Origin of the sequence: Chryseobacterium sp. 2VB (assembly GCF_005503635.1) — a bacterium.
Taxonomy (GTDB): domain Bacteria; phylum Bacteroidota; class Bacteroidia; order Flavobacteriales; family Weeksellaceae; genus Chryseobacterium; species Chryseobacterium cupriresistens.
The window spans coordinates 346029-456063 of record NZ_SCNC01000002.1 but is presented as its reverse complement, the minus strand read 5'-3'; the positions used below and the strand labels follow the sequence as shown (position 1 = coordinate 456063).

Annotated in this window: 85 protein-coding genes, 1 tRNA gene, 1 pseudogene and 1 riboswitch (1 of these 88 running past the window's edge); of the genes and pseudogenes, 24 read left to right on the top strand and 63 right to left on the bottom strand. The window is 39.8% G+C overall.

Annotated elements, in window-relative coordinates; all coding sequences use genetic code 11:
* From FFS26_RS04095 to metE, 3 genes and pseudogenes are all read right to left on the bottom strand, one after another.
* A pseudogene (locus tag FFS26_RS04095) lies at positions 1-152 on the bottom strand (IS3 family transposase); the annotation flags it as partial.
* Positions 153-180: 28 nt separating this feature from the next.
* A complete protein-coding gene (locus FFS26_RS04090) occupies positions 181-726 on the bottom strand; it encodes a hypothetical protein (RefSeq protein ID WP_137904364.1) in 546 nt (181 codons plus the stop codon).
* Positions 727-936: 210 nt separating this feature from the next.
* Complete coding sequence (metE, locus tag FFS26_RS04085) at positions 937-3240, bottom strand: 5-methyltetrahydropteroyltriglutamate--homocysteine S-methyltransferase (RefSeq protein WP_137904363.1); 2304 nt, start codon at positions 3238-3240, stop codon at positions 937-939.
* A 171-nt stretch (positions 3241-3411) separates the two neighbouring features.
* Positions 3412-3599: riboswitch (cobalamin riboswitch) on the bottom strand.
* 195 nt (positions 3600-3794) lie between these two features.
* Here metE and FFS26_RS04080 point away from each other — a divergent pair.
* A complete protein-coding gene (locus FFS26_RS04080; protein WP_047422640.1) occupies positions 3795-4256 on the top strand; it encodes an Lrp/AsnC family transcriptional regulator in 462 nt (153 codons plus the stop codon).
* A gap of 83 nt (positions 4257-4339) precedes the next feature.
* On the opposite strand, the gene FFS26_RS04075 is transcribed toward FFS26_RS04080, so the two are convergent.
* The 3 genes from FFS26_RS04075 to FFS26_RS04065 all read right to left on the bottom strand — a co-directional run bounded on the left by FFS26_RS04075 (position 4340) and on the right by FFS26_RS04065 (position 6264).
* The gene (locus FFS26_RS04075; RefSeq protein WP_137904362.1) at positions 4340-4882 is read right to left on the bottom strand and encodes a hypothetical protein; all 543 of its coding nucleotides are present in this window, start codon (positions 4880-4882) and stop codon (positions 4340-4342) included.
* A 100-nt stretch (positions 4883-4982) separates the two neighbouring features.
* Positions 4983-5351 carry a VOC family protein gene (locus FFS26_RS04070; protein WP_137904361.1) on the bottom strand — a complete coding sequence of 123 codons (369 nt, stop codon included), beginning with the start codon at positions 5349-5351 and terminating at the stop codon, positions 4983-4985.
* Positions 5352-5403: 52 nt separating this feature from the next.
* On the bottom strand, positions 5404-6264 hold the full coding sequence (locus FFS26_RS04065; RefSeq protein ID WP_137904360.1) for an alpha/beta fold hydrolase: 861 nt from the start codon (positions 6262-6264) through the stop codon (positions 5404-5406).
* A gap of 271 nt (positions 6265-6535) precedes the next feature.
* On the opposite strand from FFS26_RS04065, the gene FFS26_RS22410 reads away from it, so the two are divergent.
* The 19 genes from FFS26_RS22410 to FFS26_RS03980 all read left to right on the top strand — a co-directional run bounded on the left by FFS26_RS22410 (position 6536) and on the right by FFS26_RS03980 (position 24269).
* Positions 6536-6679 (top strand): bacteriocin-like protein, encoded by a 144-nt coding sequence (locus FFS26_RS22410; RefSeq protein ID WP_171006235.1) that lies wholly within the window; start codon positions 6536-6538, stop codon positions 6677-6679.
* Positions 6680-6705: 26 nt separating this feature from the next.
* Positions 6706-6852 carry a bacteriocin-like protein gene (locus tag FFS26_RS22405; protein ID WP_171006234.1) on the top strand — a complete coding sequence of 49 codons (147 nt, stop codon included), beginning with the start codon at positions 6706-6708 and terminating at the stop codon, positions 6850-6852.
* A gap of 367 nt (positions 6853-7219) precedes the next feature.
* Positions 7220-8227 (top strand): LacI family DNA-binding transcriptional regulator, encoded by a 1008-nt coding sequence (locus FFS26_RS04060; RefSeq protein WP_137904359.1) that lies wholly within the window; start codon positions 7220-7222, stop codon positions 8225-8227.
* A gap of 54 nt (positions 8228-8281) precedes the next feature.
* Positions 8282-9196, top strand: coding sequence for a carbohydrate kinase family protein (locus FFS26_RS04055; RefSeq protein ID WP_137904358.1), 915 nt, complete (start codon positions 8282-8284; stop codon positions 9194-9196).
* Positions 9147-10451: a sugar MFS transporter gene (locus tag FFS26_RS04050; protein WP_228449386.1), complete on the top strand. Its 1305-nt coding sequence runs from the start codon at positions 9147-9149 to the stop codon at positions 10449-10451. The genes FFS26_RS04055 and FFS26_RS04050 overlap by 50 nt, the downstream gene beginning before the upstream one ends.
* Positions 10452-10456: 5 nt before the next feature.
* A complete protein-coding gene (locus tag FFS26_RS04045; protein WP_137904356.1) occupies positions 10457-11866 on the top strand; it encodes a carbohydrate porin in 1410 nt (469 codons plus the stop codon).
* 15 nt (positions 11867-11881) lie between these two features.
* Positions 11882-12727 (top strand): sugar phosphate isomerase/epimerase family protein, encoded by an 846-nt coding sequence (locus tag FFS26_RS04040; protein WP_228449385.1) that lies wholly within the window; start codon positions 11882-11884, stop codon positions 12725-12727.
* A gap of 164 nt (positions 12728-12891) precedes the next feature.
* Positions 12892-13365 (top strand): Dps family protein, encoded by a 474-nt coding sequence (locus FFS26_RS04035; protein WP_137904355.1) that lies wholly within the window; start codon positions 12892-12894, stop codon positions 13363-13365.
* A 54-nt stretch (positions 13366-13419) separates the two neighbouring features.
* Positions 13420-14115, top strand: a complete 696-nt coding sequence (locus FFS26_RS04030) for a LytR/AlgR family response regulator transcription factor (RefSeq protein ID WP_002978774.1) — start codon at positions 13420-13422, stop codon at positions 14113-14115.
* A 110-nt stretch (positions 14116-14225) separates the two neighbouring features.
* Positions 14226-16433, top strand: coding sequence for a hybrid sensor histidine kinase/response regulator (locus FFS26_RS04025; protein ID WP_137904354.1), 2208 nt, complete (start codon positions 14226-14228; stop codon positions 16431-16433).
* 12 nt (positions 16434-16445) lie between these two features.
* Entirely contained in the window at positions 16446-17504 is a 1059-nt protein-coding gene (locus FFS26_RS04020; protein WP_110011609.1) for an NADH:flavin oxidoreductase/NADH oxidase, read from the top strand.
* Between the two features lie 22 nt (positions 17505-17526).
* Positions 17527-18078: an antibiotic biosynthesis monooxygenase gene (locus FFS26_RS04015; RefSeq protein ID WP_228406588.1), complete on the top strand. Its 552-nt coding sequence runs from the start codon at positions 17527-17529 to the stop codon at positions 18076-18078.
* A gap of 201 nt (positions 18079-18279) precedes the next feature.
* Complete coding sequence (locus FFS26_RS04010) at positions 18280-18837, top strand: hypothetical protein (RefSeq protein WP_137904353.1); 558 nt, start codon at positions 18280-18282, stop codon at positions 18835-18837.
* Positions 18838-18970: 133 nt separating this feature from the next.
* On the top strand, positions 18971-20017 hold the full coding sequence (locus tag FFS26_RS04005) for a cupin domain-containing protein (protein ID WP_137904352.1): 1047 nt from the start codon (positions 18971-18973) through the stop codon (positions 20015-20017).
* 5 nt (positions 20018-20022) lie between these two features.
* Entirely contained in the window at positions 20023-20715 is a 693-nt protein-coding gene (locus FFS26_RS04000; protein ID WP_171006233.1) for a YoaK family protein, read from the top strand.
* Positions 20716-20719: 4 nt separating this feature from the next.
* Positions 20720-21181, top strand: a complete 462-nt coding sequence (locus FFS26_RS03995; protein WP_110011604.1) for a redoxin domain-containing protein — start codon at positions 20720-20722, stop codon at positions 21179-21181.
* Positions 21182-21183: 2 nt separating this feature from the next.
* A complete protein-coding gene (locus FFS26_RS03990) occupies positions 21184-21702 on the top strand; it encodes a DsbA family protein (RefSeq protein ID WP_110011603.1) in 519 nt (172 codons plus the stop codon).
* A gap of 51 nt (positions 21703-21753) precedes the next feature.
* The gene (locus FFS26_RS03985) at positions 21754-22575 is read left to right on the top strand and encodes an alpha/beta fold hydrolase (RefSeq protein ID WP_137904350.1); all 822 of its coding nucleotides are present in this window, start codon (positions 21754-21756) and stop codon (positions 22573-22575) included.
* 134 nt (positions 22576-22709) lie between these two features.
* Positions 22710-24269 (top strand): sigma-54 interaction domain-containing protein, encoded by a 1560-nt coding sequence (locus FFS26_RS03980; RefSeq protein ID WP_110011821.1) that lies wholly within the window; start codon positions 22710-22712, stop codon positions 24267-24269.
* Here FFS26_RS03980 and FFS26_RS03975 read toward each other — a convergent pair.
* From FFS26_RS03975 to FFS26_RS03890, 18 genes are all read right to left on the bottom strand, one after another.
* A complete protein-coding gene (locus FFS26_RS03975; protein ID WP_110011822.1) occupies positions 24248-24889 on the bottom strand; it encodes a TMEM175 family protein in 642 nt (213 codons plus the stop codon). The two genes, FFS26_RS03980 and FFS26_RS03975, sit on opposite strands and share 22 nt — an antisense overlap.
* A 116-nt stretch (positions 24890-25005) precedes the next feature.
* Entirely contained in the window at positions 25006-26358 is a 1353-nt protein-coding gene (locus FFS26_RS03970; protein ID WP_110011823.1) for a sigma-54-dependent transcriptional regulator, read from the bottom strand.
* A 12-nt stretch (positions 26359-26370) separates the two neighbouring features.
* On the bottom strand, positions 26371-28638 hold the full coding sequence (locus tag FFS26_RS03965; protein ID WP_110011824.1) for a histidine kinase dimerization/phosphoacceptor domain -containing protein: 2268 nt from the start codon (positions 28636-28638) through the stop codon (positions 26371-26373).
* Between the two features lie 45 nt (positions 28639-28683).
* Positions 28684-29349 carry a YoaK family protein gene (locus FFS26_RS03960; RefSeq protein WP_137904349.1) on the bottom strand — a complete coding sequence of 222 codons (666 nt, stop codon included), beginning with the start codon at positions 29347-29349 and terminating at the stop codon, positions 28684-28686.
* Between the two features lie 4 nt (positions 29350-29353).
* Complete coding sequence (locus tag FFS26_RS03955) at positions 29354-29827, bottom strand: Dps family protein (protein ID WP_137904348.1); 474 nt, start codon at positions 29825-29827, stop codon at positions 29354-29356.
* Between the two features lies 1 nt (position 29828).
* Positions 29829-30254, bottom strand: a complete 426-nt coding sequence (locus FFS26_RS03950; RefSeq protein ID WP_137904347.1) for a DoxX family protein — start codon at positions 30252-30254, stop codon at positions 29829-29831.
* A gap of 12 nt (positions 30255-30266) precedes the next feature.
* Positions 30267-32156 (bottom strand): amidohydrolase, encoded by a 1890-nt coding sequence (locus FFS26_RS03945; RefSeq protein ID WP_137904346.1) that lies wholly within the window; start codon positions 32154-32156, stop codon positions 30267-30269.
* A 6-nt stretch (positions 32157-32162) separates the two neighbouring features.
* Complete coding sequence (locus FFS26_RS03940) at positions 32163-32906, bottom strand: M17 family peptidase N-terminal domain-containing protein (protein ID WP_110011829.1); 744 nt, start codon at positions 32904-32906, stop codon at positions 32163-32165.
* Between the two features lie 20 nt (positions 32907-32926).
* Positions 32927-34315 carry an alginate export family protein gene (locus tag FFS26_RS03935; RefSeq protein WP_110011830.1) on the bottom strand — a complete coding sequence of 463 codons (1389 nt, stop codon included), beginning with the start codon at positions 34313-34315 and terminating at the stop codon, positions 32927-32929.
* Positions 34316-34334: 19 nt separating this feature from the next.
* Positions 34335-34967, bottom strand: coding sequence for a hydrolase (locus FFS26_RS03930; RefSeq protein ID WP_110011831.1), 633 nt, complete (start codon positions 34965-34967; stop codon positions 34335-34337).
* A 32-nt stretch (positions 34968-34999) separates the two neighbouring features.
* Positions 35000-35911, bottom strand: a complete 912-nt coding sequence (locus tag FFS26_RS03925) for an alpha/beta fold hydrolase (RefSeq protein ID WP_110011832.1) — start codon at positions 35909-35911, stop codon at positions 35000-35002.
* A 126-nt stretch (positions 35912-36037) separates the two neighbouring features.
* A complete protein-coding gene (locus tag FFS26_RS03920) occupies positions 36038-36526 on the bottom strand; it encodes a MaoC family dehydratase (protein ID WP_137904345.1) in 489 nt (162 codons plus the stop codon).
* Between the two features lie 27 nt (positions 36527-36553).
* A complete protein-coding gene (locus tag FFS26_RS03915) occupies positions 36554-37375 on the bottom strand; it encodes an alpha/beta fold hydrolase (protein WP_137904344.1) in 822 nt (273 codons plus the stop codon).
* A gap of 309 nt (positions 37376-37684) precedes the next feature.
* Entirely contained in the window at positions 37685-37891 is a 207-nt protein-coding gene (locus FFS26_RS03910; protein ID WP_110009802.1) for an ArsR family transcriptional regulator, read from the bottom strand.
* Between the two features lie 32 nt (positions 37892-37923).
* Positions 37924-38724 (bottom strand): Cof-type HAD-IIB family hydrolase, encoded by an 801-nt coding sequence (locus tag FFS26_RS03905; protein ID WP_137904343.1) that lies wholly within the window; start codon positions 38722-38724, stop codon positions 37924-37926.
* A gap of 78 nt (positions 38725-38802) precedes the next feature.
* A complete protein-coding gene (locus FFS26_RS03900) occupies positions 38803-39852 on the bottom strand; it encodes a UDP-glucose--hexose-1-phosphate uridylyltransferase (RefSeq protein ID WP_137904342.1) in 1050 nt (349 codons plus the stop codon).
* Positions 39836-41020: a galactokinase gene (gene galK / locus FFS26_RS03895; RefSeq protein ID WP_137904341.1), complete on the bottom strand. Its 1185-nt coding sequence runs from the start codon at positions 41018-41020 to the stop codon at positions 39836-39838. The genes FFS26_RS03900 and galK overlap by 17 nt, the downstream gene beginning before the upstream one ends.
* Positions 41021-41184: 164 nt before the next feature.
* Positions 41185-42057 carry an AraC family transcriptional regulator gene (locus tag FFS26_RS03890; protein ID WP_137904340.1) on the bottom strand — a complete coding sequence of 291 codons (873 nt, stop codon included), beginning with the start codon at positions 42055-42057 and terminating at the stop codon, positions 41185-41187.
* Between the two features lie 156 nt (positions 42058-42213).
* Between FFS26_RS03890 and FFS26_RS03885 the strand changes: the two genes are divergently transcribed.
* Entirely contained in the window at positions 42214-42810 is a 597-nt protein-coding gene (locus tag FFS26_RS03885; protein ID WP_137904339.1) for a hypothetical protein, read from the top strand.
* A 124-nt stretch (positions 42811-42934) separates the two neighbouring features.
* Here the strand turns inward: FFS26_RS03885 and FFS26_RS03880 are convergent, their stop codons facing one another.
* The 6 genes from FFS26_RS03880 to FFS26_RS03855 are packed head-to-tail and all read right to left on the bottom strand — an operon-like array spanning position 42935 to position 52898.
* Positions 42935-44968 carry an alpha-glucuronidase gene (locus FFS26_RS03880; RefSeq protein ID WP_137904338.1) on the bottom strand — a complete coding sequence of 678 codons (2034 nt, stop codon included), beginning with the start codon at positions 44966-44968 and terminating at the stop codon, positions 42935-42937.
* A gap of 27 nt (positions 44969-44995) precedes the next feature.
* Complete coding sequence (locus FFS26_RS03875; RefSeq protein ID WP_137904337.1) at positions 44996-45970, bottom strand: glycoside hydrolase family 43 protein; 975 nt, start codon at positions 45968-45970, stop codon at positions 44996-44998.
* A gap of 21 nt (positions 45971-45991) precedes the next feature.
* On the bottom strand, positions 45992-47101 hold the full coding sequence (locus tag FFS26_RS03870; RefSeq protein WP_137904336.1) for an endo-1,4-beta-xylanase: 1110 nt from the start codon (positions 47099-47101) through the stop codon (positions 45992-45994).
* A 10-nt stretch (positions 47102-47111) separates the two neighbouring features.
* Entirely contained in the window at positions 47112-48557 is a 1446-nt protein-coding gene (locus FFS26_RS03865; RefSeq protein WP_137904335.1) for an MFS transporter, read from the bottom strand.
* Between the two features lie 28 nt (positions 48558-48585).
* Positions 48586-50490 (bottom strand): sialate O-acetylesterase, encoded by a 1905-nt coding sequence (locus FFS26_RS03860; protein WP_137904334.1) that lies wholly within the window; start codon positions 50488-50490, stop codon positions 48586-48588.
* Between the two features lie 32 nt (positions 50491-50522).
* Positions 50523-52898: a glycoside hydrolase family 127 protein gene (locus tag FFS26_RS03855; protein ID WP_137904333.1), complete on the bottom strand. Its 2376-nt coding sequence runs from the start codon at positions 52896-52898 to the stop codon at positions 50523-50525.
* A gap of 514 nt (positions 52899-53412) precedes the next feature.
* On the opposite strand from FFS26_RS03855, the gene FFS26_RS03850 reads away from it, so the two are divergent.
* On the top strand, positions 53413-54099 hold the full coding sequence (locus FFS26_RS03850) for an NUDIX hydrolase (protein ID WP_137904332.1): 687 nt from the start codon (positions 53413-53415) through the stop codon (positions 54097-54099).
* A gap of 649 nt (positions 54100-54748) precedes the next feature.
* Positions 54749-56470 carry an RICIN domain-containing protein gene (locus FFS26_RS03845; protein ID WP_137904331.1) on the top strand — a complete coding sequence of 574 codons (1722 nt, stop codon included), beginning with the start codon at positions 54749-54751 and terminating at the stop codon, positions 56468-56470.
* Positions 56471-56768: 298 nt separating this feature from the next.
* Here the strand turns inward: FFS26_RS03845 and FFS26_RS03840 are convergent, their stop codons facing one another.
* The 26 genes from FFS26_RS03840 to FFS26_RS03715 all read right to left on the bottom strand — a co-directional run bounded on the left by FFS26_RS03840 (position 56769) and on the right by FFS26_RS03715 (position 99049).
* Positions 56769-58496: a sodium:solute symporter family transporter gene (locus FFS26_RS03840; protein WP_110009790.1), complete on the bottom strand. Its 1728-nt coding sequence runs from the start codon at positions 58494-58496 to the stop codon at positions 56769-56771.
* Positions 58497-58499: 3 nt separating this feature from the next.
* A complete protein-coding gene (locus FFS26_RS03835; protein WP_137904330.1) occupies positions 58500-59657 on the bottom strand; it encodes an aldose epimerase family protein in 1158 nt (385 codons plus the stop codon).
* Positions 59658-59684: 27 nt separating this feature from the next.
* Entirely contained in the window at positions 59685-61181 is a 1497-nt protein-coding gene (gene araA / locus FFS26_RS03830) for an L-arabinose isomerase (protein ID WP_137904329.1), read from the bottom strand.
* A gap of 39 nt (positions 61182-61220) precedes the next feature.
* On the bottom strand, positions 61221-61931 hold the full coding sequence (locus tag FFS26_RS03825; protein ID WP_062669853.1) for an L-ribulose-5-phosphate 4-epimerase: 711 nt from the start codon (positions 61929-61931) through the stop codon (positions 61221-61223).
* A 33-nt stretch (positions 61932-61964) separates the two neighbouring features.
* Entirely contained in the window at positions 61965-63665 is a 1701-nt protein-coding gene (locus FFS26_RS03820; RefSeq protein WP_137904328.1) for a ribulokinase, read from the bottom strand.
* A gap of 128 nt (positions 63666-63793) precedes the next feature.
* Positions 63794-65782, bottom strand: a complete 1989-nt coding sequence (locus FFS26_RS03815; protein ID WP_137904327.1) for an alpha-L-arabinofuranosidase C-terminal domain-containing protein — start codon at positions 65780-65782, stop codon at positions 63794-63796.
* A gap of 54 nt (positions 65783-65836) precedes the next feature.
* Positions 65837-68470, bottom strand: a complete 2634-nt coding sequence (locus tag FFS26_RS03810) for a beta-glucosidase (protein WP_137904326.1) — start codon at positions 68468-68470, stop codon at positions 65837-65839.
* A 400-nt stretch (positions 68471-68870) separates the two neighbouring features.
* Positions 68871-71609: a T9SS type A sorting domain-containing protein gene (locus tag FFS26_RS03805; RefSeq protein WP_137904325.1), complete on the bottom strand. Its 2739-nt coding sequence runs from the start codon at positions 71607-71609 to the stop codon at positions 68871-68873.
* Positions 71610-71878: 269 nt separating this feature from the next.
* Positions 71879-74401, bottom strand: coding sequence for a glycosyl hydrolase 115 family protein (locus FFS26_RS03800; RefSeq protein ID WP_137904324.1), 2523 nt, complete (start codon positions 74399-74401; stop codon positions 71879-71881).
* 17 nt (positions 74402-74418) lie between these two features.
* Entirely contained in the window at positions 74419-75639 is a 1221-nt protein-coding gene (locus FFS26_RS03795; protein WP_137904323.1) for an SGNH/GDSL hydrolase family protein, read from the bottom strand.
* A gap of 25 nt (positions 75640-75664) precedes the next feature.
* On the bottom strand, positions 75665-77602 hold the full coding sequence (locus FFS26_RS03790) for a glycoside hydrolase family 97 protein (protein ID WP_137904322.1): 1938 nt from the start codon (positions 77600-77602) through the stop codon (positions 75665-75667).
* Between the two features lie 3 nt (positions 77603-77605).
* On the bottom strand, positions 77606-78982 hold the full coding sequence (locus FFS26_RS03785; RefSeq protein WP_171006232.1) for a glycoside hydrolase family 43 protein: 1377 nt from the start codon (positions 78980-78982) through the stop codon (positions 77606-77608).
* A 32-nt stretch (positions 78983-79014) separates the two neighbouring features.
* The gene (locus FFS26_RS03780) at positions 79015-79887 is read right to left on the bottom strand and encodes an alpha/beta hydrolase (protein ID WP_137904321.1); all 873 of its coding nucleotides are present in this window, start codon (positions 79885-79887) and stop codon (positions 79015-79017) included.
* Positions 79888-80253: 366 nt separating this feature from the next.
* A complete protein-coding gene (locus tag FFS26_RS03775; protein WP_171006231.1) occupies positions 80254-81861 on the bottom strand; it encodes a glycoside hydrolase 43 family protein in 1608 nt (535 codons plus the stop codon).
* An 86-nt stretch (positions 81862-81947) separates the two neighbouring features.
* A complete protein-coding gene (locus tag FFS26_RS03770) occupies positions 81948-83666 on the bottom strand; it encodes a glycoside hydrolase family 43 protein (protein WP_137904320.1) in 1719 nt (572 codons plus the stop codon).
* A gap of 178 nt (positions 83667-83844) precedes the next feature.
* Complete coding sequence (locus FFS26_RS03765) at positions 83845-85119, bottom strand: MFS transporter (protein ID WP_110009778.1); 1275 nt, start codon at positions 85117-85119, stop codon at positions 83845-83847.
* A 4-nt stretch (positions 85120-85123) separates the two neighbouring features.
* Positions 85124-85756: a bifunctional 4-hydroxy-2-oxoglutarate aldolase/2-dehydro-3-deoxy-phosphogluconate aldolase gene (locus FFS26_RS03760; protein ID WP_137904319.1), complete on the bottom strand. Its 633-nt coding sequence runs from the start codon at positions 85754-85756 to the stop codon at positions 85124-85126.
* On the bottom strand, positions 85753-86751 hold the full coding sequence (locus FFS26_RS03755; protein ID WP_137904318.1) for a sugar kinase: 999 nt from the start codon (positions 86749-86751) through the stop codon (positions 85753-85755). Before FFS26_RS03755 ends, FFS26_RS03760 begins: the two co-directional genes overlap by 4 nt.
* Positions 86752-86755: 4 nt before the next feature.
* Positions 86756-88174: a glucuronate isomerase gene (uxaC, locus tag FFS26_RS03750; protein WP_137904317.1), complete on the bottom strand. Its 1419-nt coding sequence runs from the start codon at positions 88172-88174 to the stop codon at positions 86756-86758.
* A 151-nt stretch (positions 88175-88325) separates the two neighbouring features.
* Positions 88326-89141, bottom strand: coding sequence for an SDR family oxidoreductase (locus tag FFS26_RS03745; RefSeq protein ID WP_137904316.1), 816 nt, complete (start codon positions 89139-89141; stop codon positions 88326-88328).
* 31 nt (positions 89142-89172) lie between these two features.
* Positions 89173-90348, bottom strand: coding sequence for a mannonate dehydratase (uxuA, locus tag FFS26_RS03740; RefSeq protein WP_110009773.1), 1176 nt, complete (start codon positions 90346-90348; stop codon positions 89173-89175).
* A gap of 79 nt (positions 90349-90427) precedes the next feature.
* A complete protein-coding gene (locus FFS26_RS03735; RefSeq protein WP_137904315.1) occupies positions 90428-92386 on the bottom strand; it encodes a RagB/SusD family nutrient uptake outer membrane protein in 1959 nt (652 codons plus the stop codon).
* A 12-nt stretch (positions 92387-92398) separates the two neighbouring features.
* Positions 92399-95293 (bottom strand): SusC/RagA family TonB-linked outer membrane protein, encoded by a 2895-nt coding sequence (locus FFS26_RS03730; protein WP_110009771.1) that lies wholly within the window; start codon positions 95291-95293, stop codon positions 92399-92401.
* Positions 95294-95386: 93 nt separating this feature from the next.
* Entirely contained in the window at positions 95387-96715 is a 1329-nt protein-coding gene (gene xylA, locus FFS26_RS03725) for a xylose isomerase (RefSeq protein WP_137904314.1), read from the bottom strand.
* Between the two features lie 107 nt (positions 96716-96822).
* A complete protein-coding gene (locus FFS26_RS03720; RefSeq protein ID WP_137904313.1) occupies positions 96823-98307 on the bottom strand; it encodes a xylulokinase in 1485 nt (494 codons plus the stop codon).
* A 16-nt stretch (positions 98308-98323) separates the two neighbouring features.
* The gene (locus tag FFS26_RS03715) at positions 98324-99049 is read right to left on the bottom strand and encodes an NUDIX hydrolase (RefSeq protein WP_110009768.1); all 726 of its coding nucleotides are present in this window, start codon (positions 99047-99049) and stop codon (positions 98324-98326) included.
* A 643-nt stretch (positions 99050-99692) separates the two neighbouring features.
* Between FFS26_RS03715 and FFS26_RS03710 the strand changes: the two genes are divergently transcribed.
* A complete protein-coding gene (locus FFS26_RS03710; RefSeq protein WP_228406496.1) occupies positions 99693-99836 on the top strand; it encodes a helix-turn-helix domain-containing protein in 144 nt (47 codons plus the stop codon).
* 92 nt (positions 99837-99928) lie between these two features.
* Here FFS26_RS03710 and FFS26_RS03705 read toward each other — a convergent pair.
* From FFS26_RS03705 to FFS26_RS03675, 7 genes are all read right to left on the bottom strand, one after another.
* Positions 99929-100013 (bottom strand) — tRNA-Ser (locus FFS26_RS03705).
* 197 nt (positions 100014-100210) lie between these two features.
* Positions 100211-100705 carry a hypothetical protein gene (locus FFS26_RS03700; protein ID WP_110009767.1) on the bottom strand — a complete coding sequence of 165 codons (495 nt, stop codon included), beginning with the start codon at positions 100703-100705 and terminating at the stop codon, positions 100211-100213.
* A 73-nt stretch (positions 100706-100778) separates the two neighbouring features.
* Positions 100779-101156, bottom strand: coding sequence for a hypothetical protein (locus FFS26_RS03695; RefSeq protein ID WP_137904312.1), 378 nt, complete (start codon positions 101154-101156; stop codon positions 100779-100781).
* 322 nt (positions 101157-101478) lie between these two features.
* Positions 101479-102069, bottom strand: a complete 591-nt coding sequence (locus tag FFS26_RS03690; protein ID WP_137904311.1) for a hypothetical protein — start codon at positions 102067-102069, stop codon at positions 101479-101481.
* A 6-nt stretch (positions 102070-102075) separates the two neighbouring features.
* Positions 102076-106881: an RHS repeat-associated core domain-containing protein gene (locus tag FFS26_RS03685; RefSeq protein ID WP_137904310.1), complete on the bottom strand. Its 4806-nt coding sequence runs from the start codon at positions 106879-106881 to the stop codon at positions 102076-102078.
* Between the two features lie 18 nt (positions 106882-106899).
* Positions 106900-108159, bottom strand: coding sequence for a tetratricopeptide repeat protein (locus tag FFS26_RS03680; RefSeq protein ID WP_137904309.1), 1260 nt, complete (start codon positions 108157-108159; stop codon positions 106900-106902).
* On the bottom strand, positions 108159-110035 hold the 3' portion of the coding sequence (locus FFS26_RS03675) for a type VI secretion system Vgr family protein (RefSeq protein WP_110009763.1). It continues 286 nt past the right edge of the window; only the last 1877 of its 2163 coding nucleotides appear in the window; its start codon lies off the right edge, out of view; its stop codon occupies positions 108159-108161. Before FFS26_RS03675 ends, FFS26_RS03680 begins: the two co-directional genes overlap by 1 nt.

Genomic DNA, 110035 nt, shown 5'->3' with positions numbered 1-110035 from the left:
AACCAACTAGAAATGCATGAATTACCCCGAATATTGTATCGAGTTTGCAATTGGGATTTTGTATATAATCCCCGTTCATATTCAGAGACAACTTGTCGTTTGAATGCCTCACTGTATTCTTGGACAGGGGACGATGTTTTTTTTAGATTCATAAGGATGACTAATTTTATGGTTTTTTAGTCAACCTTTTTCAGGACGAGACACTTTCAGAAAATGCCCGATAAGATCATATCGGTTTTTAAGTGGAATCACATCCAGATTGACCAGCTTCTTTTGAGGATTTCTGTTTTGATCTTTTTCATGAACATACAGATTCTTTCTGAAATCGCTGTACTTTCCAGAAGCTCGGGATTCTGAAAATATATCTTTTGTATAAGGATTATCACTCTTTACCAAATCATAGTATTTGATTGCTGACAGTACTTCATCATTCCTGTTGAGAAACAGAATTCCCTGATGATTGATGAGCAGACCACTGATTTTTTCATCCTGATTCCTCATCATTTCATACACCAGCCAACCCGCCAGTGAACCTGCGATAAGAAACAGTAATAAAAAGACCATATCAGAAGCGGTGTCTGTAGAAGGATCGGATAAAGCATCAATAAAAAACCTCAGTAAAACAACAGCAATAGCAGCAAAAAGAATGACAATACTCCATCTCACTCCGGCAATATATTGAGGATTATAGGTTTTCGATCTCATTTCAGGAAATGCTTCTTTCATGGTTTTAATGTATAGTATATTAGTTTGCTCAGCTTTTAACATCTATCTAAAATGATCGAATGTCAAAATTTGCCGAGCTGCAAAAATAGAATATAAAAATGAATAGAATATTATAGGATATCCATTATTTTAACCTTTAAAAATAACAGATCGTGCCATGAAAATCATAACACGATCTGAATTATTAAATCTAATTATTGTAAAAATTTTCTAAAGTGCATATTCTACTGAAGCTTCTTTGGCAGCAGCCACCATTGCGATTAAAGCTTTTTCGGTTTCTTCCCAGTGTCTTGTCTTCAGTCCGCAATCCGGATTTACCCAGAGCTGATTGGCAGGAATTACATTCTGAGCCTTTATCAGCAGCTCAGTCATTTCTTCTTTCGATGGTACTCTTGGTGAGTGAATATCATATACTCCGGGACCAATTTCATTCGGATATTTGAAATCGGCGAAAGCATTCAGCAGCTCCATCTGAGACCGTGAGCATTCTATGGTAATGACGTCTGCATCCATATCGGCAATGTTTTCAATAATATCATTGAACTCAGAATAACACATGTGAGTGTGAATTTGGGTAGCATCTTCCACTCCGCTTGCTGAAATTCTGAAAGCTTCCACAGCCCATTTCAGATAATTCTGCCAGTCTGTTTTTCTTAATGGTAGTCCTTCTCTGATCGCAGGTTCATCAATCTGAATAATTCTGATTCCTGCTTTTTCCAGATCCACCACTTCATCACGAATTGCCAAGGCAATCTGCTTACAAGTTTCTGAACGAGACTGATCATCACGTACAAAAGACCACTGTAAAATGGTAACCGGACCTGTCAACATTCCTTTTACCCATTTTTTAGTCTGAGATTGGGCATATTGAGACCAGTACACCGTCATCGGAGTTGGGCGGGAAACATCACCGAAGATGACAGGAGGTTTCACACAACGGCTTCCGTAGCTTTGTACCCAACCGTTTTTAGTGAATACAAATCCTTCCAACTGTTCCCCGAAATATTCCACCATGTCGTTTCGCTCAAATTCTCCATGAACCAATACATCAATTCCGATGTCTTCCTGCCAGCGGATTGTTCTCTGCGTTTCCTGTTTCAATAAAGTATCATATTGTTCTGCAGTAAGCTCTCCTTTTTTAAATTTTGCTCTCCAGCTTCTTACTTCTGTGGTTTGCGGGAATGATCCGATTGTAGTGGTTGGAAATAAAGGTAGCTGCAATACTTCCTGCTGTTCTTCTTTACGGATTTTGAAAGTATTTATTCTCTGAGCATCTTTTTCAGTAACTGAATTTACTCTCTGTTTTACCTGATCATTATGGATAAGAGAAGAAGTTCTTCTGCTTTCAATTGCTTTTTTATTTTCTTCAAATGCTTCAAGAACCTGTTCATTTTCCGTTCCGGATGCCAGTTGTTTAAGCGTTACGACTTCCTTTACTTTTTGTTTTGCAAAAGCCAGCCATTTTTTAATTTCAGGATTAAGACTGGTTTCAAAATCAAGGTCACAAGGTGAATGAAGCAATGAGCATGATGGTGCAATGAAAATCCTTTCAGATCCTAATTTTTCAACCGCTTTTCTGATGAAAGACAAGGATTTTTCATAATCATTTTTCCAGATATTTCTACCGTCAACCAATCCTAATGAAAGGTTTAAACTGTCCGGAATAACATTCAGAATATCATCCAGCTGCTCAGGATTTCTAACCAGATCAACATGCAATGTATTGACAGGAAGTGAAACGGCAAGTGAAGTATTGTCTTTTAATCCGTCAAAATAGGAAGCCACAATAAATTTCAGTTTCGGGAAACGTTTTCTGATTTCGGCATACACATAACGATAAGTTTCTTTGGCTTTCTCTGTTAAATCCAATGCCATAAAAGGTTCATCAAACTGAATCCATTCCGCACCCTGATCCTGAAGTTTGGTTAAAATCTCGGTATAGACTGGAAGAAGATTTACTGCCAAATCCAGCTTATCAAATCCCTCTTCTTTTTCTTTTCCTAATAACAGATAAGAAACCAGTCCGATAATCACCGGTTTTGCATTGATTCCCGCTTGTTTTGCTCCTGCAAATTCATTGAAAATTTTGTCTGAGCTCAGCTTAAACTGTTGATTTTTATAAAATTCCGGAACGATGTAGTGATAGTTGGTATCGAACCACTTGGTCATTTCCATGGCAGTGATATCCAATCCGTCTTTCTGATATCCTCTTGCCATAGCAAAGTAAAGATCCAGCTCAGTATTGTTTTTTTTAAGCACCACTTCATGGTACCTTGTTGGAATGGCACCTACGACAAGACTCATATCCAATACCTGATCATAATATGAAAAATCATTACATGGGATAAGATCTATTCCTGCTTCTTTCTGGATATTCCAGTTTTGACTGCAGAGAGTTCTTCCGGTGTTCAGAAGTTCTTCCAAAAGGATTTTACCTGACCAGTACTGCTCGCAGGCTTTTTTGAGTTCTCTTTTGCTACCAATACGCGGATAGCCAAGAATGTGAGTTTGCATTTTTTTAAACTTTTTAATTAAACTTATTGGGAAGTCCTTTACAATGCTTCGTTATGTTTTGCGGAAAAAGTTTCAGGAAATAGTGACATAGCAGACAATGTATTTCCCTTCAGAAGAAAATACAAAATCTGATACACCATCTGTATGACCCAAAGCTTCAGCCCGCGAAAGCATTGTCAATTCAGTAAAGGCAGGTCTCCTGACTTGTAACAGTTTCCGTCATCCTTCCCGCTTTTGGCAGTGGATCTGCAAGGACAGAAACTTTTGGTGTGTTTACTTACAGTTGCGCGACAGCTCGTGATTTTCACACGATTCCCTATTAATCTACCTTAAGTAAAACCTTTCCTGTTTGATGAAGTATCTGTAAAGAACTGTATTTTTACCTTTAACAAAGGTTATCAGTAAAAGTTTTTAATTTTGTGTAAAATTATTAATACAGAATAAAACCACAACTAGAAACAAATAATTAAGCAAATTAAACTTCAGGAATTAAAAATAAAAGCATATAATTCTTTATATTTGACTGTTTTAATCATTTAAAAGAATAATATTCTGTGGAACAACTCGATGATAAGGATGTACAGCTGCTCAGGCTCCTCCAGAAAAACGCCAAACTCACCGTTAAAGAGCTCGCTAAAGAAGTGAACCTTTCTACTTCACCGGTTTTTGAAAGGGTAAAAAGGCTTGAGCAGGAAGGTTTTGTTAAAAGATATGCAGCAGTTCTTGATGCTGAAAAACTGAACCGCGGATTTACGGTTTTCTGCCAGATCAAACTTAAAATTCACGACCGGTCTGTGGGGTATGATTTTGTAAAAGAAATTTTAGAAATTGAAGAAGTTGCGGAATGTTACAATATTTCCGGAGATTTTGATTTCCTTCTGAAAGTCCAGGTGCGGGATATGAAGCATTATCAGGATTTTGTATTTAACAAGCTGGGATCCGTAGATTCTATCGGCAGCACACACAGTACTTTTGTGATGGCTGAGGTAAAAAACAACCATGGACTGACGATATAGATTTCTTTTAAAGTTAACGCCGTCTGAGGATAAAAAAATCCGTCAATAATGACGGATACTATTATTATTTTGTTTTTTAGTACTTAATTGGCAGCCGGATCCCTAAGTTCTGTTGTTAAACCTATTGATTTTAACAGGTTCTTACTGTCGAAAAGCAATGTTGTATAATGTTTCCCTTTTTTAAAAACCAGTTTTGACCCTCCAGGAAATTCACTGTCTGCTCCTGATTTTTGTATTTTGGCATTGTACTTACCGAACTTCGTTTTACTGTCCTGTAATGTACTTTTATTCAGAACAAGACCAAAAGGAAGTCCTTCCACAATGACAGGTTTATTGTCTGAAGTCACAAAAAACATCTCATTGATACTATTGTCTTTTCCCAGGCTGCAATAAAGCTCCAGTCCTGTTTTCATAGGCCATTTTGCATATTTTTCTTCGTTGGCATCTTCATAAAAAACAGTTTTTACGTTCAACGCTTTTGAAATTTTATCCGGAGTCTGTGGGAATATGAATTCTAAGTTTTTGTTCAGTAAAGAGCCCAATGCGGCTGTTTTCTGTGAAAATGCAGTTGCACTTAATACCAGAAAAAAGATGGTGACAATGAAATGGAATGGTCTCGTCTGCATAAAAATATTTTAAATTGTAATGATTTGATGGCTAAAGATATTAAAATTTTGGGCAAAGCCCTATTTTAAACAATTTTTTACATCGTATTTCTGTTTTTGGCTATTTTCTTTCCTGTAAATTGAACACGGTACCGGCAGGATCGGTAATCCAGTGCATATTTTCAGGAAGCTCTTCTATTTCGTCACAGGTTTCCACACCGTTTGACAGCAGATATTGTGTAGCAGCTTCTACATCGGGAACGGTAAGCTGCAGCCATGTTTCAGAATGGGTATAGTTATCAACACAATCCAGCCATATGATATTATTCCCGAATTTCACCTCGTGGGTTCTGGAAACAGTGGGATTTTTTATCGGCTTTTCCTCAACCTTCAATTTTAAAATATCCCTGTAAAAAGCAACCGTTTTTTCGTATGTATTTTTGGGAATTTTGATAGCGATATTAATTCCTGCCTCAAATTTTGTATTCATAGTATAGATTTTGAACTTTATAAACAGATTTCAATTCTTTGATGGCATTCCATTATTTCAAAAAGCCATTCAGATAATTCAGTATCATTGCCCTCTGCGTCATCAGGCTTACATGGGTTTGTCCTGGAGCGATAGCCAGCTGGGATTTTGGCAATTCGCCCATATCTGCAAAAACATCACCTCCCAATAATTTATAGGTTTTTGAAAGTTCTGTTTTATCCAATCCGTCATTATCACCAGCTATGATTAAGACAGGCACCGGAATTTTAGAGATATTATCATCACCCAGGTCAAAAGGCTGCCCGGCAGATGCCATCATCTGCTCCAGAAATGGTTTCCATTTTGTTTTATCAGGTGCTACAGCATTATAGGCAGTATGCATAGGGCTGTTTGTAAAGAGTTCAGGTTTCATTCCTTCAAGAGCTTTATTTACTTCGGGCAGCCACCCGTTAGTTTTATAGGTTGATGAAATGATAACCAGTTTGTTCAGTCTTTCCGGACTTTGAATTGCCAGCATATAGGCCACTTCACCTCCAAAGCTGTACCCTGCCACATCTGCTTTATCAATTTTCAGATAGTCCATTACCTTTGTAACATCACTGGCTAAAGTAGCATGCGATAATTTCCTTTCTGAAAAAGGAGTGTGACCATGTCCCTGTAATTCAAGAGCTATTACTTTTCTGTTTTTGGACAGTTCCGGGATCAATTCACCCCAGTTCAAATCAATCGTCATGAAGGCGCCATGTAACAATACAAGAGGCTTTCCTTTGCCATAGACTTCGTAGTAAACTTTGATGCCATTAACAGGTGCATAACCACTTTCAGAAGGTTTTATTTTTTGTCCATATACCGGAGAGGAGGCAAGGATAATAATAAAGAACAATACTGCAGAGAATTTGAATAGACTTTTCATAATATTATCAGATTTGGTGGATTAATTTTAAGTCAAAGGTACCAACCCGATCGGAAAACGGACTTGTCACAGGGCAAGATTTTAAAGAAATGAGAGGAATAGTTTAAGGATTGGTTTAAACTTATTCCAAAAAAAACATTTTACTTCATTACATAAAATAAACTTTAATCATTCAACAATTAAGCAACTAAAAAATAAAAATTTTACAATAATTCTATCATGGTTGATAAAATTTTATTAATTTCGAATTGAACTAAACGTACAATTTATTATGAAAAATTTAAAGAAAATCGAAAGAAAAGAATTGAAAACAATTAAGGGAGGAATTGACTGCAGAGGTGGTCAACTTTGTTTAATCGGTGGTAAGTGGCAATGTATGCCTTACGACGGATGCGGTGGCGGAAACCAGCCTTAATTTCAGTGTAATTCAATTACTTGACTATGAAAAATGTAAAAAAAATTTCAAGAGACCAGTTGAGGAATATTAATGGCGGAGCGACAAGCTGCTCTGAAGCCTGCTGCCCACCTCCGGGAATCAAAAGATGTCCATGGGTGATCTGTGTAGCGCCATGTGATATTTTAAGTTAAAAGACTGTATTCTCAAAATAAGCCCTGCAATTCATATGAGTTGCAGGGTTTTTACTTATGGTATAAAGTAAAAACTCCGATTATTATGTTTCTTTATTATTAGATAGAAAACTTAGTTTCCAGCTATTTTAAATCTAAAAAATAAATTTATTGGATAAACGTTTAACCCAAATTTAATCTCTACATTCAATAAGTTAACAATTTATTCATATTAAAAAAGACAATAATAACCTAAAGCACTGATAATGAAAACGTTGATTATTTTTTAAAAAATTGCGAAATTACATATTTTTCGGAAACCACCAAAAAAAACAGCTATTGTTTTTTTACTATTTTCTGAAATATTTTTGTGAATTAAAAAAATAAAATGAAAAGGTCTTCCATAAAAGATATTGCTAAACTGGCAGGAGTTTCCGTAGCCACCGTATCTTATGTTCTTAACAGAAAGGAAGGACAGCGTATCAGTGAGGAGACCCGGAAAAAAATTTTTGAAATTGCTGAAACGATTAACTATACTCCCAATAAGATTGCAAAAAGTTTGAAAACCAATAAAACAAAGCTTCTTGGATTAATCGTGGCGGATATCTCCAATGACTTCTATTCCCATATGGCAAGAAATCTTGAAGATAAAGCTTTAAAGCTGGGTTATACCCTGATCATCGGCAGTTCTGATGAAAATGCAGAAAAGTTTAAAAAACTTACCGAACTCTTTTCACAGCAGCAGGTTGACGGAATGATCGTTGCTCCCGTAGCAGGATCAGAAAAGACACTAGAAAACCTTATTCATATTAAATATCCTGTTGTAACGATTGACAGATATCTTAAAGGGGTTTCTGTTCCCGGAATTACCATTGATAACCAGGAGATTGCAGAAAGTACAGCCAGCCTGCTTCTTAATAAGAACTTTGACAAAATGATCTACGTTGGCTATGAAACTGATCTTCCACACCTTCTGGACCGCCAGCATGGCTTTGAAAAAGCGGCAAGCTATTCCAGCAAAACAGTTGAAATTCAATATCTTATGGTAGGATTGGAAAATATAGTGCAGGAGGTACATTCTAAGCTTGAAAGTACGTTGGGGAAAACTCCAGAAAATACTGCGTTATATTTTTCCAGTAATAAACTTGCGGTAGCAGGGCTTTCCTATCTCGTTAAAAACAATATAAAAGTTCCGGAACAGGTCTCAGTATTGGCATTTGATGAAACGGATGCCTATGACCTCTTCCCTACGGAGATTACTTACATCCAGCAGCCGATTGAAGAAATGGCTGAAGAGGCTATCAAGCTTCTGGACGGGCAAATCACTGATTATACAGCAACCGGAAAAAGAATAACATTATCCGCCAAACTGATTGCCAAAGCATCTTTAAAATAATCAAATCTATATCAATCATTTTTTTTAAATAACAACTTAAACGTTTAAGCAATTATGATAAAAAATAAATTAAATCACGTGGTATGTTTCGGAGAAGTTCTGTGGGACATCTTCCCTTCCGGATCCAGAGCTGGCGGTGCGCCATTTAATGTTGCCTACAACCTTTTTAAAATGGGAATTGACACCAAAATGCTAAGCCGTATAGGAAATGATGAATTAGGGCACCGTCTTCTAAACCAAATTCAGGATTGGGGAATAACAACAGATTTCATCCAGGTAGACCAGGAAAAGGCTACAGGAACTGTAATTGCTGATTTTGATGAGCATGGAGAAGCTGTATATGACATTGTAAAGGAGGTTGCCTGGGACTATATCCAACCTCTGCCGGAACATAAAGAACTGATTCAAAATTCGGAAGCATTTGTTTTTGGAAGTCTGATCACAAGAAGTGAAGCTTCCCAAAATACACTATTGCAACTTTTGGAATATTCAAAGTTCAGGGTTTTTGATGTTAATTTCCGCCCTCCTTTCATCGATTTTGAATTCATTAAAAAATTATTGTACAAATCTGACCTTGTTAAAATGAATAAGGCAGAGCTCAGAACAATTCTTGAATATCTCGGTGAAGGCTATATTGATGAAGATACCAGTATTAAACATCTTCAGGCTTATTTCAAACTGAATGAAATTGTCCTTACCAAAGGAAGTAAAGGCGCCAGATATTTTGTGGGGGATACTGCCTATAATTTTCCGGCAGTTCATATTGAAATTGCAGATACTGTGGGCAGTGGGGATTCTTTTCTGGCCGGGTTTCTGTCTAAAAGAATTCAGGGAAAATCGCCGGAAGAGATCATGAAACAGGCAACTTCACTGGGAGCCTTTATCACTTCGAAATCAGGAGCATGTCCGGATTATACCTATGAAGAATTCAAGGCATTCAGAGAAAAAAACAGCTGTAAAACCTCTTAAAAACAACGATATGAATACTCCAAAATTTACAGATAAGAAATACTATATCATCCTGTCCTTTGTTACCTCTTTATTCTTTTTCTGGGCTATTGCCCTTACCATGGGTGATGTTCTGAATAAGCATTTCCAGAACGTTCTTCACATTTCGAAGTCCAAATCAGGGCTGGTACAGCTTTCCATTTTTGGGGCATATGCATTGATGGGCATTCCGGCAGGTCTGTTTATGAAAAGATTTGGTTATAAATTAGGAGTCATCCTGGGTCTTTCATTGTTTGCACTGGGAGCCTTTCTGTTTATTCCGGCCGCCGACACTTCCTCATTTAACTTTTTCAGACTAGCTCTTTTTGTTCTTGCGATGGGAATGGCAACCCTTGAAACGGTAGCCCATCCTTTTGTAGCCGCTTTGGGGGATGAAAGGACGAGTGATCAGAGGGTTAATTTTGCCCAGTCTTTTAATGGATTGGGAGCTATTATCGGCCCTCTTTTAGGCGGATATTTTATTTTCGGAACTCCTGATTCCGGATCTGGATCACTGGATTCAGTAAAAAATCTTTATACCTGGATTGGGATTGTCATTCTTGCGATTACTATTATTTTCAGCTTTATCAGAGTTCCTGATCTGAAAGACCCTCATGCGGAAGACATCATCATTTCAGACAATGAAAAAGGAGAAGACCAGTCTGTATCAGATCCTCATGCACCGCTCTACAAGCAGAGACATTTTATATTTGCAGTTATTGCCCAGTTTTTTAATATTGCCGCACAGGGCGGAACCTGGGCTTATTTTATCAATTACGGGGTAGAAAAAATGCACCTTCCGGAAATACAGGCTTCCTATTACTTTTCTTTAAGTATGGCCATGATGATGATCGGAAGATTTATCGGAACTTTCCTGATGAGATTCATTGCTCCCAACAAACTGCTGGCTATTTTTACCACATGTAATATCGTTCTGTGCCTGATTATTTCCCAAAGTTTCGGATGGGTATCATTTGTCAGCCTTATTTTGCTCAATCTGTTCCTGAGTGTGATGTATCCTACCATATTCAGTCTTGGGCTTAAAAGATTAGGATCTAAAGTTCAGCAGGCTTCCTCATTCCTGGTTATGGCCATGTTTGGAGGAGCTGTTTTTCCACCGATCATGGGAAGAATTGCTGAAAAAGATATTGCACATGCTTATCTGCTTCCTATTCTATGCTATGTTGTTATTTTATTATTTGCATTAAAGTACTACAAGCCTAAAACACTTAAATAATCCCTATGAAAACAAAGCTTTTATTAGTCTGGTGCATTTTATTTGTATGCGCCGGCAGGGGAATCAATGCCCAGATCACAATAGCCAATAAAAAATTTTCCTTCGGAACAACGGGAAGAATCGGAGCCGGTTATTCTCCGAATGCCGATGGAAAAACAGGAAGGCAGCTGAATCTGAACAATCAGGGATCTTTAGGTGGCAGAATGGATCAGGGAGATTACGTAGATTTCTTACCAGCCTTCCATTTTAGCCCGGTGATAAACGGTGACAGTACAAAAAGTACAAAGATCGATATGCAGGCCAGACTGAGCTTTTATTCAGGAGGGACTTTTCTGGGAAATGTAGACTCAAAATCTAATCAGGGGATGATTGTTGCCTTACCAGAAGCATTTGTAGAAGCAAGAAATATTATGGGAAGTGACTGGGATGTCTGGGCGGGATCAAGATGGCTGAGATATGATGACATTCACATTGCAGATTATTTTTATTTTGATGACCATTCGGCTACCGGCTGGGGTCTGAGACATAAAAACACCAGGTTTTCAATGTTTTTCCCGGCAGCTATTGATACTGCAGCCAGCAACTCCACTCCATATTCTTACACCAATGTGATCAGCGGATCAAAAAACCTGATCTACAGGCAGAGAGAAGTTTTTGTCCTGGAGCAGACCCTTCCATTTAAAAATACAAAGCAAAAGCTGAAATTACTGGCAGAATTTCATCATGTAGAAAAATCAGGGGAAAATTCTGTAGAGCAATATCCATCGGATCAGGGCTGGGTTTTTGGAGCTAAATTAAATACAGATATTCCAACAACAATTCGGGGTTCATTCAATCAGCTTTCTGTAAGATACGGGACAGGAATTGCCAATGGAGGAGATAATGGTAATACACAGACCTGGCGAACCTACGGAGCTCCTGATGAAGTCACAAAAACGTATAAAGGAGCTTACTCTTTTACGGTTGTTGAACATTTCCTGTGGAATATATCAAACCGGTGGTCGCTTAATCCCTATGCCGTTTTCACCAAAAGTAAGGGAGGATCAACCAGTACTGATAAAGCGATGGACTATTATAACCGTGAAATTTTCAACAAAAAAACAGAATTTAATACGGGAATCAGAGCCACTTATTATTACAACAACTGGTTTCATATTCTCTCTGAATTTCACTATGCAACACGAAAAAACGGAATCCAGGATGCAGCATCAATGATGAAGCTGGTTTTGGCTCCTACCATCGTACCTACCGCTGAAAGAAGCGTCTGGGCAAGACCCCACATCCGTTTTATTGCAGAAGTATCAAGGTATAATGATGAGGCTATGAACAGTCTTTACTCACCGTTTTTACAGCAGTCAGGAGCCAAAAGATACGGGACTTATTTCGGAATACGAACAGAATGGTGGATTTTTTAAATTAAATAAAAAAATATGATGAATATAAAGTTAGGGGCTTCCCTACTCTCCTGGATCACACCGCTATGGAATGCGGAATCTGGAAAATATGCGATAGAAAAAACGGCTCAGGCTGGCTTTGATCTGATCGAAATTCTGCTGCCCGGATCAATGGATTTTGATGCCAAAACCGTAAAAAAGCAGCTGAAAGACAACCATCTGGAAGCAGTATGCTCACTGAACCTTCCCAAAGATGCTCACATTGCGTTTTATCCCCAAGCAGCGGAAAAGCTTATCAAAAAAGCCATCGATAAAGTATATGAACTGGAAACCCATCTTCTGGCTGGTGTCCTGCATGGCGGAATCGGTGTTTTTACAGGAAAGCCACTTACAGAAAACGAAAAAGAAATCATTGCTGATGTGTGGTGCCATGTGGCGGATTACGCCCAAACCAAAAGTATCGATATTGCCATAGAGCCTATTAACCGCTATGAATCCTATGTTTGCAATACGGCAGAAAATGTCCTGGAACTTATAAAGAAAACAGGCAAAAATAATCTTTTCCTTCACCTTGATACCTTTCATATGAATATTGAGGAAAATAATTTCTATGATCCGATTATCAATTCCGGAAAAATGCTGAAGCATATTCATGTTACAGAATCCCACCGGGGTATGCTGGGAGAAGGAACTGTCAACTGGGAAGAGTTTTTCTCAGCATTGAAAAATATCAATTTTGAAGGGAATCTGGTTCTTGAAAATTTCAGTTCCTCAATTCCCGGAATGCAGGAACAGGTTTCTTTGTGGCAGAAATCACCTCATGATGCCCAGGAGCTGGCTGAAGGCAGTCTTGATTTTTTAAGAAAGCATCTCTGCAGTTGATAAAATTATGTGCTATATTATTTTGAAACTTATGGAAAGTGGAAATTGTCCGCTTTTCACCGATTGATTCTGCCCGTTCATCGAAATTCCAAGCCGTTTTGTTGCGTTATTGCAGACCTTTACATCAGAAAAAAGCAATAATGCTCAACTAAAATCTTATTATTATGAAAACAAAAATCGGAATTACAGAAAAAAACACAGAAGCTGTTGCAGAACAATTAGCAAAACTATTAGCAGATGAAACACTGCTTTACATCAAAACAAGAAATGCCCACTGGAACGTAACCGGAGATAACTTTCACGCCAATCATATTTTCTTTGAAGAACAGTACAAACAACTGGATGAACTGATGGACAGCGTTGCAGAAAGAATGCGTAAAATCGGACATTATGCACCGGCGACTATGAAAATCTATCTGGAACTGACTCATTTAACGGAATACAGTGAAAGAACAAACGATGGCCTCGGATACATGAAAGATTTATTAAGTGACCATGAAAGCATCATTGAATTTCTCCGTGGAAACATCACTCCATTTGCAGAAAAGTACAAAGATTATGGTACCAGTGATTTCATTACAGGTCTGATGGAAGCTCATGAAGAAATGGCCTGGATGATCCGCTCCTATTTCAGATAACATAAAATAAAAAAGTTATAATTATCTTTGTGTGAATCATAAACAACTATACCTATGAAAGCCTTAATCGTGGATGATAATGATATTGCAAGAACAACATTAGCCCATCTCGCCAAACAGGTTCCGGATCTTTCCATTGTCAGCGAGTTTTCCAATGCCATAGAAGCTTATCATTATCTTCAGTCCAATTCAGTAGATCTGATATTTCTTGATATAGAAATGCCGGAAATGACAGGAATTGAACTCACGAAAACCCTTTCCGGTAAAGAGACCATCATCATTTTCACGACCTCAAAGAAGGAATATGCACTGGAAGCCTTTGAGCTTAATATTGCAGATTACCTTCTGAAGCCCATTATGCCGGTAAGATTTCTGCAGGCTGTAAGCAAGGCACAGACGATTCTTGAAAGCAGAAAAGAAAATGTGGAAATCACAAGGGATGAGTTTCTTTTTGTAAGGGATTCCAATATTACAAGGCGCTTAAAACTGGATGATATTTTCTACGCAGAAGCCATGGGTGATTATGTAAAGTTTTACACCAAAGAAAAGATGTTTGCCATTCACGGTAAAATGAAAACTGCCGAAGAACGTCTTCCCAAGGATCATTTTATAAGAGTTCACCGTTCCTATATTGTTTCTGTAGGCAAAATTGACACCCTTCAGGACGGCGGTATTATGATCAACGGCAAATTCATTCCCGTAGCGGATGCGTACCGTAAGGCACTCAATACCAGAATGAATGTCTTTTAGCATGACAGATATATGGCATGTTTGTCCATCTTTTGATCTCTATTTTTGAATGGGCCCGGAGTAATCCCGGCTCTTCACCGGAATTTTTATCTTAAATCAGACCGTTATTTATGAAAAATATATCTTCAGTAATGGATAACAAACGATTCAGCTATTTTATTATCCTGACATTTATTGCAGGCTCACTCCTATTGATAGCTGTTCAGCTCAATTCTGCAGGGAATACCAAGGCGCTGATTCAGAATAACAATACCTTGCTGAGCGAATTGCGTTCAAGCAATCATTTACGGGAGATTGACCGTGATATTCTGGGAGTGGAAAGCAGAATCAGGGCGTCTATTGCAACGAATGATACCACCCATCTTGAAGGCATCGACCAAAAAATCAGTCAGATTGAAAATTTCCTGGATTCTCTTTCCAAAGACAATGTAAATGCTGAGGAAGAAAAGCTGATTCACAGATTAAGCGTTCTTGCCATGGAAAAGAAAACAACCAAAGATAAACTCCTGCACCGTTATCTTTCTGTTGGAAACATGGACGATAATACCTCGATTGCCAATCCGCGTGCACGAAAAATTTCTAATGAAATCACCAGCATCACGGCTAAAATATATGAAAGCAGAAAGCTGAATATGGTTGAACTCAGCCAGAAAAGTGAGGAAATGGGGCAGAAAGCAAGATTTTATGACATTTCAATATTGGTCTTACTGATTTTGGGAGGTTCTGTCGTTGGATATCACATTCTTCGTCAGTTCAAACGCCAGAGGTTACTTATAAACGAACTTGATATTGCCGAGAAAAAAGCGTTGGTAGCAGCACAGACCAAAGAAAATTTCCTTGCCAATATGAGCCACGAAATCAGAACTCCTTTAAGCGGAATTCTCGGTTTCACCAATTTGCTGCAAAAACGCCCACTGGATGAAACTTCAGCAGAATTTGTTTCTTCAATACAACGTTCCGGGGAAAACCTGATGGCGATCATTAATGACATTCTGGATTTATCCAAAATAGAAGCCGGGATGATGCGCATTACCCCTGGAATTTTCAGCATCAACGGACTGGTTAATTCCGTAGAAACTTTTTTTACAGAACGGGCGAGAGAAAAAGGACTTACCATATCCAGTACGATTGATCCTTCCATTCCTGACACATTGGTGGGAGATGCCACAAGACTGACCCAGATTTTAGTGAACCTCATCGGAAATGCCATAAAATTTACCCATCAGGGAAATATTGCTGTTGAAATCTACAGTAAACAGCAAACAGAGAAGGAAGCTGTTCTGGGATTTAAAATTTCAGATACGGGAATTGGAATTGACAAAGAAAAGCTCACTGAAATCTTCGAAAGATTCAACCAGGGAGAAGATTCAACGACAAGAAATTACGGTGGAACAGGATTAGGTTTATCCATAGTGAAAAGCCTGATTGTACTGCAAAACGGAAACATCGAAGTAAGCAGTGAACAGGGCAAAGGAACTACATTTCATTTCTATATTCCTTACGGAATTGCTGAGGAACAGCTTACAGTCATTCCAGCTGTTGATCCCCACTATTTTAAAGATAAATCCAATACGCCCCTGAAAGTACTGGTGGTTGATGATAATGTGATCAATCAAAGCCTGATGAAACATTTGCTCTCCCAGTGGAATATTGATTTTCATATTGCATCGAATGGTCTTGAAGGAGTAAGTTATCTCAAAAGCAATGCATGCGACCTGGTTTTAATGGATATACAGATGCCGCAGATGGATGGATATGCTGCCACCCAAAAAATACGGGAAGAACTCAGACTGGATATTCCGATCATCGCAATGACCGCCCATGCGCTGGCAGGGGAAAGAGAAAGATGCCTGAGCCGTGGGATGAACGAATATATTCCTAAGCCTGTCAATGAAGAAGAGCTGTTTATGCTGATTTCTAAACTCGGTTTTAAAGAAAATAATAAAAACGAAAAGAAAACCGAAAATCCGTCATCTGACTATCAGTATATTGATCTCTCCTATATGCAGGCGGTAAGCGGTGGCGACAAAAGCTTCGAACAAATGGTCACTCAACAGTTTATTGAGAATATTCCCAATCATCTACAGAAACTGACAACGGCTTACGAAAACAAAGATTTTCAGGAGGTGAAACTGTGGGCTCATGATCTGAAATCCAGCATTGCCATCATGGGATTACATCCTCTGTTAAAGGAAAAACTTGATATTCTTGAAACAGCATCAGCAGAAAGCTCTGATCTGCAAAAAATACTAACAGAAGTACAGAAAGTTCTGACAGAAGCAGTTTCCGAAGCTGAAGCATTTTCAAAAACAATTTAAAAATAAGAAAAAATGAATTTATTTTCACCCATACACATTGGCAGTCTTACCTTAAAGAACAGGATTGTACTATCTCCTATGCAGCAATACAGCGCTAAAAACGGAGTTCCCGGCAACTGGCATCTCGTTCACCTTGGAAGCAGGGCTGTTGGCGGTGCAGGATTGATTCTTACCGAATGTACAGCTGTTTCAGAAGAAGGTCTGGCTACATTATCCGATGTAGGGATCTGGAACGATGAACAGAAAAATGCCTGGAAAAACATCGTAAATTTTGTGCATGAACAGGACTCCAAAATAGGGGTTCAACTCTGGCATGCAGGAGGAAAAGGAAGCCTGAAACATCCCAATGAAAGAATGAAACCCCTCACTCCGGAAGAAGGAGGCTGGACCGTAAAATCCTCCTCAGCTCATGAGTTCAACGGAGTTTTTGCAGAAGAACTCACCATTGATGAGATCCAGGAACTGAAGACTAAATTCGTTAAAGCAGCCCTTCGTGCCCTTGAAGCAGGCTTTGATACCATTGAACTGCATGCAGGCCATGGTTATTTATTCCATCAGTTTTATTCCGCAGTGATCAACAAAAGACAGGATGAATATGGCGGAAGTTTTGAGAACAGAATCCGTTTTCTTGTAGAAACCGTTCAGGAAATCAGGAAAGTTATTCCTGCTGAAATGCCTCTGTTCGTAAGAATTTCTGCAGTTGATTATATAGAATCGGATGAAGCCTGGACTCTGGAAGACAGTATCAGACTTTCGGAAATCCTAAAAGAAAACGGTGTAGATTTCATTACGGCATCCGGCGGCGGATTTACCAATGTAAGCAAGGATAAGGTATTTCCGGGATATCAGGTTCCTTTTGCAAAAGCGATTAAAGAACAGACCGGGATTCTGACAGGAGCTGTCGGAATGATTACAGAAGCGGAACAGGCCAATGATATCATTGCCAATGGAGATGCAGATCTGGTGATTATCGCCCGGGAACATCTTAGAGATCCTTATTTTGCCATGCATTCAGCCAGAGCATTAGGTGTTGAAACAGAAATTCCGTGGCAGTATAAAAGAGCGTATTAAATTAACCCATAAAAAATCAGTTATGGAAAATCAGGGTGCCTCCGTAGTGATTACCCATCATATTCTGGATGGAAAACAATCACAGTATGAAAAATGGCTGGACGAAATTGTGCCTGTCACCAAACATTCTGAAGGCTTTATTGATCTGCAGATTATTCGTCCTATTCCCGATCTGACTTTTGTATACACTGTCATTATCCGTTTTGATACGATTAATCATCTTAAAAGCTGGATGGAGTCGGATAACCGGAAAAAGCTTATTGAGAAAGCGAATCCACTGTTCAGGAAAAACGACCATTACCAGATCAGATCCGGGCTTGATTTTCTTTTTACTACAGAAAATGAAGGGAATAAAGTTCCGGTACGCTGGAAACAGTTTCTGGCAACCTGGTCTGCCATTTATCCGCTGTCTGTTCTTATTCCTGCTTTGATCATTCCTTTTTTACGGTTTTTACATATTCCGCCCAATCATTATTCTGATGGATTCATCAATTCCGGAATCATCGTTTTTCTGATGGTGTTTGCCGTGATGCCCAATTATACCAGGCTGATCAAAAAATGGCTGTATCAATAACCCTATTTAAAAATTATCATTTATCAATCACTGTAACACACAGTGATTTTTTTGTTTTCATAGTGTTCACCCTGTTACCATTTGAACACCACCAGCTTATTCAACGACAGTTTTCGCCTATTGACCGAACAGCATTAAAAATGAGAACGGCCGATTTGTAGCTTTACATCATCAATAACATAACAATCAAAATCAACAACTATGGAAATCTTACAAACTCCCGAAAACGCACTATCTCATTCAAGCGTAAGTGCCATCATCCATGCACCCATTAAAAAAGTGAATATCGCAGACTGGCTGCTTAATCTGCCGGACGCCGAATACCAACGCTGCTCTACCCAGCATATCGGAGCTGCTATTTCAGTTACTTTTGATGGCCAACCAGTGTCTTTAAATGTAGAAACGATTGGAGATGTACTGATGGTACAGCATTATGTTGCAGATATTCACCGTCCTGATTACTGCCGCATGCTTTCCATCTCGGATTCAATTACCCAAAACGGGCGCACAAAAGTTCAGGTCTTATGGGAACTGAAAGTGACAAAGATTGATGAAAACACCTGTCTTTATACCAATGAAATTCATGCGACAGCCACCCCCGAAATGTTTGAATATATGAAAGAACACGGGATCAACCTTGCAGATGCTGCTGCATCAAGACAGGCCGCTTCTGATGCCCACAATCATGAGGAAACACCAAACTTTGCAAAAAGCATTGAAAATAAAGCACTGACAGGGCAATACAACCAGCCTTTTTAAGAAAGTAGCAAGCCCTTCATATTCTCAACGACTCATTTTGCCTTTTCACCGAATGACATCAAGAAAAAGTAAAATTCAGAAGTAGCTTTACAATAGCAAAAACAAAGAGCATTAATCACAAAAAAATAATACCATGAATCCATCATCGTTAAGTTTCAGATACGAATTAGAAAAAAAAGAACCGCGTACCAATGACGGCGGTACAACAAGAGGTGCTTCCGTAAAAGAATTCCCTGCTTCTGTAGGTATTGCCGGAGTTTCTATGAGATTACAGCCCGGAAGCATGAGAGAACTTCACTGGCATGCCAATGCCGCAGAATGGGCGTATGTAATTTCAGGAACGGTACGTACAACGATTATCCATCCGGACGGACAGAGTTATACCGATAATTTTGAACCCGGTGACGTATGGTATTTCCCGAAAGGCTACGGACATTCCATCCAGGCTACCGGAACAGAGGAATGTCATTTCATTCTGATTTTTGACAACGGTAATTTTTCGGAAGACCATACCTTCAGCATTACAGATTTTGTGTCAAGTATGCCCCCTGAAATCGTTGCACAGAATTTAGGACTAAGCCTTGAAGAAGTAGCAGAACTTCCACAGAAAGAGGTTTACTTCGCAGCAGGAGTTGTTCCGGATGAACTGTCCATTAATGCCACAGCCCGTCCCGAGGAATCAGACATTGAACTGACAAGCCTTCACCGATATCCTCTGCATTCCCAACAGCCTAGAATCATTCCTGGCGGAGGGCTGCAGAGACTGGTTACCCGTAAAGAATTTCCAATCAGCACCACAATGGCCGGTTCTGTACTGGAGCTGCAGCCCGGAGCTTTAAGAGAAATGCACTGGCATCCTAATGCCGATGAGTGGCAGTATTTTATATCCGGACAGGCAGAAATGTCGGTATTCCTGGCGGAAGGAGTATCTGTCACAGAACAGTTCAATGCCGGTGATGTAGGCTATGTACCTATGGGAGCCGGGCATTATATCAAAAATACCGGAGATACCGTCTGTAAAGTATTGATCGGATTTAATAGCGGCACCTATGAATCCATTGATATCAGCGAATGGCTGGCAGGAAACCCGAAAGATGTGGTCATCACCAATTTCGGACTGAAGGAAGGAGAAATAGAAAAATTCCCGGAAAAGAAAGTATTCATCAAACCTAGAAAATAGCGCCTGTGCTTCCGGAAACAAAAATCCTGCTTCCTGACAAGGCCGTCAGAACACAGGAGAAACTGGCAGTATTCCTTGCTTTTATCGCAGGATATACAGATGCTACAGGACTGATACGGTGGAAAACCTACGTTTCTTTTATGAGCGGCAATACGACCCAGTTAGGTGCAGCAGTTTTCAGTGAAAAATATGGTGTTATCATCAGTTCTGTCATTGTAATCATCTTTTTTCTGGCGGGGATTTATACAGGAACGTGTCTATCATTATCAAAGAAGTTCAGAAGCACAAAGATGATCTTCTACACTGTCTCCGGCATCATGATCCTTTACAGTATGACTGATTATTATGAGCATATTGCTAATGAAATGTCTATAGCTGTTATCGGTTTCTCAATGGGTCTGATGAACACCATTGTCACTTCGGTGGGTAACCAAAAGATCAATACTGATTTTGTGACAGGAACTTTAAACAGCCTGGCAAGAACAGCAGCTCTGTTTGTCATGAGTAATCAGGCAGACGAGCGGAAGGAATACAAAGTGAATATTTTTCATTTGTTATTCTTATGGATGGGTTTTCTCTCGGGTGCTTCAGCAGCTCCTTTCCTGCTCTCTTATTCAGGAAACTGGACGTTGATGTTTCCGGCAGCCTTACTGCTCATCTGTGCATTTACAATACCAATTCCAACATTTAAAAATTAATCCTATGCTAGAAAAAAATACGGTTGCCCCTGATTTTACATTATTTGCAACCCCGGATCAGAAGATTACCTTATCCGAATTCAGAGGACGAAATGTCATTCTTGCATTTTACCCGGCAGACTGGAGCCCGGTGTGCAGTGACCAGATGGCATTATACAACGAAATGCTGAAGTATTTCAAAAAATATGATGCGGAGATTTTCGGAATTTCCGTAGACAGCAAATGGTGCCACCTGGCATTTTCACAATCCAGAAACCTGCACTTTCCACTGCTTGCAGACTTTGAAGCCAAAGGAGAAACAGCCAGGAAATATGGTGTTTACAATGACGAAGAAGGAGAATGCAACAGAGCCCTTTTTGTCATCAATAAAGACGGCCTCATCGAATGGAGCTATCTCTCTCCCACCGCAATCAATCCTGGTGCAGACGGAATTTTAGAAGCATTAGAAAACCTTAACACGAAATAATTATGTCACTTAAACCATCAGTCAGCAATGCTGACCACACTCAGGGCAGCTCAGATGCCAGCTTAGTCATTGTAGAATACGGGGATTATCAATGTCCTTACTGCGGAGCAGCCTATCCGGTTCTTAAAGAGTTAATGAAAGAATTCGGAGATCAGATCAGATTTGTATTCAGAAATTTTCCTCTGTCAGAAATGCATCAGTATGCAAGAACGGCAGCACTGGCGGCAGAAGCGGCAGCTTTGCAGGGAAAATTCTGGGAAATGCATGATGCCATTTATGAAAACCAGGAATATCTGAATGCTGATCTTCCGTTAAAGCTTGCAGAAAAACTGGGATTAAATATCCCTCAGTTCAAAGTTGATATTCATAAGAAGGAATTGGCAGAAAAGGTAGACTCGGACTTTGAAAGCGGCATCATCAGCGGAGTCAACGGAACGCCTTCATTTTTCATTAATGGAAATAAATTCAATGGCGGTGCAGAAGACCTTTTCCAGTTGGTACGTGAAAATACTGCCTATTAATCAGAAAAATATTTAAACAAAATCAATTTATAACATTAAAAATAAACAACAATGAGCACATTAACATTAAAAGACGGAACAGAAATTTTTTACAAAGATCAGGGGCAAGGCCCGGTATTAATGTTTCACCACGGATGGCCTTTATCATCAGACGATTGGGATGCACAGGTGATTTTCTTTTTACAGAAAGGCTACAGAGTGGTTACCCACGACAGAAGAGGCCACGGGCGTTCCAGCCAGAATATTTATAATCATACTATTGAACAATACGCTTCTGATGCCGCTGAGCTGGTTGAATTTTTAGACCTGAAAGATGTTGTACACATCGGACATTCAACAGGTGGTGGTGAAGTGATCCGTTATGTTAACAAATATTCAAACGGGAGAGCTAAGAAAGCGGTTTTAATCAGTGCCATTCCACCGGTAATGGTGAAAAGTGAGAATAATCCTGACGGCGTTCCTATGGAAGTTTTCGACAATATCAGAGAACAGACGATGAACAACAGAAACCAGTTTTATTATGATCTGACTTTCCCTTTCTACGGCTACAACAGAGAAGGTGCAAACGTAAAGGACGGAGTACAGAGAAACTGGTGGAGACAGGGACTGATGGGTGGAATTGTTGCTCATTATGACGGGATCAAAGCTTTTTCAGAAACCGATTTAACCGAAGACTTAAAAGCAGTTGACATTCCTGTTCTGGTGATGCATGGCGAAGATGACCAGATCGTTCCTATTGCCAATGCGGCATTAAAATCAATTAAATTATTAAAGAATGGAAAACTGATCACGTATCCGGGATTCCCTCACGGTATGCCGACTACAGAGCATCCAACCATCAACAAAGACCTTCTTGAATTTATCAGATCTTAAAAAACAATCTCTTTTTCAATATATTGAAGATGAACTTTACTAGTTCATCTTTTTTTATTTCAGGTATTGTAACCACTCACATGCAGATCTTTTTCAATTTTTCCTATCTTTAAACTTTCAAGTAAGAATTTTCTATGAGTAAGCCTTCTGATCCCAATGCAGAAATGATGAAACGCCTGCAGGAAATGCAGAAAGAACAGCTTATGATTTCCCGTTTAACCAAAGAGTTGTCTACCATTTTAGATAAGAAACAGCTTCAGCTTGTTATCAACACATCTTTCAAAACTGAACTGGGATTCAATGATTGTATGATGATCAGGGATGTAAAAGGAAATATTGAAATATTAGGCAGCGGGACTGAAAATCAGAATCATACCACAGACCAACAGCTTGACAGGTATGTAAAAAACTGTCTTGATTCTGCGGAGCCTCTTCTTTTTGATCTTAAAGAACTGTCACCCCTTCCTTCCTGTTTTACCAAAGCTAAAAATTCGGGGATGCGGATGGCTGTCGGATTGGGACTGCCAGCTGTCAGTGAAAGTAAAAATGTACTCTTTCTTTTCTACAAAAGCTTTATTTCAAGAGATACTGTTCCGGAAAGAATTTTAAACGGTATTTCTCCCCAGCTTTCCATTACCCTTCATAACATTGATGTTCAGGAGCAATTGAAAACATTTCAGGGAAATATTCGGAATTTCCCGAAAGAAGTTGAAGAAGAAAAGAAAAGCGAACACGGCTTTCATGGAATTGTGGGGCAAAGCGAAGCGATGCAGCTCATTTTCGAAAAGATATCGCAGGCAGCTCCATCACAATCCAACGTGATTATCTTTGGAGAGACGGGTACGGGAAAAGAACTTATAGCACAGGCGGTTCATAAACTTTCAGAATTTTCGGGAAAGAAGATGATCAGGATAAACTGTGCGGCTATTCCTGCCAACTTAATAGAATCTGAACTCTTTGGTCATGAAAAAGGAAGCTTTACAGGAGCAACTGAACAAAGAAAAGGAAAGTTTGAGCAGGCTCACAACAGCACTATTTTTCTCGATGAAATTGGTGAACTACCTTTGGAATTACAAGCGAGGCTTCTGCGGGTTCTTCAGGAAAAAGAAATCGAAAGAATCGGGGGAAACAAAAGAATAAAGGTTAATGCGCGGATCATTACGGCCACCAACAGGAATCTTGAAAAAGAAGTGGCGGAAGGTCGGTTCAGAAGTGATCTTTTTTACAGGCTGAATGTATTTCCTATCCATCTTCCTGCCTTGCGGGAAAGAAAAGAGGATATTCCTTTACTGGCAGACTATTTCCTGGAGAAATTATACCCGAAAACAGGCAAAAAGATTAATGGTTTTTCTCAAAACGTAGTAAAAATGATGATTGCCAATCCATGGCTGGGTAATATCCGTGAACTGGAAAATATGATTGAAAGAAGTATGCTGACGGCAAAAGGAGATATCATCAGAGAAATGGATTTTCCGAAAGTTATGAACGCTCAAAACGCAGAACAGGATTTTCAGGTTAAAACATTGCAGCAATTTGAAAAGGAATATATTTTAAAAATAATCAAAAAATGTAACGGCCGTATTTTCGGGGAAACAGGTGCGGCGAAACTGCTGGGATTACCACCTACAACACTTATTTCCAAAATGCAGAAACTTGGAATAGAGAAAAAGCACTATTTCAGGGGATCTGAATAATGTTTGTCAAGCCCCATTTCTATTTTCCCGGAAGACAGTGCCCAGAAAATCCAGAGTCCTAAAATGATCATCAGGGAAACTGCCGGAATCCAGAATGACAGGATTAATGCAATAATATAAATAGGAAGCCCGTACAGGTAATTATTATGGATCTTTTTTATAGCAGCATCGGTAATACCTGGACGTAAAAGTTTTTTGTTACGGGTAGCCAGAAACCATAATAAATTGTAAGCAAGATTGATCAGAACAAAAATACCGGTATAGAGGCCCACGACAACAGAAGAAGCTTCACCGTCAAAATACCTTGCCAGCAAAGCGGTAGGATAAGAAACTGCTGAAACAAGGAAAAGGATCAGTCCATTCGCAAACATAATTTCCGAATTCCGGCTGTAGATCTGTTTGAAGATCTTATGATGATTTACCCACATGATGAAAATGCTGAAAAATGAAAGGATAAATGCCAGAAATGCCGGCCATTGATTCTTCAGAAAGACCAGCAGATCATTTCCGTTCTGTATTGAGTTCTCTTCAGGAAAGTGAAGATCCAGCACCAAAAGTGTAACGGCTATTGCAAAAACACCATCACTGAATCCTTCTATTCTGAGTGTTTCTTTTTCCATAATTACCTGATTGATTTATGATTGTAAAGGCATAATAATTTTACCCTCAAATTATTTGAAGAGTAATTATTAAAAAATTGAAAGAAAATATGGTCTCCGGCTAGCTTTCCCCTGAATTATTTATAGCCTTTGTCAATTCCCAGTTTTTTCATTTTGGAATATAAAGTCTGAGCTTGTATTTTCAACAGCTCTGCAGCACCGCCCGGCCCGGAAACTTTTCCGCCGGAAGTCTGAAGCGCATTCATGATGTGATCTCTTTCCATATCTTCCAATGATTTCAGCGGCCCTTGTGTTTCTGTAGGTTTTTCAATAATTTCAGGCAGATCGAAACGTTCTATTTCCGTAGTTTTGGCCAGAAGAACACTTCTTTCAATAAGATGCTCCAGTTCACGGATATTTCCCGGCCAGTGATAATTCAACAGCTGTTCCAGTGCTTTTTCACTGATAGAAGTGATATTTCTTCTTGAAGCAGCGGTATATTTATTCAGGAAAAAATGGGCCAGCAATACAATATCTTCCTTTCTTTCTCTCAACGGAGGCAGTTCAATAGGGAAAACATTCAAACGGTAATACAGATCCAGCCTGAATCTTCCTTCCGCCACTTCTTTTTCCAGAGAACGGTTGGTCGCTGCCACAATTCTTACGTTTACTTTAACCGTATTATTTCCTCCGAGCCGTTCGATTTCTTTTTCCTGTAAAACCCTCAGCAGTTTAACCTGTGAATCCAGTGGCAGCTCCCCTATTTCATCCAGGAAAACGGTTCCACCGTTGGCTTGTTCAAACTTTCCGATCCTCAATGTATTGGCTCCGGTAAAGCTTCCTTTTTCGTGTCCGAAAAGCTCGGATTCGATAAGCGCATGCGGCAGTGCAGCACAGTTGACCACAACAATAGGATGGGCTTTACGTTCTGAAAGCTCATGAACGGAATGGGCCACTTTTTCCTTTCCCGTTCCGCTTTCCCCAACCACCAGAACAGACGTATCTGTAGGAGCCACTACCCTTATTTTCTCAACGACATCCTGAAGTACTTTGCTTTTTCCGATAATTCCTTCAATGACTTCGTTATTTCCGGTATCAGTACACAATTCACAGCCTCTTTCCATGTCATAGCGGTATCTGGCAATATCAAGCATAACAATCATATCACGCTCCCGGAAGGGTTTTACCATAAATCCGTAGGGCTGTGTTTCTTTCACCGCTTCCAGGATAGATTGGTTGGTATTGGCTGAAATATAAAGAAAAGGCAGGTGCATTTCACGCAGTTCCCAGGCGAGATCAATTCCTGTAAGATCACCTTTTAAGATGATATCAAGAAGTACCCAATCCGGCTTGTTGTCTGCAATCAGTTTCCTGGCCTGAACCACTGAAGATGCAATTCCAGTGACCTGATAGCCGGCCTTCATCAGCATCAGTTTCAGATCATTGGCTACAATAAATTCATCTTCTACAATTAATATTTTTTCTTTCATAATAATCAGCCTTTAATTTGAAGGAGTTATTTCTGTATTTTTTCTGAAGGTAATGGTGACTTTTAAGCCCCCTTTATTTTCGAGATGGAAGGTTCCGTCCAGCTGATCGGTAAGTCCACGCATCAGATTCATCCCCAAAGATTCTGTTTCCTCGATATTGAAATCTTCGGGAAGTCCTACTCCATTATCTGAAATCATCAGTTCACAAAGATCTTCGCCGGTATTTTTAAATGAAACAAAAACTTCCCCTTTCCGGTCATCCGGAAATGCATATTTTACGGTATTATTGACTGCTTCATTGACGATCAATCCCATCGGAACGGCCTGTGCCACATCAAGAAATACTTTATCGGTATCTACTGTAAAGTTGATTTTCCTGTCAGATGAATAACATTCTTTGATATAGGTAATCAGCTCGTAAATATACCACGACATGTCAATCATTGAAAGATTATCAGACTGATAAAGTTTCTGATGGATAAGAGACATGGCATGCATTCTGTGCTGGCTGTTCTGGATGGCCATCAGGGCATCTTCATTGTCCAGATAAGCCGACTGCGTATTGAGCAGGCTGATCACAATCTGCAGGTTATTTTTAACCCTGTGATGGATTTCCTTTAAGAGCCATTCTTTCTCGGAAAGTAATTTTTTCAGCTGTTCATTCTGTGCATCAATCTGCTTACGTTTCAGTTCAAGGTTTTTATTGGCATTGCTTTTTAATCTTGAACGGTTATACAGCAAAGCAGCAAAAAGGATCAGCGCCAGAATACTTCCGATGAAAACATATCTGATAAAAGTATCATTGGCAATTTTAATATCCTGCAGTTTTGCTTTCTGGGTCAGCAGCTGAATGTTTTTATCCTTCTGCTCCGTCTCAAACTGAATTTTAAGGCTGTTGATCTGTTTGCTTTTTTCACCGTTAAAAACGGAATCGGAAAGCTTTTTGTACAGCTGATAATGCTGTATGGCGTCAAGGTATTTTCCCTGTATGGAATCTGCTTTGAACCACATTAAATGGTTTTCCGAGCGAAGCATATCATTTCCGTTATTTTTGGCTATTGAATCAAAAAGTCTGGCTTCACGGTACATTTTATCAAAATTCCGGGTCTGGTAATGATAGAAAACAAAGCTCCGCAGCAATGAGGCCTGCTGGTTATTTTTTTCTGCATTTTCACCATAATAGGCTACCAGTTTTTTGTAGTAGGCTTCCGCTTCGTTAAACTGCTTTAGAATAGTGTAGGTGCTGAAAAGGATATAGTTTTCCGACATTTCAAAATTCTGATCAACAATGGGATACCTTTCTCTGTACTCCTGAATCATGGTAATAGCCTGCTTAAACTTTTTCTGCCTGATCAGCATTGTAGAAATATTATTGGCTACCGTTCTTATATAGCCGTTATCTTTGTTTTTCTTTGCCGTGGCCAGTGATTTTTCCCAATACTTCATGGCATCGTCATTCTTACGGAGGTAATAATACACCATTCCGATATTGCTGTAAATAGAGCACATCTGCAAAGAATAATCATTCATACTTTCGGCTGTTTTTTCTGCCAGAAGACCATAGCGGAGTGCTTCCTCATAATCTGCCTTCTGAATTTCAACCTGGGAGATAAGGTTATAAACGCTCTGTAATTCTTTGAATTTCACAGACTGATAAACAGACAGGGATTGTTTGAGCAATCCCAGAGCCTTATCAGCATTTTCCTTGATGTAGTAAAGTTCACCCAGATCTTTTAAAACACCTGCCTGATTCAGTTTTGATCCTGAGTTCTTAAACAGTTCCAATGCTTTTTCTTTCAGTTTGATTTTAGTATCAAAATATTCGGGTTTATTGTCATACATATATGATAATTCATTGTATGCTTCTCCGGCCTGCTCTTTAAAATGATTTTTTTCAAAATAAGAAAGCGCCTGTTTCATGTTGGAAAAAGCAATCGTTTTACGGCCTCTTTCTTTATCTATTTTGGCATCCAGAAATATGATTTTTCCGGCAGACAACGGATCCCCGGATTTCATATTGAGTGCTTTTGCCTGTAGGTTCAGAATAGCGGCACTGTCGAGGTCAGCTTTCAACTCTCCTTTTTTAGTAATATAATAGTTACTCAGACGCAGCAATAAAGCGATTTTCTGAGTAGTATTGGTGGAAGAGGAAATCTGTTTTCTCAACAGTGCAGGATTTTCCTGGGTCTGTGCTTTTACACTGCATGAAAACATCAAAACCAACGAAAAAAATACTATCCTTAGTAGATTTTTAGATAAAAAATAAAGGCCGAAATTCATTTTTTAAAGGTAATCTATTATCCTGTAATCTGCCATAGTCCTGTGCTAGTTTTTACGGTGGTAAAAATAACAGATAATCATTGCCAGTCCGGGTAAAATCAGTGTTACCAACCCATATTGTTTTCCTGCATAAGCTCCTAAAAAACAACCTACCAGAAATCCAAGAATGGTAATCAGCTGTTTCTTCAGGCTTGCCCATGCTTCAGGGTGGTGAAAGCCGCTTGATAGGAGTGTTCCGAAATCCAGGGAAGCCTGGGTTACATTTCCTGTCATCATGGTAGTCGGGCCATGGGTTTCCTTTGCATACAGCTTCCCGAAAGCATTCTGAAGCCCCATTGCAAAAACGGTAATCATAGCCATAGTATACATCACGACTTCTGAAAACATTCCGTAGTAACTGAAAACGGCAACAATCATTCCGGCCGACAAAAGCAGTGCTCCTTCCCAGAATAGCAGCGTATAATGGTTCATGACTTTTCCGGCAATCCTCCCTCCTGCCATAACCGCTAGAATAAAGACCGGAAACGTAAGCAGCTTTACCCACGCATGCATATCAGATCCCTTCACAAACTGATAGGCAAAGACAATAAAGTTGCCCGTAACATGCGCCGAAAAAAGGGCATCTGCCGATACAAAAGTCACGGTATCGCAATATCCGGCAATCATGGTTAACATTAAGGTGACAAAGCCGATATTATGTTTTACTTCCATTTTTCTATTTTAAATGTGAACGGAGCATCCAGGCCATTTTCTCATGGGTTTCCAGCAATCCTGTGATATAATCGCTTGTTCCTGAATCACGGAATTCAACAGCGAAATTTTCAATATTTTCACGAAGATGAATGATGATGCTTTCGTGGTCGGAAAGAAGTGCTCTGATGTAAGTCAGACTGTCGTTCGATTCCAGGTGATGCTCAGACAAATGGGTTAATGCAAGATATTCCCTTAAAGTTGCCGGAGCATAATGCCCCAGCGTCCTGATTCTTTCCGCCAGATCATCGATGATGTCATCCAGCTGTCCGTATTGTGTTTCAAAAAACAGGTGTTTATTGTAAAAATCCGGTCCTTCCACATTCCAGTGTGCTTTTCTTGTTTTGGTATACAATACAAATTCGTCTGCTAAAGTGGTAACCAGTACTTCAGCAACTTTTGCTAAATTTTCGTTTTTAATTCCGATTGAAGTTTTCATTTTATAAAATATTTAATAAGTAATAATCAAGTGAATATCTTCCTGCTCCCAATGCAAGAATCAGTAACAGGGACAGCGTATACATAAAAGGAACGTCCCGTACTTCCAGTGAATCTTTTCTGTGAACCACAAAATATCCGATAGCCGTTACCCCGATGGTCGGTAAAACGGCAAGCCTGGTTCCCAATCCTGAAATAATCAGAAACGGAACCACCAGATCAGCAAATGAAGCGACTATGGCATTGAGTTGATCAGGCAATCCCAGAGGGTTTGGAATGACTTCCCTTTGTCCGTTTTCCAGCCTGAATTTCTTTAAGCCGTGCACTCTGAACAATTGAATCGCAAGGAGTACCCGGAAAACTAGGAATGAGGCATCATTGAATGGTGAACCTAAATCTGATGAAAGGATCTGTTTTAAAATTTCCATATATATTGATCGTTAAAAAGCAAAGCACGAACAGCCTAAAGCTCCCCAGAATGTGTGGTAATTATTAACGGGCACATTGCTCATTCTTGCCTGGTTATGGTTATGATGATGGATATCGCAGCTTCCTGCACAGCTATGAATCTGTGAGGTCAGCGGTGCTTTTAGATCCTGTTTTGCATTTTTCTCGATTTCTCTCTGAAAATGTCCGCTTGCAGGGTAATATCCGTTGTAAAGATTCGTTGGAGACCAATCCGGAAGCACAGGGACAGATGGTGGTGCATAGGATGAGAATGTTCCTTTGGCATAGACTATTTTCCCGTCTACAATGGTCATTTCCGCTTCAATATTTTTGATCTCTTCATCATCAACCGTGAAATAATCCTGATCAAGAACGGCCAGATCAGCAAACATTCCTACTCTGATATCACCTTTTTTCTGCTGTTCCTGAGAGAACCATGCGCTGCCTTTTGTGTACAGTTCCAATGCAGTTGCTCTGTCCAGCTTTGTTTCATGATACAATTGAAGTCCGCCAACGGTTTTTCCTGCGGTCAGCCAATACATTGAAACCCAAGGATTATAGCTGCTTACTCTTGTAGCATCCGAACCTCCGCCTACAGGAACTCCCATTTCCAGCATTTTTTTTACGGGTGGTGTACTTTCTGCGGCACCAGAACCATAACGGTCTGCAAAATATTCTCCCTGGTAAGCCATTCTGCTCTGGATGGCGATTCCGCCGCCAAGCATTTTCACTCTTTCAATATTTTTTTCATCAATGGTTTCTGCATGATCAAAAATCCATGGAAGACCATTGAAGGGAATATCGCGGTTTACTTTTTCAAAAACATTTAAAAACCGGGTGATGCTTTCATTATAGGTGGCATGAAGCCTGAATGGCCAGCGGTTTTCTACCAGTAAACGGACCACTTTTTCAAGATCTGCTTCCATGTTTTCAGGCAGATCCGGTCTTGGCTGAAGAAAATCTTCAAAATCGGCTGCCGAAAATACGAGCATCTCTCCTGCCCCGTTGTGGCGGTACATATCATCGCCCTGATATAATTTTACTGTGTCGATCCAATCGCTGAAATCTTCAAATTCATGCTGTGGTTTCTGGGTAAAAAGATTATAGGCAATTCTTACCGTAAGCTGTTTTTTCTCATTCAGTTCGTTCACCACCTGATAATCGTCCGGAAAATTCTGGAATCCTCCGCCGGCATCAATGACGCTGGTAATTCCGAAGCGGTTCAGTTCTGTCATAAAATGTCTGGTAGAATTCAGCTGGTGGTCGTAGGAAAGCTTCGGGCCTTTTGCCAGTGTTGAATATAAGATCATGGCATTAGGTGTCGCAATAATCAGTCCTGTGGGTTCACCATTAGCATCTCTTTCAATATGTCCGCCTGCCGGAGCCGGGGTATCTTTAGTAAATCCTACAACTTTCAATGCTGCCCTGTTCATTAAAGCCCTGTCGTATAAATGCAGGATAAAAACAGGTGTTTCCGGAGCAATGGCATTAATTTCCTCCAAAGTAGGCATCCTTCTTTCTGCAAACTGGAATTCGGACCACCCTCCCACAACACGTACCCATTGTGGGGAAGGCGTACGGTTTACCTGGTCTTTTAACATTCTGAGCGCATCGGCCAGTGACGGAACTCCGTCCCATCTTAATTCCAGGTTGTAATTCAATCCGCCACGGATCAGGTGAATGTGAGAATCATTGATTCCCGGCACTACTCTTTTCTTTTTAAGATCAATCAGTTCTGTGGATTCATCTGCGAACTGATCTGCCAGTCCGTCATTTCCAACCGCGATAATCTTCCCGTCTTTAATGGCTACTGCAGAAACTTCCGGAGTTTCTTTATTGAAAGTGCGTATTTTTCCGCTGTATACGATAAGATCTGCTTTCATCTTTAATTATTTGGTGTTCAATTTCGAAATAGCTTCCTGAATTCCTCCTCCGGCAACGGTGAAAAAAGATGGCCCGGCCAATAGAATCAGTTTTTTTAATTTCATTTTATCGGATAAATGCTGAGTATTTAAATAAGACTGGGCACGATAGGCGTCAAAGGCACCCAAGACCACATTTTCTGCCACCAGAGCTGTCGGAGAATCAATTCCTGCATCTTTGATATCGCTGGCAAATGATGCGGTATGTACCTGCAGTTTCAAAGCTTCTCTCATCGCAACACTTCCTACCTCTTTCATGAGTCCGGCATCGAAAAAGTTTCTGTTCCCCAGGCCTATCAACAGCAGTTTTCCGGAGGCAAGGCTTCCTTTCGGAGGATTAATTAATAAGGTTTCCAGGGCATGTCCTTTGAACTGTCCTTTTTTACGGACTTCTGTAATAATTCCTTTGAGAGCCTCATCCAGATGAACCATGCCGTTGAGTTCTTTGGGAAGCGCCGGCGGATTAAAAATATCTCCTTCCGTATACTCGAAAACACAGGCGATCTGTAAATGTGCTTTGGCGGCAGAAGGTCCCTGAACCAGCCCTACAACGGAAATTCCGTCAACAGTTCCCCATGTTTTTGAGGTTCCAATAGCTGTTTTTTCTGCAGCAGCCTGTGCTGAAACGAATTGGGTTCCCGCAGTTGCCAACACCAATACTGTAAAGAGTGTTTTTGACCAATTGATGTATTTTGAAATTGAATTTTGCATAATAAATGATTTAGTAATGATTAAAATTTGAATCCCAGCCGGACATTCCAGAAAACACCGCTTTTGGCATCCTGAATGATATCTTCGATAAAAGGTCCTTTGTGGAAATACTGAAGTCCGCTCACCAAAGAGAAATGTTTGTTGAAATTATAGGTAAAGCTTGTTAGATAAGCCGTTCCGATATACCTTTTATCTGAGCTGCTTCCGGGACGGTTCAATGCTCCGCTTGGCCGGTAAACGCCATCATTCAGGGAATATCGCCAGTTGAAGACAACATCCATCTGCATTTTGAGTCTGGAAGTCAGATCAAGGGTCATATACGGGTGAATATCAATTAAATTGACGGGTCCCACCTGCGGGCTGAAGCCGAAATACCCTCCTTTCGGATATAAAGGATTAAATGTATTGAGCTTGCCGTCATTTTTACAATGATCTCCTGATATATAGTCGTTTCTCAGATTGATGCTTGGCTTGAATGTGAAGTTTTCAAAGAGATATCCTACATCCACAGAGCCCGTCCAGGCACTAATCTTTTCGTTTCCAAAGCGTCCGAACTGATAGGCCGCTTCCAGGTTATAGATAAATCCGCCGCCATATTTCCAGAGTCTTCCACCAACTGTGTGGCGCTTTTCTCTTGCTGTTCCAGCTTCAAAAACAGATTCATCTCTACGGATTCCGAGATAATACAGATCCAGATTTCCGGCTTCAGGAATAATGATTTTGGAATAAAGCCCCCAAAGATTAAGCTGCTTTGAAATGGTATTATCAAAAACGCCGGTATTGACAGAGTCTGCCATCATTGCGAAAGCATCTACGGAAACATTTTTATAGGAATACATGATTTTAGCTCCTGTAAAAGACAACCTTGCATTCGGTCCTTCCCTTACAGAAATTAATCTGCCGGACCCGTAGTCCAGCTCCTGTCTTCCCAGTCTCACTATCAGCTTCTGGTCTTGCTTATTCACCAAACCTGCATCCAGAAAGAGATTCTGAATACTCAGCTGGTCTTCATCAATCCCTCTTGAACCGTTTTTTCTTCCATTTTGCAAAGCACTTCTGATCTGTGAAAATATTCTGAAGTTTTTCCCGAAATGCCAGTCTGCATGAAGGTCATAGCGTTGGAGGAAAAAGTCGTTGTGTCCTATATTAAGCCGTCCCCAATCTTCGTTGTTGAAATCCACATATTCATACCTTGCCTCGCCACCCCATGAGAGATAGATATCTTTCTTTTCATTGAGAGGGAGATATTTAATGTTATCATAAAAGCTCTTTGTGGAATCTTTCAGGTATTCATAATTTTCGTCATACCGCAGAAGTTTAAAGCTCTGGGAGGATAAAGTTTCAGAACATAAAAGAACTGTTATGAAAAAAGCTTTTAAAAACAGTATTGAAGGTGCAGATTTCAACATTGAAAATGGTATATAGATTTTAATGGTTCAGCATATGGTGAGCATAGTGGATCCCTAATCCGTAAGAACTGCCATATTTTTTCATAAGGTCAGTTACAGGACCATAGGTTTCCTGGCGTGCCCAGTCTCTCTGAAGTTCCAGGATATACTGAATGGAAGTCATGGGCTTTACTCCTGAATGGATCATTCTCTGTACCGCTCTTTCGTGCGCTTCATCGCTTACATCACCACAGGCGTCGGTAATGACATACACGTCATAGCCCTCCTCAAGTGCAGACAAAGCTGGTCCTACGATACAGACACCTGTCCAAAGCCCCGCGAAAACCAGTTTTTGCTTCTGGGTTGCTGTAATAGCTTTATATGCGGCTTCATCTTCCCATGTATTCATCGTTGTTCTGTCGATATATCCTGAAGTTGCCATAGGAAATGCTTCCTCAATTTCAGGGAAAACGGGACCTGAAAAACTTTGTTCGGCAACTGTGGTAACGATAGTCGGAACATTGAATATTTTAGAAGCTCCACACAGTACTGCAACGTTATTGCGCAGCTCATTCATGGAGATACTTTTGGTGGCAAATGCCATTTGTCCTTCAAAATCAATTAATACCAGTGCATGGTTTTCAGGAGAAAGTAGTTTTGATGATGGTTTCATAAAGTTTATTTAGATGTTATTTAGTTTGAATTTTATTGCTTAAGAAATTTTAATAATTCTTCATTGAATTTGTCTTTTTCTTCGAGGAACAGTGCATGTCCGCTGTTTTCAAAAGGAATAAGCTTGGATCCTTTAATAGCTTTGTTCATTTGCTCTGCTAAAGCATAAGCCACTATCCTGTCCTGTTTTGCCTGCATGATAAGGGTCGGAATCTTGATTTTGGGTAAATCTCCACGAAGGTCTTCGTCTCTTAAAGCGATTAAAGCCTGCTCCATTGCATAAGCGGAGGACTGCATTTCAATCCCTCCCAGCCAGGTACCTACACCTGGTGAAACAGAAGTTGCGGATAAAACAAATCTTTCACCTATCGTGTTCAGTAATCCCGGTCTGTCTACGCTTACAAGGTCTACCCATTTGGTAATGTCTTCTTTCGTAAATAAAGGATAAGGATAATCCGGTTTTTTGGTATGAACAGGGGCAGCAGCAGCGAACAATGCCAATTTACTGACATGGGCACTGTTGTATTTCGCCACGTAATGCAAAGCAATCGCACCACCCATAGAATGGCCGCCCAACGTAGCATCTTTGATATCCAATTTGTCTAAAACAGTTTTGATATCAGAAGCAAACTGGTCATAATCATATTTTCCATAAGGCTTGTCCGACTGGCCAAACCCTCTCAGAGTGATTCCTATAACCCGATAACCCGCTTTGATTAAAGGAAGATACTGATACTCCCACGAAACATCACTTACCGGATAACCGTGGATTAAAACAACTGGCTTACCTTCTCCAAGGTCGGAAATATGAAGCCTTACATTAGGTTCCACTTCGATATATTCTGCTCTGGCTTTTGTGGATTTTGCCGTATTTTGAGCATTGGCACCAGTTAAGAATACCGTTGACAATAGCACGGCGGCACCAAGAATTGATTTTAGTTTCATAATGATGATATTTAATGGCTGATTTTTTGACAGATTTATTGTAAACATGTCAAAGTGGTATTGAATCAGCTGCCTTCCCTAAAAGGTTCTCCATATAAAAAGAAGACAGCAGATTCAAAAAAGAAATTATCTTTTTAGTAAATATTTATGCTGCCCTTCAAGAACGAGTTCAGATTTTTGGTTATAGACTCTCACTTTTGTGGTCACTATACCTTTGTCTTCCTGTGGCGTTAAATCGGTAATTTCCAACGAAGAATACAGCGTATCTCCTGAATGTACCTCTTTCAAAAAATGACATGATAATTCTAAAAAAGCAATAAAAACACTTCCGAAGTAATGAGGCAAAAGAGTGGCACCTGGTGCGGTAAAAGCCAATACCTGCAACCCGTGAACTACCGGAGCTTCATGGCCGTATCTTTTTGCATATTCCACATCGTAATGAATCGGATGATTATCACAGGAAACCGTTTGAAAAGCTGAAGCATGTGCATCGGTAAGAGTCCTGCTTGGCGCTCTGAACACTTCACCTACTTTCAGTTCATCGAACGTACGGGCCAGAACAATAGCAAAATCTTCAGGATTGAATGCCGGTTCGTGAGTTTTTGAGTTTTCCATATTTTTTGGATTTGAATGGAATGCTGATTATTCTGTGATAAAAGCTAAAATATCTTTGTTGATGGTTGGATGCTCTGTAGTCGGCATACCGTGAGGGAAACCAGGATATGTGATCAGCTTTCCGTTCTTCAGTAATTTGGCTGATTTTATCGCTGAATTTTCAATCGGTACAATCTGGTCATCTTCACCATGCATCACCAGAACAGGAATGTCAACTGCTTTTAAATCTTCGGTTAAATCGGTTTCAGAAAAGGCTTTGATCCCATCATAATGAGCAACAATTCCTCCCATTAATCCCTGTCTCCACCAGTTTCTCTGTATTCCGTCTTTTACATCAGCACCTTCCCTGTTGTAGCCATAGAACGGAATAGTAAGATCATAATAAAACTGATTTCTGTTGTTCATCGTCTGTTCTCTGATATTGTCGAAAACTTCCATAGGAACGCCGTCAGGATTATTCTCACTCTTCACCATTACCGGTGGAATGGCGCTGATCAGAACCGCTTTCTTAGCTCTCCCGTTTGCATATTTGTTAACATAACGGATCACTTCACCACCGCCTGTTGAATGCCCGATGTGGACAACATCTTTCAGATCTAAGAATTCAACCAGTTCTGCAGCATCAGAAGCATATTGTTCAATAGTGTGGTTGTAGATATTCTGGCTGGAACGCCCGTGGCCTCTTCTGTCGTGGGTAACCACTCTGTAGCCTTTCTGTAAAAAGAAAATCACCTGTGCATCCCAATCGTCTGATGATAGAGGCCATCCGTGGTGAAACATTAATACAGGTCCTTCTCCCTGATCTTTGTAAAAAATTTCTGTTCCGTCTTTTAATGTTAATGTGCTCATTGTTGTACTATTTTTTGAATTAAACTTATGAGCATAATGCCAAAAAACAACCCAAAACAACAAATCAATTGATTTTCAATACATTATTAAAAACAACCAGTAAATAATACTACGAAATATCGTATTATTATAATTCACCCATTACTATTTATATAAAAAACATAGAAATGTAAGCATATAAAACATCCAAAAACATGCGGTACAAATCTAAAATTCATACTTACATACAATTAAAAACAAAAAAATCAGACTCACGTCTGATTTTTTAAATATATACTATTTGTAATACCGAAAAGCTATGATGAGCCGTTATTCTGCCTTTATTTGTGACAGATCAAGACCCAGTTTTGTAAATTCTTCCTGTCCTTTCTCTGTAATATAATAGTGACGGTCTGCAGGATTTTCTTTGGCAATCCAGCCTTTCTCAACGAATTGTTCTAAAAGAAGCTGTCCCAGTTTTCCACCGATATGCTCATAGCATGTTTTGGCGGGCTTTCTGCCGGTTGATGTATTCATATTATTAGTTTAATTGGTGTTATATGGATGTACTAATTCAAATGCAGATAATCCTTAATCGTTTTCAGAACTCCGAAGCTGTCATTGGTGCATGCTTCAAAATTGGCTACCTGTTTTACATTCGGATGGGCATTTTGCATAGCGTAAGAATATTTGGCATTCTTAAGCATTTCTATATCGTTCATATAGTCTCCGAAAGCCATCGTATTTTCAGGTGAGATTCCCAGCGATTTCTGAAGGATTTTCAGCGCATTTCCTTTATTGATATCCTTATTCATAACATCCAGCCAATGCGCTCCTGAAACCACTATTTCCAACCCGAATTCTTCAAATTTTTTCAGTGCTGGATACAGATATTTTTCCGAGCCATCCGGGTGATAAACTGCTATCTTAAAGGCGGTATCATCAATTCTTTCTGTAAGATCGTCTTTTTTCATATTTTCAGTATAGTACTTTGAGAAAAAATCCACAAACTGCTGATCTTCAGTTTCATAATACGCCATCTTTTTGGCTGATAATACGGCTTTGGCACCCGGTATTTCACGGACCGCTTTAATAATTTCAACGATATATTTGTATTCCAGTGTGTCGGCAAAAAGTTCCTGATCTTTATAGATGACATAACCTCCGTTTTCAGCAATAAAACCGATCTCACTTTCTATTTCTCCGAAATAATGGGTAATTCCCGGCATCTGTCTTCCGCTTGCCGGCACAAATACAATATTTCTTTTTTTCAGTTCTTTATAAACTTCTGAAAACTCAGGGCTCATTTCATGGCTGGAGTTGAGAAACGTCCCATCCATGTCCGTCACAATTAATTTAATCTCTTCCATAATTTTATTGGGAAAAACGATATTCTGTATATTGCAGAATCATAATTCTGCTTATTCTTTTCAAAGATATTGATTTTATTATTTTTTCTTATAATGAATGGTGGGAAGGTTTCTTAATATTGCGGCACTCTGTTCCGGGGTGATGTCCCGCTGAGGCTCTGCAAGCATTTCATATCCTACCATAAATTTTTTTACTTCCGCACTTCTGAGCAGCGGAGGATAAAAGTGCATATGAAAATGCCATTCCGGATGTTCTTTACCATCTGTCGGAGATTGGTGAATTCCCGCAGAATAAGGAAATGACGTTTCAAAAAGGTTGTCATATATTGTGGTCAGATCCTTGAGTACTGATGCAAAAGATTCTTTTTCCGCTTCAGAAAATGCCGCAATATTTTCTCTTTTCTGTTTGCTGATCATCATTGTTTCATAAGGCCACGATGCCCAAAACGGCACCAATGCGGCAAAGTGTTCATTTTCTGTGACGATGCGTTCGCCAGCTGCGATTTCCTGCTCAAGATAGTCTTCCAGCAATGTTCTTTTATTCTTTTCAAAATACGATTTCAGCTGATTCTGGGTTTTCTGAACCATTGCCGGAATGGACGACTGCGCCCATATCTGACCGTGCGGATGAGGGTTGCTGCAACCCATGATGCTTCCTTTATTTTCAAAAATCTGAACATAATTGATATGGTCGAGAGCGGCCAGCTCATTGAATTGTTCCTGCCATACATCCACTACATTTTTGATGTGTTCCACAGACATTTCCGGTAAGGTAAGGCTGTGATTTTCAGAAAAACAAACGACCCTGTTGATGCCGCGTTCCGGAAGAAGGGTAAAAAATCCTGACTGTTGCTCAGAAAAATCAATTTCTTGATTTAGTAATGCTCCAAAGTCATTGTTAAAGACATAGGTTCCTTTATATTCAGGGTTTCGGTCTCCGTTAGCACGAATATTTCCTGAACAGAGATAGCAATGCGGGTCATATTCAGGACGGTTTTCTGCTACTGTTTCTTCTCTCTGCCCCTGCCATGGACGGTTTGCCCGTTGTGGGGAAACGAGTATCCATTCATCCAAAAGAGGATTGTATCTTCTGTGGGGATGTTTTTTAGGGTCAAATAATGTATTCATTGGTGTATTCTTTTATCCCGTCTGAAATTTTAACCTGATAAACTTTCATTTGGATATTAAAACTTTCCAGATATTTTTTACTGATATTTTTAATCACTTCTTCAGCTTTATCTTCCTGAATCAGGTTGATGCTGCAGCCACCAAAGCCTCCTCCCATCATTCTTGCTCCCAGCACACCTTCATGCTGCAATGTGTTTTCAACCAAAAAATCAAGTTCATCGCAGCTGACCTCAAATTCAGTGGACAGCCCGGCGTGGGTTTCCGTAAGAAGTGTTCCCAGATATTCAATATTCCCTTCTGAAATAGCTTTTGCTGCCATGTCCACTCTTTTGATTTCTTTCAGAATATAGAGGCATCTTTTATATGAAATACTTCCCATTTCTTCTCTTACATGATCAAGCATTGCCAACGTAAAATCCCTGAATTTTTCGATTTCCGGAAAATTTTTCCATAAAACTTTTTTACCATGCTCAACATCTTTGCGTCTTTCGTTATAGCCGGATGTCAAGTGGGTATGCTTCACGCAGCTGTCGAAAAGCAAAAGGCTGTATCCCTTGAGGTCAGCATCAAAATATTGATGTTCCAGGGAATGACAGTCGAGCATAATCACTTTATTTTCTTTACCGAAAATGGAGGCAAACTGATCCATAATTCCGCACTGAACTCCTGCAAAAGTATGTTCGGATTTTTGCCCGATCACGGCAATCTCTTTTTTTGACAGCCGGAGATCAAAAAGTTCATTAAGGATATACGCAAAACCGCATTCAAGAGCTGCCGAAGAGGAAAGTCCGGATCCCATCGGGATGGTGCTACTGAAAACAATTTCCATTCCGCAAAATTGATTTTCGGGTTTCTGCAGCTGACTGAAAACGCCCAGAATATAGTTTGCCCACATTTGCCGTACCGGTTTTATCTCCGCTGTGACATCAAATGTATATTCTTCTCCGAGATCCTTAGCTATGATGGTACAAAGGTTTGTCTGAGGGAGTTTACGGACAGCAAAACAGATGTATTTATCTATAGCAGCCGGCAATACAAAGCCATCGCTATAGTCTACATGCTCGCCGATAATATTAATTCTGCCGGGAGAAAGGAAAATGTGTTCTGGCTCTTCTTTGAATTCGGTCCTAAACTTTTGTAGGGTTGGTTTAATTAATTGTTCATGCATATTAATCTTATCTGACAAAACAGATCCTGGTGGTTTTACGGATAAAACTACTGAGTTTATAACACAGAATCATACGTTTATGAATTTTACTTATAAATGTTAAATATACACTTATATTTTAATACATCATAATGCTTCACAGAAATTTTAGATCAGCTTATCAACTACTCCATGAAATAATTAAATTCTTTACGGTATTGTGAGGGGCTTTTTTGGATATATTCTTTAAAAGTCCTGTTAAAATAACTGAAGTTATTAAACCCCGATTCAAAGCAAACTTCCGTAATACTCAAAGGCTGTTCTGCCAGAAGTTTGAGGGCATGGGTAATTCTGTATTCGTTAACAAACTGCGTAAAGGTTTTATTGGTAATTTTTTTAAAATACCGGCAAAAAGACGGTACTTTCATATTGGCAAGATCAGCCACTTCTTCAAGGGTTATGGCTTCTTTGAAATGATCTTTAACGTAATTGAATATAAGATTGATTCTTTCATTGTCTTCAACCTGTGTCTGAAGGTAATATTTTCCTGCATTTAAAATCCTGTAATCCTGAGTCACAGACAGTTCATCCAATATTTTCAGAAATCTGCACAGCTTGTCGAGGGAGGAAGCTTCATGCATCTCCGTAATCTCTTTCCCGATTGTTTTCTTCACTTCTTCCCCGAATACGATTCCTGCCTTTGATTTTTCAAGCAGTGCCGAAATCCTTTGCATTTCAGGAATATTCCAGATCGGTTCTCCTAAAAAATCAGGCTTAAACTGAATCACCATTTCATACTCATTATGTGTACTTTCATTGGTCAGTCCGCAATGCGGAAGATTGCTTCCTATCAGTACAAGATCTCCTTCAGAAAAATAAGTGATACTGCTTCCGATCTGTCTTTTCCCGGAACCTTTGCATACAAAAATCAGCTCAACCTCGGGATGGTAATGCCAGACATGTGATTTTATATTTTCATTAGTCAGAAATTTAAGGCTGGTAAAACTGCTTCCTATAGTAGGTCTTACCGCCTCAAAAGAAGGATTTACATGTTTCATAGGCCAAATACAAATAATTTCATATGCAAAATTAACAAATAATACATTAATATCATTAAAAAAGGTTAATATAGTACATTAATATGAAAATTTAATTATAGCCTGAGAATTATTGCTGCCATAGCTTTGCAGTATTAATCCTAAAAGCCTTAACCCATGAGCACATTATTAAAAGCCGTATTTTTTGCAGGAGCCTTATTGTTCTCAGCAAATGTAATGAGTAAGGACAGAGATTTTTCCCTTTCCTTTGGAAACGTACAAGACAAAACCTTGAATTTTGAGCTTTCAAATGCTAAAAGTGTTTCTGTTTTTGTTTATAACACTGCACATGACGAACTATTTTCCGAAAATCTTGCCGATGGAGATCATGTAATCAAGACTTATGACTTCCAGAGTTTTACACCCGGAACGTATTATCTGGTAGCAGAATCAGAAGCAAAGATTGAAAAATACAAGATAAAAATTAATTCTGAGAATGTAATGGAGGTGGAAAAAACACCTGTAAGCGCTGTGTATAAGCCTGAATATACGATTTCCGGTCATATGGCCAAACTTCACATGTCTGATGTAAAAGGGCCGATAAGCATTTCAGTATATGATCTTTCCAATACAACATATTATACTTCGAACAAAAAATATGCTGACGGCAAAGTGGATATCACTTTTGATCTTGATCCTAAAACAGCAGATCAGTATATTATCCAGGTTGAAGAAAACGGAAATGTTTTTAATAAGATAATTTCTCTCCGATAAAACGGAATATATACAGATAGATTGACCTATCGATCATTCCAATTATTTTGGATTAAAATTTTACTTACAGTTTATTGTTTTGAGGCAGCTCCATTTCCTAACAGAAAAAGAGCTGCCTCATTTTTTAATTGTGATGGCCCATGTTCAGTTTAATCTTCTTCAGATCTTCCAGTTCGTGAACAGGACGTTCTATATCATACGGTATCGGCTTTTTGGAAAAAGTCTGGAAATACAACAGGCAGGCGTCTTTCCACCATACCGCATCTTTAGATTGAATTCTAAGTTTTGACTGAACATCGGCAAATCTCTGTTCATCAATATAAGGTTCCATTCTATCCCAGGTTTTCTGATAATCCCTTACTTTTTTTACTCCTGAATCATACGTATAGCACAGCTCATCCCATAGGGTTTTTCCATCTTTCATTGTATAATCCCACGGAACATGATGAAACCAAAGAATAAGATTCTCCGGGCAGATTGAGATATTTCCATACCTTTCATTCAGTGGCGGAAAATACTGTGAAACAGCATTACTTCCTGTTTTTGTCCTGTCAAAACCTACTCCTTTAGCATCAGCCTGATGGTAATAGACAGGTGACCAGTCCGGTCTTCCGCCTTTATAATCTCCCCACGGTTCAGGGCCGTAGTGATGTCCTCCCGCAAAGATATGATGAAGTCCTAAAGGCATCATATAATCCACAGCAGTTTCTCTGGAAGAAAGCATCATTTCTTTTACCGGATTCAGGAAGTTCTGATCGTCTGTGAAGGTCATTTTAATCCATTCATCTGCGATCTGCTCTGAGCTCAGCTCGTGATTCCATGCTAATCTCCCGAATGCATACCAGTTGGTCTGTGCAAAATGATGTCCGGTCCAGTTCGTGTCTTCCCCGATATTGGCAACGGCTGAAATGGCTGTCAATTTTGCAGGTCTTAAGGTGCCGTCTGTAATTTTAGCAATCGTGGACCCCTGTCCGTCAGAATAAGTGTCGCTATCCAATGTTTCTTTGAATAATGGAGCCAGGAAAACGAGATGATTTGAAAAGCCCAGATATTCCTGGGTGATCTGAAATTCCACCATTTCAGAAGTTTTTCTTAAAGCTCCGAAGAGTGGATTGAACGCTTCGCGAGGCTGAAAATCAACCGGACCATTTTTGATCTGAATAATCACATTATCCCTGAATTTACCGTCCAGAGGAACAAACTCAAGATAAGCCTGTTTGGCTCTGTCGTCTTTGCTCGGGCTGTAGACAAAGGCTCTCCACATGACGATCCCATTGTAAGGTTTCAGGGCATCGGCCATCATATTGGCTCCGTCTGCATGGGTTCTTCCATAATCCTGAGGACCCGGCTGCCCTTCGGAGTTGGCTTTCACCAAAAATCCGCCGAAATCGGGAATTAACCTGTAAATTTCAGCAGCTTTATCTTTCCACCATTTTTTTACGTCTTTACTCAACGGATCTGAATTTTGTAATCCGCCCAGCACTTTTGGTGAAGAAAAATTCACAGAAAGATATACCTTGATGCCATAAGGCCTGAAAATTTCAGCCAGAACCTTTACTTTTTTAAGATAATCTTCCCTAAGCATATTGGGTGATGCGTTCACATTATTCAAAACAACGGAATTAATTCCTACAGAAGCATTCGCTCTTGCATATTCTTCATAGCGCGGAGAAATTTTACCGGGTAAATCTTCCCATTTCCAGAGTGATCTTCCGGCGTATCCTCTTTCAATACTTCCATCCAGATTATCCCAATGATCCAGAACCCTTACATCGTATGATGGTTTTTCAACAGTATTTAAATGAGACAGGTCGGCTTTTGTCTGCTGTAATCTTAAAATATGATAGACTCCATACAACAGTCCTATTTCTTTACCTGCAGAAATAACAATTTTTTCAGGCGTGGAAACAATCCTGTAACCGTCTTTCAGGTTTTTTTCTTTGTTTTCGGTACGAAGTTCCACCGTCTGTCCCTGCCAGTGGCCGCTCAGCTCTTTTCTGGCAATATTCAGGGTTGGACTGCTGCCTTTGGAAATAATTTGATCTGCCGATATTCCGTTTTTTGCAGGAAACCGAAGCCAGAGCTGACTTCCGTCCTCCGCGAAAACCAGTAAAGGAAATATCAGAAAAAATAGAATATTGAATCTCAGATATCGCATTGAAAAATTTTAAATTATTAAATATGGCTATGACTGGTCATCAAGACCTTCAATCGTTTTGATTTTGCCTTCGTTATCGTATTCCAGTTCAATCACTTTCATGCTTCTCAGCCAGGTTTTACCGCCACTCGGAACAGAATCATGGAAAAAAAGATACCATTTCCCTTTAAACTCCACGATGCTGTGATGGGTAGTCCATCCTACCACCGGAGTAAGAATTTCTCCCTGAAAAGTAAACGGACCGTAAGGATTATCCCCGGTTGCATAGCAAATCAGGTGGGTGTCTCCTGTAGAATAAGAGAAATAATATTTACCATTATATTGATGCATCCATGATGCTTCAAAAAAACGGTGTTTGTCACCATGAAGCAGAGGTTTTCCGTTTTCATCAATGATGACAACGTCTTTAGGAGCTTCCGCAAATTCAAGCATATCATCGCTCAGCAGAGCCACCTTTGAGTGGATTGCAGGTTCATTATTTTCGGGAATTACAGCAGATTCAAGTGCTTTATTATCTCTGTAGCGCTGTAATTGTCCGCCCCAGATCCCTCCGAAATACATATAATATTTTCCTTTATCTTCAAAAATGCAGGGATCGATGCTGTAACTTCCCATCATCGGATGTTTTTCAGGGATGAAAGGTCCGTAAGGTTTGTCACTCACAGCAACCCCGATTCTGAAAATGTCATTCTGATCTTTCAGGGGAAAGTACATATAATACTTTCCGTCTTTAAAGGCAACATCGCAATCCCAAAGCTGTCTTCCCGCCCATGGAATATCTTTTACCGAAAGGACTACGCCATGATCTTTAATTTCTCCGCTGTCCACATCATCCATTGAGAAAACATGGTAATCATTCATGTCAAAATGGTCTCCGTTATCGTTTTCTTCAATTCCGCTTTCGCGGTCGTGAGAAGGATAGATATAGATTTTATCTTCAAAAACATGAACGGAAGGATCTGCCATATAATCTTCCGGGAATAAATATTTTGATTTTTTCATTAAGTAAAAATTCTATTGATTTTAATTTTTCTCTGCCAGTTTTATTATTTTTTGTACCACAGGTTTCTCCTGGTCTTTCCTATCAAACAGTAACGGGTAATCTGTTCTTCCTTTTACCGGGAAATCGTTTTTCCAGGACTGCTTATCGGTAACTCCCCATAAGGTTACTCTTCTTATTTTATCTTTATGTTGTAAGAACAAACCAAAGAAATCAAGGTAACGGTTTTCCCATTTCATTTCTACTTCTTTGGGAAGTCCTTTGGTGTAAGGATTCATTTCTTTCTGATAAGCAACGGTATCTGAAACATTGGCAGAACTGCCCCACGGAGAAGGCAGTGCACTAATTTCCAGCTCCGTAATATTGACTTTAACTCCGGCATTGGAATAGGCCAGAATTGCTTTTCCATATTCATCGATAGAAGGGTTATCCATTCCGACATGGGCCTGCATTCCTACTCCATCAATACGGATTCCTCTTGATTTAAGTTTTTCAACCATTGCAATGACTGTTTTTACCTTTTCAGGATACCATTCATTATAATCGTTGTAGTATAATTCTGCATTGGGATCGGCTTCCTGTGCATACTGAAATGCCAAAGGGATAAAATCTTCACCCAGGATTTCGTGAAATTTACTTTTTCTATAGGTTCCGTCTTCAAGAATGGCTTCATTCACCACATCCCATCCTTTTACTTTTCCTTTGTAACGGGAAACTACGGTTGTAATATGGTTTTTCATGCGTTGTTTCAACACTTCCGGAGAAACATCTTTTCCATTTTTATCTGTAAAAAACCATTTTGGAAGCTGGGAATGCCAAATTAACGTATGCCCGATGATGAACATATTGTTTCTCAACCCGAAATCAACAAATTTATCGGCATCATCAAAGAAGAACTTTCCTTCCTGAGGCTGCAGGAACATAGATTTCATACAGTTTTCAGCAACAACAGAGCTGAATTGTTTTTTGATAATCGCCACTGCTTTCTGATCTGTCCCGTCAATTTGGGGAAGGCTCATGGCAGTTCCGATATAGAATTTATCCTGAAATGCTTTTTTTAAAGTACCATCGGATTTCTGCGCCGACAGCCCGGAAGCGGTAAGAGCTGCCAAACCAATTAAAATACGTTTCATAGTAATTTTTTTATTTTCTTCTGTCAGCCAGATCTTTTTCAATCTGAACTTCCATTTTTTTATTGATTTTGTAAAATAAAAGCAGTCCGCAGGCAATGAAAAACGGAATGGACGGGAAGATACTCACAAGCATTTTCGCTCCTGCTGCCACTGTCTCAGGCTGAATCACCTGTTCGGTCCCGTGTACTGAAATGTATCCGTATTTTCCAATGATCAAAGCTACCAGAGAACTTCCGATGCTTAGACCTACTTTCAGTCCTACCATCATGGCAGAGAAAATAATAGCCGTTGCCCTGCGGTTGTTCTTCCATTCCGAATAATCGGCCACATCAGCAATCATTGCCCACAAAAGCGGCGTGCTGATTCCATAAAAGAATCCGTGTAAAATCTGTGACAGGAACATAATTCTAACTGCTTTTGGAGGATAAAATATAAAGAACAGGATAAACAATGTAGAAATGAATAATGAAGCAATAAAAGTATCTCTTTTTCCAAATCTGTCTGCCAGTTTTTTAGAGAAGGTAATGCCGACGATCATCATCACAATTCCTCCTGCATTAAATAATCCGAACCCGGCAGATTTCGGGTCTTCCCCAAAGAAATTCATCCCTGCAGAATTAAAAAATGCTGTAATAGGTGAAATAAAGTTCTTCAGGGCACTCTCATCTACATAGTTGTTAAAATAATATACATAAGATCCTCCTTTCATGGCCAGCGTGATGAATATAAATGCGGTCACGGTAAGCATAATAATCCATGGTCTGTTTTGAAATAAATCTTTTAAATCCTCTTTCAGACTTGATTTCTGCTCCGGCTTGGGAATGATTCTTTCTTTGGTGGTAAAAAAGGTAATCAGTAACATGACGGATCCGATCACCGCCAGCCATGTCATAACGGTCTCGATCCCCTGCGCTTTATCTCCGTGTCCTACATATAGAATGATTGGCAACATAAATACCTGTACAAAGAACTGGGCAAACATCACCGCTACAAAACGGTACGAAGAAATACTGTTTCTTTCTCCCATATCTCCCGTGATAACACCGCTCAGAGCAGCATATGGTAAGTTATTGGAAGCATATAATAACAATAATAATGAATAGGTAACCGCAGCATAGATCATTTTACCCTGGTAGGAAAAGTGAGGCGTGCTGAAGGCCAAAAGTGCTGCAATACCAAGCGGAACAGCGGTAAATAAAATCCATGGACGGAATTTCCCCCATCGTGAGCTTGTACGGTCTGCCAGCGCTCCGATAAGCGGGTTAAAACCAAACCCGGCAATTAAACCTACCGTAAGGGTGATAACAGAAGCATCTTCTGCTTTGAGTCCGTAAATATCTGTATAAAAATAGGTCAGGTAGGTGACTAAGGTCTGAAAAACAAGGTTGGCTGCCAGATCTCCCAGGCTATACCCTACTTTTTCTATTACCGATATTTTTTGTGGCTGATGATCCATTGATTGTAATAAGGTTTTCTATGTTAAATTAATTTTTTTCTGTTGTAAAAGGTGAAGCCGGAAGTCCGCTTTTATTTTTAAGATTGCCGTCCGGGTTGTCTGCCCAGTCGTAGCGTACATTGACAGGGTTGGTGACCTGATCATTCCATACCCTAACTTTATTTCCTTTTGCTTCTGCTTTTGCCCATTGGTAGCTGCCATCTTTCTGCTGTATGGCAAAACCATTCAGTTCTCCCTGTATCAGATCGTCTGTTCCGGGTTTAAAGGATAGAATAATGGTTTTTCCTTCTGTCTTAATCGATTGATAAACGGGTCCGTCAGCTATGATTTTTTTGCCTTCCCCAATTTTCAGGGCCTGCAAAGCTAACCTGTCACCAACTGCTTTTTTATTGAGCGGATGAATATCATTCCATTCTCCCACATCAATCGTTACCGCAAGTCCTGAATAAGGAACATTAAGAGAAACCTGTCTCTGTTGTTCTCTCAGCTCGGCCCAGTTGCTTTCAATCGGTTCATCTTTTCTCTCCATGAAATTGGCCAGCTGCACAATGAAGAACGGCAGATCATTCTTATTCCATTTTGAGCGCCAGTCTGAGATCATTGTTGACAATAAATCTCCATATTCTTTTGGTTTTCCTGTATTGCTTTCACCCTGATACCAGATAAATCCTTTGATTTTATAATTGATCAGCGGATTAATCATGGCATTGTAAAGTCCCACAGGTTTCCAGCGGATAAATGTCTGTCCGGGAGCCATTTTTTCCATTTTTGCTCCTATTTTATATTTCCACTCGCCTTTAAGGTCTGTTTTTTGTCCGTCGATTTCCAGATAATACGGTTTATCAGCAATAAACTGTCCTTTTCCGTTGCCATTGATGACTCTTACGGTAATGATATTCTTTCCTTCTTTTAAAACACCTTTCGGAATGTCATACCATCTCGGCGGATATTCATAGGTTACATTTCCTACTTTAATCCCATTAATGTAAGTAATATCAGCATCTTTTATCCTTCCCAGATTGAGAAATGCTGTTTTCTGATCCACTCCTTTTGGAAGAATAATTTCTTTGCGGAACCATACCGAACCGTCAAACGAGCCTTCATGATCTTCCCATGAGCCTGGTACCATCATAGTTTTCCACCCGGAATCACTGGCGTTATCTTTTTCCCAGTGCTGGTTGAAACCGATATCGCTCTGATCCAGCTCTGCATACCAGGCTTTGCTTAATAATCTTTCCTGAGATTCTGTAGATTGTATCAGGTCATCGTTTTTCCATTTTTCTGCTTCAGCGAGATATTCCGGATATTTTTTCAGTGATTTTTCATCCATCCAGGCCTGAACCGGAGAACCTCCCAGACTGGTATGAATGATTCCTACAGGAACTTTGTTTTTTTCATTCAGTTCTTTCGCAAAAAAATAAGCAACGCCTGAAAAATCAAGAATAGTCTGAGGATTGGTACTTTCCCACTTCCCTCTGTCAAGATCATTTTGCGGAGCTTTAAAATTATATTTCTGCGGAACAGTGAAGAATCTTATATTCTGATTATTGGCGTTTTTAATTTCATTTTCATACAAAGGTGTCAGCCTGCGCATCGGAAGTTCCATATTGGATTGTCCTGAGGCTACCCATACATCACCAATAAGAATATCTTTAAGGGTGATCTCATTAATCATCATGGTATATGGACCTCCGGCATTAAGCTTTGGAATCATAAGAGACCAGTTTCCCCTTTGGTCTGCTGTGGCATTATAGGTTTTATTGATAAACTTAATTGTAATTTTTTCTCCTGCATCTGCATATCCCCAGATTTTAAGATCCTGATTTCTCTGAAGGATCATTCCGTCTGAAACCAATGCGGGAAGCCTTACCTTTGCATGAAAACTGCAAATAGCTGCAAGAAAAAATAATAAATATAAAGTTCTGTTCTTCATGGAAAAAATCTGTTTTTAATGTTGGTTCAGCTTTATTTCTTTTCGTAATTTTCTGTCAGTAAACGGACTTCAATGACTTTAGCGGTCATGAGTTTTTCGTCTGCAAGGAATTTTACACTAAGATTTTCTTTATTCTTTTCTGAATCCGGAATCGGAACAATCAGATATTGGAGTAAACTTCCGGATTTTCCTTCCAGATTTTGAGCCATGATTTTTTTACCGTTGATCTCAATATGCAGCGTACGGCTGGTATTCGCATCAAAGTACAGCAGGTAAAGGTATGAAGCATTTTTTCCGGTATTTTTCATCTGGTAACTGAACCAGCCTTTGGCATCACGGAAATGGCGGTCTTCCATATATCCCGTACCAGAGTCTTTGCTTTCTATAAAGTGATCTGATTCCGGCTGCTGTTCTCCCAATTGGATCTTGTCTGCTGTGATCATATCCAGCTTTCTGGTTTCTGCTTCTTCTTTTGCCCTTTGCTTCACAATATTTTCTATTCCGTTTTTGTCAGCCTGAGGCCAGTACAAAATATATCTTTCTGCCTGAATACTGTAAAACGGTACAAGATCTAAACCTTTCCCGAATTTTTCAGATGGATAAAGACCTGTAACGGTAAAGTTGAGCGGTTTATTGTTCAAAGGCGCAACATGACTGACAACTTCTGAAGAATTTCCGAGGATAACAGGAATTTCGTTTAAAGGAATCTGCGGACCATGAGCAATATGGCCTCCTCTGCTATCGTCCGCAAGAAGTCCCTGTTGGTTTTCGGTCCCGTATTTTGCGGCAAGCACCACAGGGCCGTATTTAAATGCATAATAACTGGAGCGGTCAGGCAGCTGTTCTGCGGAAAGATGCATAGGTAAAATCATTTTCACGACATCCCCTTTTTTCCATTTTTTAGTCAGCGTAAAATAACCGTCAGAACCTCGCTGTACTTTTTCCTGTTTTCCGTTGATCAGAATTTTTACTTCCGAAGGTGTAGTCCATTCGGGACATCTAAGTTTTACATCAAATTCTGATTTTCCTGCAGCATCAAAGATCAATGTTGTTTCAGGAACTTCCGGGAAGTTATTGACCTGGCGGAGCACTACTTTTTGCTGTTTCCATGTCAATGTGGAAGGGATAAATAAGTTCACATATAAATCCTTATCCGACCGGGCATAAATCATTTCTCCATATTTGGCATGGTTTTCCATTCCGGATCCTACACAGCACCAGAAGCTGGTCTGAGGCTGCGAATACACACGGTAATGTCCGGGACGCATTGGCGTAAAGTACACAAAGCCTCCCTGATCATGATTTTCTGTGGAAAGAATATGATTGTATAAAGCTTTTTCGTAATAATCTATATAATACGATTCGGGCTGCGTTGCATAAAGCTCTTTGGTAAGCTTCAGCATATTATAGGTATTGCAGGTTTCGGGACCTTCAATACTTTTTATCATGCTGCTGAAATCATTGACGGGGTTAAAATGCTCACTGACACTGTTACCTCCAATAACTGAAGATCTTTTCTCTGTAACGGTATGCCAGAAAAAATCAGCGGCATTACTCCAGGACGTATTATTCTCAAGATCGGCAATCCGTTTATAGCCGATTACTTTTGGAATCTGTGTATTGGCATGCAGTCCTGTAAATTTATCTTCTCCTGATAAAAGCGGTGTAAGAATAGCCTGATGGGAAAAACGGTGAGCCAGTTTGAGATATTTCCGGTCATGAGTGATATCGTAAACATCTGCAAAAACTTCGTTGAGCCCTCCATGTTCACTGCGCAGCATATCCTGTATCTGTTCATCAGAAAGGGTTGAAACTTCATTTGCCATCCAATCTGTAAGCTTTACAAGCATTGCCTTTGCTTTTTCATTTTTGGCATACCAATACGCATCGCGCAGCCCTGAGTACAGTTTGTGAATATTGTATAAAGGTACCCAGCGGTCGTTCAAACCGAAGCCTGAAGCGCGAATATTTCCCTGTTTTATTTCTTTCCAGATTTTTTTCCCGTTAGGAATCCCTGAAATGTATCCGTCCGGAGAGGTTTTCTGGCACCGTTCCAGTTCATTGATCATATAATCAATTCTCTGTTGTATCGCAGTATCTCCTGTAGAAGCATACATAAGGGATAATGCGGAAATATAATGTCCTCCTATGTGACCGTCCAGTCCTGTATTTTCCCAATTGGGATAATTATCTGCCCTGGGTTTCAACCCGGCTTCTTTAAGATAAGGAGCCAGCAGCCTGTCAGGTTCCATTGCCATGAGATATTGACGGTCTGCCATCATAGCTTTATTGAAAACACTCTCTGATAACTTTACAGTTTCCAAAGGGAAATAATGAATTTTCTTATTCATCTGCGCTGAGGCAAATGAAGCAAAACACAATAAAATAACCGAAAGTTTTGGGGTCATGGATAAATGTTAATTCAACATTTCTAAAATAACAGAAAGAATCTATATACGAAACATTTCCTGAGTCTGTTTGACTTATTTTTTCATTTAAAACTTTCAATAAAGCCCTGAAAACAACAAAAAACACACTACCTTATCATAAAAAATAAGATAATTAATTCACAGAAAAACAAAACCTTAAAACCATATGATTCCCTATGAAAATGAATTCAGAACATGTTTTGGCAAAAATTTCAAAGATATAGCAAATACCTTATCGTATTTTTAACGTTAAGTCCCTTTTCTTGACTATTATCAATCTTATTTTTAATTTTAACACAATTTTAACATTCAATTCATGTATGATTAACCTGATTTCAGGGATATTTTCCGGTTTTGATGGATGTTTCACCTCCCAAAATATCCTTTGGCTATAATTTTAATGAAATAAATCATTCAGATTAAAAAGTGTATGAATCACATTTATATAATATCATATTCATAAAAGCTTTACCTTTGTAGTAAAATATAAAAGATGACTGAGGATTACTCCCAATATCCCAAACACCTTGTTGCTGTTGACTGTATCATTTTCGGTTTTGACGGCGAAAATCTTAAAATCCTTTTGGTAAAAAGAAATTTTGAACCTCAAATGGGCGAATGGTCATTGATGGGTGGCTTCGTTGGCAGTGAGGAAACTTCTGATGAGGCGGCTAACAGAGTTCTGTGTACATTGACCGGTCTTGAAAATATATATCTTGAACAGCTGAAATGTTATACGGAAATTAACCGTGAGCCGACGGCCAGAATCATGTCTATCTCCTATTATGCACTGATCAATATTGAGAAAGATATCCAGATCAATGAGCAGTACAGTGCAAAATGGGTGGAACTTCAGAAAGCTCCTGACCTTATTTTCGATCATAACGAAATGGTAAAGGATGCTGTAGCAAGATTAAGAAGAAGAGCTTCCACAGGACCTATAGGATTTGAGCTTCTTCCTGAAAAGTTCACAATGAAAGATCTTCAGAATCTTTATGAAGCTATTTTTAATGAAAAATTTGACAAGCGGAATTTTACCAGCAAGATCAACAGTATGGATATCCTTGTGAATACGAATAAAAAGGATATGACTTCATCCAGAAAAGGGTCTTTTCTTTATCGTTTTGATGAAAAAAAATACAATAAAAAAATCTCACGGGGATTTATGTTTAAAATCTGACAGGCCAACCTGTTTAATTTTGGAAAAAGTATTCCAGAAAATTGATATTTTAGAATGATAGAAAATTCAGCATACTCTTATTAAAATCTCACTTTTGTGAGATTTTTTTTGTGTTCCTGGCGGAAATTTCAAGCAGGACAAACAGTTATTTGGTCTTTTTTCAGAATGATCGTAATAAAAATTTATGATAAGGTTTTTTCTTTTCTCCTACCACACAATGTATTATAATTATATGGTTTATAATCTTATTTATGATATGTAATTTTTTGTTAATTTTTAATAAAATATTGATTTATATTTAATATTATATGTATTTTTATACAAAACTAATAACCATATTTAACAACAACTCAAATTTTCACAAGCCCCGAACTTAAATTCTCGGGAACCAGAAAAAGAGAGAAAAAGAATTTCCAATTGCAAACTGAATAGAAATTGTTCCAGTATTCTACCTAAAACCGGTATTTAGGTAAGGAAATATGGAGACAAACAGGTTAAACGGTTTAGTCATCTGAAATCAATCCTTATTCAAATCTACCGTTAATAAAAATTAAGAAGTTTTACTTATCTGCGCAATACTCCTGCGCATTATGAAGAATCAAAATATTGACGGCTAAAAAATGAGACCAAACTTTAAATATATCAAATTATGAAAACAAACAAAATGTGGCTTTTTCTGGCCTTTCTGTTAATCATTCTTTCCAGCTGTTCTACGATGGATGAAAAAAATTTACTAGAAGAGCCTGACACCAACTTAAGTGCCGGCGCTAGCGCAAGAGCGTTGGCAGCAACACCAATGCTGCATGTTGGAGGCAGATACCTTAAAGATCCCTGTGACAATAATGTTGTCTTACATGGTGTTGCCATAACTCCCAGCCCCTGGTTCAATGGCTGTCAGTATGGGGCTAATTCCGGCTACTGTACCTGGGATAATTACAATGTACAGGGCGCACTGAACTATAATAAAGCTGTCATGAACAAGCTCACCAGTGCTGCTGATGGCTGGTATCTCAATTACATCCGCCTCCATATTGATCCGTATTGGACCAATGATCCCGGACCGGCTATCCCAGAGAACGATATCTCAAGATTCAATTATAACCGCCTGGTAACGTATACAGATCAGGTGATAATCCCGCTGATTAACCATGCCCGCAGCCTGGGAATGTATGTCATCCTACGTCCGCCAGGCGTATGTCCAAACCGTATTGCTGTGAACGATGCTTATCATAGCTATCTTAAAACCGTATGGACCTTTTTGTCGCAACATCCAGGGCTAAAGAACGCTGACAATGTGATGTTCGAATTAGCCAACGAACCTGTTGAGATTCTGGGCACAAATGGCACATGGGGATCGACAGGAAACGAGCACTTTGCAGCACTTAAAAACTTCTTCCAGCCATTAGTCAATATTATCCGTAACAACGGAGCCAATAATGTTTGCTGGATACCGGGCACAGGATGGCAATCACATTATCAAGGCTATGTCAATAACCAGATTACAGGTGGTAATATTGGTTATGCTGTTCATATCTATCCAGCTTACTGGGGCGGTCTCAGCAACTATCAAGCCTTTCAGAACGCATGGAATATCAACGTTAAACCGATTGCAGACATTGCACCGATTGCTATTACCGAGACCGACTGGGCACCGCAGGGCTATGGTACCTTCGGCATCGGTACAACAGGTACCGCAGGCGGAAGCGGATTTGGCGCCAATTTAAAATATATCGTGGATCAGTCAGGCAATGTAAGCTGGAATGTTCTTGCCCCGGATAATCTCCTCCACAAAGGCGATCCTAATGCAGGAACAGCCTACAACAACGATTGGGAAGCCTGCGCCGCACCAGTTAAACAGTGGTTCCAGCAATATGCATCCTCCAATTATCCTGTTGGAAACTGTAATACAAACAGCAGCCTGGTTAATAATGGTATTTACGAAATCGAGTTTCAGACCGATGCCAATAAAGTAGTTGATCTAAAATCCGGAGAGGATGCCAATGGCGCAGTGTTAAGACCATGGACAAGGAATGGTGCTGCTGCACAGCGCTGGGTTGCAATTGACGCCGGCAATGGTTACTGGCGTTTTGTATCCAAAGCGAGTGCAACCAATCGCTGCATTGACTTAGCCAGTAACAGCAATACACTAGGAACCTCGATCAGGCTTTGGCAGAACTATGGTAATGACGCACAAGCCTGGCAGGTAGTTGCTGTCTCCAATGGTTATTATAAAATCCTGTCCAAGGTGGACCCTGCACGTGGCTGGGATATTCCCAACTGTACCATGGATGGCAATTCAAACTTACACCTTTGGGATTACTACGGTACGTCATGTCAATTGTTCAAGTTTAAATATATTGGAATGAACTGATATTAATAAAAAAACAGGGTGCTTTTTAAGCATCCTGTTTTTTTATTGTATGTGAAAAGTCAATTTTGCTTCGCAAGTCAATGGTGAATTTTTAAAAATTGACAATAAAGCGAATTCACTATTGACCTTTCACTTTTAAAAAGTCAATTTGCTTCGCAGTCAATAATGAATTTCTAAAATTGACAGTGAAACGAATTCACTATTGACCATTCACTTTTAAAAAGTCAATTTTGCTTCGCAAGTCAATGGTGAATTTCTAAAATTGACAAGTGAAACGAATTCACTATTGACCATTCACTTACCAAAACCTTACATACAAGGCGGTCAGTAAAAGCAGCGTCATCACAATCAAAACTAATGTCCTGTTGTCTACTTTAAACATTGCTACATCAATGGCAAAGGCTTTAGGATTAATTTTCGGACCTGCAAAACTGATCAGAATCATCGCGATGATGGTGATAAAGAATGACCATCCCATATTGATCAGGAAAGGAATCTCGGTAATGGTATGCACTACTCCGTTCTCAAGCTTTTCATAAGTGAATGCGGTATACATCCAGGTTTCTTTCCCAAAAATTCCCACGGCAAAGCTGTTGAAGAAAATGGCAAGAACAAAACCTAAAATTACTCCTACCAAAGCGGCAGTTCCCGTTGTTCTTTTCCAGAACATTCCCAGAAGGAACATAGCAAAAACTCCCGGACTGATAAAGCCTGTATATTTCTGGATAAATGTGAAACCTCCTTCACCGCCAATTCCTAAAACGTCTGTCCAGGTAAAGGCCAATGCTGCCATCATAGCAATAATAATGACCCAACGGCCTGTTCTCACCATCTGGATTTCGGTGGCATCTGTTTTAAGGTATTTCTTATAGATATCCAGGGTAAAAATGGTTGAGATACTGTTCACTTTTCCTGCCAGTGAAGCCACAATCGCTGCCGTCAAAGCAGCAATGGCCAATCCTTTCAATCCTACTGGTAAGAATCCCAATATTGCAGAGTATGCTCCGTCTTTCACTCCATTGAATCCGGGAAGATGTCCCTTGGAATATAAAACATAAGCAGCGATTCCCGGAAGCATTACAATTACAGGCATAAATAGTTTCAGAAAACCTGCAAACAGAATTCCTGTTCTTGCCGTTTTCAGATCTGCCCCTAAAGCTCTCTGGGTGATGTACTGATTACAGCCCCAATAGTTCAGGTTAACAATCCACTGACCTGCAAAATACATGGCCAGACCTGGTAACACGACATATTTCTGCACCTCAAGGTTCTGAGGCATTGCCAAAGTAGTGGTCGTAGTCGTTGGTTTTTGAAGAATCAGCTTAAAGTGCTGCGGAGCCTCATTGATCAGGGTATTGAATCCTGCCAGCGCATTTCCTACAGCGGCTCCGTTGATTCTCTGGTCTACAATCTGCAACGCCATATAAACTGTCGCAAATCCACCGATAATAAGGACTGCCACCTGTATAACGTCTGTATATCCAATAACTTTCATTCCTCCCAGACCGATCAGAAGAGCCATAAGCAAAAGAGCAATCATAATACCGTGAAGATGTTCTCCTCCCAGTAAAGTATCGATGGCAAGAGCACCAAGGTAAAGAATGGAAGTAAGATTCACAATAACATACAGAAACAGCCAGAATACTGCCATGATGAGCGAAACAGATTTGTTATACCTTCTTTCCAGAAACTGGGGCATGGTATAAATCTTATTTTTAAGATAGATTGGAATAAACCAGACTGCGATAATGATCAGTGCAACGGCAGCAATCCATTCGTAAGCGGCAACAGCGATTCCGACAAAGAAACCCTCACCGCTCATTCCGATAAACTGCTCAGCGGAAATATTGGAGGCAATTAAGCTGGCTCCGATCGCCCACCAGGTCAAAGATCCTTCCGCAAGGAAATAATCCTTACTTCCTGTAGATTCAGACTTTTTCTTTTTATAGATCCATAATCCGTAAGAAGCTACCACTACAAAATAGATCAGGAATATGATGATATCAATAGTTGCTAATTTTCCCATAGTTTACTTTTTTACGGAGAATTTATAGATGGTTTTCGAGTGGTATTTCTGTCCGGGCTTCAATTCTGTAGAAGGAAAAGAAGGCTGGTTCGGTGAATCCGGGAAGTGTTGTGTCTCTAAGCAGAACCCTGTTCTGAATTCATTTTTACCTCCTGTTTTGGTATCAAACTTTCCGTCAAGAAAATTTCCGGAATAAAACTGCACACCGGGTTCATCTGTGAAGACTTCCATTAATCTTCCTGTTCCCTGGTGATACACTTTCGCGATACTTCTCAAACCTTTTCCATTCAAAATCCAGTTATGGTCATATCCTTTTCCTTTTTTCAACTGATCATCATCTGCACTGATATCTTTTCCAATCGGTTTTGATACCATGAAATCAAAAGGAGTTCCTTTTACTGCTTTCTGTTCTCCGGTAGGAATCAAGGTTTCATTCACTGGAAGAAAATGATCCGCATTGATCTGCAGTTCATGATCGGTAATCGTTTTTGAAAAATTTCCTGACAGGTTAAAATAGGAATGCTGGGTAAGATTCACCACTGTAGGCTTATCCGTCTCAGCCTCGTAAGAAATTTCCAAGGCATTGTCGTCTGTAAGCGTGTAAAAAACAGTTGTTGTTAATTTCCCCGGATATCCTTCCTCACCGTCTGCGCTGGTATAGGATAACTTCAATGTAGGAAATTTTGCATCTTTTACTGCTTCAATATTCCAGAATCTGGTATGAAATCCCTCCTTTCCTCCGTGAAGACTGTTGGGACCATCATTTTTGTTGATTTCATAGGTTTTGCCATCGAGTGTAAATTTGGCATTGGCAATTCTGTTGCCGTATCTTCCGATCAAAGCACCGAAATAATAAGGGTTTCCATCGAAATATCCTTCAGGTTTTGTAAAACCCAGAACCACGTCTTCATATTTCCCGTTCTTATCAGGAGCTGTTAAAGAAGTGATAATCCCGCCGAAGTTGATGACTTCAACTTTCATCCCGTTTTTATTGCTTAATGTGTATTTTTTAATAGAATCGCCTTTGGGCGTCACTCCATAGTCTGAAGTTTGAACATTCTCCATTTTTCCTGAAATATCCTGTTTGTTATTTTCTTTTCTGCAGCCGAAAATAATTAAAAATAATAAAATAAAAATGCCGTTATATGTTGTTTTTTTCATAATTATTTACATATTTTTTACAATTAATTAACGATAACACATTTCATTCCAACGAAGTGTATTTTTAAAATCACGCATTCTGGTATCTTCATCAATGACTAATGATTCAATTCCTGCTATTTCAGCAAAATCTTCCAGCTGTTCTGCCGAAATATTTTCACTGTAACATGTATGGTGTGCCCCTCCTGCCAGTATCCAGGCTTCTGCGGCTGTGTATAAATCAGGAAGAGGTTTCCATAAAACTCTTGCTACCGGAAGTTTTGGCAGCTCTTCTGTAATTTCCAATGCTCTGGTTTTGTTGATCAGAAGTCTGAAATGGTTTCCAAAATCCATCAGGGCAGCGTTCAGGGAATCAATATTTCCTCTGGAGTTAAAAACAAGACGAACGGGATCTGCTTTCCCTCCGATTCCTAACGGATGGATCTCACATGAAGGTTTCCCGGCTGCCAGCACAGGATCTACTTCCAGCATATGGGAGCCTAAAATAGAAGGATTGGAAGGATCTAAATGATAGGTATAATCTTCCATAAAGGCATTTCCTCCTTCAAGGCCCTGCCCCATTGTTTTCATGGCACGTACGAGTGCTGCGGTTTTCCAGTCTCCTTCGCCTGCAAATCCGTATCCTTTCTGCATCAGTCGCTGTACGGCAATTCCCGGCAGCTGCTCCAGCCCGTGAAGGTCTTCAAAAGTATCAGAGAATCCTTTAAATCCACCGTCTTTTAAAAACTTCTCAAGTCCTAATTCAATTTTTGCAGCGGTGTGCAGCGAACTTCTGTTGACTCCTCCCTCCAAAAGAGATGCTGCCATGTGATAAGAAGATTCATATTCTTCCATCAGGCTTTTTATTTCTCCTTCGCTTACTGAATTGATAACACCTACAAGATCACCGATTCCCCAGGTATTCACTGAAAAGCCGAACTGGGTTTCAGCTTCCACCTTATCGCCATCTGTAACGGCTACAAACCGCATATTATCACCGAAACGTGCAAATTTAGCGCCCTGCCAGTCGTCCCAGCCTGCAGCAACGCGGCTCCAGTCACCGATCTGTTTCTGAACTCTTTCTTCTGACCAGTGCCCTACCACGACTTTTCTGTTCTTTCGGAGTCTGCTTACCATGAAACCGAATTCACGGTCTCCGTGGGCCGCCTGGTTAAGGTTCATAAAATCCATATCCATGGTAGACCACGGAATATCTCTGTTGAATTGGGTATGCAGATGCAGAAGAGGTTTCTGTAAAATTTTTAATCCTCTGATCCACATTTTAGCGGGTGAAAAAGTATGCATCCACGTAATTACTCCTATACAGTTTTCTGCATGATTGGCTGCTGCAATGGTTTCAAATATCTCTTCGGTAGTTTTTACCGTTGGCTTTACAATGACTTTTACCGGAATGAAAGAAGATTTTTCAAGTTCTTCCCCAATTTTTTTTGAGTGGTCTGCTACCTGTGCCAGTGTTTCTGGCCCGTATAAATGCTGACTTCCTGTGATGAACCAGACTTCTTTGGTATTGAGAGGTGTTAACATAGTTTTGTTGATCGTTAATAGTTATTTATGTTGAAGTGTTTAGTGTTTAAATTCCTGTCCGTAATAGGCATTCTTGCCATGCTTACGTTCATAGTGTTTTTTGATGAGTGAGTCTTTCAGACGTTCCGCATCAGGATTGATCTGTCTGGTGAGATAAGCCATTTCGGCAATGGTTTCCAGCACTTTGCTGTTGTAAACAGCCTTCTCAGCATTTTTACCCCAGGTAAACGGGCCGTGATTGCCGATCAGAACCATTTCCACTTCTTCCGGAGAGAACTGTTTTTCTTTAAAGCATTCCAGAATCTGTATTCCTGTATTGTATTCGTAGTTTCCTTCGATCAGCTCATCCCGCATCGGTGGGGCGCAGGGAATATCCGTCGTAAGATGATCTGCATGGGTTGTCCCGAAAACAGGGATATCCAATTGTGCCTGTGCCCACGCCACGGAATAGATGGCATGCGTGTGGGAAATTCCACCGATATTTTCCCAGTTTTTGTACAGGTAAGCATGGGTCTTGGTATCGGAAGAAGGTCTGAGCCTGCCTTCAATGACATTGGCATCAAAGTCCAGAATCACCATATCTTCCGGCTTTAAAATGTCATAAGGGACACCGCTTGGTTTAATGGCAAAAATGCCTTTATCACGGTCTACAGCACTTACATTCCCGAAAGTATAGACCACCAGCTTCAGGGCATCCAGCTGCATATTCGCTTCATAACATTCTCTTTGGAGTTCTTTATAGGTATTCATTTTGAGTATCATTCAAAAGGTTAAAATGGAAAATCAGGAGTTCTGAAGTTCTTTCCTGTTGTTTTTCAGTTTGGTATTGTATTCTACAAAATCAGCGAGCTTCTGGTATTGCTGCATTAATTCTCTGTAGTGCTGTACTTCTTCCGCTTTCGGCTGATATTCCGCTTCAAATGCGGAGCCCATTTTCATGCTTGCTTCCTGAACGGTCGGATAAATTCCTGCAGATACAGCCGCATAAACAGCAGCCCCTAACGCGGGAGTCTGGTCCGAAGCGGCAACCACAATCGGCATATCCAGAACATTAGCAAGGGTCTGCATGATAAACGGTGATTTCCTTGCTACTCCTCCGATTCCGATCACTTTATTGATTTTCACCCCTTCCTCTTCAAAACGGTCAACGATCTTTTTAGCTCCGAAACAAATAGCATTGACTAAAGCTTTGAAAATATGAGGAGCTTTTGTTCCCAGAGAAAGCTGACTAATTGCTGCCTTAAGTTGCTGGTCCGCATCCGGTGTTCTTCTTCCGTTTACCCAGTCCAATGCAATCGGAACAGCATCTGAGAGAGGAATTTTTTCTGCTTCAAGGGTCAATTTTCTGATAAGTCCGGCCTCCATTTCTTCAGCGAGCTTTGTTTTCTGCTCCTCTGAAATACTTTCGGAATGCATCATCACCTGATGAACCGGCCACATCAGGATATCTTTATACCATGCCAGCACATCTCCAAAGGCAGACTGCCCTGCTTCAAGTCCTATCAATCCGGGAATTACGGAGCCGTCAACCTGACCGCAGATTCCTTTTACGGTTGTATCTCCGATAGCTTCCTGTGAGGCCACCATAATATCGCAGGTAGAAGTTCCCATGATCCTGATCAGGGTATTTTCTTCCACCCTAGCTCCTACTGCGCCTGAATGGGCATCAAAAGTTCCTACAGTAATAATGGTTTTGGTGGTAAGACCGGTTTTTGCGGCCCATTCTTCATTCAGGTAGCCGGCAATTTCATCTGAAGTATAGGTTTCCTTGTATAATCTTCCTCTGAGCGCTCCCAGAGAAGGATCAAGCCTGTTGAGGAATTCTTCGGAAGGCAGACCATCCCATGACTCATGCCACATGGCTTTGTGGCCAGCTGCACAACGGCTTCTTTTAAAGGTAGCCAGGTCTTTATGATCTGATAAAAGGAAAGTCAGATAATCACAGTGCTCCATCCAGCTATAAGCAGCATTTTTTACCCCTGCATCCACTCTGCTGATGTGCAGTATTTTGGCCCAGAACCATTCTGAAGAGTAAATACCGCCTTCATATTTTGTATAATCTTCACCACCCCAGGTTCTTGCAAGGGTATTGATTTCTTCAGCTTCGCGGATAGCGGTATGGTCTTTCCATAAAATCATCATGGCATTGGGGTTTTCCTCAAATCCCGGAACCAGTGCCAAGGCAATTCCGTCGCTTGTTACTGGTAACGGTGAAGAGCCTGTAGTATCAATACAAATACTTACGATCTGCTCTGCCGGTATTCCGCTTTCTCTTACAACTTCTGAAATAGTTTTTTCCAGACCTTCAATATGATCTGAAGGATGCTGTCTGAAACTGTTGGCTGAGGGATTACAAAATCGGCCTTCCTTCCATCTCTGGTAGTAGCTGACTGAAGAAGTTATTTCGGAACCGTTTTCAGTATCAATAAGGACGGCCCGTACGGAATCTGTACCGTAGTCCAGCCCGATAACATATTTTTTCATGGTGGTGAAACGTTTTTGATTATTGAGATTTTAAATTCTCCTGATGAGATAAAAACAAATATAAGATTCTATTTTAAATAAATGTAAAAAACACACTTATTTTTTATAACATACTATAAAACAGTTTTTTAAATTGTTTTCACCTTTAAAACAACCAAAGAATTGCCCGGAATTTCTGTTGAAATTTCACCTTTTTTAGCTTCTGAATTCTTCTCTTTGGGTTTCACAGGTTCAGCATCGAAATTATTTTCACTGGAAAGCTGCGGCGCAGACAGAAGAATTTTGGTTACTTTTTTACCGATTTTCAGAGTTCCGGGGTTGATATTTACTGTTTTAGCCTGAGTATCAGCATTGACGATTTTAATAATAATCTCATGAGTTTTTGCGTCTTTTACTGCTGTAGCGTATAATTTTTCCTGGCCAGATACTGCTTTTCCGTTGCTTTCTATTTTCAGTACATCCGTCCCTTTATTGTTGGAGAATAATTTCTGAACATAATAATTCGGTGTCGCGTAAGATTTCAGATTATTGAACCAGATGAGATCGGGCGTCCACTGCCAGCCGTCAGCATGGGCAAAAAGCGGTGCGTAAGAAGTCATATAAACCACATCTGCATTTCTTTCAAGACCGGTCATAAAAGCGGCTTCTGAAAGGGCCGTCAGCCAGTTATTTTTGTTATCAGGTTTTACCACTCCTACAGACTGGGCTGCATATTCCCCGGCAAAGACTTTTGGTCCGGAACGGTCGTACTGGTCATATCTTCCGGCATTTTTCATAAACCATTCGGGTGAGTTGTAATAATGTTCATCGACAATCTGCGCATTAAGCTGTTTCAGTTCTTTCCAGCCATATTCAAAGAACTCGCCGTCAGGTGATGGTCCGCTTCCAGAGATAATCTTAATGTCAGGATATTTTGTATGAATTGCTTTTTCAAAAACTTTATAGCGTTCAATATAATCCGCTCCCCACTGTTCATTTCCCACTCCGATAAATTTTAAATTAAAAGGCTTTGGATGTCCCATTTCAGCACGGATTTTACCCCATTTTGTGCCAGAACCTCCGTTGGCAAATTCAATCAGGTCCAGGGCATCCTGAACGTAGGGATCAAGGTCTTCCATTTTCACCAGTTCTGCGGTATTGAACTGGCAGGCCATCCCACAGCTTAGAATAGGAACAGGTTCTGCGCCCAGATCTTCGGAAAGCTGGAAATATTCAAAAAAACCTAATCCGAAAGACTGTCCGTAATCCGGTGTAAGACGATGCGGAAACCCTGTACTCCATTTATTGATAAGATATTCGCGGTCTGCTATATTTCCTATTGTTTTTTTCCACTGATAGCGTTCTGCCAAAGTTCTTCCTTCTACAATACAGCCTCCAGGAAATCTCAAAAATCCGGGCTGCAGATCATATAATTTCTGAACGAGGTCTTTTCGCAAACCTCCTTTTCTGCCTTTCCAGGTACTTTGAGGGAAAAGTGAGATCATATCCATATTCACAATGCCATTTCCGGTAAATGTAATTCGCAGTTTTGCTCTTTCTACAGTTTGGGGTGATTTGAAAACAGCTGTATATCTCTGCCAACCCTTTCCTTTGATGAGTGTGGAAACTGAAGAAATTTCCTTACCGTTTTCATCAACAAGACTTGCATTTACCGCAGCAATATTTCCTGAAACATTCTCCAGATCAAAGCTGAAATCATATTGTTCTCCCTGATGAAGACCTATTCCTCTGAATCCTTCATTCTCCAGAATATAATTTTTATCGTTCAGAACGGTAATTCTTGCGTAATTCTTATTGGTTTTGGCAGGATCGGAATAAATGGTCAGAAATCCAGAATCAAGGTTAGGAGAAAGTGTCTTTGTGTTGGGCTGTTTCCAGCCTGTAAATGGTTCGTCAAATTCAAAGCCGCGGTTTTTAATCAGTTCCGCATACAATCCGCCATCTGCTGCAAAATTGATGTCTTCAAAGAAAATCCCGTACATGGTGGGCTGTATTTTAACAGGTGTAGAGGTTTCTTTCAGATCCAGGTTATAGGTACGGCCCGTATTATTCTGAGCCGAAAAAAAAGCAGCACTGAGAGAGATCGCGATGGAAAATATTTTATTTTTTGTTGTCATAGATCGTTATATTTTGAAAGCTAAAGCATGTCTCAATTTGTCCTGAATCAATTTTTATTTTACTGTTAACGGAATCCTTTTTAACCTCGCATCATCAGAAGTTCCGCCATAAAAAATGGTATACCCGCCGGGTTTTGAAACCAGATCATCTGCTTTTTCATCGTAGAACGCAAATGAGTCTTTAGAGAGGGTTAACTGAATATTTTTTGTTTCCTTGGATTTAATCAGAATTCTTTCAAAAGCCCTTAACGTTTTTACCGGTGCATGGGCATCATTATTTCTTTTGATATAGACCTGAACGACTTCTTCGCCATCCTTTTCTGAAACATTGGTTACCGGAATGGTGATCGTCACATTTTCGCTGGTACTGATCATATTTTTGCTCAGTTTTGAATCTCCGTAAACAAATTTGGAATAGCTCAGACCGTGCCCGAAAGGATAAAGAGGCTTTTCCGTCATATAACGGTACGTTCTCCCCTGCATATCATAATTTTCAAATCCTTCGTGCTTGCTTGTCTTTGAAAGGGAATTGTCCAGCTGTTCAATATTTTTATAAAAGGTAATGGATAATTTTCCGGAAGGATTATAATCACCTGCCAAAACATCTGCTACGGCTGTTCCTCCGGATTGTCCACCATACCAGGCATTCAACAGGGCATCATAATTTTTTTCATCCTGTTCCAATCCCAGAGCACTTCCGGTACAAAGAACAAAAACAACAGGTTTTCCTGTTTTTCTAAGCTCCGCCAACAAGTCCCGCTGGACTTTAGGAAGGGCAATCGAAGTTTTGTCACCTCCTCTGAAGCCTTCTGCATTCACCATCATTTCTTCACCTTCCAGACTTGGTGAAAGTCCGCCTGCGAAGACAATGACATCTGCACTTTTCACTTTTTCTCTTACCGAAGCAAAATTAACAGGGTCTTTTCTATACACTTCAAAACTGATGCTTACATATTTTCCTTTTTGTGTATGACGCAGTTCTATCTGGTATTCTTTTCCTTTCTCCATTTTTACAGGAAACTCTGAAGGATGTCTTGCGTCAGGACCTTTTCTTGTTGCAATTTCTTTTCCGTCCACGAAAAGTGTATAAATATCGGAGGTGGAAGCAGAAAACACAACCTCTCCTGTATAAGTACTTTTGAAAACCCCTGAAATGATAGCCGAGGTATTTTCTCTTCCTACATTGGGTGCAAGCTGGGTTCCTCCAAAGCTGTTGTAGCTGATGGCAGTAGAATTTACGGAAGTATTGGCCGGCTGCCCTTTGAATTCATTATTATTGAAAAACTCTACTTTCATTCCTTTTGCGCCGTTTTTCTGACTGATAAAATTCTGGTATAATGACGTTCTGGAAGAAGAATCTGTTACTTCACTTCCTTTTTCGTAGATGATTTCAGCCTTCGGGAATTTGGTTTTGATTCCGTCCAAAATGGTTACAATGGAAGAAGGCGTTCCGTTATAATTTCCCAGCTGCATCAATCCGTCATCAGCGTTTGGTCCTACAACGGCAATTTTTTTAATATTTCTGCTGAGAGGCAGAATATTCTTTTCGTTTTTCATCAGCACAATTGATTTTTGTGCCATTTTCAGTGCTTGTTTCTTATGTTCTTCAGAATCGACTACAGCATATGGAATGGTATTCCAGTGAACGGAAGATTTCGGATCAAGCATTCCCAGCTCAAACCAGCCTTTAAGGATTCTGCGCATTGATGCATCGATATCCTTTTCGGTAATCAGTCCGCTGGCCAGAGATTTATTCAGATTGTTATAGGTATCTCCGCATTCCAGATCCGTGGAATGTTTCAGGGCATCTGCTGCGGTTGTTTTTTCATCAGGATGGGTGCCGTGGTATTTTTTCTGAAAGAAATCGGCCAGTGCCCAGCAGTCTGAGACTACCATTCCGTCATACTTCCATTTTCCACGGAGAATTTCAGTAAGTAAAGTATTGTTTGCACAACACGGCTGGCCATCAAAAGCATTGTAGGCGCACATTACTTCTCTTACATTCCCTTCCTGAACCAATGCTTTGAAAGCGGGAAGATACGTTTCATACAGATCTCTTTTTGAAATTTCTGCATTGTAGGAATGGCGATTCCATTCCGGTCCGCTGTGTACCGCAAAATGTTTGGCGCAGGCGTGGGTTTTAAAATATTTCGGGTCGTTTCCTTGCAGACCTTTTACTGCTGCAACACCCAGAACAGAGGTCAGATAAGGGTCTTCACCATAGGTTTCCTGGCCTCTTCCCCATCTTGGGTCACGGAAAATATTGATATTGGGTGTCCAGAAGGTCAGTCCTTCATAGCGTCCTGTTTTTAGAGCCTCATCAAAAGATCTGTTGTATTTTGCCCGTGCTTCATCAGAAATCATTTCAAAAGTTTTAAAATGCTCCGGAACATCCCATGTGGCTGCCATCCCGATCGCCTGAGGGAAAACAGTAGCTGTTCCTGCTCTGGCCACTCCGTGAAGTGCTTCATTCCACCATCCGTAGGCTGGAATTTCCAAACGGGGAACTGCCTGGGAATTATCCATCATCATTCCTATCTTTTCTTCTGTTGTCAGTAAAGTAAGAAGGTTCTCTATTCTTTCATTAACCGGAAGATCCGGGTTTCTGAATGGGTATTTATAATGGTTCTGGGCAAAAAGTAAAGGTGCTGCAAGGGTTGCACATAGGATTATTACAATTCTTTTCATAGTATATGGTTTCAATAAAGTCCTAAGACTTTGTGGATTCTGTAATTAATGATTTTCTAACCACAGATTTCACGGATTTTCACAGATGACTGCGCATATTTCTTTATAAGAATGGGGTTAGCAAAGTCCGAAAAATGGTTGTTGATTTTGTGATTAATGATTTTCAACCCACTGATTTTATAGATTTTTACAGATAATTATGTTTTCATTATTATTTTATACAAATTGCCAGTATTATTCAGCAACAATGCAATGAAAAACAAATATAACGTTCTATTTTAAATAAATGTAAATAATACACTTAAATTAAGAATAAATCCTACTTACTTTTGGTTTTCATCTACCAAATTGTGGAAATAAAGCCACCATAAGCAATGCTCATGATGGCTTTGGATTCAGTTTATTCTTTGATAAATTTTTGTTTTACCACAGTATTATTTTTTTGAGTAACTTCAATAAAGTAAATACCGGTCGGGAAATCTCCCACATTAATATGGTTTTTTCCTGAATTTATTTTCAATCCGGATCTGATCACACTTCCCCTTCCGTCAAAAATGGTGGCGGCAGCTTCTGACAGATCAGAATCAATGAAAAGGTCTGCTTTTACCGGGTTAGGATATATTTTTATCCCCTCTTTTTTAGCTTCAGCAAAAATGTTTCTGGCACTTAACGATCCGAAATTTAAAGGAAGAACATTAGCTGAATAGGCATTTTCTTCTGTAAGATATGCTTTGAATGATCCTATTACAGGCTCACTTCCAGCAGTTACTTTATAAAAGCCTGTTACTCCGTTTTCTGTTTTCAGCACATAGGCATTCGCCGGAACTTTGATACTCTGATAAACCCCATTCATCTGATTGACCGTGATTGCTTTAGGGGTGGAAACATTTCCTGAACCATTGAAAGTAATATTCCCTGTCGCATTGATGAGTACCGGGGTATTTGCAGGAATGATCCCGTTTGAAATTGCGGTACAATTGATATTGCTTGCATCCGGAGACATCAGATAAGCAGTAACTCCGGAAGGTATATTAGCCTGGAATGGTAAGATCAGCACGTCATAGCCATTAATGGTACGGTTGTAAGAAGCTGTATTGGATGTAAAGTTAAACGGCACCTGAAAATCCTTACCCTGACCGGAAAGGACAAGATTTGAACATGCTGTCCCTGCAATAACATTATTGGCAGATGAATTTACGTTTGAATTCACATAATAAATGCTGTTAGAGTTAGCACTCATAGGCTGCCAGTTATTGGAGGAAGTAACTCCTGCTGCATTTCTGAAGTCTACAGAAGTATAATAGCCATTTTCCAGGGCATCCATCAGATAGCTGTCGCTTGCGGAGTAGGTTCCTCCGAATTTAGAAGCAATTTCATTTCCTACATTGAAATAAACATCTCCCAGATTAATCGTAAGTACAGAGCTGTAATTGGAATTCCTCAGTCCTAAAATTCCTTTGCATCCGTCTATAAGCACCTGTCTTGAAATATCTAAGGTGATATCGAAGTTTCCTCCCTGCGGAAAATTAATCTTGCCGTAATTATATGATTTTGTTACGCCCTGACTGTTGATGTAATATAAAGTGGTATTGTCCGAATAGCTTTGTCCCGCTGTTGTATAGCTGTTTACATGCAGAATCAGTTTATTGTATCGGTCATTAAGCTGAAGATATCCGTTAGCCGCAGTCATATTATTACTGATAAGAGGGCTTGGATTGGAGAACGTCACCGTTGTATTGCTGATATTGAATCCTGTCCCAAAAGATGTACTGGTAGCAGTCTGGGTTTCAATTTTATTATAATGAATATCACCGCCTGTCATGAGAGAAGCAGGTCTGTCACCGCTTTTGTTAAAAACAAAAGTCATGACACTGGAAGGGCTGATATCAGCAGTAGGCCGGAATGTTGCTGTACTCAAAGAAATAGGTGTGGTTGCCATATTGGATTGTGTGTTGGTCAGAACTTTTGTTCCTGAAGTTGTGTAAAAAGGCAGGTCAACATTCAGACTATATGCATTTTGAGAAGGATTAATGACCATAAGAACGACCTGATTTCCGTCCTGGGAAATATAAGAAGAGCCTTGTAAAACTCCGGTTTTGTCATCCCATTTGGCTTCTATTCTCGTCTTTCCTGTTGTGTACTTGGCATAATGTGAAAGAATATAGCCTCTTTTGGTCATTACACCTGCGGGAGTTCCGTAAGTTCCGTCCCCCATTAAGCCGTAATACCGTTTGGCAGAATAATGAATCCATGCATTGACATTACCTAATAATGCATTGTTGACGCTGCCGGCGAAAGTAAAAGCATCTATGTTCCAGCTGAAATCACGGGCCGGCTGTGTGGATGAGGAGTTCCAGTTGATCAGATATTCTGTCTGCCAGATTTCTTTGTTGTAATTCTGGAATTGTTTGTAGGTAGACTGCATAAGCCCGTATTGATGCCCTCCATACACTTCAAAATTAGCCATTGCCGAAGGATCCAGCAAAGCATTGGCAAAATTATCCGTAAATCCCACACTTTCCGGGGCAATCACTTTACAGTTGATGAGCTGCCCATAGTTCTTGATAAAAGTTGCAATTTGTGCAGGAGTCCAGATACATCCCTGATACTGGGCCATTTCATCCGGCTCATTTTGAATGGAGATATAATCAAGCTCTACTCCGTTGTTCTGGAGATAGGTTACAAAGCTATTAAGATAAAGGGCATAATCCTGATAATTTTCCGGCTTTAAATATCCGATCTGTTGTACTCCGTTAGCATCAGTATAAACAGCATTGACATGGTTATTGGTTTTCCAGGCTGCAGGCATTGTCCATGGTGAGGCGAAAATAGTAAGTCCCATAGATTTCGCGAGCTGTGCTGTAGCCAGTACAGAACTCCAGTTGCTGCTGTTTTCAGGAATATATAATCTCATAATATTATATCCACCTTCACTGGAAGCGCCCCAAAGTGTCTGAATCTCTGATGTAGACATATGGTTATACGCAAACTGGGGACTGCAGACAAATCCTCCGAATCCTTTTATTTTCTGATAAGGAATATTCTTATCAATTTTTACGGTTGTAAGCTGTCCATGCAGCATCAGGCTGCAAAACAGAGCTATAGAATGAATGGTTACAAGACTTAAAATTTTTTTCATAATGGTTTAGTTTTAGATAGTCGTGATTTTGATCGTAAACAATTAAAGTAAGGGCAATAGATTCCCCATCAAGACGGTTGATTTTCAAAAACCGTCAGGAAAATACCCTGAATGATATCAGGCAGCGATCTGTTAAATAAAGTTGCTTACAAAATCATTCGCTGTTCTTTCTCTTCATTCTCTGTGAGGGAACTGTATTTCAGATTGGAATGTGAATTAAGATTAGTGTTTCATAATTAAAGTGTTGTTTGTAATGAGTATTGGGCCACTCAGTGAAGCATTTCGCTTTCGGGAGCGCCCAGGTAAGAGGGTTTTAATCCTCTGGTGTTGACCAGTATCTTTTCAAGGACAATGCCGGGTTCCAGCACTCTGAAACGTAACGTATGTTTTCCAGCCTGCTGAACCGAATGTTTTGTAGCGGATTTAATAATATGTTCAGACTGCCATCTTCCCAATTCTCCTTTGTAATGGCCATTAAAGTTGACAATTTGCGGAGTCTCGTTGTCAAAAGAAATTTCGTAGCGGAGTCCTTTATTATGATTAAAATTTAAAGTCGGAGCTAATAGTAACTGGACTTCAAACTCCCCTTTTGATTCAAAATTGATATCATATTCCAGCCAGATATTTTCTTCACTTTTAGGATAAGCATTCTGCGGAAAGGTTGTCACTCCCGACTTTGTTTTTCCAAAATCAGGAATCACTTCCCAATGGATCCGGTCAGAATTGCTCGTTCTTGCAAAATTTTCTGCTTCAATGGACACATAACCGTTTTTCTCCTGAAATATTTTTTCTTTGGGAACCTCAGCTTCAGAAATATAGGTCACTTCAGGCATTATATTTTCTTTTCCGTCTGCCCAGCTTTTATATCCTATCCTCATCTGATCCATCATATGCTTCCATTTTCCGCCGGCAATCACATTATTGTATTGATTATCCAGATAAGCATTTCTTTCAAAACATGCCTTCACTTTATCTGCGTAGAAATTGGCTTCCGGATCTTTTTTCGCTGCGAGTTCCCTGTTTTTTGCTACCGCATAATACATTTCGTATAAATTACTGCATGCATCAATCGGGTACAAAACCAGCTGATAATACGCATCCTGATATTCGGCAGGAATCTGTTCTTTTAACCGTAAAGCTTCTACAGCCAATGCTCTGTAATCATTTAAAACCGTTTCAAATTCATGATAATTTTCAAGGCTGTACGTTCTGCTGTCAAGGGTTTCAGGGGTTACTCTCCTGTTGTATTTGGTATACAGATTAATCATCCCGGCAATTTTTTTCGCGTGTTTTTCACCAAACTGCCGAGCAGCCCATTTCTCAGTATATTCCAAAAGGTTTTTAGCATTAAACTGCTTTGGATTCCAGGCCATTTCCAGAAAAAAACTGATCGGAAATTCCATCGGTTTTAAATCTCCCACATTCACGACCCAAAGCTTATCTACTTTATGTTCATACGAAAGGTTCATCTGTTCCCAGACTCTTTGGATCGGGCTTATGTTGATCCACTTGGAATTTCTCGGGCCGCCTACATAATCAAAGTGATAATAAATTCCATAGCCACCTTTATGCAAAGGTTTCGAAAGATCAGGAAGCTTTCTTACATTTCCCCAGTTATCATCACAGAACAGCAGGATCACATCGTCCGGAACCCTCATTCCTTTATCATAATAGTCCTGAACTTCTTTATACAATGCCCAGACCTGAGGCGTTTTCTCAGCCTTTTTCCCGGTAACATCAGCGATGATTTTGCGCTGGTCTTTTACAATTTTTTCCAGCAGGGAAATATTGGTTCCCTCTCCCATCGCTTCATCACCATCACCGCGCATTCCCACTGTAACAAGCTTTTCCCAGTTCTTGCTTCTTTCGAGTCCGGATTTCCAGAACTTTTGTAAAACGTCCACATTTTTAGCATAATCCCAGACATTCGGGAGGTTATTTTTTTTAATATACCTGTGCCAGTCGGTTTGTGCCAAAGCCATAGGCTCATGGTGGGAAGTTCCCATGACAATACCCATTTCATTGGCTAACGGCCCACTCAGAGGATCATCGTCATAGAATGCCTTTCCCCACATTGCCGGCCAGATGTAATTTCCCTTAAGGCGCAGGATCAGTTCAAAAACTTTCTCATAAAACTTACTGTTTACTCCACCAAATGTTGCTCTGGCCCAACCTCCCAGCGAAGGCTCTTCGTCGTTAAGAAAAATACCGCGATACTCTACAGCAGGCTCTCCGTCTGTGTAAATTCCCTTTTTAAAGTATACATTTTCTTTTTTCTCAACCGGAACGTCAGCCCAATAATACCAAGGTGAAACACCTATCTGCTGAGACATTTCATAAACTCCGTAAATCGTTCCCCTTTTATCGCTTCCTGCTATCACGATGGCTTCAGAAACGCCCGGAAAAGGATTGCTGATATTCTGAATGATATATTTTTCTCTTTTCCCTGTTAATGCTTTTCCATCCAGCTTTTTTTGACGAATTAAATTATCAATGGTCTTGCTTTTACATGCTTCACCAATAATGATGACCATTCCGTTCATACCGGAATTTTGGGAAATAAGCTCAGGCTGAACACCGGTTACTTTTTGAAAATCGGATTGAAGATTCGCAACGGCACGCAGAATTCCTTTATCCGAATCACTGTCTGAAAACAGGATCAACCCTGAATTGCGCTCTTTCAACACCACCGAATTTTCTGTTCTGGCAAAAGAAATAAATGGTTCGGCTGCTTTTACAAAAAATATAAACAACAACGTAAGAAACAACGAAATGCTTTTTGTAAAATTCATACTATATCTTTTTGATTTTAATTTTTAAATAAGTTCAGATCCACAAATTCTCCCATTCTCTTGTAGCCGGCTTCATTGGGATGAAGAAAATCATGATCGTGTATATTGTTCAAGATGACTTCCGGATTTTCACTTTGCATTTGTTTTGCAAAATCGATGACGGCATCAAACTTCCCGCTGTTCCTGATCCATTCGTTTACTTTTTTCCAGGCCTCGATACGGAAAGGTTTGTCGTAGAACGACTTTCCGAAAGGAAGAATCGTTGCTCCGTACACTTTGATTCCGTTAGCATGTGCCTTATCAATCATCATCTGGTAAGCGGCAATCAGTTCTTCTGTTCTTTTGGAAGCATCATCAGCATCTCTTGTTCCTCCCAGATCATTCACTCCTTCCAGAATGATCAGCCATTTTACGCCCTGCTGATTGAGGATGTTATAATCAAAACGGTCTAATGCTGTAGGACCCAAACCGCCACGCACTACGCAATTCCCTCCGATCCCGAAATTAAGAACACTTACATTCCGGGTAGAAGGATTTGCCAATAACCGCTGAGAAAAAATATCCGGCCAGCGATTCTGTCTGTTGGTTCCTGATCCTCTTCCGTCGGTAATGGAATTTCCCATAATAGCCACCGCATGTGAGGGTTCACTGGTTTTTACATCGATGCTAAAAAGCGAATACCAATGATCTGTTTTTACAGGATTTTTAAATACCGCAGCATTCGCCTGCCCACCTTTAACAATAAAAGAGGTTGTTCTTGACCCCGGATGTCCGGTGACAGATTGGGTTACTTTTCCATAGGAAATGGTAATGGCCAGCAACGAATTAGGCTTCAGGTTAAATTTCACTTCATCAGAATAGATATCAGATCCTGGGGCAATTTTAAAATTGTTTTTCTTCTCAAACGTTAATGATCTGATGGTAGCTGCATTCACATTGCTGCTATCAGATGGCACGGCAATAGAAACGGCTTTTACCGCCAGACTATCCATGGAATATTTGTTGGAAAAACGTAACCGCAATTTTTTTCCACCCACAGATACACGAACAATCTGACGCAGGGTGTTCCCCGAAAGCCCCGGTTCCGGAGGAAGGTTTTTGGGTTCCACCAATTGGGGAGCCGTTGCCCAGGTGGTAAGCCACCGATCTTTGGAAAACTGCTTTTCCAGACTCTGTGAGGAAGAGCAGGAAACCAAAAATCCCGAAATGATAAAGATATATATGTTTTTGAAGCGCATTTTTCCTGTTTTTCGTTATCAATCTTTAATTTCTTAGTACAAATCCTCCGTTCGGCTGAATTTCAATCGTAAAATCCCCTTTTGTATTCACTTTTACTTCTTTCTCTGATGTGTTTCCTTTTGCATCATCATTGATAAGCTTCAAGTTTTTCCCGGCGAACATCGGAAGTTTTATCTTCAGTTTTTGGGATTGCTTCTCAGCATTTACGCCTGCCACATACCATTGATCCGCTTGTCTTCTCGCAACCACGGCATATTTCCCGGGATAGCCGTCTATGAAAAATGTTTCATCCCAAAGTGTCGGAACTTCTTTCATAAAGCTGAGCTGAAATTCCGGAGCATCGGTCAGGTTATTCGGCATGATGCCAAACATCTGAACGGGATTCTGAAACAGAACTGCTGTAGCCAACTGAAAGCCGTCCGTAGTATGTCTTTTATTTTTATCCCTGTTGGATTTTGTTAAATATTTGTTGAGGAAAGTTCCGCCAAACTCCATGCTTCCCACTGTATTTCTGATGAAAGGATGAAGCGTGGCAAAAAAAGCTTCCTGCCTGCGTACATCTTCTGAGAAATAGAGCATTTCTGAGGCTAGAACGGCTTCGCTTCCGGTATAATTCGGGTACATCACTTCCCAGCCTCTTGGTAAAGTAGCTCCATGGAAAATAATGGTTAGTCCAAAATCGTTGGCATCCGACAGAATATCTTCGTAAAGACGCATGGTTTCCTGTTTATCTCCTCCGAAGAAATCCACTTTCAGTCCTTTTACGCCTGCCTCTTTCAGCCATTTCATTTCTTTTTTCCGTTCAACGGATGAGCTCATTTTATTTCTCGGTCCCATCGGAGCGTCATTGGCTGCTCCATTGGAATTATACCAAAGTAATACTCCCACGTTTTTCGATTTTGCATATTGAATAAGGTTTTTCATTCGTTCTTTTCCAATATTTTTATCCCAAAGCGCATCTATAAGAATAAACTGATATTTCAGTGCAGCAGCAAGGTCTATGAATTTCACCTGATCATCATAATTCATACTGTTATCCTGCCACAGAATCCAGCTCCAGGTAGATTTCCCGAACTGATAATCCTGTGACGGCTCATACATCGGATCTACCACATCAAAAGGAATTGTGGTCTCCACAACAGGTTTTAAAGAATTCCCCACTGTAATTGTTCTCCATGGTGTTTTTCCGGGAAGAGAAACGGCTGCTCCGGTACTTCCGAAACCGTTATTTTCAGCAATGCTCGGATATGCTACTTTGTAAAGGCTTTTTTCTGCTGTGGTTTCAAGGTGTGAAGCACAATACGAACTGTTCACTCCAGTCTCGGAAAGTAATACCCAGCCTTCATTTCCGATATGGAAAAGACCCGGGAAAACGTATCCGTAATCAGATGGCATTCCCAGCTCAGCATCAGCTTTATAGCCGCTTTCATAACTTGGTGCTGTACGGGCAAATCCTGTCATCGGCTTCATCATAGGTGAAAGAAAAGTAGTGGTTTGTGACGGAAATCTGTACCCTGTGGTTTCTGACTGTACCACAACACTCAGCCGTTCTTTCATTGATGGAATATTATAACGGAAAGCAATATTGTTGTTGCTCACCTGAAATTCAATGCCTATCTGGTGTTGGTCTGCATTGATGAAATTAACCGATAAAGTATTGGCTTTATAATCAATCTCAGATTTTTTGATTTTTTCGTTTGTGTATTTCTTAGAAATGATATCTTTTTTGCTATCGACAAATTTCAGATTCTTTGAAAAATCGGACTCGTTGGTTACCAGGCCCAGCGGAGATTTTTCAAGCATTGTCTTTCCCTGAAGGATAACATTATACGATGCTTTTCCCTCTTCTGAAAAAACCTGAAGCTTTAGATACCCGTCCGGACTTGAAATTTCTGCTACCTGCGCAAAGCTTTTGCTGATCAGGAATACACTGAATAAAACATATAAAACTTTTTTTCTCATAACTCAATTATTTTCAAGAAAGGTCCAGTAATCGAAATACATAATATCTGTTGAGGCTTTTCCATTGAATACAAAGTACAGATCATGAATGCCGGTAATCTTTTCAGCCATCTGAACTTTTATTGTTTCCCAGCGGTCATCTCCACCCGTCATCGGAACCTTTACCGTTGCGGCAACCGGTCCGTTCACAGCATCCAGATGAATAGTCATTGTGACGTCACTGTTATGGGTAGTTCCTACTCTTGCAAAGAAAGAACCAGCTCCTTTTTTCCGGAAATCAACATTCTTTACACTGGTATAAGCCCCATTTTTCTTTGCTTTGATGAAAACACCAGCCTCTTTATTCTGATATGATTTTACATTTTCCGACCAGGCAATCATTTCTGCCTGATTGAATGAATAAGGATTAACTGCTGCGATAGCTTTTGTAATTCCGCTGGTCATTTTAAATGGTGAAATGGAACCGTCTTTATTGAATGTAAGCTCTTCCAGACTTACTGATCTTGTAAAACCGCTTCCGCCCGGCAATGCGCCATTGTGATAAAAGAAATAGGTTTTCCCCCGGAAATCAATAACACCGGGATGATTGGTGAATGATTTCCCCTCAGCAGGCATTACAATTCCTCCATATTTCCAGGGTCCCTGTGCTGTTTTACCTGTAGAATATCCTATGAATTCAGGAAGCGGACCTCCCGGCCAGAAAAGATAATACAGGTTTTTCCTTTTGTACAGCCACGGGCCTTCCTCATATTTTGTGGGTCTTTCCGGATTGGGTTTCCCCTCTCTTTTGCCAAATGATTCTTCTGTCATGGGAACTTCTGTAATATTCCCGGAATAGGAGATCATATCTTCATTCAGCTTTACGTATTTTAATTTAGGGTTTCCCCAATACATATGAGCCTGTCCGTCATCATCCACAAAAACGGTGGGATCAATATCTCCCCATTCGCTCTGAACAAGAGGTTTTCCCAGCGGATCATGAAAAGGGCCCAACGGACTGTCGCCAACAGCAACCCCTATAGCGCCTTTGTTATTGGATTTGGACCACATCGGAACGTATAAAAAAAACTTTCCGTTTCTTTCTATGCATTGTGCAGCCCAGGCATCGCGTTTTGCCCAGTCGAAATCTTTATACGAGAGAATTGTCCCATGGTCTGTCCAGTTCACCATATCATTGGTGGAATACACTTTCCAGTCGTTCATGGTAAACCAGGTGGAATCGTCTTCATCGTGTGTGGTGTACACATACAGCCTGTCATTGTAGACCATCGGTGCAGGGTCTGCAGTATAATTGGTCTGAATAATTGGATTCTGCGCAGATCCTATCGAAAATAAACCTGTCAGCGCAATGAAACTTATAGATATTGTTCGAATATTCATAGAAATTTGGATTTAAAACTTTAATCCTGTATTTATTGTGACTTCAGAATACGATTAACTTCTTCCTGATTGACAGGTTTGAAAAGCAGTTGCGAGAACAGATACAAATCATTTTTCCACACTTTGAAATCGTGACCGCCCGGTTCTACATAAAAAATATGGGGAATTTTATGGTCTGTAAGATAGTCACTCGTTCTTTTGCTGAAAGGCATTAGCCTGTCCTGGTCTGCGCATGAGATCCAGAGAAGTTTTAACTCTTTAGCTTTGGATGGATCCGGTAGAAGAACTTGAGGTTCTTTGGTATTTGGAGCGGCAGAAAAGGCTCCCACCCATGCGAACTTATTGATATTTCCCAGTCCGAAATTCAGGGTCTGTCCGCCTCCCATGGAAAGTCCGGCAATCGCTCTGTCTGTTCTGTTTTTTTTAACCGGATATTTTTTCTCTACAAACGGAATCAGGTCATTCAGTAAATCTTTTTCAAAAGTTGCGAAAGCCTCAACTTTATCCTGACCCATTATATTTCCTGTCGCTCTGTCATCCTTCATTGCACGGCCGTTGGGAAGTACGACAATCATCGGCTGCAGTTTTCCCTGGGCATACAGATTGTCCAGAATAATATTGGGTTTTCCCTGATTGAACCACTCTTTTTCATCCCCGCCAATACCGTGAAGAAGATAAAGAACGGGATATTTTTCACCTTTTTTGAATCCCGGCGGTGTGTAAACCAAAGCTTTTCTTGTTGTTCCAACAGTTTTTGACGAATATTGAATTGTGTCAATTTTCCCGTGGGAAATAGCAGCATTTTCCACATCGAAACCCTGCGGTGCCTGCTTATCAAGGGTTTGTGCGGAAACAAATATTCCCGACAAAACAAGTCCTAAAGCCAATATAACTGATTTATTCATGATTTTTATTTGTATTTTCTACACTTATTATTTCAGATAAAAAAATAATAGCAACGCTTTTCAAAATTTTTATATTAATTATTTTTAACCACAAATCGAAGATTCGACGAAGTCAAAAGGCACAAAAGTTTTAAACACTTAAGTTTTTTCACAGCCAAACCTTATGCGTAATAAGTACACCTAAGTTTTGTGAAAATCTTTGATTTTCATCTTATGTGAACTTTTCTACACAATCATTTTAAACTTACTTAGGTAGACTCAAGTATTTTAAAATGAAAGCTTTTGTGCCTTTTGTGGTTATGTTAAGTTCAAACAACCTAACATTAATTCTATCTATTTACAGCAGACTTTTATCTGCTTTTGATTTTATTTTCCTGTTTCATTGATCCTAAAAAAATCAACATCTACAAAGCCTCCGGTATTTTTAGTGGCATAATTAAAAACTGCGAATTTCGAACCCATAAAAAATCTACGGTAATCAAAGATCATTTTGTAATCTTTTGCCATTTCCGTCCAGTTCTTCTGATCAGTACTGTAATAAAAGTCGGCAAGATCTTTCCCGAGGTTAAAATCAGCATCAATACGGAGAAAAACCTTATCCGAATTGAGAGGAATCCGTTTTTTTTCTTCTTTTTTTACCGCTGTAATGGTTTTGGTCTTATTGTCCAGGCTCACTTCATTGGTTGAAAAAACAATGAATTTTTCTTTGCCTTCCTTCACTACTGACAAGATCCCGGAGTCCCCGTTGAAGGCACTGAACCCAGCAACATCACCATCTTTCATTTCTTTAAGGTCCATTGCGACAACCGCTGAAGAGGTTGGACCTTCCATTCTCTGAGTCAAGGTATTGGGTGCCGCGTACAGATTGTCTACTACCCTGCTGGTTTTCAGTCTCAGAAAGCCTTTTCTTTCTGATAAAGACCAGGCTTCATTCACCGGATTATGATTCCATTGCCATTGAATTTTCATTTTTTTGTCGGAGAACTCATCGCTTTCCACCAGATGATTTTTAGGTTTGAATGGCGGAAGCGGAACTTCTCCTTTCAAAGGAACTTTTCCGCTATCTCCCAATACCGGCCAGTCATTTTCCCATTGAACGGGCAGCAGCAACGGAACGCGTCCTACTCCGTTTCTGTCCTGGAAAATAAGGGAATACCAGTTTCCGTTTTTATCATCAATCAAAGCGCCTTGTCCTGCATAGGAAAATCCTAAAAAATTATCTTCCAGAATTACTTTTTTCTCGTAAGGACCTGTCACTTTATCTGCCCTGTAGACTACCTGACGGCGTTTTCCGTTTCTGGGCCAGGATATCATCATCATATAATATTTTCCGTTTCTTTTGATGATCTGATTACCTTCCAGAAGCCCGGTTTCCGAAGCATCTTTCTGAAATACCTCAGTTCCATCCGGATTTCCGATCACTTCTTTAAAATCAGGACTCAGTTCAAAAACCTTGTTGGAGGTGAAAACATATATTTTGTCATCATCATCGAAAAACAGTGAGGCATCATGAAAATGCTGTGTTCTGGTGATGAGTTTCCATTCTCCTTTTTCGGGATCATCAGTCACATAGAAATAGGATTTGAAAGGTTCATCATTCGGAGAGAATAAAACGTAGTATTTCCCTTTATGATAGCGGATTGAAGAAGCCCATTGGCCCCTACCGTAAACGGTTCCGTTCAATAAATCATATTTTGAGTTGTCGTTCAGAGTATCGAAAACATATCCGGACATTTCCCAATGTACCAGATCCCTGGAATGCATTACCGGAGCTCCGGGCATTAAATGCATGGTGGTACTGATCAGGTAAAAATCATTTCCGTTTCTGGTAATGGATAAATCCGGTGCATCTGCCCAGATGATGGGATTGGTAAATGCAGTACTCTGTTTTCCAGAAGGATTTACCTGGGCTGAAAGAAGATTCAGCCCGATAAATCCCAATAAAGAAACTATATAAGATTTTTTGATTTTCACGTTTTTGATATTTTGGTTCGATTTGATTCTTTTCAGTCTTAAAAGGAACACTTCGACAAGCTCAGTGTGACATTGCTAATACTAACTTAATTCGGTACAATATCATTGGAAGAGGTGCTGTAAAGCCCGATAAGGCTTCCTGTAAAACCTCCTGCTACATCAGTAGAAAGTATATCTCCTGAAACCGGCCCGCCAAGATTTTTGAAGTTTTTGCCATCCAAAGAATAATTGAAGCTATGTTCATCTTTATCAGCAACAACCTGCAATTTAACCGGTTTGGATAATGAAATTTTCTCGCTGGCAATCAGCTTTGATTGCCCTTTTTCCGTTCTTTCCAATACGATGTAGAAATCTTTATCTTTTTTGGTAATTCCGAAAACATAATTGAATGTTTCGCTTTGGTAGAGTGTAATTCCAGCCAATTCTTTTTCCGATTTTGGTTTATAATCCAAGGTTACGGAAGTTTCGAAGTCTTCGTGCTGTAATCTGTGGAACAAAGATGAAATCGGAGCCAACGCTTTTATGTTCGTTTCCATTGGATTCACCTTTACTCCATTTTTCGTGGCAGTAATGAAATTCTCACGCGGTCCGCGCATCGCAATCCATCGGAAATCAAGATTTTTATCGGTTAATTTGTCGTTATAGGTAAAGTTTCCGTTCGGAAAAAACCCGGTTTGCCCGGTTTGGTTCTGAACGCCTTGTGGCATTTTCAATTTTGGTTTCATCGGAACCAGGCCATTTTGAAACACAGGATACGTTCCGCTCCAGTCTACAGGAAGAATAAAAGTTTCACGGCCTTTGTTAACACGGTTGCTGACATTCGGACGAATTGCTAAAAATACGCCATACCATTGTCCGTCCGGACCTTCCACCAAATCTGCATGACCTGCCCAATCCACTTTTTCCTTTCTGTCTCTCGGAAAATATCTTTGCGTAAGAATTGGATTATTTTTAGCGGGAACAAACGATCCTTTCGGAGAATCTGCCATAAAAATCACTTCGCTATGGTTGCCTCCGGTTCCGCCTTCTGCACACATCAGGTAGTATTTACCGTTCTTTTTGTAAATATGGGGACCTTCAATCCAGATCGGTTTTTGGGAAAGATCTACGCCTCCGTTTACAATAATCTTATCCGAGCCCGCAACTACCTGGTCTTTTTCGAGATCATAGTCCCAAATCTTAATAACACGGTGGCCGTTGTACTGCTCAGTACCTTTCGGCGGAGCATCATTGTGAACGATATATGCTTTTCCGTCATCATCAAAGAAAATAGAAGGATCAATACCGTCAAAGTTTAGCTTTTGGACTTCGCTCCATCCTTTTGCCGGATCTTTGGTTTTTACGACCATATTTCCAATACCACCTGCAAACTGGGTAGTAATCATATAAAAAGTATCGTTGTGCTTATTGTATTTGATATCCGGTGCATAAATTCCATGCGAAACGCCAGAATTTTCAACTTTAAGCTGGGAAGGCCTGTCCAAAACGTGTCCCACCTGCTTCCAGTTTACCAGATCTTTAGACGTGAAAATCGGAACGCCCGGAAACATTGAGAAAGAAGAGTTTACCAGGTAATAATCTTCGCCTTTTTTGGTGATGCTTGGGTCAGGATAACAGCCCTGTAAAATCGGGGAATAAAACTCGTCCGGTTTAAGAGTGTTGTCATTATATATTTTATCGTTTCCACGGTAATTAAAGTCTGAGAAAGTTTGTGCAGAAATAGTAGTCACTGAAAGCAAAGCAGCTGCTGCAAGGATATTCGTTTTATTCCTGAAAAAAGCTAAATTCATTATATTCTGTTTCATTGTTATTCTTTTTTTATAGTTTTAAAATGTATATTTTTGAATAGGTGTTGTTCTTTTAACGCTAAGTCCGCAAATTTTTTAACTACATCCTTAATAAGGTTCGCAAGGGCGTTACACTCAGCAATGCGTATCAAATTTTATTATTATAATCAATTACAGATCATTATTTATATAGTTTTTATAAGGTTTTCTTGCGGTTGATTATTTTAATCAATCCCCAGGCTGTAACATAGGATATTCCGGCTATGAAAAATATAATGCTGTAGCCCCCGTTGATGTTTCCTGATTTTTTAAAGGCGTCGAGAACAATTCCGATAAAAAGCGGAAAAATAATTCCTGCCGCTGAGCCCAGCATTCCGCCAAAACCAATGACAGAACTGACATAATTATTAGGCAACTGATCTCCGACCGTAGTCATAAGATTGGCTCCCCATCCTTGATGCGCAGCTGTTGCCAAGGCAATGATGATCGTGATCATCCACATATTATCTACATATTTTGAGAACATGACCGGAACCACCATTAATGCAAATAATAACATTGTAATACTTCTGGCCCTTCCGATGGCCCAGCCTTTTTTGATCAGAAATGATGAGAGATAACCTCCGCCAATACTTCCGATGGTAGTTCCGCTGTAAATAATAATCAATGGAAGGGATGGTTTCGTTAAATCCATTTTGAATACATCCGAAAAATACGCCGGCAGCCAGAACATGAAGAAATACCAGATAGGATCGGTTAATATCTTACCGATGGCAAATGACCATGTTACTTTATATTTCAGTAATTCCGATAAAGGAATTTTGGTTTTCTCTTCTGTTTTTTCAGCCTGATCGCTTTTTATATACTGCAGTTCTTCCTTGCTGATATTTTTTGTTTTTTCCGGTACGGTATAAAATTTCCACCAAAGGACAATCCAAATCATGCCCAAAGCTCCAATCCATACAAAGGTCTGTCTCCAGCCGTAATGCCCAAGAATGAACGGAACCAATAGCGGCGCCAAAATAGCTCCCACCGTCGCTCCCGAGTTAAAAATTCCCGTTGCCAGTGCTCTTTCTTTTTTGGGAAACCATTCAGCCACAGATTTGATGGCAGCAGGAAAATTTCCTGCTTCACTGATGCCTAAGGTACTTCTCGCAATGATAAACCCAATGGTACTTTTGACAAGACCATGTCCTATAGAGGCCAAACTCCATACAATAAGGGAAACTGCATACCCGATTTTGGTTCCGACCTTGTCTATAAACCTTCCCATCGCCATATAACCGATGGCATATGTCGTGGTAAAAGCCATGACGATATAGCTGTAATCTTTTTCATCCCAGCTGAATTCTTTTTCCAGCACAGGTTTCAGCAAACCCATTACCTGACGGTCAAGATAATTGATCGTAGTGGCGAGAAAGACAAGAGACAGCATCCACCATCTTATATTACGGTTTTGAGGAGCCTGCATTGAGTTATTGATTAAGTTGTTGTAATAATTTTTTTGTTTTCACTGTCAGTTCTTCTTCATTAAAATCTTTTCCAATTAGGGAACTTCCCAGTCCTGCTGCTATGGCACCTCCATTAAGCCATTCACTGATATCTTCAGTTTCAGCATGGATTCCTCCGGTTGGCATAAAATTCATTCCCGGAAAAACAGGTTGTACCGATTTGATGTAGTTCTTCCCTAAAGCATCAGCCGGAAATATTTTAACCAGTTTTAAACCGTTCTGATACGCAATATTGATATCGGAAGGGGTAAAACAGCCCGGAATCAGAAGGATATTTTTTTCGAGGGCATGTTTTACCAATGCTTCACTGATCACTGGTGTAATGATAAAGTCTGCTTTTACGTTAGCATAATCATCCATATCCTGTATGTTTTTTACCGTTCCGATTCCTAACAACAGACTAGGAAATTCTGTATGGGAAATTTCTTTCAGCTTAGTGAAATTTTCCAGTGCCTGATGACCGCGGTTGGTATATTCTATTACACGGATTCCTGCTTCGTATAAAGCTTTTACGATATTTTTTGAGACTTCAAACGATTCGTTGTAAAACAGCGGAATGATTTTCTGGTCTTTTATTTTTTGTAGTATTTCACTCATAATTTTTCGATATTAATGCTTTCATCAATGGTATCTCCTTTTACGAAAAGTTTTTTAAAAGCAACTTTTGTCGCATCCTCAAGGATCTGCTCATCAGAATTTCCTTTTAAAATTCCATGAATTAAGGCGGCCATGAAAGAATCACCGCTTCCTACCCTTTCTTCAATGGTATCTGAATTATATTTTTCTGAAAACAAAAGTTTCTCATCAGCAAATAAGGTGGCAAAGTAATTCACCTGTTCTCCGTTTGTAAAGCGGAAAGTATTCGCAACTTTTTCCACCCCCGGGAATTGTCTTCTGATTTCCAATGCTGTTTTTTCGGCCTGTTTCAGAAGATTTTCATCATCAAAATTTCCGTTAAGCTCATATTCAACCGGAATATTCAGGAACTTCTCCACAGACCAGATATTTCCCATAAGGACATTCACAAAAGGCATCACCTCTTTAATTTTGTGAGGATTCTGGTTTTGCCAAAGCAACGCCCTGTAATTCAGGTCGAGAGAAACTGTAATATTTCTTGTTCTGGCTTCTTTCATGATCTGTAAACATTTGCGGAATGCATTGTCACTCAAAGCCGGTGTGATGGTACTGATATGCAGCCATTTTACTCCTGAAAATATCTCATCATCACTGAAAGTTTCAAAATCCGATTGGGTAAAAACAGACGGAAAACGATCATACACCACTGAAGCATTCTGCATATCTCCATCAGAAGAAAGATAAAATGTTCCTATTCTTCCCTGAGTTTTTTCTGCAAGGACTTCTATTCCTTTACTGTTAAGCTGAGATTCCAGCTGGTTTCCTACGAAATTCTCCGGTAAAGCTGATAACAATTTCACAGAATTTTTCCATTGAGAAAGTGCTGCTGCTACATTGTATTCTGCTCCGCCAACATACATCTTCAGAGACTGCTCATTCAACCAGTTTCCTTCGGAATCCGGGGCAAAGTGGAGAAGCAGTTCCCCGAAACATAATATTTTCGATGAATCCTGCATGGTATTAGATTTCAAAATAATTTTTGGTATTATGATAACAGATATCCTGAATGATCTTTCCTACCCATTTTTCATCATCGGGAAGAAGACCTCTTTCCATTTCACTTCCGAACATATTACATAAAAGCCTTCTGAAATAATCATGTCTTGAGAATGACAGCAGGCTTCGGGAATCGGTCAGCATTCCTACAAAAGTGCTGATCAGACCGATATTGGAAAGTGTATTCATCTGTTTGGTCATCCCGTCAAGCTGATCGAGAAACCACCAGGCTGCTCCAAACTGTACTTTGGATTTTATGCCTCCTTCGTTGAAATTTCCGGCAAGAGTTGCCAAAACTTCATTACATGCCGGATTCAGATTGTATATAATGGTTTTGGCCAGTTTTTCTTCTGAATTCAATGCATCCAGCAAAACACTCAATCGCTGTGCATAATAGGGTTCTCCAATGGCATCATATCCTGCATTGGCGCCCATTTTTCTGAACATTTCTGAATTGTTGTTTCGGGTTGCCCCTACATGAAACTGCTGTACCCAGCCTTTTTCTGCATACATTTTGCAAAGCTCTTTCAGCATATAGCCGCATAAGGCATCCGGATCGGAAAATGTTGAAATATTCCCTTTCAGGAATCCGGAAAATTCTTTTTCAAGGTTTTGATTCCACTTTGTGGTGTCCGGGAAATATTCAAAGCCGTGATCGGCTACTTTTGCCCCTGCTTCCACAAAATAATTGATTCTGGACTGAAGTGCATTCAACAGATCAGAAGCTGACACGATGGAAAATCCACAGACTTTTTCAAGCTTTTTAATTCCTGAAAGATACTGTTCGGGATTAATCATATTAATATAAGCATCAGGGCGGAAAGCAGGAAGAACAGCTGTTTTAAACCCACTGTGTTTTAAAGCTTTATGATGAACCAAATCATCAGCAGGATCATCTGTAGTACATAAGGCTTCTACTTTAAAATTTTCAATAATGGATTGTGGTAAAAAACCAGGTGTCTGCAGACTTTCATTCATCTGATGATACACCGTATCTGCATTATTGGGTGATAAATATTCGTTGATACCAAAAGGATTTTTGAGTTCCAGATGCGTCCAGTGAAACAGCGGATTGCGAAGGGTATAAGGCACCACTTCGGCCCATTTCATGAATTTTTCCTGATCTGAAGCATTTCCGGAAATAAACTGTTCATCAATTCCAAAATTTCTCATGGCTCTCCATTTATAATGATCACCATCCAGCCAGATAGCGTTTGGAGAACGGAAGTTCTGATTGGCAGAAATAACATCCGGTTCCAGATGATTGTGATAATCGATCACCGGCATGTCTTTGGCATATCCGAAATACAGATTCTCTGCCTTTGCTGATTCAAGCAAAAACAATTCTCCGAAAACGTTTTTATTTTTAATGGAATTACTCATTATTTATTTTTACAATCCTGAATTTTAATTAAATTGTTTACACTCTGCAAAGTCACAAAAGCTTTGTTTTAAAACACTTTAGTACACCTAAAAACAGAACCCTTAATGAAACCACTAAGGTTCTGTTTGATGATATGAAGAAATTAGCTTTTTATACTCCGCTGAATGCGCTGAAACCTCCGTCAACAGGAATCAGTGCTCCTGTGATGAAACTTGCAGCATCGGAACACAGAAACTGTACAACCCCGTTCAGTTCTTCTACTTTTCCAAATCTCTGCATGGGTGTTTTCGCCATTACTTTTTTGCTTCTCTCCGTTAAGCTTCCATCTGGATTCAGAAGGATTGCGCGGTTCTGATCTCCAATGAAAAATCCGGGAGCCACGGCATTAACGCGTATTTTATCTCCAAATTTCAATGCCAGATCAGAGGCCAGCCATTGGGTAAAATTGGTGATTGCGGATTTGGCTGAAGAATATCCGGCTACTCTTGTAATTGCTGAATAGGCGGCCATGGAAGAAATATTAATAATGTTTCCGCTTCCCTGCACCGCCATTACTTTTCCGAAAACATAGCTCGGGTAAACGGTTCCGTTGATATTAAGATCGGTAACTTCACCCCATCCCTTCATATCCATATCAAAAAATGACTGTTCGGGAGATAAAGTGGCTGCCGGGATATTTCCACCCGCTATATTGAGCAGAATGTCAATACTGCCATACTTTTCCTTTATTTTCACAGAAGCAGCTTCAAGGCTTTCAATATCCATCACATTGGCTTCTACAGCGATTGCATCACCTCCCAAATCTGTAAGCTCTTTTACACGGGCATCCAGTGTTTCCTGGTTTCTTCCGAGTGCGACAACTTTGGCGCCGGCTTCTATAAAACTTTTGGCAAGGCTGCCTCCCAAAACGCCTGAAGCCCCTGTGATGACTGCTACTTTGTTTTTAATACTAAACAGGTCTTTCATTTTACTTTTTACTATTTATTACAAACGCAGATTAATTTTTCTGTAATTCTGACTGAACGGCAGCCATTACTCCTTCGATCTGGCCCAATGCCAGCATTCTTCCTAAAAATGAATAGCCGGGATTATATCCTTTGTCAATATCTTCTGTTAAAAGTCTTCCGTGGTCTATTCTCATCGGAAGATCAGGATTTTCTTTTTCGAAAACACGGATCACTTCAATAAGCTTTCCTCTTCCACCCAGATGATGAGCCTCGATGAAATCGCCGTTTTCAAAGACATTTGTACTTCTCAGGTGAACGAATTTGGTTCTGTGGGCAAATTTCTCTGCCAGTTTCGGAACATCATTCTGAAGGTTGGCGCTTAAAGATCCGGCACAGAACGTTAACCCGTTGTGAGGGTTATCAACAGCTTTCAGAAGCCAGTCAATATCCTCTTCATTGGTCACTATTCTGGGTAAGCCCAGTAATGAAAAAGGCGGATCATCAGGATGTACACACATCTGGATATTCCATTTTTCGCAGACAGGCATTATTTTTTCGAGGAAATGTTTCATGTTCTGGCGAAGCTGATGTTTATCTATACCATCATACAATGCCAGTAAACTTTTGAACTTTTCTACAGGATTCAATTCACCTTCTTTGATATTTCCGTTCACGAATCCCTGTGTTTTTACAATGACTGAATCGATCAGCTCATGATTATCTTTTTCCGTTAAGGTATTTTTTAATTCTTCTACTTTTTGAAGGATTTCTGAAGTATAATCGTTTTCTGCTCCTTCTCTTTTAAGGATATGAATTTCAAAATACGCAAACTTGGCTTTGTCAAAATAAAGTGAGGATGAACCGTCTTCCCATTCGTGAAAGAGGTCGGTGCGTGCCCAGTCGAGAACGGGCATAAAATTGTAGCAAACTGTTGTAACTCCTGCTTTACCCAGATTTTCAAGGCTCGTGATATAATTTTCTATTAAAGAGTCACGGTCTTCACCTCCGTATTTGATAGCTTCACTTACGGGAAGACTCTCCACAACAGACCAGCGAAGTCCGTGGCTTTCTATATAGTTTTTATAATCAATAATGGCCTCTGAATTCCAGATTTCTCCGTTTGGGATATCATGCAGAGCAGAAACAATTCCTTCTACTCCTATTTGACGAAGTGTGCTGAGTGCTATTTTGTCTTTTTTGCCAAACCAACGCCAGGTTTTTTCCATAGTTTTTAAATTTTAATTCAGATAAACAAAGCAGGTGCCTGCACACCTACTCTGTTGCTGATATGAATGTAGAATAAAATTAATTGTATCCTGGATTCTGATATTTTGCTTTAATATCTGCCGATACTTCCATCGCATCAATCTGATTCTGAGGAATCGGTCTCAGATAATGGAAAGGTTTTATTGTTCTTGTCACCGTCTGCGGAGCGTGATCTCCATAAGAAGCTCCTCCGATCTGATAAGTAGCTGCATAATCGCCCCACTTCTGTGTACGTACCAGATCATACCATCTGTAGAATTCTCCGTAATATTCACGGGATCTTTCTGCAAGGATATAATCAATGGTAATTACAGATGGCGTAGCAGCCGTCATCGCTGCACTGTTATCTGCTACATAAGCGGTATTCTGTGCATTATTGAACTTCCATTTTCCGGCACGGGCACGGATGACGTTGATAAGATCTCTGGCTGTCATAGCTCCTGAAGCCCCTTTTACAGCTGCTTCTGCAGCAATAAAATAGAATTCTGAAAATTTGGCAACACTGAAAGGACGGGTTAATCCTGCATTCGGATATCCTAATCCATTTGGATCATCGGTACGGTAAGTTCCTATTTTCCAAAGACCCGGATATACAATTCTGCTGATTCCGTTTGGTGCGATCACCCAGTCTGCTCTTCCCGGAAGGGTTCCTGCTCCTACACCGCTTTGTCCGGATCCTGTAGGGTAAGAAGGCGTCTGGCTGTCATCATTCAGGAAGCTTAAGATAGCTCCTCCCGGCTGTACAGGTAAATTATTGGCATTATAAAGTACAGGAACCGTTGTAAGGCCTGTTCCATTCTTGTTCCAGTTTCCTCTGTAGGTGGTTACAAAAGTTCCATCATAACGGGAATCGTTGGTTTTATCTGCAAAAGTATTTTTGATAACACCTAAGGTAGGACACATACGCACCCATGGACGTCCCAATGGCTGTGCTGCTTCTCTCTGTACGGCGCTTACAACGTCCGCTCCTTCCCACGCTGTGGTTTTACTGCTTTTGATGGCCGTATAGTTCCAGGTCTGCATCCATGCTGCAAAATTGTCCGGTGCCCAGCCTGATCCAAATCCTACAGGATCACTTTCGTTGTAGTATGTGCTCGACTGTGTATGGTCTGCATACAGCATAGATTCGGTATTCCTGTCATTGGAACCTACATTTACATCATAGAAAGTAGGCTGAAGCGCATAAGGTCCGGGATTGTTGATTCCTTCCATAGCGATATCATAAGCCTGCTGGAAATACCACTGGGCATTGTGTCCGTCAGGATCAGTTCTTGCCACTTCGGGATAAGTTGGAATGCTGTTTGGATTCTGCAGCCACCATCCATAAGTAAGGTAAGCTTTGGCAAGCATCAATCTTGCAACATTTTTAGTTACACCACCTGTTACCCTTGGTGATACAGGTAAGTTTTCTATTGCTTTTTTAAGGTCAGCAAAAACCGTTTTTGTATATACTTCTGGTACGGTATTTCTTACGGAAGAGGTGGAAGGTAAAGTGTTATATTTCAATTCCCCTGCTCCTAAATCCAGAGGAACTCCTCCATAGGTCTGTACGAGCATGAAGTAGTAAAATCCGCGGAAGAAACGGGCTTCAGAAATCATAGATTCTGCAATTCCGAATCCTGGTCCTTTTTCAATGATTCCGTTGGCAGTATTGATATACGGAAATACGGAGTTCCAGACCATACTTGTAGGAAAAGTATTGGAATTGATAATACCGTTTCCGGACATATCCAATTCTTTGAAGTTTCCATCCGCACTTTGTGCCCAGGTAGATTCATCAGTTCCGTTCTGACAATTGCTCATAAAGTAGCCATTGCCATACAGTAATCTCATCTGTCTGTATAAAGCCGTAAATCCCTGATTAACTCCATCCGGTGTATTAAAATAGTCAGCTGTATAGATTGCTCTTGGCTGCTCATCAAGAATTTCACTACAACCTGTAAATGTTAAGGATAAAAAGATTGCTCCTAATAGCAGTTTTTTGTTAAAATTTATCATGACAGTACAGTTTTAAAAGGTTAAGTTAAGTCCCATTAAGTAATTTCTTGTGGAAGGGTTGTTCGTTCCTATGACAAGCTGGCGGTTTGGATATCCGCTTACTGCCTGGTTTTCATTTCCGAAAGAGTTTGGTTCCGGATCCATTCCTGAGAACTTATGATAAGGTGAGAATAGCACAACAGGATTGGTTACCGTAAAGTAAATTCTTAAGCTGGTAATTTTCAGATCCTTTAAAAAATCTTTATTGACATTATAGCCTAATGTAATGGTACGAAGCTTAAGGTAAGAAGCATCAAACATCGCTAAAGTAGAAGAATACTTCGGATTATCGCCGCTCAAATGACGTCCCGGACGCGGAAAATAGGCACCGGTATTATCTTCTGTCCAGTAATCTACATCCACGTTATTTCCTCTACCCGTTAATCTGTTAAGATAACTTGCAGATCCGTAAATCGTACTCACCAGGATTCCTCCGTGCTGGAAAGCTCCTACTGTGCTCAGTTCAAAGTTCTTGTAGGCAAAACGCATATTAAATCCTCCCTGGAATTTCGGGGCTGTATCAAAAATCTGTCTGTCATCCGGTCCAATTGCTCTTACCGGAGTTCCGTCAGCATTATAGCCTCCGGTGTAAAGAACTTTGATAGATCCTATAACATCGGCAGCAGTTCCCGGCTCCAGAATGCTCTGATACGGGTCGCCAGCCTGCCAAAGACCGATGTACTGATAATCATACAATGAATTGATATTATGTCCTACAAACCATGAGTTATTGATGTCACGTTGTGTCCCGGATGCAAGAGACAAAATTTTGTTTTTATTGGTATAGAAATTAACTCCGGCTTCCCAGGTAAACCCATCCGGATTATCAAAAATAACTCCGTTCAAGGAAATTTCCACCCCTTTATTTTCTGTTTCGGCTACATTGGAAACGATGGATGACCAACCGCTTGTTGCCGGAAGACTTTTTTGTGTCAGCAGGTCAAATGTATGGGTTTTGTAATATTCCACACTTCCCGTAAGGCGGTTGTTCAGGATCCCGAAGTCTACCCCGTAGTTTTGTGTTTTTGAATATTCCCAACCAAGGTTTGGATTAGGCGGCTGATTTCCATAGATTCCTGCACTTCCTGCGCTTCCGTAATTATAAGGAGCCACGTTAAATCTTCCCATCGTCGTATATGGATCTACTGCCTGATTGGAAGTCTGCCCCCATCCCGCTCTGAATTTCAGGAGATTAATCGCTTTGATATTCTGCATGAAGGATTCGTTGGTAACATTCCATCCTAATGATAATGCAGGATATGTATGCCATTTGTTACCCGGTGCCAGTCTGGAAGATCCGTCGGCACGGAGTGTGGCTGTAAGCATGTACCTGTTATCATACGTATACATGATTCTTCCCATCGCTGAAAGCAGGCCTGTTTTCCAGTACGCCTGGTCTTCAGGTCTTACTGTAATATCTGCCTGAGGAGACTGTCCCAGGTTATAATACTGGAAAAAGTCTGCAGGGACATTTTTTGCACTCATGTATGAGCTTGTATACTTGTTCTGTTCTGCAGAGTATAATGCTACAGCGTTGATCTTATGTTTTCCGAATGTACGGTCGTAAGTCAGGAGGTTTTCCAATACCCAGTGATAAGTCTGATTATTCCCTTTTCCTGCCGCTGACGGTCCCAGAGGGTTTGTATTGAAGACTCCTACACCACTGTAGTTGCCGCTGTTTGAAGTACGGAAATCCAACCCTACATTTAACCTGTATTTCAATCCTTTGACTGGAAGGCTGGCTTCTCCGTAAAGGTTGTTATAGGATGCAAAAGATTTGGTTTCATCAATATATTTCTCCGCCAGGCTCTCCAGGCTTCTTCTGGTATAAATCCATGTCTGATCGATACCGCCTGCGGTGCTCATTACTCTTTTCGGGCTTCCGTCCGCATTGTAAGGATTGGCAATCGGAGAATATCCCAGAACCGCTCCAGGATTTACTCCGTTTCCTTCAGAAACAGAATAGTTTGTATTGGTTGTAAAACCAAACTTAAAGACAGATCCTACCTGCTGGTCAATCGCCATTCTCAGGGCAAATCTTTCGTAACTCTGAATAGGAATTAATGCATTTTGTTTAAAATAGGATAATCCTACGTTATAATTTCCACCTTCTGTTCCTCCTGAAACCCCTACATCGTGACTGGTCATCATCGCCGGCTTATAAAACAGGCTTTGCCAGTCAGTATTGACGCTGTTATTTTCATCAGCTCCGTTGGAATACAATGGCGTTTTATTTCCCGCAGGAATGGCATAAGCACGCAGTTTTGCAAACTTAGGACCATCCATCATCGGATATTTTGAAAACAAGGTCTGAACTCCTGTAAAGGTGTTATAGGTAAATTTAGGCCTCTGCCCTTTTGCTCCTCTGTTCGTAGTAACGAGAATAACACCGTTTGCTCCTCTTGACCCGTAGATGGCTGTAGCAGAAGCATCTTTCAGGATGTCAATACTTTTGATATCACTTGAGCTGATGTCTCCCAGTGACCCTACGAAAGGAATACCATCCAATACAATCAATGGGTTATTATCTCCTGTCAGAGATCTTGTTCCCCTGATACGGATCTGCATGGCAGCCCCCGGTTTTGTGGAGGTTTGTGAGATATCTACCCCAGCTGTCCTTCCCTGTAATGCCTGGGTAATGTTGGCAGAAGGTACTTCACGCAGGGCATCTCCTTTTACAGTGGCTACAGAACCTGTCACAGCTTCTTTTCTCTGGGTTCCATATCCTATCACAACAACTTCATCTATTTTATTTTCTTTAGCTACTGTATCTTTCTTAACCTGTGAATATGCTATGCCGCAAGGCAATAGAGTCATTGCAAAAAACAGTGCTGCTCTATTGCTTTTATTGAAATAAAATCGGTTCATAATTATTATTTTAATATTAGTTGTTGAATAAAAGGCTCTTTAATAATTATTGTGTATAAAAATCCTTAGTGTTTATAAGCCTTTTATTTTTAATTATATATACATATTCACGATGGCTTCAAACAATTCCTGTTTTCCGCTTTTTGGCTGTGGTTCGCCGATTTCGTGAGCTATTCTCTGCAGATCTTCCAGTGTAAGCGTACCTTCTTCAAATGCTTTTCCGTTTCCGTTATCAAAAGAAACATAACGGTCTGTTCTCAGCTTTTTGTAATCTGAATTTTCAAGGATATCAGCTGCAGCAAGAAGACCTTTTGCAAATACATCCATTCCTGAAATGTGGGAAATGAACAGATCTTCAGCATCAATAGAATTTCTTCTGATTTTGGCATCAAAATTTACCCCTCCGGTTCCCAGACCTCCTGCCGGAAGCAATACAAGCCATGCCTGAACCATATCGTAATAATCAATTGGGAACTGATCTGTATCCCAACCGTTCTGATAATCTCCCCTGTTGGCATCAATGCTTCCTAAAAGTCCTGCATCTACTGCAACCTGAAGTTCATGCTCGAATGTGTGACCTGCCAATGTAGCGTGATTCACTTCGATATTCAGTTTAAAATCCTTATCTAATCCGTAATGTCTAAGGAATCCGATTACTGTTTCAGAATCATAATCGTACTGATGCTTGGTAGGCTCCATTGGTTTAGGTTCAATCAGGAAAGTTCCTTTAAAACCTTGCTGGCGTGCATAGTCTCTTGACATGGAAAGGAAACGGGCAAGGTGATCTTTTTCACGCTTCATGTCTGTGTTCAAAAGGCTCATATATCCTTCTCTTCCACCCCAGAAAACATAATTTTCACCACCAAGTGCTATGGTTGCATCTATTGAATTTTTCACCTGAGTTCCTGCACAGGCTACTACATCAAAATTCGGATTGGTAGAAGCACCGTTCATGTATCTTTCATGAGTGAAAACATTGGCTGTTCCCCATAAAAGCTTAATTCCTGTTTCCTGCTGTTTTTGTTTTGCATATTCCACAATAGTCTGCATATTTTTCTCGTAGTCCTTCCAGTTGTTGGCAGGGTCTACCAGATCGATATCATGGAAGCAGTAATAGTTAAATCCCATTTTAGACATGAATTCGAAACCTGCATCCATTTTGTGCATTGCTCTTGTTACCGGATCGTTTCCGATATCCCATGGGTGGTGAATGGTAGGTCCACCGAACGGATCGCTTCCGTTGGCACATAAGGTGTGCCACCATGCCATCGCAAATCTTGTCCAGTCTTTCATAGGTTTTCCCATCACGATCTTTTCCGCATCATAGTAACGGAATGCCAACGGGTTCTTACTTTCCTTCCCTTCAAACTTAATTTTTTCAATACCTGTAAAAAACTCTTTTGTACCTGTTAAAGTGTTCATATTTATTTGATTATTTTTATTTTTGTTTTTAATTTTTTGCGTAGAAATTCCCTTCTCACTGATTCTGAAAAGTCAGTAAGAGGATGAAAAATGCTGTTGTAATGGTCCTAGATTATTTCGTTAAGATGATGTTTCCATCTGGCATAGGCTTCTAAATATTGTTCCTGTTTTTCGTGTTCGGGCTCTATCACTGCTATTTTTTCGAGTGAAGAGAATGCTTCTCTGGAATCTGAATAAAATCCTATTCCCATTCCGGCAGCTCTTGCTGCTCCTACCGCTCCATCGGTATCATAAAGTTCAATAACCGCATTGCTGACACTGGATAGCGACTGGCGAAAGATTGAACTTAAAAACATATTGGCATTTCCTGCACGGATCACCTGGATATCCATGCCTATATTTCTCATGATATCCATTCCATATTCATAAGAGAATACAATACCTTCCTGTGCCGCACGAAGAATATCGCCTTTTGAATGGATATTAAAGTTTATTCCGTGAATTGAACAGCTTGTATCCTTATTTTCCAGCACTCTTTCAGCTCCGTTTCCAAAAGGAATAATGCTTAACCCTTTAGATCCGATGGGTGAAAGTGAAGCCATATCATTCATATCACCATAGGAAGAAAGCGAAGTTGCAAAATTGTGCTTCAGCCAGGAATTTAAAATTCCGGTTCCGTTGATACACAGTAAAACCCCAAGCCTGATCTGTTCCGGTGTGTAATTGACATGGGCAAATGTATTGACCCTTGATAATTTATCATATTCCAGCTGGTCCAGCACCCCATAAACCACTCCTGAAGTTCCTGCTGTAGAGGCAATTTCTCCAGGGTTAAAGACATTCAGGGAAAGCGCATTGTTGGGCTGGTCTCCTGCTCTGTAAGAAATAGGTGTACCTTCCTTTAAGCCTAATTCTTCTGATGCTGCCTTTGAAACTGTTGCCTGAATACCAAATGTAGGTACAATTTCCGGGAAGAAACTTTCAGGAATTCCATAGTGGTTAATGATATCTTCCGAAATGCAGTTGTTTTTAAAATCCCAGAATATTCCTTCTGATAATCCTTCAATGGTCATTCCTATCTGCCCTGAAAGTCTCATGGCAATATAGTCTCCGGGAAGCATTATTTTATCTATCTTTTCAAAGATCTCAGGCTCATTTTCTTTTACCCAGGCAAGCTTTGATGCTGTAAAGTTTCCCGGTGAATTCAACAGATGTGAAAGACATTTTTCTTCTCCTATGGTTTTGAAAGCCTTTTCACCATAAGGTACAGCACGGCTGTCGCACCAGATAATGGATGGTCTTAAAAGGTTCTGATCTTTGTCTACAAGGATCAACCCATGCATCTGCCAGGTAATTCCAATTCCTTTGATATCTTCTGCATGTACTCCGGATTCATGCATGACAGCATCGTGTGCCAACTTAAGATTGATCCACCAGTCTACCGGATTTTGCTCTGCCCATCCGGGATTTATAGCAGTGATTTTCATCTCTTTTTTAGGAGAAAATTCAGAAGCAATCACTTTTCCGCTGGACGCCTCAATGAGACACACTTTCACAGAAGAACTGCCAATGTCATAGCCTAGTAAGTACATAATTTTTTTAAAAGGGTTATTTTATAAGTTTTGTATTGTTTTTCTTGTAGATTTTAGCATCAAATCGGTAATATCTTGCGGCGCGGTGTGATACATCTTTTTGAATTTCATCCAAAGGAACGATATAGGGGAATGAGGATATTTTTTTATGAAAATTCTTAATATCAATATTCTTTTCATTTAAAGCACTGTACAGCTGATAAAGCTGTCTTATGGTGAATCTTTTAGGCAGCAGCTCAAAAATAATGGAGAAATCAGATTCAATCCATTTTCTGATCTCCATTAAAGATTCAGTGATAATTTTGTTATGATCAAAAGGCAGTACCGGAACCTCATCAACAGGATACCAGTCTACGGTATCATATTTTGTACTATTGATCTTATGATCTATTTTACAAAGAGAAAGATAGGCCACTGTAATGATCCTGTCTATATGATGTTTGTATTCCTGATCCATCCATTTGATATCATGGGCATTGCTCGCTCTCATGGGATCGGCAAAGCATTTGAACTGTTTGAGAACCATTTTTTTAATCCCTGTCAGTTCATGCAGTACCCTTTGTGCTGCATCATCTACATCCTCATCGCTGAAAATAAGACTTCCAGGAAGTTTGATCTGCTTTTCCAACGGAACGTCATCAACATGGCGTTGTACTAGTAATATATTCAACCTGTTTTCATGGTCAAATCCAAAGACAACACAATCTACAGAGACATAGGTATGAATAAAGTTCTGATTCATTAGTTTGTTAACATTTTGGTAACATTACAAATATAAAAATTCATCTGAATAAAAAAAATAAATCCGCTATTATCTACTGCTTATCAATGATTTACATATCGAATTTTTATGATATCAATTGTATAAAAAATATGATAAGGTTATCATTGTTTTTACACTTACTTATTTCATAAGATATGAATTCACAATCAATTGCAATTTTACAATACTCTTAAAAAGATTATTTTTTTCCGAATAAATATTATGATAAGAAGAGTTAATTTTTTTTTCATTTTACACGAAAAAAAAATGTAAAAAGCACACTTTTCATTATTAAAAAAGAGGCAAATCATCATTTTCGATTACCATTTTTTATGCTCTAACTACAAATAATTACGAAACAGTCAGCCTAAACAATAATATGATATAAGAATGTAAACATGAAAACACTCCACAAAACAGTACCTGGAAACACCTGAAAATTTCGGAAATCAGAGAACAAAAAACCCTGCAAAAATGGGATTCTGCAGGATTAGAAGAAAGTTACGTTTTCCAAATCTTGAACTTAAAAATATCTGAAAGATTTACATTAACGAATCACCTGCTTTCTGATAAGGTATATTTTCTTTTCTTGATCTAAAAAATGCTTAAGATTTTCCGGCCTATGGAATTAATTAAAGATACCGATCTGAATATGACTGAAATTACTTATGAAATTGGGTACTCCCATATTGCCGCTTTCAGCAATAATTTTTATCAGTTAACCAATATGAGACCTACCGAATTCAGGAAAATGTCCAGAATATGAAAAATCATTTATCAGATGTGATTCTAAGGAATTGCTCTTTAGGATGATGAGCAATAAAAAAATCCTTGAATCATTTGATTCAAGGATTTTTGCGGAGAGTGAGGGATTCGAACCCCCGGACCTGTTACAGTCAACAGTTTTCAAGACTGCCGCAATCGACCACTCTGCCAACTCTCCTTAAACTCCGGTAATACCGTTGTTTTCAGTGGTGCAAATATAGAAAGTTTTTTATTACTGACAAAATATTTTTTCAATAAAATTCGTATTTCTGCAACTTTGCAGAAAACTTTATTTTCTCAAATTTGTCAAACATAAACATTAAGAACTCACCATCAGCTATTTATCCTTACACAGGAAGTATTAAGCTTTAAATACTATCCGTAGTAATATTCAGTGGTGATATCTCCACTAAAAGCAGGATGCATGTCCTGTTTCTGCATATTCAGTTCAAATAATCTTTCACCATTTTTATTTCCGCCCCTTATTTTTAAGGAGTACCACCCGTTTTCAAGAGAAAGGGTAACACTGTTTTCTTCACTGATGGCAGCGATATCCTTCAGATATCCAATGCCGACAATTTTCACTTCATTATTCGCAGTCTGAAATATCCAGCCTTTTGATTCCACCTCTACTTCTTCATCACTCAGAATCTTTTCATCATTCACAGAAACACGGAATGCATAATAATCTTCTTCTACCCCTATTATCGGAATAGCAATTCCCGACTTTGTTATTTCATCGCCATGTTCATTTTCTACGAAATATTTTAAAATATTAGTACCTGAAAGCTGATGATCCTGCAGATACTGCGCTAAAAGCTGTGGACTGAATATCACGAAACCTTTAAGTTCAGAGAATATTTTTTTCATAATATATTTGAATTGGATTTGGATTACATATTATTTTTATTCTAATGATTTAATAAACTTTACAATACTTGCCTCAAAAACTAAGAACTGTCCGAGCAGATTTCTGAAAATCCGTATCATTAAGTAACTTCTTTAGTATTTCATTTCTTTCATCTATGTCAGAAGTTTTTTTGATAACGTCAAAAGTATTATAACGTATATCAATATCTTCATCTATGTTTAAAACCAGATTTTTTGCGACAGTTCTTATTTGAGAATATTCTACAAAATTTACCATCGCACTTATTGCATAGTTTTTAACATCGTAATCTTCTGTATTTTCGATAACTCCAATGAGGGTTTTCATAATCTTGTCTTTTATATGACCCGGAATTTCAGCAATTTCTAAAATTTTCGATGCTTCAGTACGGGCTAAATCATATTCTTCTTCATCTTGAATAATATGATCCAATAATTCCCATTTGGATGGCCCATCTTCAAATTCAATTTTCTTTATATACTATATAGTATTTATTTATATCCTTTAAATGTAACTTCACCACCTTCCCATTTATAAGATATATCCATTTCATGTTTATTTTCTACAAAATACTTTAAAATATTATTACCTGAAAGGTGATTTTCTTCCAGATATTTTTGCTAAAAGCTGTGGACTAAACACCACAAAACCTTTAAGTTTTGAGAATATTTTTTTCATATATGGATTGAATTTCGTCTACCCTTTTAAATATGACAGGTAGATCCGTCATATCATTATAATAGGAGGTTCAGTATTAATTGATCATATTTTCCTCATTAAATGCTATAAAATCATTTTGTGAAATATTGTCAATACTATCTATCAGTCTATCTTCTGCAGCTATTTCATTATCATAAAATTGTTCAAGATATTCTTCACTTTCTTCATCATCTCCATCAGGATTATTATTAAAAAACTCTTCAGATTTCAGGTTATTGATTACATCTAAAGTATAATCTATTGTTGATTTTATCTTCGACTCCTCTCCTTTTACAATTTTTATGATATTGGTTGCAATCATGACAATATTCACCGCAATTGCGGCCTGATAACTACTGTATTCGTCGTCTTCAGGAGCTAACTGATCTAGATTATTAAACCTCTCAATATCAGAATAATTCAGCTCATTACCCATAAACATATGACTGAAAACGTAGTCTGAAAACTCAGTAAGCTGTGTACTCCCATTCTTAAAACGTTGAGCATAATCATAATCATCATCTTTAATTTCTTCTTCAAAAAGTTGATACAAGTCTTTAATTCTTATAAGTGAGGACAAATTAAATTTGATTTTATTTTCTTTACTAAGGTTTAATGATTTTTCTTTAACTGAATTTTCGCTCATGTCTGTTTATTGATATTTTGGTTGATATTTTCCTTCAGGAATGTGGTATTTCCCTCCTTCCTGTCTATTTTTACTAAACTTACCTGTTGTAGCTTCTTCAAATTTAACATTATTATTGTTCATGTGATGCTCACAATCAATACAAATTTTCGTGCTAGGTTCAATTTCCTTAATTCCTTTTTTAGCATTAATTAAAGCTTCTTCAGCGTGAACATTGTCTGCTTTACTTTGTATCACAGTAACTCCCATTTCTTTTGCCCATTCTTTTATCTGTCTTGGTACATATTTTTTACTTGAAGAAACATAGTAATTACCATTACCATCAGTTCCTACAGCTGTGACACTGAATCCTTTGGCATCACCAAGAGTACTGTGAGCATCCTTAACTAACTCCTGTAAAAAGTTAACAGGATCATTATGCAGACCAAAAATATCTACCCAGGTATTGCTGTCACTTACAAAAGCATACATGGTATCATTATTACCCAGTAATCCAATAGGATCTTTTGAAATATACGTTCCAGAAGAAGAATCATAATATCTCCATCTGTTATAATAAATCCCTTCCACTTCCTGGTCTGCATACTGGCCAAGTTGACGGAATGGAATAAAATACAGATCTCCTGTACAGTCTCTCAGGTTTCCATAGATATCAAACTCAGCTTTCCAGATCTGCTCTCCTTTTTCATTATAGGACTGTATGGGTCTTCCAATATAATCTGAAACGATACTGAAGCGCTCTCCATTTATAATTTTTGCACAAGGACAAAATGCGCCTCTTTCGTATACCCACGTTACGAGATTTTCTGTTACTTCATCTTCTTTTTCCAATTCACCAGCATCAGTGATGTGGGTTTTAGGAATTTCTTCTATATCATAACTCCATTCATGTAAAAGGACATTAGCATCCCATACAAATCGGGTTACTTTATTTTCTATGATTTTTGAAATTCTACGTCCAAGTGCATCATATTCAAAACGTACTTCTTTACCATTGGGACGTTTTACTTTTGCCAGCATTCCGTTGGCATTCCACGAGTACGCCCAATCTCCGGATTCCCATTCAGTATTCTGGATTTCTTCTGAAAGGCCATTATGTACATCAGGCCAATCGGTTTCTTTCAGTATTTTTTGATTACTAAACCAATCTGAAGCTATGGGTTTATAATAAGGATGAATATTCTCCTGTTTTCTGGTAGGTTCAGGTTTAATATTATTGATAGGCCGCTTACTTTTTAAGAGTAAATTTCCTTCTTCATCATAATGATAAAACCAGTTTTTATCCCGCATAAGCTTTCCTCCTTTATCATAAATACGGTCATTTCTTCTGACACTTTCATACAAACAACCTGTTTCATCAGGGTTTTTATACTGTACTTCGCCATTGGAATATTCTGCTGCCATCAGGCTTCCGAAAGCATCATAGTCAAATCTTGTCCTTCCTCCGGTAACTCTGTCTAGTACATGTAGCAGACGGCTTCCTGCACTCCAGTCATAATCTTTATGGACCTTGGTATTGGTTTTATTCACCACTACTTTCTGACTTACAGGCATTCCGATGTGATCAAATTCAAAGGTACTTTCTACCCCACCAGTCATTTCACGGGAATACATCTGTCCGTTACGGCTGATCTCAAGATTCATTTTCCAGGGTAAATCCGAATTTTGACTGGCAGCTGCTACTGTTATAAGCTGATCAAAATCATTATAAGAATAATCGATTTCTGCACCCAAACTGCTTTGTAAGCTGATCAGATTACCGTGATTATCGTATTCATAATGAATAGAATGCTCACCTTGCTGCTCGCTGGTAACCAATCCCAGTTTATTTCTCCTGAAGAGAACGCTGCTGCTTTCATTATCTGCCCTTATCAATAATCCTGAAGTATCATACTGATAAGCTTCCCAGGTTCCATCCGCATAATGCGCCTGGGTCAATCGGCCAGCCAGATCATATTCATAAAATACATTTTTTCCAAGAGGTGTCCGGCTTTGGCTCACCAGGCCGTCTTTATCCCTTATAAAGAATTTCTTCTGACCGTCAAAGCCTGTTTCGCCAATGATGTCATTGTTATTATTTCTTTCAAAAGAATAGCTTTCTCCTTTTTCATTGGTAATGCTCATTAAATTTTCATACGCATCATATCCGAAGACTAACGTTTCTTCTTTTTTATGGGTATGTGCATTCCGTCTTACCTGACGTTTCAGGCTTCCCATCGGCGTATAACTCATCAACCATTCTGCATACCCGTCTGTAGCATATACAGGAAGGTCGTAGGCATCATAACTGACTTTTAACGGCAATTGTCCCTGTTCATTCATTTCTATAACCCTGCCTATTTTATCTCTATTCCAAAGAGTTTTGTTCAAAGGTTTTGGACTATAAATCAGAAGTCTGCCATAAGCATCATACTTCCAGTACTGCTCTGCTCCAGCATTATTCGTCAGCTGGATAAGCTGGCCTCTGTCATTATACCCATAATGGGTAATAATATCTCTTTTAAAACTTCTTTCAGGTACTTTCCCTCCGTCAGGATATTCATAGCTGATAGTTTCTTCCATAGGATCAGTGTAACTTAACAACTTTCCATCCTGATCATAATGCCATATTTCTGAAGCTCCTGAAGGGAAAAAGCGAGCCGTAACCTGTCCGTACTCATTGTAATGGTAATGATATTCTTCTCCATCTGGAGTATGGTAAATTTTGATATTTCCCATCTCATCATAAGTATATCCGTGAACGCGTCCTTCCGGGGTTCCCATCATCTTCAGTTCGTTGTGGGCTGTGTAATCATACCAGGTTTCCCCTCCTTCTCCATCTACTTTTTTGTAAACCAGAAAGTTTTCATCATAATGATATTCCTCGGTTTTATTGTTTTGCTTTGGATAGATAACTTCCGTGTAACCTTCCTCATCATGGTAATGAAGTCTTCCTTCCATATACCCATCCGTACCTTTGGTATGAACTACTCTTCCGTTTTTATCATATTCCCACTGATAACTCATCCCGTTCCGGTTAGTTCTTCTCACCACATGGTTTTCTCCATCATAGTCAAACACGATGGCTTTTTTATGAATATCCCAGACATGGGTAAGGTTGCCACGTTCATCATAGTCGTACCTAACCTGCAGATCTCTCTGGTTTTTATAACAATAGTAAACCTCTGTTACTTTTTTATATATCGGGTGAATTACAGTTTCTATACTGCAGCCAGTTTTTACATCTTTTATACTTTTCAGTACAATGTTCCGGGCTTCATACTCATATTCCCTGATTGTTCCGTCACCATATTCAATACGGGTTACCTTATAAATAACTCCTTCCAAAATATGATGAAAACGTTTATATGTATAGACATCAGTTCCTTTACGAACAATCCAGATACTGCTATTGGGTCTGTATTGCCATATTTTCTGATCTCTGAAATAAGTCATTTCTTCTCCAATCTCCGGTGCAGGAATCAGCATTGCCATATTTTCTTCCGGATGCATCCAGCCTGCAAACTTATTATCTTCATCAGGAAGAATAAACAGATCATGATTATTGAAAACACCATTTCCAAGAGGTCCGAAATCATAAGGCCGGTCGCTATGCCAGATATTTTTCCAGCTTAAAGGGGTGCTGCCCTGAATTATAAAATCATCCCATTCAAAAACCATGGCACCGGTTGCAAAATTCACAGGTTCAAGGCCGTAATGACATAATTTTTTGGATAATGCATTGGCTAATTTGAATTTATTGAAAGGTGCCTTTTTAAGAACACTGTTGTTTAGTTTTTTTAAACCGTTAGCACCAAGTTTTCCTAATTTCTTGGTTAAACTTCTCATTAAAAACATTCCGGCAAGACGCATCAGCATTTCTCCGGGTGTATAAACATGGGGTACAAAAGCGCCTCCTACCAAAACCGGTCCACCCGTATTGATCTGAATATACATGCTTGAAAAGTTATTATAGAAAGCAAAATAGGCCAGTGGATTTTTCTTTGGCTTATCAGGCATTGCGGGCAGCATTGTCATTCCGAAAGGAAATCCCATACAGGTTAATACCTGCTGAGGCTGGTTACCGCTCATTTTACTTCCCTGCGCCAGAACGGTCTGCGAACCGTAATACACTTCTCCTTCGTGTGGAGCTTCCTGAGGAAAAGGAATGATATACACCGGAATAAGCGATGTGACATGTCTGAACGGAATGACCACTCCCATCACACTGGTTGTGGTGGTTGCTTTGTGCCTTCCATGAACATATATAGAGCCTCCAAGCGGAATATTTTCCGGAAGAGAAGGCATCAGGTTTCTGGCAAATTGCGGAATCGGAATTTTAATGGTAATATAATCCATAATATCAAAAACAATCCCGATAAACGGATGAGGCAGCGGCAATGGAATAAACATGAATGAAGGAGGAGGCGGAATGAGAGTCCAGTGGATATCAATGGCCAATACAATATCAAAATGTTTACTTGTATGCTGAATGGCTGTGGAAGGCATTGCAGGATTATTAACCTTAATCAGTTTCACTTTGCTTTCCGGAGCGGCCTTTTCTACTGTCACAGCACTGTCGCCACCTCCGCCTCCGCCTCCGCCTCCACTGCTTTTTTCCGGCTGTCCGGCATCTCCTCCCACTATAGATTTAGCCATAGAAACAGGATTCAGGGAATCAAAATTATTTTTCATTCCGTTCTTCCATCCCTGTTTGGTTTTATCCCAGCTTACCGAAGTAACATCTGTATTTACCTTCCATGAGCGGTCTGGGTTCATGTCCGGTTTTGCTACTTTAATGGGTTTTACTGTTTTTTTATTCAGATCTGCCATGATTCTTTTAATTTGAGATTACCCTGCTTTTGGTTTTTCCACGCTCACCTTCCAGTCATCACCAAAATAAGTATTCATTTCACTGTCCAGTTTTATTTTTTTATCGGTATCGCCTTCATATTTAAGAATAAGCATTGAGGCAACAAACCTCAGACTGCTCTGTTCTCTTGCTGAAGAATCCATCAGTTTTGCTATATCCAGACATTTTTCAAAATACCGGATCATTTTATCTTTTGTCAGCACCGTATCATTCAATGTAGCGATGATCCTGTAACACTCAATCGCCATTGCATATTCTCCTATTTTATGAGCCGTCTCTGCGGCTTTTTCAAATGCTTTTTCTGCCCTGGACTTTTTGGAGTTGCCTAACAAATGGCTGCCATAATTCATATACATCTGAACTTCCAGAGGAGTATCAGGTTCTACTTTTTCAAATATTGTCCGATAGGTATCTTCTGCCCTATCCTTCTTCCTGTCCGCTATATATGCCTGGGTAAGCATAAAATAGGCAGAAATTTCACCCTGTTTATTTTTTTGTTCTCCGGCAAGCTTCACCGCCTTTTTCAATGCGTGCTCTGCTTCTTTGAATCTTTCTTTGCTTAAATGATTACTCGCTATAAGAATCTGCTGCTGGAAGTCTGTATCCGGGCTGTTCTTCTTACGGTTGGTATGAGCGGCAGTATTCTGCATTAACTGATGAATGTCTACTTCTATTCTGAAGCTGTGGGCTGAAGAGATACCGGCCAAAGTCCTGTAATGGTGATGTTCCGCCCAAACCAGTTTTATATCTTTATTTCCCGTTGCTTCACAGATCCTGCACCATTCTTTCACCCATAAAGAAAGTTCTTCGGTATCATTAATCCTGAGCGGAGCAATGTAGATATAGATTTTAGAATCCTTAATATTCGGGAAGTTTTTCTTTAGTTCCAGCAAAGGGTAAAAAGCTTTGTAAGCATCTGTTTTAAAACTTTCATCCGACTTTTCCAGATTCCAATGGGGAATATCTGCCTCGCTTTTCTTCAGCATTTCATAGAACTCAGTCCATTCATCCAATAAGGTTTGTCCGAAGGAGTTCATTCCGTTAAATTCCTGGTAATGGAGTAAAAAAACATCATCTCCTTCTTCATCTTCAGAAAGTTTCGATTTGATAAATCCATCAAAAAGATCGGTTTCATGTTTTTCTCCCAAACAGATCAGCATAGGCTTTTCTTCATTCTTTGAAACCACTTTCTGCCATTGTCTTTTTAATTTAACCAACTCCAGATCTACAGGATTCATTAATTCAGTTTTACAGTTCCACTTACAATATTCGTCTCGCTTCCTCCACCGACATTGATTTTTCCTCCACTGCTGAGATTGGCTTCAGTATCACCTCTCATGGAAAGCGTATTGGTTCCGATATCCAGGGTATCGGATTTGATTCCGACACCTGAAGTAGGTTCACCGTCTTCAGGCCCTACTCCAACTCCGATACTCGTTGTGCCGCCAACACCAATATTAACTCCCTGTATAAATATTTCTTTTCCTTTAATCTGAATATTTCCCTCTTTATCCATATAAATCGAGCTGCTTCCGCAATTCAGCGTAATGGAAATTTTGCTGTCTATGCTTATATTTCCCGCTCCATCCAGAAAAACAGAATTTTGATCTTTATCTTTTACGGTAATTCCACCGGCATCATCCAGACTCATGGTATGTCCGCTTTTACTGCTTAAGCTTTTAATATTATTTCCGGCACCGCCGCCACCGCCAACTCCGCCATGGAACATTCCTCCCATCACAAACGGACGATCAGGATGCTGGTGTGCAAAATTGACCACTACCTGATCTCCTTCCTCCGGAATCGCCATAAATCCACGATTTTTACTCACTTTCTCACTTCCTCCTCCATCGGGAGTCATCACTCTGATATATTCTGTTGTAGTAGAGCCATTCTGCCAGTCAAACTGTACTTTCACTCTTCCCTGGTTTAAAGGATCTGCATTGGAAATCACTTTGGCAAACTGGGCATCTGCTTTTGGAGTATGAAACTCCGGGCGGGGAATGAATCCGGTATCAGAAGCTATAGCCTCAAAAGTTCCGGTATAATATCCTCTGGCATCTACCTCATGATACATATCTGTAATCATTAATTTGGTAAAATAGGTTGTTTCGCTGCTTTCGGCTTTTCTCATTTCAATATCAGCGATACAGCCCGGATAAAGGAATGGCACTGTTGTAACTCCTGAAATCACGAAGACTTCAGCGGCTTTACTTCCGGCAGTTCCTTTCTGCGAAGTTTCCACATCCATGAAAGACACCGCTTTTATAGGCGCTACCCTCAGCGATGGAGTGGTGAATGTTTTTTCTGAAATTTCGTAGGCTCTCTTCGCAATATCTGAAGTATGATTAATCTTTGAGCTTCCTGCCGTTAATTTTTCATTTTTACTGCTGTTGTAACCGTAAAATGACGGATTCACGTGCTGTGCCTTCATTTTTATCTTGACATCACTCACACTGCTGCCATAGGTTAGCTTTACAGGTTTTTCCTGAGGTGGAAGTTTCCCGAAATGCAGTACTTCACCATCGTAATAAAACTGTTCACCGTAGGCTTCCGCAATCCGGGCGAGATAGTTATAATGAGTTTCTTCATATTGTGAGCTGTAAGAAACATTTCCATGGGCTGCGTCTACTCTGAAATCGAACGTATTTTGTCCCAGACCTTCTTTGATCACCTGGTCTGCGATACTGTTCAGACTGATTTCCTGGGCTCCGCCAAAACTTTGAATATGGGGTGCTGCATCTAAAAGAACCGTAGGGCTGGATCCTGTAAGAACGATATTTCCCAGGCTTCCTTTTTCCTGGCTGAAACCTACTTCTGTGATGACCCCAACGAAATTTCTTTCCGGACCGTCTTCAACATCTTTATATCTGAAAATAACCGTAATTCTTTTTCCCAGAAAGTTCTGAGCTTCTTCCAGATTGTGGTTTTCGGAATTTCCCAAACTATCGTGAGCCAGCATCAGATCAAATTCATGATGTTTTACAGCACTTTGTTTTAACTGAAAATGCTTGAAATGTTTAATGACCTTTCCGTCAATTACGATTTCAAGTTTTACCACACGGTTAATTCCGGCTACCTGATTTCCGGGTATCGTACTGGCATTATAAATTC

Excerpts from the sequence above, each read along its gene's own strand:
- FFS26_RS04090 (WP_137904364.1), bottom strand. The coding sequence starts at position 726 with ATGAAAGAAGCATTTCCTGAAATGAGATCGAAAACCTATAATCCTCAA.
- metE (WP_137904363.1), bottom strand. The coding sequence starts at position 3,240 with ATGCAAACTCACATTCTTGGCTATCCGCGTATTGGTAGCAAAAGAGAA.
- FFS26_RS04075 (WP_137904362.1), bottom strand. The coding sequence starts at position 4,882 with ATGCAGACGAGACCATTCCATTTCATTGTCACCATCTTTTTTCTGGTA.
- FFS26_RS04070 (WP_137904361.1), bottom strand. The coding sequence starts at position 5,351 with ATGAATACAAAATTTGAGGCAGGAATTAATATCGCTATCAAAATTCCC.
- FFS26_RS04065 (WP_137904360.1), bottom strand. The coding sequence starts at position 6,264 with ATGAAAAGTCTATTCAAATTCTCTGCAGTATTGTTCTTTATTATTATC.
- FFS26_RS22410 (WP_171006235.1), top strand. The coding sequence starts at position 6,536 with ATGAAAAATTTAAAGAAAATCGAAAGAAAAGAATTGAAAACAATTAAG.
- FFS26_RS22405 (WP_171006234.1), top strand. The coding sequence starts at position 6,706 with ATGAAAAATGTAAAAAAAATTTCAAGAGACCAGTTGAGGAATATTAAT.
- FFS26_RS04060 (WP_137904359.1), top strand. The coding sequence starts at position 7,220 with ATGAAAAGGTCTTCCATAAAAGATATTGCTAAACTGGCAGGAGTTTCC.
- FFS26_RS04055 (WP_137904358.1), top strand. The coding sequence starts at position 8,282 with ATGATAAAAAATAAATTAAATCACGTGGTATGTTTCGGAGAAGTTCTG.
- FFS26_RS04050 (WP_228449386.1), top strand. The coding sequence starts at position 9,147 with ATGAAGAATTCAAGGCATTCAGAGAAAAAAACAGCTGTAAAACCTCTT.
- FFS26_RS04045 (WP_137904356.1), top strand. The coding sequence starts at position 10,457 with ATGAAAACAAAGCTTTTATTAGTCTGGTGCATTTTATTTGTATGCGCC.
- FFS26_RS04040 (WP_228449385.1), top strand. The coding sequence starts at position 11,882 with ATGATGAATATAAAGTTAGGGGCTTCCCTACTCTCCTGGATCACACCG.
- FFS26_RS04035 (WP_137904355.1), top strand. The coding sequence starts at position 12,892 with ATGAAAACAAAAATCGGAATTACAGAAAAAAACACAGAAGCTGTTGCA.
- FFS26_RS04030 (WP_002978774.1), top strand. The coding sequence starts at position 13,420 with ATGAAAGCCTTAATCGTGGATGATAATGATATTGCAAGAACAACATTA.
- FFS26_RS04025 (WP_137904354.1), top strand. The coding sequence starts at position 14,226 with ATGAAAAATATATCTTCAGTAATGGATAACAAACGATTCAGCTATTTT.
- FFS26_RS04020 (WP_110011609.1), top strand. The coding sequence starts at position 16,446 with ATGAATTTATTTTCACCCATACACATTGGCAGTCTTACCTTAAAGAAC.
- FFS26_RS04015 (WP_228406588.1), top strand. The coding sequence starts at position 17,527 with ATGGAAAATCAGGGTGCCTCCGTAGTGATTACCCATCATATTCTGGAT.
- FFS26_RS04010 (WP_137904353.1), top strand. The coding sequence starts at position 18,280 with ATGGAAATCTTACAAACTCCCGAAAACGCACTATCTCATTCAAGCGTA.
- FFS26_RS04005 (WP_137904352.1), top strand. The coding sequence starts at position 18,971 with ATGAATCCATCATCGTTAAGTTTCAGATACGAATTAGAAAAAAAAGAA.
- FFS26_RS03995 (WP_110011604.1), top strand. The coding sequence starts at position 20,720 with ATGCTAGAAAAAAATACGGTTGCCCCTGATTTTACATTATTTGCAACC.
- FFS26_RS03990 (WP_110011603.1), top strand. The coding sequence starts at position 21,184 with ATGTCACTTAAACCATCAGTCAGCAATGCTGACCACACTCAGGGCAGC.
- FFS26_RS03985 (WP_137904350.1), top strand. The coding sequence starts at position 21,754 with ATGAGCACATTAACATTAAAAGACGGAACAGAAATTTTTTACAAAGAT.
- FFS26_RS03980 (WP_110011821.1), top strand. The coding sequence starts at position 22,710 with ATGAGTAAGCCTTCTGATCCCAATGCAGAAATGATGAAACGCCTGCAG.
- FFS26_RS03975 (WP_110011822.1), bottom strand. The coding sequence starts at position 24,889 with ATGGAAAAAGAAACACTCAGAATAGAAGGATTCAGTGATGGTGTTTTT.
- FFS26_RS03970 (WP_110011823.1), bottom strand. The coding sequence starts at position 26,358 with ATGAAAGAAAAAATATTAATTGTAGAAGATGAATTTATTGTAGCCAAT.
- FFS26_RS03965 (WP_110011824.1), bottom strand. The coding sequence starts at position 28,638 with ATGAATTTCGGCCTTTATTTTTTATCTAAAAATCTACTAAGGATAGTA.
- FFS26_RS03960 (WP_137904349.1), bottom strand. The coding sequence starts at position 29,349 with ATGGAAGTAAAACATAATATCGGCTTTGTCACCTTAATGTTAACCATG.
- FFS26_RS03955 (WP_137904348.1), bottom strand. The coding sequence starts at position 29,827 with ATGAAAACTTCAATCGGAATTAAAAACGAAAATTTAGCAAAAGTTGCT.
- FFS26_RS03950 (WP_137904347.1), bottom strand. The coding sequence starts at position 30,254 with ATGGAAATTTTAAAACAGATCCTTTCATCAGATTTAGGTTCACCATTC.
- FFS26_RS03945 (WP_137904346.1), bottom strand. The coding sequence starts at position 32,156 with ATGAAAGCAGATCTTATCGTATACAGCGGAAAAATACGCACTTTCAAT.
- FFS26_RS03940 (WP_110011829.1), bottom strand. The coding sequence starts at position 32,906 with ATGCAAAATTCAATTTCAAAATACATCAATTGGTCAAAAACACTCTTT.
- FFS26_RS03935 (WP_110011830.1), bottom strand. The coding sequence starts at position 34,315 with ATGTTGAAATCTGCACCTTCAATACTGTTTTTAAAAGCTTTTTTCATA.
- FFS26_RS03930 (WP_110011831.1), bottom strand. The coding sequence starts at position 34,967 with ATGAAACCATCATCAAAACTACTTTCTCCTGAAAACCATGCACTGGTA.
- FFS26_RS03925 (WP_110011832.1), bottom strand. The coding sequence starts at position 35,911 with ATGAAACTAAAATCAATTCTTGGTGCCGCCGTGCTATTGTCAACGGTA.
- FFS26_RS03920 (WP_137904345.1), bottom strand. The coding sequence starts at position 36,526 with ATGGAAAACTCAAAAACTCACGAACCGGCATTCAATCCTGAAGATTTT.
- FFS26_RS03915 (WP_137904344.1), bottom strand. The coding sequence starts at position 37,375 with ATGAGCACATTAACATTAAAAGACGGAACAGAAATTTTTTACAAAGAT.
- FFS26_RS03910 (WP_110009802.1), bottom strand. The coding sequence starts at position 37,891 with ATGAATACATCAACCGGCAGAAAGCCCGCCAAAACATGCTATGAGCAT.
- FFS26_RS03905 (WP_137904343.1), bottom strand. The coding sequence starts at position 38,724 with ATGGAAGAGATTAAATTAATTGTGACGGACATGGATGGGACGTTTCTC.
- FFS26_RS03900 (WP_137904342.1), bottom strand. The coding sequence starts at position 39,852 with ATGAATACATTATTTGACCCTAAAAAACATCCCCACAGAAGATACAAT.
- galK (WP_137904341.1), bottom strand. The coding sequence starts at position 41,020 with ATGCATGAACAATTAATTAAACCAACCCTACAAAAGTTTAGGACCGAA.
- FFS26_RS03890 (WP_137904340.1), bottom strand. The coding sequence starts at position 42,057 with ATGAAACATGTAAATCCTTCTTTTGAGGCGGTAAGACCTACTATAGGA.
- FFS26_RS03885 (WP_137904339.1), top strand. The coding sequence starts at position 42,214 with ATGAGCACATTATTAAAAGCCGTATTTTTTGCAGGAGCCTTATTGTTC.
- FFS26_RS03880 (WP_137904338.1), bottom strand. The coding sequence starts at position 44,968 with ATGCGATATCTGAGATTCAATATTCTATTTTTTCTGATATTTCCTTTA.
- FFS26_RS03875 (WP_137904337.1), bottom strand. The coding sequence starts at position 45,970 with ATGAAAAAATCAAAATATTTATTCCCGGAAGATTATATGGCAGATCCT.
- FFS26_RS03870 (WP_137904336.1), bottom strand. The coding sequence starts at position 47,101 with ATGAAACGTATTTTAATTGGTTTGGCAGCTCTTACCGCTTCCGGGCTG.
- FFS26_RS03865 (WP_137904335.1), bottom strand. The coding sequence starts at position 48,557 with ATGGATCATCAGCCACAAAAAATATCGGTAATAGAAAAAGTAGGGTAT.
- FFS26_RS03860 (WP_137904334.1), bottom strand. The coding sequence starts at position 50,490 with ATGAAGAACAGAACTTTATATTTATTATTTTTTCTTGCAGCTATTTGC.
- FFS26_RS03855 (WP_137904333.1), bottom strand. The coding sequence starts at position 52,898 with ATGACCCCAAAACTTTCGGTTATTTTATTGTGTTTTGCTTCATTTGCC.
- FFS26_RS03850 (WP_137904332.1), top strand. The coding sequence starts at position 53,413 with ATGACTGAGGATTACTCCCAATATCCCAAACACCTTGTTGCTGTTGAC.
- FFS26_RS03845 (WP_137904331.1), top strand. The coding sequence starts at position 54,749 with ATGAAAACAAACAAAATGTGGCTTTTTCTGGCCTTTCTGTTAATCATT.
- FFS26_RS03840 (WP_110009790.1), bottom strand. The coding sequence starts at position 58,496 with ATGGGAAAATTAGCAACTATTGATATCATCATATTCCTGATCTATTTT.
- FFS26_RS03835 (WP_137904330.1), bottom strand. The coding sequence starts at position 59,657 with ATGAAAAAAACAACATATAACGGCATTTTTATTTTATTATTTTTAATT.
- araA (WP_137904329.1), bottom strand. The coding sequence starts at position 61,181 with ATGTTAACACCTCTCAATACCAAAGAAGTCTGGTTCATCACAGGAAGT.
- FFS26_RS03825 (WP_062669853.1), bottom strand. The coding sequence starts at position 61,931 with ATGAATACCTATAAAGAACTCCAAAGAGAATGTTATGAAGCGAATATG.
- FFS26_RS03820 (WP_137904328.1), bottom strand. The coding sequence starts at position 63,665 with ATGAAAAAATATGTTATCGGGCTGGACTACGGTACAGATTCCGTACGG.
- FFS26_RS03815 (WP_137904327.1), bottom strand. The coding sequence starts at position 65,782 with ATGACAACAAAAAATAAAATATTTTCCATCGCGATCTCTCTCAGTGCT.
- FFS26_RS03810 (WP_137904326.1), bottom strand. The coding sequence starts at position 68,470 with ATGAAAAGAATTGTAATAATCCTATGTGCAACCCTTGCAGCACCTTTA.
- FFS26_RS03805 (WP_137904325.1), bottom strand. The coding sequence starts at position 71,609 with ATGAAAAAAATTTTAAGTCTTGTAACCATTCATTCTATAGCTCTGTTT.
- FFS26_RS03800 (WP_137904324.1), bottom strand. The coding sequence starts at position 74,401 with ATGAATTTTACAAAAAGCATTTCGTTGTTTCTTACGTTGTTGTTTATA.
- FFS26_RS03795 (WP_137904323.1), bottom strand. The coding sequence starts at position 75,639 with ATGCGCTTCAAAAACATATATATCTTTATCATTTCGGGATTTTTGGTT.
- FFS26_RS03790 (WP_137904322.1), bottom strand. The coding sequence starts at position 77,602 with ATGAGAAAAAAAGTTTTATATGTTTTATTCAGTGTATTCCTGATCAGC.
- FFS26_RS03785 (WP_171006232.1), bottom strand. The coding sequence starts at position 78,982 with ATGAATATTCGAACAATATCTATAAGTTTCATTGCGCTGACAGGTTTA.
- FFS26_RS03780 (WP_137904321.1), bottom strand. The coding sequence starts at position 79,887 with ATGAATAAATCAGTTATATTGGCTTTAGGACTTGTTTTGTCGGGAATA.
- FFS26_RS03770 (WP_137904320.1), bottom strand. The coding sequence starts at position 83,666 with ATGAAACAGAATATAATGAATTTAGCTTTTTTCAGGAATAAAACGAAT.
- FFS26_RS03765 (WP_110009778.1), bottom strand. The coding sequence starts at position 85,119 with ATGCAGGCTCCTCAAAACCGTAATATAAGATGGTGGATGCTGTCTCTT.
- FFS26_RS03760 (WP_137904319.1), bottom strand. The coding sequence starts at position 85,756 with ATGAGTGAAATACTACAAAAAATAAAAGACCAGAAAATCATTCCGCTG.
- FFS26_RS03755 (WP_137904318.1), bottom strand. The coding sequence starts at position 86,751 with ATGCAGGATTCATCGAAAATATTATGTTTCGGGGAACTGCTTCTCCAC.
- uxaC (WP_137904317.1), bottom strand. The coding sequence starts at position 88,174 with ATGAGTAATTCCATTAAAAATAAAAACGTTTTCGGAGAATTGTTTTTG.
- FFS26_RS03745 (WP_137904316.1), bottom strand. The coding sequence starts at position 89,141 with ATGAAAGACCTGTTTAGTATTAAAAACAAAGTAGCAGTCATCACAGGG.
- uxuA (WP_110009773.1), bottom strand. The coding sequence starts at position 90,348 with ATGGAAAAAACCTGGCGTTGGTTTGGCAAAAAAGACAAAATAGCACTC.
- FFS26_RS03735 (WP_137904315.1), bottom strand. The coding sequence starts at position 92,386 with ATGATAAATTTTAACAAAAAACTGCTATTAGGAGCAATCTTTTTATCC.
- FFS26_RS03730 (WP_110009771.1), bottom strand. The coding sequence starts at position 95,293 with ATGAACCGATTTTATTTCAATAAAAGCAATAGAGCAGCACTGTTTTTT.
- xylA (WP_137904314.1), bottom strand. The coding sequence starts at position 96,715 with ATGAACACTTTAACAGGTACAAAAGAGTTTTTTACAGGTATTGAAAAA.
- FFS26_RS03720 (WP_137904313.1), bottom strand. The coding sequence starts at position 98,307 with ATGTACTTACTAGGCTATGACATTGGCAGTTCTTCTGTGAAAGTGTGT.
- FFS26_RS03715 (WP_110009768.1), bottom strand. The coding sequence starts at position 99,049 with ATGAATCAGAACTTTATTCATACCTATGTCTCTGTAGATTGTGTTGTC.
- FFS26_RS03710 (WP_228406496.1), top strand. The coding sequence starts at position 99,693 with ATGGAATTAATTAAAGATACCGATCTGAATATGACTGAAATTACTTAT.
- FFS26_RS03700 (WP_110009767.1), bottom strand. The coding sequence starts at position 100,705 with ATGAAAAAAATATTCTCTGAACTTAAAGGTTTCGTGATATTCAGTCCA.
- FFS26_RS03690 (WP_137904311.1), bottom strand. The coding sequence starts at position 102,069 with ATGAGCGAAAATTCAGTTAAAGAAAAATCATTAAACCTTAGTAAAGAA.
- FFS26_RS03685 (WP_137904310.1), bottom strand. The coding sequence starts at position 106,881 with ATGGCAGATCTGAATAAAAAAACAGTAAAACCCATTAAAGTAGCAAAA.
- FFS26_RS03680 (WP_137904309.1), bottom strand. The coding sequence starts at position 108,159 with ATGAATCCTGTAGATCTGGAGTTGGTTAAATTAAAAAGACAATGGCAG.